An 87407-nucleotide genomic window follows, 5' to 3' on the forward strand; every position below is an offset into this window, starting at 1 on the left:
CACGGAAATGGTGATGCCCGGTGACAACCTGAAATTCGCTGTCGAGCTGATCGCCCCCATCGCCATGGAAGACGGCCTGCGCTTCGCCATCCGCGAAGGCGGCCGCACCGTCGGCGCCGGCGTCGTCAGCAAGATCATCGAATAATCTACCCCAGGGTTCGACGAGGGAGGCCGGGTGGGCCGGCCTTCTTCCTATCAACTCCAAAGCCGCGAAAGGCTAGACCAATGCAAGGCCAAAACATTCGCATTCGGCTCAAGGCGTTCGATTACCGCGTTCTGGATGCCAGCACGCAGGAAATCGTCAACACCGCCAAGCGGACCGGCGCGCAGGTGCGCGGGCCGATCCCCTTGCCGAACAAGATCGAGAAATACACCGTTCTTCGTGGCCCCCACGTGAACAAGAAATCCCGCGACCAGTTCGAGATCCGCACCCACAAGCGGCTTCTCGACATCGTCGATCCCACCCCGCAGACCGTGGACGCGCTGATGAAGCTCGACCTCGCCGCGGGCGTGGACGTGCAGATTTCGGTTTGAGGAGGGCAAGGTGATGTTGCGCTCTGGTGTGATCGCGAAGAAGGTCGGGATGACCCGGCTGTTCATGGAAGACGGCAAGCAGGTTCCTGTGACCGTTCTTCAACTCGACAAGCTTCAGGTGGTGGCGCAGCGCACCCCTGAGCAACACGGATATTCGGCCGTGCAGCTCGGCGCCGGCACGGCAAAGGCCAAGCGCACGAGCCAGGCCATGCGCGGCCATTTCGCCGCCGCCAAGGTCGAGCCCAAGCGGCGCGTCGCGGAATTCCGCGTGGCGCCCGAGAACCTGATCGCCGTCGGTGAGGAAATCACCGCCGACCATTACTTCGAGGGGCAATTCGTCGACGTGTCTGGCACCTCCATCGGCAAGGGCTTTGCCGGGGCGATGAAGCGGCACAATTTCGGCGGCCTGCGCGCCAGCCACGGTGTCTCGATCAGCCACCGCTCGCACGGCTCTACCGGCCAGTGCCAGGACCCCGGCAAGGTGTTCAAGGGCAAGAAGATGGCCGGCCACATGGGTGCCGTCCGCGTCACCACGCAGAACCTGCAGGTGGTTAAGACCGACGCGGATCGTGGCCTCATCATGATCAAGGGCGCCGTCCCGGGATCGAAAGGTGGCTGGGTGACGATCAAGGACGCGGTGAAGAAGCCGTTTCCCGAGAATGCCATCCTCCCCGCCGCGCTGAGATCGGCGGCGGAAGAGGCGGCACGCGCCGCGGAAGAAGCCGCCGCCGCTGCCGCGGCCGAGGAAGAAGCCGAAGCCAAGCGTCTCGCCGAGGAGCAGGCCGCCGCCGAGGAGGCCGCGCTCAAGGAAGCCGAGGCCGAAATCGAGGCCGAGAAGAAGGACAGCGAGGAATGAAACTCGACGTGATCAAACTGGACGGCGGCAAGGCCGGGTCGGTCGATCTGGGCGAAGACGTCTTCGGCCTGGACCCCCGCGCCGATATCCTGCACCGTGTTGTCCGCTGGCAGCGTAACAAGGCGCAGGCCGGGACCCACAAGGTCAAGACCCGGTCGGAAACCAGCTATTCCACCAAGAAGATCTATCGCCAGAAGGGCACCGGCGGTGCCCGCCACGGTGACCGCAACGCGCCGATCTTCCGCAAGGGTGGTATCTACAAGGGCCCGACCCCGCGCAGCCACGCGCATGATCTGCCCAAGAAGGTGCGCCAGCTTGGCCTCAAGCACGCCCTCAGCGCCAAGGCGCAGGCCGGCGAGCTCGTGGTGATCGAGGATGCGGCCAGCGACGGCAAGACAAAGACGCTTGCAAAGCAGGTCAAGGATCTGGGCTGGAAGCGTGCACTGGTCATCGACGGCGCGCAGGTCAACGCCGAATTCGCCCGCGCGGCGGCCAATATCGAGGGTCTCGATGTGCTGCCCAGCATGGGTGCGAATGTCTATGACATCCTCAAGCGTGACACCCTGGTGATCACCAAGGCGGGTGTCGAAGCACTGGAGGCTCGACTGAAATGAGTGCCAAGGCAGAACATTACGACGTGATCCGCAAGCCGGTCATCACCGAGAAGGCGACGATGGCGTCCGAGAGCGGCGCGGTCGTCTTCGAGGTGGCCGTCGATGCCAACAAGCCCCAGATCAAGGAGGCCGTCGAGGCGCTCTTTGGCGTCAAGGTGAAGGCGGTGAACACCACCATCACCAAGGGCAAGGAAAAGCGTTTCCGCGGGGTCAAGGGCACCCGCAAGGACGTCAAGAAAGCCTATGTGACGCTCGAAGAGGGCAGCACCATTGACGTGACAACGGGTCTCTAATAAGAGGCCTCATCCGCGCCGCCCCGGCTTTGTCCGGGGCTGCGTGTTTTTCAGGAGATGAAGGGGCAAGCACCCGTCATCCCACAAGCCGGGCACCTTCGGGGGCCTACAACCATGGTGGGTTGAACCCCCACCCTACATAGCGGGCCTTCGGGCGCGCGTTTGCAAACGGAAGACAGAAAGCATGGCACTCAAGTCGTACAAGCCGACGACGCCGGGCCAGCGCGGGCTGGTGCTGATCGACCGTTCGGAGCTGTTCAAGGGCCGTCCCGTCAAATCCCTCACCGAGGGTCTGACGAAGTCGGGTGGCCGCAACAACACCGGGCGGATTACCTCGCGTCGTCGCGGGGGCGGGGCGAAACGCCTCTACCGGATCGTCGATTTCAAGCGCACCAAGTTCGATGTGGCGGCGACCGTCGAGCGGATCGAATACGATCCGAACCGGACCGCCTTCATCGCGCTGATCAAGTATGAAGATGGCGAGCAGGCCTATATCCTCGCGCCGCAGCGCCTCGCCGTTGGCGATAGCGTCGTGGCCTCGGCCAAGGCCGACATCAAGCCCGGCAACGCGATGCCGTTCTCGGGCATGCCGATCGGCACGATCGTCCACAACATCGAGCTCAAGCCCGGCAAGGGCGGTCAGATCGCACGTGCCGCGGGCACCTACGCGCAATTCGTGGGCCGCGATGGCGGTTATGCGCAGATCCGGCTCAGCTCGGGCGAGCTGCGTCTCGTGCGGCAGGAGTGCATGGCCACTGTAGGGGCCGTGTCGAACCCCGACAACTCGAACCAGAACTACGGCAAGGCGGGCCGGATGCGCCACTATGGCAAGCGTCCCTCGGTGCGTGGCGTCGTCATGAACCCGATCGACCACCCCCACGGCGGCGGCGAAGGCCGCACCTCGGGCGGCCGCCACCCGGTCACACCCTGGGGCAAGCCCACCAAGGGGATGCGCACCCGCAACAAGAACAAGGCGTCGCAAAAGCTCATCCTGCGCTCGCGTCATGCCAAGAAGAAGGGCCGTTAACACATGAGCCGCTCTGTATGGAAAGGCCCCTTCGTCGATGCCTACGTCCTGAAAAAGGCCGAGGCAGCACGCGAATCGGGGCGCAACGAAGTCATCAAGATCTGGTCGCGCCGCTCGACCATCCTGCCGCAATTCGTGGGCCTCACCTTTGGCGTCTATAACGGGCACAAGCACGTGCCGGTGAACGTCAGCGAGGACATGATCGGTCAGAAATTCGGTGAATACTCGCCGACCCGCACCTATTACGGGCACGCGGCGGACAAGAAAGCGAAGAGGAAATAAGCCATGGGCAAGGATAAAAATCCCCGCCGCGTGGCGGATAACGAGGCAATGGCCAAGCTGCGGATGCTGCGCACCAGCCCGCAGAAGCTCAACCTCGTCGCGGCGATGATCCGCGGCAAGAAAGTCGAGAAGGCGCTGACCGACCTCACCTTTTCCAACAAGCGGATTGCGCAGGACGTGCGCAAATGCCTGCAATCGGCGATCGCCAATGCCGAGAACAATCATGGGCTGGACGTGGACGAGCTGATCGTCGCCGAAGCCTGGGTCGGCAAGAACCTCGTGCTCAAGCGCGGGCGTCCGCGGGCGCGCGGCCGGTTTGGCGCGCTGCGCAAGCCGTTCTCGGAACTGACGATCAAGGTGCGTGAAATCGAGGAGCAAGCCTGATGGGTAACAAAGTCAATCCGATCGGTATGCGCCTGCAGGTCAACCGCACCTGGGACAGCCGCTGGTATGCCGACACCAAGGACTATGGTGATCTGCTGCTCGAGGATCTGAAAATCCGCGAGTTCATCAAGCAGGAATGCAAGCAGGCGGGCGTCAGCCGCGTCATCATCGAGCGCCCGCACAAGAAGTGCCGCGTGACGATCCACACCGCGCGTCCCGGCGTCATCATCGGCAAGAAGGGCGCGGATATCGAGACGCTGCGCCGCAAGCTGGCGAAGATGACCGCGAGCGAGCTGCACCTCAACATCGTCGAGGTGCGCAAGCCCGAGCTTGACGCCGCGCTCGTCGGTGACAGCATCGCCCAGCAGCTCGAGCGCCGGGTATCGTTCCGCCGTGCGATGAAGCGCGCGGTACAGAACGCGATGCGCATGGGCGCGCTCGGCATCCGGGTGAACGTCGCTGGCCGTCTCGGCGGTGCCGAGATCGCGCGGACCGAATGGTATCGCGAGGGGCGGGTGCCGCTGCACACGCTGCGCGCCGATATCGACTACGCCAATGTCGAGGCCACGACGCCGTACGGAATCATCGGCATCAAGGTTTGGATATTCAAGGGTGAGATCATGGAGCACGACCCGAGTGCCCGCGATCGCAAGGCCCAGGAACTGCAGGATGGCCCCGCCCCACGTGGCGCCGGCGGCCGTCGCTGAGGAGGAATGACAGATGCTTCAACCTAAGCGCACGAAATTCCGCAAGCAGTTCAAGGGTCGCATCAAGGGCGATGCCAAGGGCGGTTCGGATCTCAACTTCGGCTCCTACGGGCTCAAGGCCACCGAACCCGAGCGCGTCACCGCGCGTCAGATCGAGGCCGCGCGCCGCGCCATGACGCGCCACATGAAACGTCAGGGCCGCGTCTGGATCCGGATATTCCCGGACGTGCCGGTGACCGCCAAGCCGATCGAGGTCCGCATGGGCAAAGGCAAGGGCTCGGTTGATCGCTGGGTCTGCAAGGTCAAGCCCGGCCGCGTGATGTTCGAGATCGACGGCGTCAGCGAAGGCGTGGCTGTCGAGGCCCTGCGTCTCGCCGCCATGAAGCTGCCGATCAAGACCCGCGTCGTGGTCCGCGAGGACTGGTAAGATCGGTGGGTTGATACCCACCCTACGGATTGGCCCCGCGCAAGCGATCGCGCGGGGTTTTTCGTTTCAGAAGACAGGCGTGCGCCGCGCATGGGCCAAACGTCGCACGGAGGCTATCCGCCGAGGATCTCGTCGACGGCATTTGTGTAGCTGTCATAGCTGAGCACGGCCCGGTTCCCGGCCACCCCGTGATAGTAGCTGCGTCCCGAGGGGGTGGGCAGTCCGGCCCAGACCTTCGCGAGGTTGAGCAGGAATGTGTCGAGTGTGATCTCGCCCCGGCGCACCGCGTCGAGCCCGGCATCGGCAAGCAGCAGGTCGGCCAGCCGATCCTGAACGGCGGGGTCGAACCGCGTGCCGGGGTCGAGCCCGGCCCGTGCAACCATCCGCCGCAGAGTGGCGGGGATGATCTGGTAGCGTCCGATGGCGTGGTTTTGCCCCGGTGTGGCGTCGATCCAGTCGAAGATTTCGCGCAGGCTCATCCGCGTCGGTCGGCGGGGTGGCGGGCGGTGCGCCCCGCCCTGCAAGGCGTCATAGCCTGCCGGTCCCGCCTCGGCCCGTGCGATGAGGTCACGCAGCCGCGCGCGCATTGGCGCGCCCGGCCCGCTTGTCGCCGACCGGCCGAGGAGATCATGGCCCGGTCGCCCGCCAATCAGTGCGCCCGCGCCCCTGCCCGCGAACAGGCTGCCGCGTGGGGCCGCCGGCCCGGCGCGCCGCGCGACGAGCGGCGCATTCCCGGACCCGAACATCGGCCCCCGGTCGGCAAAGCGCCCGGCAAGGCCCAGCTCGGCCAGGGAAGCGGCGGGGGCGAGGGCCAGGCACGCGAACCCCACCAGCCGAATCAGGATATGACGCATTACCCGGAACATGGCCCTAGCCTGACGCGAAACCGTTGAGAAACCCTTGCGCGTCGCCCTGACTACGGTAAGACGCGAGCATGGCCGATATTCGCTCCCTCTTCGTGACCCGCCTCTACCATGCGCGCCTTGTCGAGCATGGCCCCGCCATCGACCCCGCGGAGATGGAGGCGTCGTGCTATTCCATTGCCGAGGATGACGAGGCCGGGCAATCATGGTGCGAGAGCGAGGGCTATCCCGGCTACACCTCCTATGCCTCGCTCACCGACCTGCCGTGGCGGTTCCCGATCTTCGCCGACCTGGTGACGGTGCTCGATGCACATGTGGCCGCCTTCGCCCGTGATCTGGAATTCGACCTCGGGGAGCGTAGCCTGAAGCTGGAGGATATCTGGATCAACATCCTGCCCGAGGGGGGCACCCATTCCAGCCATATCCACCCGCATTCGGTGATTTCCGGCACCACCTATGTCGCCATGCCCGGCGGGGCCTCGGCGCTCAAGCTCGAAGACCCGCGATCGGCCCGGATGATGGCCGCCCCGCCGCGCCTCAAGGACGCGCGCGAGGACATGCGCGGCTTTGTCTACCTGCGCCCGGAGGTGGGTGACGTGCTCATGTGGGAATCGTGGCTGCGCCACGAGGTGCCCATGAACATGTCCGAGGACGACCGCATCAGCGTGAGCTTCAACTATTCGTGGCAGTAAGTGCATGGATGCACGGTGGTCCGGTCAGTCGGAACGGCCTCGTCATGTCACTTGTCAACTCAAGCGATCGCTTCCATATTCACAGAAGTTGATCGGAGAGAGGCATGGCTTCCAAAGTGACAAGGTCCACGCTGAAAGGCGGCTACATCGCGCGAAATGCCAAGACCGGGCAATTCGTGGAAGTTTGCACGTCCTCCGGCAAGCAGAGAGCAACCGAAAAAACTGTCGCCACAATCAAGGAAGCTTCGGAGAAGCGCAGGTCCGCGCTGAAGCGGCTGGCCGATAGGTAGGCGACATTACAGGGTGACACTTGCCGATGCGATCACCGCGCATGACGAGGCGTTGACCTACGGTGGCCGCCCGGGTGTGAGCAGCGTTGCCTTGATCGACTCCGCCCTGAGCAGGCCCTATTCCGGCTATCATCTGCCGATCCACAGAAAATCGGCAGCCTTGCTTGAGAGCATGGTTGCAAACCACGGTTTCATAGATGGGAACAAGAGAACGGCTTGGCTTCTTGTGGAACTCCTGATCGAAAGAAGCGGGTACGTTCTGGCGATCGACGACGATGAGCCGATCGACGATCTTGTCGTTGCTGTTGCCGACGGAAGGCTGGATTTCGACGGCCTTTGCGATTGGTTCAGAGAAAGATTGGCGCGACCAGTAGAGGCATAATGCCGCCTAGCGTGCAAGTTTCGCCGGGGGTGGTAATTCCTGTTTCGATATGGAAATGCTGGCTGCGCCACGAGGTGCCCATGAACATGTCCGAGGACGACCGCATCAGCGTGAGCTTTAACTACGCCTGGGGCGACTGAGCGGGAAAGGGAGGGCCTGCCGGATGGATTTGCGTGCGCTCGGCATGGGGCTGGCCTTTGCGGTGATGTGGTCTTCGGCCTTTACCTCGGCGCGAATCATCGTGGCCGCGGCGCCACCGCTCACCGCGCTTAGCCTGCGGTTCCTGATCTCGGGGCTTCTCGGCGTGCTCATCGCCCTCGCGCTGGGGCAGAGCTGGCGGCTCACGCGTGGGCAATGGCGGGCGACGATCGTCTTCGGCATTTGCCAGAACGCGCTCTATCTCGGCCTCAATTTCGTGGCGATGCAGACCATCGAGGCGGGCCTCGCCGCGATCATCGCGTCGACCATGCCGCTTCTTGTGGGGCTGGCGGGGTGGCTGATCTTTAGCGAGCGGATCGGCCTCGTGGGGCAGCTTGGCCTTGTCGCGGGCGTGATCGGGGTGACGATCATCATGGGGGCCCGGCTTCAGGGCGGTGTCGATCTCTACGGGCTGAGCCTGTGCGTCGTGGGGGTGATCGCGCTCACCTTCGCCACGCTGGCGGTGCGCGGGGCGACGTCGGGGGGCAATTTCCTGATGGTGGTGGGCCTTCAGATGCTGGTGGGCAGCGCCGCGCTCGGTATCGTGGCGTCGGTGGTCGAGACGGTCGAGATCGACTGGTCCTGGACGCTGGTTGCGGCCTTTGCCTATACCACGCTGGTGCCGGGCCTTGCGGCGACGCTGGTGTGGTTCTGGCTCGTGAATCGCATCGGCGCGACCAAGGCCGCGACCTTCCATTTCCTCAATCCGTTCCTCGGCGTGGCCATCGCCGCGCTGATCCTGAGCGAGACGCTGAGCGCGCAGGACCTGATCGGCGTGGCGGTGATCATGGGAGGCATCTTGGCGGTGCAACTGTCGCGGCAGCGCCGGGTTTGAGCGCCCGGATTTTTGAAAAATTCCGGACCGTTTTCTTTTTAAGAAAACGGCGTCAGCCGATGGTGCCGCGTGGCCCCGCGCCCACCTGTCCGCGATGCAAGAGCAGGTGATCGAGCAGCACGCAGGCCATCATCGCCTCGCCCACGGGTACCGCGCGGATGCCGACGCAGGGATCGTGCCGCCCCTTGGTGACCACCTCGATGGGGTCTCCCTGCACGGTGATCGAGCGGCGCGGCGTGAGGATCGAAGAGGTGGGTTTCACCGCGAAGCGCACCACCACGTCCTGCCCCGTCGAGATGCCGCCGAGGATGCCGCCCGCGTGGTTCGAGGCGAATTCTGGGCCGGTCTCGCCCATGAAAATCTCGTCAGCGTTCTGCGAACCGCGCAGCCTTGCTGCCGCCATGCCCTCGCCGATCTCGACGCCCTTGACGGCGTTGATCGACATCATCGCGGAGGCGAGGTCGGTGTCGAGCTTGGCATAGACCGGCGCGCCGAGACCGGCGGGCACGCCGGACGCTGCCACCTCGATCACGGCACCGACCGAATCGTGGTGCTTGCGCAGGTCTTGCAGGTAGGCCTCCCATTCGGGCGCGGCCCCGGCATCCGGCAGCCAGAAATCGTTGCCGTCGATGGCGTCGCGGTCAAAGCGGCTGCGGTCGAGCTCCATCTCGCCCATCGCCACCATGTAGCCCTTGATTTGAAGGTCCGGTACCAGCATGGCCAGCGCCGCGCGCGCCACGCCGCCGGCTGCCACCCGCGCCGCCGTCTCGCGCGCCGAGGACCGCCCGCCGCCGCGCGGATCGCGTATCCCGTATTTCAGGTGATAGGTGATATCGGCATGGCCCGGGCGGAATGTCTTCGCGATCTCGCCGTAATCGCGCGAGCGCTGATCGGTGTTCTCGATCATGAGCTGAATGGGCGTGCCGGTGGTCTGCCCCTCGTAGACGCCTGACAGGATGCGCACCGCGTCGGCCTCCTGGCGCTGGGTGGTGTTCTTGTTCTGCCCCGGGCGGCGCTTGTCGAGCCAGCGTTGCAACTTGCTCTCGTCGAGCGCCACGCCCGGTGGGCAGCCGTCCACCGTGGCCCCGAGCGCGGGGCCGTGACTCTCGCCCCATGTGGTGAAGCGAAAGAGATGACCGAAGGTGTTGACGCTCATGGGCAGGGCTCCTTTGCCGTTGATCTAGCCGCGCGCGGCATCCGTCTCAAGCCGAATTGACGGGTATTTGTCGCAAACAGGCGATCCGGGCCGGGGAATCGCGCTAGGCTGCACGGCGGGACGGATGCGAAAAGGTCAAAAAACGACATCGCGCCGCGCCGAGAAAATCACTGGTGCAGGGGCCGAACCCTGCTAACACTATGACAGGACCTGTCTGAAAACGACACCGGTCGATCTGGCCAGAGGCCAACACGGAGGAAAGAAATGACCCACTCAAAACCACAGGAAAACGTGCGCCCCGTCGTGCGAAAGCTGGCCGAGGAGACGCGCGCCGGCAGGATGGAACGTCGCGAGTTCATCGCGCTCGCCTCGACATTCGGGGCGTCCTCGGCGGCGGCTTACGGCTTGCTCGGCCTTGCCGCCCCCACGCCCGCGCAGGCGCAGGAAGGCAAGAAGGGCGGTGTGCTTCGCGTTGCGTCCCGCGTGCTCGAAATCGCCGATCCGCGCAAGTTTGCCTGGACCGAGCCAGGCAATATCAGCCGCCAGTTCTGCGAGCCGATGGTGCGCTGGGCCCCCGATTACAGCTTCCAGCCGATGCTGCTCGAAGGCTGGGAGGTCAGCGACGACGCCCAAACCTACACGCTCAAGGTGCGGCGCAACGCGGTGTGGAACAATGGCGACCAGTTCAACGCCGATGACGTGATCCACAACCTGACCCGCTGGTGCGACAAGGGGGTCGAGGGCAATTCGATGGCCGCGCGCATGGCCACGCTGATCGACCCCGACACCAACAAGGCCCGCGACGGCGCGATCGTGAAGGTGGACGATTTCACCGTGCAGCTCAACCTGCCGCGCCCCGACATCACGCTGATTGCCGGCATGTCTGACTACCCTGCGCTCTGCGTGCATCGCAGCCATGGCGACGACAGCGACCTTGCCAAGGCCCCCATCGGCACCGGCCCGTTCGAGCTCGTCTCCATCGAGATCGGTACCATGGCCGAGGTCAAGCGCCGCGAGGACGGCAAGTGGTGGGGCGGCGATGTCTATCTCGACGGTATCCGCTTCATTGACTTCGGCACAGACAACGCCTCCATCGTGGCGGCCTTCGACGGCGGCGAGATCGACATCAACGACGAATCCACCGCCGATTTCATCGAATCCTACGATGCGCTGGGCCTCGTCAAGCAATCCAAGCCCACAGCCAACACCATCGTGGCGCGGATGCGCATGGACACGCCGCCCTATGACAGCAAGGACTTGCGCAATGCGATCCAGCTGGCCTGCGACAACGAGGTGCTGCTTGCCATCTCGATCAACAACGAGGGCATCCCGGCGGAAAACCACCACGTCGCCCCCTTCCACCCGGAATATGCCGAGCTACCCAAGATCGCGCCCAACCCGGAGAAGGCCATCGAGATGGCCAAGGCAGCCGGGCATGGCGAGACCGAGATCGACATCATCTCGATCGACGGCGATTGGCGGACCACCACGACCGACGCCATCGGCGCGCAGCTGCGGCAGGCGGGTTTCAACGTCAAGCGCACGGTGATGCCGGGCAACACCTTCTGGAACGACTGGACGAAATACCCGTTCTCGACCACCAACTGGGGCCCGCGCCCCTTGGGTGTGCAGGTGCTGGCGCTGGCCTATCGCTCCGGCGAGGCGTGGAACGAGAGTGGCCACTCTGACCCGGAATTCGATGCGCTGCTCGAGGAGGCGCTCGGCGTGTTCGATGCCGACGCCCGGCGCGAGTATTCCGCCAAGCTTCAGGCCATCCTGCAGGATAACGGCGTCATCATTCAGCCGTTCTGGCGCAACCAGGCGCTGCACCATACCGACCGCGTCAAGAACGTGAACGCCCACCAGTTCCGCGAGATGCATTACGAGAAAGTCTGGCTCGACGCCTGATCGGCATTAAGACCAAAAGGACGGGCCGCCCCAACGTGGGGCGGCCCGTTTGCGTTCCGGCCATAAGACGTGGGCGGCGGTGCCGGGTCGCGCCGACGCGTTACACCACCTCGGCGCGCAGCTTTTCCATCCGTTTGGTCAGTAGCTTTTGCGAGGTTTCGTCCTTGAGCCGCCCATCCTCGTCAAAGGCGTTCATCGCCCCTGCGATGAGCACGGCGGTGCCGGGGATGAGCCGCGCCTGATGCTGGGTGAGGCACGAGAGCGTCATGAATTGCGCCGTCTCGCCGCCCGTGCGCCCCGCAGAGGCCGAAACGACCACCGTGGGCTTGTCCTTGAGCGGCCATCCAGGCACCCGGCTGACCCAGTCGAGCGCGTTCTTCAGCACCCCGGTGATCCCCTTGTTGTATTCCGGTGCGCCAACCACGATCGCATCCGCATCCTTGATCTGCTGAACGAGGTGCTGCACCTTCTCCGGCACGCCCTCGGCCTCTTCAAGATCGCCATTATAGAGCGGCAGGTCGAGGTCGCCCTCGGTCACCGTTGCCGGGCCGAAGGCCTCTGCGGCCAGCGCCAGAAGCATCCGGTTATAGGATCCTTTGCGCAGCGATCCCGACAAGGTCAACAGTTTCGGATCAGCCATATCGCATCCTTTCGTTTTGTCTCGGTTACCCGGATACGTGGGGCAAAACTGCCCGCCTGGCAACGTCACGCGGTCGCACATGCCCTGTGCGGCGGCACGGGCATCATTCGCCCGCCTGCGCCTTGAGCCCCGCCGCGCGCATCTGGCTCAGCGTCATGCGCGGCGTCAACGCCTCGGGCGAGATCGCGAGCGACAGCACCGCGCCGGTGGGCGAAGCGCAGGCGCGGGCAAAGGCAGGGGCGAAATCCTCGGTCGTCTCAACCCGTTCGCCGTGAAAGCCATAGGCGCGGGCGAGCGCCGCGAAATCGGGATTGACCATGTCGGTGCCCGATACGCGGCCCGGGTAGTTGCGCTCCTGGTGGGCGCGGATGGTCCCGTAGGTGCCATTATCAAGCACCAGGATCACCGGCTGCGCGCCCGCCTGCGCGGCGGTGGCAAGCTCCTGGCACGTCATCTGGAAATCGCCGTCACCAGCGAAACAGACCACGCGGCGGTCGGGGTGGGCAACCCGCGCGGCGATGGCGGCGGGGATGCCGTATCCCATCGCCCCCGATTGCGGCCCCAGCAGGCGCATGCGGGGGCCGTATTTCAGGAACCGGCCCGACCATATGGCGAAATTGCCAGCACCATTGGTGATGATCGCGTCCTCGGGCAGCACCTCGCGCAGATGCGCGGTGACGCGGCCCATATCCACCGGCGAGGGCAGGGCGGGCAGGTCGAACGCCGTTTCCCACGCCGCGCGCGCCTGCGAGCGCCACTCGCTCCATGCGCCGCGCACCGGTCCGGCGTCGGCCAGCGCGGTGGCAAAGGCGTTGGGCCCGGCCTGTATCCCCAGCGTGGGCTGATAGACCTTGCCCAGTTCGAGGTCGGAGCCATGCACATGGATGAGTTGCTGCGCAGGCTGCGGCACGTCAAGCACGGTATAGCCATCGGTGGAGTTCTCGCCAAAGCGGGCATTCACCGCGAGGATCACGTCCGCCCCGGTCAGGAGCGCGCGCACATGCGGCACCATGCCCACCCCGGCCTCGCCGCAGAACACCGGCGAATGGTTGTCGAATTGGTCCTGGTAACGGAACACCGACACCACCGGGATATCCGAGCCCTCGGCGAACGATTGCAGCGCCGCGCGGCCCTGATCCGTCCAGTTGCAGCCGCCATAGAGGATCACCGGGCGCTTGGCCCCGGCCAGCATCTCGCGCGCCTGTGCCACCGCCTGCGAGGGTGGGCATGGCTCGGGGAAATGGCCCGGCCCGGTCAGCGGCACGGCGGCGGTGTGGGAGGTGAGCATATCCTCGGGCAGCGCCACCACCACAGGGCCGGGACGGCCCACGAGGGCGGTCTTCCACGCCCGTGCCACGATCTCGGGGATGCGGTCCACGTCGTCGATCTCGACCGCCCATTTCGCCATCGTCCCGAACACCGCGCGGTAATCCAGCTCCTGGAACGCCTCGCGCCCCTTCATCCCCGTGCCGACCTGCCCGACGAACAGGATCATCGGTACGCTGTCCTGCATCGCCGTGTGCACGCCGATCGAGGCGTTGGTGGCCCCCGGTCCGCGTGTGACCCATGCGATTCCGGGCCGCCCGGTGAGCTTGCCATAGGCGGCGGCCATGAAGGACGCGCCACCCTCCTGCCGGCAGAGGGTGAAATCGAGCCGCCCGACCGTATCGTGCAGCGCGTCAAGCACCGCGAGATAGCTCTCGCCCGGCACGCCGAAACTGTGCCGCGCGCCGAGCGCGACAAGGCACTCCACCAGAAGCTGCCCGCCCGTGCGCCTGTTGTCGGTCATGCCGCTCTCCCTCTTTATGCTGCCGGAACGCGGGCGACACTGCCCGTGGGCAGTGGCAATGGCAAGGGGGTCACCAGCGGCTGAGCGCGTCCTCGTCCTCGTCGCGGGCGGCGACCCAGCCTTCGCCCGCGTCCGTCACCTCCTTCTTCCAGAAGGGCGCGCGGGACTTGAGGTAATCCATGAGGAATTCGGCGGCGTGAAAGGCGTCGGCGCGGTGGCGCGACGCGGTGGCGACCATCATGATGAGGTCATCGGCCTTCAGTCGTCCATAACGGTGCAGGATCAACGCGTCGCCGATCTGCCAGCGGCGCGCAGCCTCCTCGGCAATCCCGGCCAACGCCTTCTCGGTCATGCCCGGGTAATGCTCGATCTCCATTGTGTCGAGATCGCCCTCCAGGTCGCGGACGATCCCGGTAAAGGTGACGACCGCGCCCATGCCCGCCTGCCGCGCGGCAAACGCATTCGCCTCGGCCCCGAGGTCGAACGGCTCTTTTTGCACGCGGATGTCCATGGCTCAGCCCCCCGCTATCCGCCTGTCATCGGTGGAAAAAATGCCACCTCGCGTGCATCGCCGAGCGGTGCGTCGAAGTCGCTCAGCTCCTGATCCACCGCCACGCGCAGCGCCGACAGATCGGCAAATGCCGCGGCATAGCGCTCCTCTCTCGCGCGCAGTTCCTCGACGAGGTCGCGCACCGTGGCGGCGCGCGTCTCCACGCGGTCCTTGGGGTGGCCGATGCGTTCGCGCACCCATGCGAAATAGAGCACATCCATCAGCGATTATCCTTCAGATGCGGTACCGACTTGAAAAAGTAGTCCACCCCGGTGACGAGGGTAAGCCCGGCAGCGAGCCACAACAGCCACAGCCCCGCATGCCCGGACCAGACCATTCCACGATACTTCCACCACAGCCCGTGCAGATCCTCGGTCTTGCCCGAGAGAATATCGCGCACCAGCGCGTCGTCCATGCCAAAGATCGACATGCCGAAATAATGCTCGAACACGCCTTGGGCAAAGAGCACGGCGATGGCGATCATTTGCGCCGTGGTCTTCCACTTGGCCAGTTGCGTGACCTTGAGCGTACCCGCCCTGTCGCCGAGATACTCGCGCAGCCCCGAGACGAAGACCTCGCGGAACAGGATCACCGTGGCAGGCAGCACCAGCCAGGGCGACATCGACGAATAGCCCACGATCACCATCAGCGCGATCACCACCATCGCCTTGTCGGCAATGGGATCGAGCATGGTGCCGATCTTGGTCACCTGCTTCCAGCTCCGTGCGAGATGGCCATCGACCCAGTCGGTGAGCGCCGCGCTGATGAACAGGATCAGCGCGAACCAGTCGGCATAGGGGCGGTTGAAGTAAAGGAACATGACCGCGATGCCCGGCGCAGCGAGCAGCCGGAGCACGGTGAGGATATTGGGCACGTTCCATGACATGTCACCGTTCTAGCCTGACCGATTGGCAAGGGAAAGCGCAGTCGGACCCTAAAAGTCGCGCAGACGTCGGGTGGTCTCGGGGTCCATGAATCCCGCGACGGTGGCCTCGGTCTCGAGGTCCATGGCGCGGCGAAGGTCAGGGGTGGCGGTGGCGTTGAGCACACGCTTCATCGCCCGCACAGAGAGCGGCGGCAGGTCGGCGAGCCGGCGGGCGGTGGCATGGGCGGTGTTGAGGAGATCCCCGTCGGGTGCGGTTTTCCACGCCAACCCCATCTCGTGCAACGTCGCGGCATCGTAGCGGTCGCCGAAGAAGAGCATTTCACGTGCCTTGACCAACCCGACAAGCGCGGGCAGCAGCGTCGTCACCCCGCCGGTCACGAACAGGTTGAGCGAGACTTCGGGGAAAAATCCGCGCGCGCTCTCGGCCCAGATCGGGAAATCGCAGTTGATCGCCCATTCAAAGCCGCCGCCCACGGCCCATCCGTTGATCCCGCCGACCACCGGTTTCGGTCCCAATGTGATCGCATGCGTCGCGCGCTGGATCGCCAGCACCAGATCGCGCGCCTCTTCCTCGGAGGCGGGGTGGACATGATCCTGCCGGTCGTCGCCCGCGCAGAATGCCTTGCCCGCGCCGGTCAGCACGATGGCGCGGGTCTCCGGGTCGGCATTGGCGTCGTCAAAGGCGCGGGTCACATCGTCGATCAGCGCCCGGTTCATCGCGTTGAGCCGGTCAGGACGGTTGAGGGTGATGCGGCGCACGGCCCCCTCGTGCAACGCGCTAAGCACGGTCGCGTAGGTGAAATCGGTCATGTGTAAGTCCTTTGCACACGTCGGGTCTTGCCTTCGGTCAGCGGGAAGGTGCCATGCGGCACCAGTGTCACCCGGGCGGTCGCCCCGAGGTCGCGCTTGATCGCCTGTGCGATCTCCTCGGCCAGCCCCGGGGCGGCGTCGCGCCCCTTGGACAGTTCCGCCGTGACCGGCAGGCTGTCATAGGGAGGGGGCGTGTCGAGCGGAATTCGGTAATCGCCCGAGAGCGTCGGATACCGGTTGAGCACGGCGGCGACCATTGTGGGAAACAGGTTGAGCCCGCGCACAACGACCATGTCATCCGAGCGTCCCACCACGCGAAAGCGGAAGCCGGTGCGCCCGCAAGTGCAGGGCGCGGTTTCGTCCACGGTGATGATGTCGCCACTGCGAAAGCGCACCTGAGGCTGACAGTCGCGCACGAGGTGGGTAAGCACAAGTTCGCCAGTCTGGCCTGCGGCGAGGGACAGGGGGCTGCCCGTCTCGGGCTCGATCAGTTCGGGCCAGAGCACGTCGGCCCCCATGAAATGCAGCCGCGTGTCATGCTCGCATTGCGCCGCGAAGTTGCAGAACACGTCCGAGACGCCGTAATTGGCGTTGCGCGGCTCCATGCCCCAGACGTCCTTTAGGCGGGTGCGGAAGGCCGGATCGTCAAGCCCCGCCTCGCCGCCGAATAGTCCCAGTTTCAGGCCAAGGTCGCGAGGGGTCAGGTCGGGGAAACGTTCGGCGATGACGCGCTCCAGCACCGCCGGATAGGACGGTGTGCAGGAAATCGCGGTGATTCCCACTTCGCGGATGGTGCGCACCAGCAACTCGGTGGAACCGACGCCGAAGGGCACCACCAGCGCGCCGGTGGCCTGAAGCGTCATGTGATCGGTCAGCCCGCCCATCCACATCTGGTAATTCAGGCAGTGAACGACCGTGTGATCGGGGGTCAGCCCTGCGGAGGACTGGCAGCGCCCGCCCACCGTCTCTGTCACCGCGCAGTCACGCGCGGAAAGCGCGAGGTTCATCGCCTGCCCGGTGGTGCCGGAGGTGCGGTGCAGGCGCACCGCGTCGCGGCGCGGGGCGGCCATGTAATGTCCGAAAGGCGGGTGATCGGCCTGCGCCACGCGCAGTTGCGATTTGTCCGAGAGGGGCAGGGCGGGCAGGTCCGCCAGATCGGCGGGCGGGGCCGCGCCCTGCCACAGATCGCGGTAAAAGGCCGAGTGGCGCGCGACGTAATAGCCCTGTCTGGCCCAGGCAGCGGCCTGGTGGGCGCGCAGGCGGTCGTGGCTGGCGAATTCGGCCTTATCGAGCAGGATCATGGTTGCAATCCCCGTTCCCAGAGGGTGGTGAGCGTTGCGATTACCGCCGCGCGGTTGGAAGAGACCGCTACCAGCCCCGGCTCGCGCGAGAGGTGGAGGCTTGAGAGGTAGTGATCGGTCATTCCCCCAAGCGCATAGGCGCGGCGGGTAAGTTCGTCCTCGGGCAGCGCGTCGCGCCCGTCGCGGGTGTGGCGGCGGCGGGTGGCCTCGACCACGGTGGCGATCCAGTCGCGGTTGAGCCGGTGAAAGGCCGCGCGCGCCGCCGGAAATGCATCGAGATGGTGGACCAGGCATTTCATCAGCCCGCGATTGGCCTCGAAGAGGTGCACATAGGCTTCGGTCGCGGCGCGCATCGGGTGGTCGGGCTGGCTGTGACCCGCCTGGATCATGCCGGTTTGCAGGAAGCTGGCGAAGCCCTGCAGCAGGTCATCGAGAAGCTGTGCCTGATCGGGAAAGTAGAGGTAGAAAGTGCCGTTGGCCACGCCCGCGCGCCCGCAGATGGCGGCGATGGTCAGATCCTGCGGCGCGCTCTGTTCCAGCAGATGACAGGCGGCAATGCGAATCGCCTGCGCCGTGCGCTGACCCTTGGACAGGCCCTCGGCCTCAGCGGCGAGGGCCTGCGAATAGCTGTGGGCGTCTTGCGGTGCGGGGTGGGGACGTATGGCAGGGGGCATGGGTGACTCAATATGAAACTGAATTCATGTTCATTAATTTTCTTCACCCTGTCAACCCACCTGATCGCAGGCGCGGGCTTTAGCCCCGCTCGTGAAAGAAATCGTAGAGCTTCTGCGCCAGCCGGTCCGACACGCCCTCCACCGCCTTGAGATCGGCGAGGTTGGCGCGGCTCACCGCCTTGGCACTGCCGAAATGCGCGAGCAGCGCGCGCTTGCGCGCCGCGCCCACGCCCGGCACCTCGTCGAGCGGCGTGGCCGAGACCGACTTGGCGCGCTTGGCGCGGTGCGTGCCGATGGCGAAGCGGTGCGCCTCGTCGCGCAGGCGCTGGATGAAATAGAGCACCGGATCACCCCTGCGCAGCGCCATGGGCCGCTTGCCCGTGCGGTGGAATTCTTCCTTGCCGTGGTCGCGGTCCACGCCCTTGGCCACACCCACCATCGGGATGTCCTCGACCCCCATCTCGCGCATGATCCCCGCAACCGCGCTCACCTGTCCCGCGCCGCCGTCGATCAGCAGCAGGTCGGGCCAGTGGCCGTGGCTGCGGTCGGGGTCGTCCTTCAGCAGGCGCTTGAAGCGGCGGGTCAGCACCTCTTTCATCATCCCGAAATCGTCACCGGGGGTCAGGTTGTCGCCCTTGATGTTGAACTTCCGGTATTGGTTTTTCATCAACCCGTCGGGCCCCGCCACGATCATCGCGCCAACGGCGTTGGTGCCCTGGATATGGCTGTTGTCATAGACCTCGATCCGCTGGGGCGGGGCGGGCAGGTCGAACGCCTCCGCCAGCCCCCTGAGCAGTTTTCCCTGCGTCGCCGTCTCGGCCATCTTCCGCGCGAGGCTCTCGCGCGCGTTGCGCAGGGCGGCGTCGACCAGTTCCGCCTTTTCCCCGCGCAGGGGCACGTTGAGCGTGACCTTGCGGCCCAGCTTTTCCGACAGCGCCTGTTGCATCAGGTCAGGGCTCTCGATGTCATGCGACAGGATCAGCGCGCGGGGCGGCTCCTTGCCATCGTAGAACTGCCCGATGAAGGCCTCCAGCACCTCGGGCTCCTCCACATCCGGGCCGACGCGCGGATAGAAATCGCGGTTACCCCAGTTCTGCCCGGCGCGGATGAAGAACACCTGCACGCAGGCCTGCCCGTTTTCGAGGTGCAGCGCGATCACGTCGGCCTCGGTCACCGTGCGCGGGTTGATGCCTTGCGCGGTCTGCACCTGCGTCAGCGCCTTGATCCGGTCGCGCAGCGCGGCGGCGCGTTCGTACTCCATCGCCTCGGCGGCCTGCGCCATCTCGGTGGCCAGCTTCTCCTGTATCTCGGTGGACCGCCCCGATAGGTATCGCTTGGCATCGCGGACCTGAACGGCATACTCGGCCTTGGATATCTTGCCGACGCAGGGCGCGGTGCAGCGCTTGATCTGGTATTGCAGACAGGGGCGCGTGCGGCTCTCGAACATCGCATCAGAGCAATTGCGCAGCTGAAAGACCCGCTGCAACTGTGCCAGCGTGCGGTTGACCGCGCCGGCGCCGGCGAAGGGGCCGTAATAGCTGCCCTTGTCGCGCTTGGCGCCGCGATGCTTGCGGATCATAGGATAGTCATGCGCGGTGACGAGGATGTTGGGAAAGCTCTTGTCGTCGCGCAACAGCACGTTGTAGCGCGGCTTCAACTGCTTGATCAGGTTCTGCTCCAGCAGCAGCGCCTCGGTCTCGGTCGCCGTAGTCAGGAACATCATCGACGCGGTTTCCCGGATCATCCGGGCGATGCGCGGCGTGTGGCCGGTGGCGCGGGCATAGTTCGACACCCGCGCGCGCAGGTTGCGCGCCTTGCCGACGTAGAGCACGCGCGATTCCGCATCGAGCATCCGGTAGACACCGGGCGACGAGTCGAGCGTGCGCAGGTAGCCGCGAATCACGTCGGCGCCGGTGGCGGGTGGTGTCGGATCGGTGTCGGTCATCCGGGACAGGATATGATTCCCGCGGTCGCCTGCAACGTCCCCGGGACCGGGGCAAGAGGCAAGCTGTCCACGATTCCTGTGGATAAAGCTGGAGACAAATTTCGACCAAAGGAAAAAATCCGTTTGATCCGGCTGGCTTCGTCGGAATGCCTACTTTTTGGGCAATTATGTAACATGCTGATAATGAACGATAACTTTATATGCCTCTGACAGATTATTGAAATCATTAAGCTTTCTGTAACGCTTCTGTGAAGGAATCATGACCGGTGCAAAACTCAGATAAGGGTTCATGTTCTCACTCGGGGCCGAGCACGTCCGGCGTCCGCCAGCCAAGATGCTGACCGCCATCCGCGCAGATAAGCTGCCCGGTCACCGCGGGCGCATGCAGCAGGTAGGCCAGCGCGGCGGTGACGTCGCCCTCGTTGGCACCGCGGCCCAGAACGGTCGCTGCGCGCTGGCGGGCGAAATGCGTGTCGCTCTGGCGATGGCCCTGTAGCGTGGGGCCCGGACCGATGGCGTTGACGCGGACACGCGGGGCCAGCGCCTGCGCCCCGGTCTGCGTCACCGCCCACAGCCCCATCTTGGAGATGGTGTAGGTCATGAACTCCGGGGTGAGCTTGCGCACGCGCTGATCGATCATGTTGACGACAAGTCCGCGCGCGCGGGGCTCGCCGTTCTCATCGATGCCGGGCTCCGGTACCGCGCGGGCCATCTCCTGCATTAGTACGAAGGGCGCGCGCAGGTTGCTTCCGATGTGCCGGTCCCAGCTTTCACGGGTGGCGGTCGCGATGCTGTCATACTCGAAGATCGAGGCGTTGTTGACCAGCGTCAGGATCGGTCCGCCCAGCGCCTCGGCTGCGCGCGCCACCAGCGGCACCACCTGTGCCTCGTCCAGCAGGTCGGCGCGCAGCGTCACCGCCTGCCGCCCCATGTCGCGGATCGCCGCTGCGGTGGCCTCTGCCTCGGCTTGCGAGGTGGCATAATGCACCGCCACATCGCATCCCTGCCGCGCCAGTTCCAGCGCCATCGCCCGGCCCAGCCGCTTGCCCGCTCCCGTTACCAATGCCCGTGTCATGCCCTGTCTCCGTTCATACCAGCACGAGCGTGACATAGCCCACATAGGCGGCTGTCAATAGGATCCCCCAGAGCCGTCCGAGATCCCTGCACAGGATCACGAACGGAATGAGCATGAGCGACGCGGCGAGCATCACCCACAGGTCGAACACCAGGAATTCGCGATCCACCGGCACCTCGCCAATGAGCGCGGTGATGCCGATGATGGCGAGCAGGTTGAACATGTTCGACCCGATCACGTTGCCGAGCGCCACGTCCGCCTGCCGTCGGATCGCGGCCATCACCGTCGTGGCCAGTTCCGGCAGCGAGGTGCCGAGCGCCACCAGCGTCAGCCCGATCGCCGCCTCGCTCACGCCGTAGCGGATGGCGAGGATCGAGGCGTTGTCCACGAGGATGTCGGCGCCCAGCGGCAGGCCGACGAGGCCCAGCACCAGGAAGGTGATGATCTGCCACCACGGCATGTCAGGGTCCGCGCCCTCGACATCATCTCCGTCCGCCGCCAGCAGCGCCGCGGCGGCTGCCTCGCGTCGATGCGTGACCGCGTTGCGAAATGCATCCCCGAGCATCAGCGCCAGCGCGCCGAGCAGGACCAGCCCGGCAATCCAGTCGAAGCTGCCGCGAAACGCCAGCGCGATGAACAGCACGGTCGCCGCGAGCATCTGGAAATAGGAGCGCTTGCAGTTGCAGCCGCTTGTGTGCATCACCGCGATGAGCGCGGGAATGCCCAGCACCAGCAGCACGTTGGCGGTATTGGAGCCGACCACGTTGCCAAGCGCGAGCCCCGGCTTGTCGGCGAGCACGGCATTGACGGAAATCAGCAGTTCCGGCGCCGAGGTGCCGAACGCCACCACCGTCAGGCTGACGATCAGGGCGGGGATGCCGATGCGCAGCGCCAGATTGACCGCGCCCTTGACCAGCGCATCGCCTGCCAGCAACAGGATGACAAGGCCGAGTCCCACCATGACCCACGGCATCATGTGCGCGGACCTTTCTCGCAAGCGCACGGCCCCTTGCCGATCCGGAAGCGTCCGCACTTGCGGCATTTTGCGGCTTCAAGCCGCTTTTGGCCTGGAAAACGCAGCCGCCCGAACATGGCCAGCACGCCCATCGCGATAAGGAAGAGGAGGACGATCTTGACGATCATGTCAAAGCCCGAACCGGGCGTAATGCGCCCGGTCCTCAAGTGCCGCCACCGCGTCCTGGGCGAGATGTGCGCCGAAGCGTGACAACAGCCCCCGCCGACGCCCGTAGCGCACCAGCCGAACCTTGTCGCCGTAGACCTCCTTCATGCGCGGCACCAGGTGGCCGAACCCGTCGGCGAGGCCAAGTTCGATCGCCTTGCCTCCCAGCCAGAACTCGCCCGAGAACAGGTCCGGCGCGTCGGCAAGCCGCCCACCGCGGCGGTCCTTCACATGGGTGATGAAGGCAGTGTGGATATCGTCGAGAACGGTCTTGAGCCGGGCCACGTCCTCTGGCTTTTCCGGTAGGAACGGGTCGAGCGTGCTCTTGGACTTGCCGGCGGTATAGACCCGCCGCTCGATCCCCTGCCGCTTGAGGAACACGTCCGCCCCGAACCCCGCAGAGATCACCCCGATGGAGCCGAGGATCGAGGCGTGATCGACGCGGATATCGTCCGCCGCCGCCGCCAGCCAGTACCCGCCCGAGGCCGCCACATCCTCGACAAAGGCATGCACGGGGATCTCCTTCTCCTCCGCCAGCCGCCGGATGCGCGCGGCAATGAGCGAGGATTGCACCGGCGAGCCGCCGGGCGAGTTGATCTCCAGCGCCACCGCTGCGGGCTTGCCGCGGCGAAACGCCTTTTCGATCACCGGGCCTAACGCCTCGTCGCTCAGGGCCGCGCGCGGCCCCGACCCGATGACGCCAGCGAGGCGGATGACGGCCACGCGCGGTGGCCGGTTGAGGAAGGGGACAAGATGTCTCATCCGGCCCGATGTAGAGTGCGCGGGGGCGACAGACAAGGCGGCGCGTGCCCCGCAGGCGCGGCGGTGCGGGAAAACATCACCCCGCGCTCAGGACTTGATGCGATAGCCAGTGCGAAAGATCGCCCAGACCGCCCCGAGGCACAGCGCGAAAAACACCGCCACCGCCAGCAGGCTCAGCCCCGGGCTGACATCGGCCACCCCGAAGAACGACCAGCGAAATCCGGAGATGAGATAGACCACCGGGTTGAACAGCGTCACCGTCTGCCACGCGGGCGGCAGCATCGAGACCGAGTAGAACGCCCCGCCCAGGAACACCAGCGGCGTGATGACGAGAAGAGGGATGAGCTGTAACTGCTGGAAATTCTCCGACCAGATGCCGATGATGAACCCGAACAGCGCAAAGGAGATGCAGATCATCACCAGAAAGCCCAGCATCATAACCGGGTGATGAATATTTATCTCCACGAACAGCCGCGCGGTAACGAGGATCACCCCCCCGATCAACAGCGACTTGGTCGCCGCCGCGCCGACATAGCCGATCACGATCTCGATGAAATTCACCGGCGCCGACAGAAGCTCGTAGATTGTGCCGATGAATTTCGGAAAGTAGATACCGAAAGAGGCGTTGGAAATGGCCTGTGTCATCACGCTCAGCATGATGAGGCCCGGCACGATGAAGGCCCCGTAGCTCACGCCCTCCACCTGCTCGATACGGCTTCCGATGGCCGCGCCGAAGACGACGAAATAGAGCGTGGTGGAAATCACCGGCGACAGCAGGCTTTCGAATATCGTGCGGAAGAACCGCTTCATCTCGTAGACGTAAATCGCCCAGATCGCGTGCAGGTTCATGCGGCGTCCTCCCGCACAAGGTCCACGAAAATCTCTTCGAGGCTGCTTTGCCGGGTCTCGATATCGCGCAAGCCGAGCCCCTCGCGCGCCAGCGCCTGCAACAGCCGCGTGATGCCGGTGCCCTCGCCGCGCGTGTCGTAATGATAGAGCAGCGCCGCGCCGTCCTCGATCCGCTCGAGATCGTATCCGTCGAGCGCGTCCGGCACCGCGTCCACCGGCTCGGCGAGGTCGATGCGCAGCGTCTTGCGCCCCATCCTGTGCATCAGCGCGGCCTTGTCCTCGACCAACAGGATCTCGCCGCCGTTGATGACGGCGACGCGGTCGGCCATCGCCTCGGCCTCCTCGATGTAATGGGTGGTGAGGATGATGGTGACGCCGCTTTCCTTCAAACCGCGCACCACCTCCCACATGTCGCGGCGCAGTTCGACATCGACGCCCGCCGTCGGCTCGTCGAGAAACAGCACCTGCGGCTCGTGACAGAGCGCCTTGGCGATGAGCACCCGGCGCTTCATTCCGCCCGACAGTTCGCGCGTGCGCGCGTTCCGCTTGTCCCACAGCGAGAGCTGCCGTAGCACGCGCTCGACCAGCACATCGTCGCGCCCCTTGCCAAACAGCCCGCGCGAGAATCGCACCGTGTTGATGACCTTCTCGAACGGCTCGAGCGCCACCTCCTGCGGCACGAGGCCCACGAGGTGCCGCGCCTTGCGCCAGTCGCGCAGGATGTCGTGCCCGCCGATCCGCGCCTGGCCGCCCGAGGGCGTGGTGATGCCGCACAGCGCCGAGATGAGCGTGGTCTTGCCCGCGCCGTTGGGACCGAGCAGCGCAAGGATTTCGCCGCGCTCGATGGCGAGCGATACGCCGCGCAGCGCGGTGAAGCCGCCCTTGTAGGTCTTGCTGAGGTTCTCGACCTCGACGATGGCCGCCATGTCCGTCTGCCCCCTTCTGATTTGATCGCAACCTAGTCGGTTGGCGCGCGACCGCAAGCGGCGTGGGCGGCCATCCACCTGTGCGGTGGCGCGCAGTTCCAATCTGGAAACAATCTGTGCGATGGTTATGCGCGACAGCGCGCCTCGTCTTTGCTATAAGCATCATCGGGTGGGACCGATTTGATCTGTGGGAAATGCCATGCTCACCCGATTTCTGACCGCCCTTTTCCTGTTGTCCATCACCCAAGCAGGGTTGGCCCATGCCGGGGGCCAGAACGGGCCACGCATCCTGATGATGGGCGATTCGCTCTTTGCCATGCACAAACTGGCGGGCGGCTCCGTCGGCACGCGCCTGCGCGCCGCGCTTGACGCGCATCTCGTGGACAATTCGGTGGGCGGCGCACGGTTTCTCTATCGGCTGCCGATCTCCGGCGCCCTTGGCCTCAACATCGCCAAGCAATATCGCCGTGGCGACTGGGATTGGGTCGTGCTGGGCGGTGGCGGCAACGACCTGTGGCTCGGCTGCGGCTGCAACCGCTGCGAGCGCAAGATGGACCAGATGATTTCCGAGGATGGGCGGCGCGGCGTGATCCCTGGCCTTGCCTCGCGGGCGCGGCACGACGGGGCGCAGGTGCTGCTCGTGGGTTACATGCGCACGCCGGGCAACGGCTCTCCGATCGAGCATTGCGCCGACGAGGGCGACATGCTCGACGCGCGACTTGCGCGGCTTGCCGGGCTGGATGGCGGGGTGTATTTCCTGCAGCTCGCCGACATGGTCCAGCATGGCGATCTGTCCTACCACGCGATGGACCGTATCCACCCCTCGTTCAAGGGCAGCCGCGCGATCGCCCACCGCATCGCGCGGTTGATCGCCGCCGAATCGGGTGCCCCGGTGGTCTCGCGTGGCGCGGGCGGCGCCGACTGACGCGGCGCCGCGTCCTTATCCCAACATGCGGCGGAACCAGCCCTTTTTCGGGGCCTCGTCGTCGGTCTCCGCGGTATTCTCATCCGGGGCTTCCTCGGGTTGGACGACCGCCGCTTCCAACCGGGCAAAGAACTGGTCGGCCATCTTCTTGGCAAAGCCATCGACGATCCGGCTGCCAAGCTGCGCGAGCTTGCCGCCGACGCTGGCCTCGACATCGTAGTGCAGCCGTGTGCCGCCCTCGATTTCCTCTAGTCGCACGGCGGCGCTGCCCTTGGCATGGCCCGCCGTGCCCCCCTTGCCCGCGCCGCTCAGCGTGAGGCTCTCGGGCTCGACCATGTCAGTCAGCGTCACCGAGCCCTTGAAGGTGGCCTTCACCGGGCCGACCTTCTGCACCACCACCGCCTCGAACCCGTCCTCGGGCGTCCCGGTCACCTCCTGCGCGCCGGGCACGCATTCCTTGAGCGCCTCGGGGCTGAGCAGCGCCGCCCATACCGTCGCGCGGTCGGCCGCGATCTCGCGGCTGTCGGACATTTTCATTTCGGCGTCTCCTCCTGTTCCTCCGGCCCACAGCGTAACCCGGTGGCGCGCCGGGGCAAAGACGTCCTATGGTCCGGGTCACGACAAGGAGGGGGACAGGGATGCTGACGGGGCTGCGCGTGGTCGAGTTCGAGGGGCTGGGGCCTGCGCCCTTCGCCGCGATGATGCTGGCGGAAATGGGGGCCGAGGTGGTGGTGATCCACCGCCCCGGCCCGGGCAGCCCGGTGGCGGGTGATCGCAACCTGCTCGACCGCGGCAAGCGGTCTATTGTGCTCGACCTAAAGGATGCGGCCGACATCGCCGTGGCGCGCGCGCTGGTCGCCCGCTCCGACGCGCTGGTCGAGGGCTATCGCCCCGGCGTGATGGAGCGGCTGGGGCTGGGGCCCGAGCCGATGCGCGCCGCCAACCCGCGCCTTGTCTACGGTCGGATGACCGGCTGGGGGCAGGACGGGCCGCGCGCCCGGCAGGCTGGGCATGACCTCAACTACCTCGCCACCTCGGGTGCGCTGTGGTACGCGGGCGCGCCCGGCACCCCGCCCCTGACGCCGCCTACCATGCTGGGCGATGTGGGCGGCGGCGCGCTCTACCTCGTCGCGGGGCTGCTCGCGGGCTTGGTGCAGGCCGCGCGCACCGGGCAGGGCACGGTGGTGGATGCCGCCATCGTCGATGGCTCGGCGCACATGATGGCGCTGCTGATGTCGATGATGCCCTCTGGCAACCTGTCGATGGAGCGAGGGCAGAGCCTGCTGGACGGCCCGCACTGGAGCCGCGTCTATGCCTGCGCCTGCGGCGGATGGATTGCTGTGCAGTGCCTCGAGCCGCAGTTCTACGCGGCGTTTCTGGATGTGATGGGGCTTGGAGGTGATCCGCGCTTTGCCGCGCAGCAGGACCGCGCGCAATGGCCCGCACAAACCGAAGCACTGGCCGCGATCTTCGCTGACCGCCCGCTGGCGTATTGGGCACGGCTCTTTGCCGGGTCCGATGCCTGCGTCGCCCCGGTGCTGCGCCCCGACGCGGCGGCAACCGATTCGCACATGGCGGCGCGCGGCGTGTGGCAGGGCGAGGGCGACAGTCTGACACCTGCGCCTGCCCCCCGCTTCGACGGGGGCGTGTCCCGGGTCACGGACCCACCCCTGCGCGGTGCGGACAGCGCGGCGATCCGGGCGGAACTGGGGATGTGAGGGAGGGGGGTGGCCTGGAGGGGACGTTTGGGTCTTGGTGCCAATGCGCGGAATCAAGGTGCTGAAAGCACCGCCGCGCAGCGCCCGACCGCCCCCTCGGGCGGGCGCTCCTCGACGTCGCAAGTAGCGGTGATCATTGAAGTGTCTTGCACCATAAATCGCATAGCACAAGCCGAACTGCGCCCACCCGGCGGTCGGGCGCTGCGCGGCTCGTCAAGTGTCGTGCTGAACGACCGCTTCAGGCCATTAGCCTCGCTCCTCAATCCACCCGCCGCACCAAGAGCTGGTTGCCCGAGCCGGGCTTGGTCTCGAACACCTTCAGTTCCTTGATGAGATCGCTCAGCTTTTTCTTGCCATATGTACGCGTGTCGAAATCGGGCTTGTCGGTCTGTATCTGCTGGCCGATGCGGCCCAGCGGATACCATTCGTCATCGCTGTCGATCTTTTCCATCGCGTCAAAGATCAGCCGCCGCGCGTCGGCGATGTGGTGGCTGTCGAGCTTGGCCTTGGGCGTGCTGCGTGGTGCGTCGCTCACGTCCTCGTAGATGTTCTCGATCGCCACGAACCGGTTGCACGCGTTCTTGAGCGCGTCGGGCGCCTTGGCCTCGCCGATGCCGATCACCGTCAGCCCCTGCTCGCGGATGCGGCTGGCCAGCCGGGTGAAATCGCTGTCCGACGAAACCAGCACGAAGCCGTCGAAATGGCCCGCGTGCAGGATATCCATCGCGTCGATCACCAGCCCGATATCGCTGGCGTTCTTGCCCTTGGTGTTGGCGGTCTGCTGGTGCTGGACGAGGCCGAGGTTCTGCGCCGTCTTGGTCCAGCCCGAAAGCTGCTGGCTCGACCAGTCCCCATAGACCCGCCGCAGCCCCGGCTCGCCATAGCTCGTGACCTCGCGCAGGATCGCGTCGGCATACTTGGCGGGGACGTTGTCGGCGTCGATCAGGACGGCGAGAAGCTGTGTGTCGCGGTTGGGCATGAAGCGGCTCCTTTTGCCCCTTCATGCCCCATTCCGCGCGCGGACGAAAGCGCCTCTCGTCAGGCGTCGTCGCCGATCTTGTCCTGTGTGCGGGTCTCGAAATCCGCTGCCGAATGCCGCTCGTGCAGTTGCATATGCGGCTCGCCAAAGCTGCGGTTGACCATGCGGCCGCGCTGTACCGCCGGGCGCGCGTCGATCTTCTCGGCCCAGGCGAGAACGTTCTTGTAGCTCTTCGCGTCGAGGAAGGTCGCGGCGTCGTAGAGCCGCCCGAGGCACAGCTGACCATACCACGGCCAGATCGCCATGTCGGCGATGGTGAATTCGTCTCCGGCGATGAAGGGCTTGTCGGCAAGCTCGCGGTTCAGCACGTCGAACTGCCGCTTGGCCTCCATCGCGAAGCGGTCGATGGGGTATTGCCATTTCTCCGGCGCGTAGGCGTAGAAATGACCAAAGCCGCCGCCGAGATAAGGCGCGCTGCCCATCTGCCACATCAGCCAGTTGATCACCTCGGTCCGCGCGGGGCCGCCCGCAGGCAGGAACGCCCCGTATTTCTCCGCCAGGTGCAGCAGGATCGAGCCGCTCTCGAACACCCGCAGCGGCGCGTCCCCGGTGCGGTCCACAAGGGCGGGGATCTTGGAATTGGGGTTGATCTCGACAAAGCCGCTGCCGAATTGCCCGCCCTCGCCAATGTCGATTTTCCACGCGTCATATTCGGCGTCATGCCCGGCGGCGAGCAATTCCTCGAACATTACCGTCACCTTGACGCCGTTGGGCGTGGCTAGCGAGTAGAGCTGGAAAGGGTGCTCGCCGACCGGCAGCTCCTTGTCATGGGTCGCCCCGGCGATGGGCCGGTTGATCGAGGCGAACTGCCCGCCAGAGGCGCCCTCCCATGTCCAGACTTCGGGCGGGGTATAGCTGTCGTCGGTCATGTGATGGCGTCCTCTCGCTTTGTGTCCTCGCCAAACTAATTCCTGATCGCGGGCGCACAATCGGCGCGACTGCACAGGTTCCTGTGCAGCCGTGCAAAGGCCGTCAGCCCAGTTGATAGCCCGGGGTCGAGGCCGAGATCGCCTGTTCCTCCTCGTCCATGTCCTCGCCGATCCCGTCAAAGAGCGGCGTGGTCATGTAGCGCTCGCCGGTGTCGGGCAACATGCACAGGATCACCGACCCGGGGGCGGCAACCTCGGCGATCTGCAACGAGACCGCGAAGGTCGCGCCGCCCGAGACGCCGGTGAAAATCCCCTCCTTTGCCGCGAGGTCGCGCGCCGCCTTGATCCCGTCGGGGCCTGAAACGGGGATGAGATCGTCATAATAGCCCTTGTCCACGGCCTCCTGCAGCACCAGCGGGATGAAATCCGGGGTCCAGCCCTGAATGGGGTGCGGCTCGAAGGCCGGGTGGCTCGCGGCGGGCTCGCCCTTGTCGTTGCGCTCCTGCGCCTGGCCGCTGCCCAGAAGCGCGGCATTGGCAGGCTCCGACAGGACGATCTTTGTCTCGGGGCGCGTATCGCGCAGCACCCGGCCCAGCCCCGTCACCGTGCCGCCGGTGCCATAGCCCGTGACCACGTAATCGAGCCGTTCCCCCTCGAAATCGCCGAGGATTTCCCGCGCGGTGGTGGCGGCGTGGATATCGGCATTGTCCTTGGTCTCGAACTGGTGGGCGAGGAACCAGCCGTTCTGCTCGGCCAGCTCCTCGGCCTTCTTGTACATGCCAAAGCCTTTTTCGGCCTTGGGCGTCAGCACCACCTTGGCCCCCAGCATCCGCATCAGGCGGCGGCGCTCGATAGAGAAGCTTTCCGCCATCGTCACCACCAGCGGATAGCCCTTCTGCGCGCAGACCATTGCGAGGCCGATGCCGGTATTGCCGCTGGTCGCCTCGACGACCGTCTGCCCGGGTTTGAGCCGCCCGTCGCGTTCAGCGGCCTCGATGATATTGACCGCCAGCCGGTCCTTGACCGAGGCTGCGGGGTTGAACGCCTCGGCCTTGACATAGATCGTCACGTGATCGGGGCCGAGGTTGTTGACGCGGATCACCGGCGTGTCGCCGATCGTATCCAGAATGCTGTCGAAGCGGCGGCCGCGGCCCGTGGTGGTGCGGATGGATGTCTCGGTCATGATCTGTCTCCCTCTTTCGTGTTGGTGGAAAAGCTAAGCCGCGTCGCGAGGGTCGAAAAGGAGTGTCCTTCGCGCACGGGGTCTGGTCCGTAAATTCGTGACATGCGTTCCGCAATAGCACGCATTCCGGGACGAAAGTATCGCATGACGGCCCGGACAGCAGACTCGACTTGGCCGACCAGTCGATCTATCTTGAGAACAAATAGCGAACATTGACTGCCATGCCCACCCGTCGCATCCTTTCCGTCTGGTTCCCCCGGCTGGGGGCCGAGCGCCTGACGCGCCGTGCGGGCGCGGCGGGGGCGTTCGCCGTGGTGGCCGAGGACGGGCCGCGGCAGGTGCTGGCCGCGCTCTCGGCCGGGGCCGAGGCGGCGGGGCTGGTGCCCGGCCAGCCGCTGCGCGAGGCGCAAGCGCTCTGCCCCGACCTGCGGACCACCCCGCAAGAGCCCGCCGCCGAGGCCGCATTTCTGCGCGCGCTGGCGCGCTGGGCGGACCGGTTCTCGCCGCTGGTGGCCTGTGACGGCGCGGCGGGGCTGATGCTCGACATCACCGGTTGCGCGCATCTTTTCGGCGGTGAGGCGGCGCTGGGCGCTGCGGTTGTGGACGAGGCCACAGACCTCGGCCTCTCGGCGCGTTGCGCCATCGCCGACACGCCCGGCGCGGCCTGGGCGCTGGCGCGCTTCGCGGGGCAGGGGGCGGCACCGGGCCGCTCGGGCGACGCCATCGAGCAGGAGGCGCGCGCCACCCGCGCCCGCGCCGCCCGGCGCGGGCCGTGGCAGGGGCGGGTGGTGCCGCGCGCCGCCGCCCCGGTGATCCTCGCGCCACCGGGGCAGCTTCACGCCGTGCTGGCCCCCCTGCCGGTGGCGGCGCTGCGCCTGCCCGAGGGGCTGGCCGATGACCTCGGTCGGCTGGGGCTGCGGCGGATCGGCGATCTCGCGGGGCAGCCGCGCGCGGCGCTGGGGCGGCGCTTCGGTCCGGTGCTCATGCGGCGGCTCGACCAGGCGCTGGGTGCTGTGCCCGAGCCGCTCTCGGCCATCGCCCCGCCGCCGCCGCTGGCGGTGCGGCTGAGCCTGCCCGAGCCGATCGGCCTGATGGATGACCTGCGCGAGGGGGCCGCGCGGCTGCTGGCGCGGCTCTGCGCGCGGCTGGCTGAGCGCGGCGAGGGCGCGCGCGCCCTGCGGCTCGAGGTGCGCGGTGCCGATGGCGGCGTGCAGGCGGTGGACCTGCGGCTGGCGCGCGCCATGCGCGACGCCGACGCGATGCTCGCGCTGTTGGTGCCACGGCTGGAGCGGATCGACGCGGGCTTTGGCATCGACATGCTGCGCCTCGACGCGCCACAGACCGAGCGTATCGTGCCCGAGCAGATGCGCGGGCAGGGGCAGGCGGCCGCGCGGGGTGACGCGCTCGCGGACTTGCTTACCCGGCTGGGCGCGCGCGTCGGGCTCGACGCGATCACCCGCCGCCACCCCGCCGAGAGCCGCATCCCGGCCAAGACCGCTATCACCCTCGCCGCCGCCTGGTCCGAGCCCGCCGCCGCACCCTGGCCGCGGCCCGAACATCCCCGCCCGCTGATGCTCTGGCGGCCCGAGCCGGTCACGCCACAGGCGGGCGGACGGCCCTGCGCGGCGTTTCGCTGGCGCGGGCGGCGGCACGAGACGGCCCATGCCATCGGCCCCGAGCGGATCGCCCCGGAATGGTGGCTGGATGACCCCGAATGGCGCACGGGCCTGCGGGATTACTGGCAGGTTCTGACCACGCGCGGCGAGCGGCTCTGGCTTTTCCAGGCGCATGGTGCGGCGCTCTCGGGGGGGTGGTTTTGCCACGGGCGGTTCGCCTGAGGCGGCCCGGCGTGTCATCGCTCTTGATTCGCGCTGCATTTGGCGCAACTCTGGGGCCATGAACATGCCAGGCCCCGGCCCGCTCGCGGGCGCGAAACCGACCGAGCCGCAGGTGGCGTTCCGACGCGACGAGTTGAGCGTGATCCTGTCGCTTTACGGACGCATGGTGGCGGCGGGCGAGTGGCGCGATTACGGTATCTCCTGCCTGCGCGAAGTGGCCGTGTTCTCGGTCTTTCGCCGCACCGCCGAGCACCCGCTCTACCGCATCGAGAAACGCCCCCGCCTGCGCGACCGGCAGGGGCAGTATTCGGTGATCGGCATGGACGGGCGGATATTGAAGCGCGGGCACGACCTGCGCACCGTGCTGCGCGTGCTCGAACGCAAGCTCATCCGCGCGGTGGAGTAGCGGGCAAAGGGGGAGCGGGGCTGGATCGGCCTTGAGCGGACCTTCCGGTCTTGGCCCACTTGCGCGGAATCAAGGCGCGGAACGCGCCGCCGCGCAGCGCCCGACCGCCCCGTCGCACCGGAGGTGCGCCGATATCGGCGGCACGCCTCTGGCGTGACGGGCGGGCGCTCCTCGTCGTTGCAAGTAGCTGTGATTGCAGAAGTATCTTGCACCATAAATCGCGCCGCACAATCGGTGTTACGCCCACCCGGCGGTCGGGCGCTGCGCGGCTCCTCAAGCGTTGTGTTGAACGTCCCCTCCAGGCCAATCCCCTCAACCACCGCTCACAGCCAGTCCTGCCTACCCGTGCCCACCGCCTCGGCCACCGACGCGAACCCGTCGCGCGCCAGCAGCGCCTCCAGCCCCCGCGCGATCTCCGACACCAGCGACAGCCCCTCATAGACCAGCGCCGAGTAGAGTTGCACCGCCGTGGCCCCGGCGCGGATCTTGGCATAGGCGTCCTCGGCCGATCCGACCCCGCCCACGCCGATGAGCGGCATGTCTCCGCCGGTCAACTGTGACAGCCGCGCCAGTACCCGCGTGGAGCGCTCGAACAGCGGCGCGCCCGACAGGCCCCCCGCCTCGTCGCGCGCGGCGCTTTGCAGCCCCTCGCGCGACAGCGTGGTGTTGGTGGCGATGATCCCGGCGACGCCCGCCTCGCGCGCGACATCGGCGATCTCGCCCAGTTCCGCGTCGCCCAGGTCCGGCGCGATCTTGAGAAACACCGGGATGCGCCGGGGCAGCCCGTCGCGCGCCGCCATCACGCCCGCGAGCAACGCCGCCAGCGCTTCGGCCCCCTGCAACTCGCGCAGCCGCTCGGTATTGGGGCTGCTGACATTGACGGTGGCGAAATCGAGATGCGCACCGCAATGGCGCAGCACCGTCGCGAAATCGGCGGCGCGGTCGGCGCTGTCCTTGTTGGCCCCGAGGTTCAGGCCGATCACCGCGCCCTGCGGGCGCCGGGCCAGCCGCGCGGCGGCGGCCTCCATGCCGTCATTGTTGAAGCCGAAGCGATTGATGACGCCGCGATCCTCCGCCAGCCGAAAGAGCCGCGGGCGCGGGTTGCCCGGCTGTGCGCGCGGCGTGACGGCCCCCGCCTCGACAAAGCCGAACCCGGCGCGCGATAGCGGCCTCAGCGCCTCGGCGTTCTTGTCGAACCCGGCGGCAAGCCCCACCGGGTTGGGCAGCGCCATCCCCGCGAGATCGACCCGCAGCCGTGGCGAGGTGACCGGGCCGGGTGCGGGGGCAAGCCCGAGCCGCAGCGCGCGCAGCGCAAGGCCGTGCGCCGTCTCGGGATCAAGCCGGTGCATCAGGCCGAGGCCGAGGCGTTCCAACCCCGTCATTCGGCGTCCTCGGGGAAGCGGTGCGCGCCCGCCACCAGCGGCAAGGGCCTTGCCCACGCCACATCCTCCAGCCGCAGCGCGCGATAGAGATGCGGGAACAGCGCCCCGCCGCGCGACGGCTCCCATTTCAGGGCGTCACCCAGCCGATCCGCCTCGACCGCCAGCAGCATCAGCCCGTCCTCGCCCGCGAAATGCTTCGCCGCCGTCTCTGCCGCCTGTTCGGCGGTCGAGAAATGCACGTAGCCGTCGGCCAGATCGACCGGCGCGCCGCGCGTCTCGCCGTTTGCACGCAGGGCGTCCCATTCCGGGGCGCGAAAAATCTTGTAGATCAGCATGGATCGGGTGATGCCGCGCCCGTGGCCTGCCGTCAAGCGATGCTTGAGGCAGGGTGCGGGATCGGCTAGCAAGATGGTCCACCAAAGGAGACGTTCATGGCGTTCACCATCGCGATCGACGGGCCGGCAGCGGCGGGCAAGGGCACCATCGGGCGGGCGCTCAGCCACCATTTCGGTTTTGCCCATCTCGATACCGGGCTGCTTTACCGCGCGACCGGGCGGCGCACGCTCGACGGGCTCGCGCCGGTGGAGGCGGCGCAGACGCTGCGCGCCGAGGATCTCGATGCCGACGATCTGCGCACCCCCGAGGTGAGCCAGGCCGCGAGCCGCGTGGCCGCCATCCCCGAGGTGCGGCAGGCGCTCCTCGATTTCCAGCGCGCCTTTGCCCGGCGCGCGGGCGGCGCGGTGCTCGATGGTCGCGATATCGGCACGGTGATCTGCCCCGAGGCAGAGGTGAAGCTCTTTGTCACCGCCAGCGATACCGAGCGCGCGCGCAGGCGACACAAGGAGATGTGCGAAAGCGGCCACGCGGTGACGCTTGAAGAGGTGATGGACGACCTGCGCCAGCGCGACGCCCGCGACAGCGCCCGCGCGGCCGCCCCGCTGAAACCGGCCGAGGATGCGCTGATGCTCGACACCTCGGAAATGTCGATCGAAGAGGCGGTGGCCGCGGCGGTGGCGGCGGTGGATGCCGCCAGAGGCTGAACGTGCAAATTGCGCGAGAAATCGCGCAGCCGTTTGCACGCATAAGAGTATCTCTTAAGTTGATGGCGCGGTCGCGGCCAGGTGCACGCGGAGCCGACACCCAAGACGAGAGGACGCCCTATGCCCACCCGAACGATATTCCAGGCACCGACGACGGCCATCGCGCTTGCGCTCGCTGCCGCGCCGGTGACCGTCGTTACCACCCAGACCGCAGCCGCGCAGCAGGACACGAGCTATTCCACCGAAGAGCTTGATATCTTTACCGAGGCTCTGCTCGGGGTGGCTGACGTGCGCCAGAAATACAGCACGCTCATGCTAAGCGCCGAGACCGAAGAGCAGCAGGCCGCCATCGCCGAAAAGGCCAATACCGAGATCACGAGAGTGATCGAGGACACCGAGGGCCTCACGCTTGATCGCTACATAGAGATCGCTATGGCCGCCAGCAATGATCCGACGCTGAACCAACGGATCATCAAGCGCGTTCAGGTCATGAGTGCCCCGAGTCAATGACCGCTGTGGGTCGGGGTTGCATCCGGGCACCCCGGCCCAACGCTATCGCGCCGCACTTGAAAGGAAAGCCACAGGAACGCCGATGACGCACTACTTTGTCGTTCTCGCGGGGCCTCTCGCCCTTGGCTCGCGCGACGCCTGCGACTGAGGATCGTCCGGCTCACCCCCCTGCGTTCGGGAAAAAGAGCTGCTGTCCGTCCACTTCATAGCCCGCGATCGCGGCCTGTCCCTCGTCCGAGAGCACCCAGTCGATGAAGGTCTGCCCGGCCTCGGCCTTGACGCTCGGGTGCTTTTCCGGGTTCACGAGGATGATGCCGTATTGGTTGAACATCTTCGGATCACCTTCCACGACGATGCCGTAGTCCCCCTTGTTGCCAAAGGCGATCCAGGTGGCGCGGTCAGTCATGATATAGGCGCCCATGGCTGTGCCGGTGTTGAGTGTCGCGCCCATGCCCGAACCCGTCTCTCGATACCAGCCGCCCGACGCGCCCTGCGCGTCGATCCCGGCCTGTTTCCACAGGCGCAATTCGGCCTTGTTGGTGCCGCTGTCATCCCCGCGCGAGGCAAAGGAGGCTTGCGTCCCGGCGATCTTGGTCAGCGCCGCGACCACGTCACGCGTCCCCGCCACACCGGCAGGATCATCCTGCGGGCCGACGATGACGAAATCGTTGTACATCACGTCGAACCGTGTCACGCCGTGCCCCTCGGCCACGAACTTCTCCTCCGCCGGCTTGGCATGCACAAAGAGCACGTCGCCATCGCCATTGGCGGCGTTCTTGATCGCCTGGCCCGTGCCCACGGCCACGACCCGGACTTCGATGCCTGTCTCCTCCTCGAACATCGGCAGGATATGGTCGAACAGGCCCGAATTCTGCGTCGATGTGGTCGATTGCACCACGATGAACGCGTCCTGCGCCTGCACCGCACCGACCCCGAGGGCCAGAGTCGCGCCGAGGGCAAGCGAAAGAAGGTGACGTCTGAACATTGCACGCTCCGTGTTTGATTGGGGTTCAGTGGGATGTTCCGGTATAGAGCCGCCCCTGCGTCCAGGCGCGGGCGGCCTCCGAGCGCGGCGCGCCCAGAACCCGGTCGAGCGGACCGCGCTCCGCGACGCGCCCGGCATCGAGAAAGATCACCTCGTCGCCCATGCGCCGCGCCTGACCCAGATCATGGGTGACCATCACGATGGTCACGCCGCGTGCATGGGCTGCATTCACCAGATCCTCGATCATCTGCGTCGAGGCGGGGTCGAGGCTGCTGGTGGGCTCGTCGAGGAACAGCAGGTCCGGCTCGCACACCAGCGCGCGCGCCACGGCGAGGCGCTGTTGCTCGCCGCCCGACAGCACGCGCGCGGGTTGGCCTGCCAGGTCGGAGAGCCGCGCCATGTCCAGCGCTTCCTGCGCGCGCTTCGCGCGGGCGCGGCCCGCCATCCCGTGGACCTTGAGCGCGAAGTTGAGATTGGCCAGCACCGACCGGCGCAGCATCACGGGACGCTGAAACACCATCGCCTGCGCCCGGCGCGCGCCGCGGTCGGGCGCATGGCCGCGCCACAGCACATCTCCCGATGACGGCGTGAGCAACCCGTGCAGCAGCCGCAGAAGCAGGCTCTTGCCGCTGCCGTTCGCGCCCATGACGAGGGTGCGCTTGCCCGGCTCTATCCCGAGGTCGATGCCGTGAATGAGGGTCTGCCCGCCCGCCGAGAAACTCAAGCCGCGCGCCGCCAGCAGCGGTTGCGCGGCAATGGCGCTCTCGGCGCGGATATCGATCACCGTGTCACGCATAGGCCGCCCTCACCGCCGAGGCGCGCAGCGCCATCACCGCGGCATTGACGATCACCGCGAGCCCCAGCAGCAACACGCCCAGCGCCAGCGCCAGTTCCAGATTGCCCTTGGAAGTCTCCAAGGCGATGGTCGTGGTCATCACCCGCGTCACGTGGTTGATATTGCCACCCACGATCAGCACCGCCCCCACCTCGGCCACCGCGCGGCCGAAACCGGCGAGCGCCACTGTCAGCAGGCTATAGCGCGCGTCCCACAGAAGAGCGGCGACACGCGTCCGTGCCGTCAGCCCGAACGAGGCGAATTGCTCGGCATATTCGCCGTGCAGATCCTCCACCACCTGTTTGGTCAGCGCCGCCACGATGGGGGTCACGAGGATGGTCTGCGCTATGATCATCGCCGTGGGGGTATAGAGCAGCCCGAGGATGCCCAAGGGCCCCGCGTTCGACAGCATCAGGTAGACAAACAGCCCCACCACCACTGGCGGCAGCCCCATCAGCGCATTGAGCAGCACCGTCACCGTGCCCCGCCCGCGAAAGCGGAATGCCCCCACGACCGCGCCCAGCGGCAGGCCGATCAGGCACGAGATGGCCACGGCCGTGAACGTCACGCGCAGCGACAACAGCACGATTTCGCTCAGGTCCCGATCCCATGTCAGGATCAGGCCGAGTGCCTCTGCCATGATGTCGCCAAAGCTGAACACGCGCGTTTTCTCCCTTTACCGGGAAAAAAAGCACAAAAACACATAACGCGCCAGCCCGAATCTCGTGCTGTGCTGTCAAACAGGCCGTAGCCGCCACATGCGAAGCGGCTGATCGAGCACGAATCCATCCCCGGCGCGGCGCGCGTGCCGGGCGAAAAGGCGTGTCAAAACCGGGCGCTGCGCTTCGGCCACGGCGCGACGGGCGGGATCGACGCGGGCGAGATACTCGATGAACGCCCCCAGATCGGCCACCGGCGTGGGCCGTCGCCACGTCTCCGGTGCCGGGCCGACAGCATTAGCCGTCATCACCGCGTCGATTGCGGCGATGGCGGCGCGGCGGATGTCTGCTTCGTCCTCCACCGGGCGCATCACCTCGAAAAACGGCCCTTCCGCCAACGGTTCCACCACGATCACCTCGCCGCCAGGGCGCAACACGCGCAGCGCCTCGCGCAGCGCGGTCTCCATCAGTGGCACCGGCACGTGGTGCAGCGAGTTGAGGAACACGCAGGCGTCAAAGCTGCCCGGCCCGAAAGGCAGCGCCTCGGCTCCGCCGATCACGAATCGCGCCTCCGGCACCCGCTCGCGCGCCGCCGCGATGGCCTCTGGGGCCGGGTCGATGCCTGTCACGGCATGGCCCGCCTGCACCAATACCCGCGCCATCTCGCCGCCCCCGCAGCCAATATCGAGCACGTCGCGCGCCCCGGTCTCCGACAGCGCCGCCGCGATCCGCCCGCCCGCGTCACTCACCTGAAAACTCCGCGCGCACGGCGCCCGTATGCGCCCCGAGCCCGGGCACCGGTCCGGGCGTGCGTGGCGCGCCGTCCACCAATGCGCCGGGGGCCAGCATTCGCACCGGCCCCGAGGGCGTCTCGACGGTGACGTGGCGGTTCTGCGGGTGGGCGACGAGGTCTTCCATGTCGCTCACCCGCCCATAGGCGATTCGCGCCGCGCGCAGCCGCTCGGCCATTTCGTCGCGTGCCACGGCGGCAAACACCGGCCGCAGGATCGCGTCGAGCGCCGGGCGGTTGGCGACGCGCGCGGAATTGCTGTCGAATCGCGGGTCGCGGGCAAGCGCCGCATCCCCGAGGATCACCTCGCAAAACGCGGCCCATTCGCGCTCGTTCTGGATCGAGATCAGCAGCGATTTGCCGTCCGCCCCCTCGTAGACACCATAGGGCGCGATGGTCGGGTGGTTGAGCCCCGCGCGCGCCGGCACCTTGCCGCCATAGGCGTATTGCAGATACGGCACGTTCATCCAGTCGGCGAGCGCGTGAAACAGCGACACCGCGACATGCCGCCCCGTGCCGGTGGCGGCGCGCCCGATCAGCGCCTCGAGGATCGCCTGATAGGCCGTCATTCCCGCCGCGATATCGCAGACCGACACGCCGGTGCGCGCAGGCCCCGCCGCGTTGCCGGTGATCGACGACAGCCCCGATTCGGCCTGCACCAGCAGGTCATAGGCCTTGAGATCGGCCAGCGGCCCCTCCTCGCCATAACCCGAGATCGAAACGGTGATGAGCCGCGGATTGTCGGCACGCAGCCGGTCGGGGGCAAATCCCAGCCGGTCGATGGCCCCCGGCGCAAGGTTCTGGATGAACACATCCGCGCGTGCCAGCATCCGCTCCATCAGCGCGCGATCGGTGTCTTGCCGCAGGTCGAGGCAGGCCGATTCCTTGCCCCGGTTGAGCCAGACGAAATAGGCGCTCTCTCCATGCACGTGGCTGTCATAACCGCGTGCGAAATCGCCCTCGGGGCGCTCCACCTTGATGACCCGCGCCCCCGCCTCGGCCAGCCGCCCCGAGCAATAGGGCGCGGCCACCGCCTGTTCGACCGAAACAACGAGAAGACCAGAGAGATCGGCAGGCATGGGCAGGCTCCTTTGATTGCGGACCAGACAATGCCGGGTCGTGGCGGCAGAGGAAAGCCCGGTTTCGCGCGGGCCCGATATTCCCCTCGGATGCAAAACCTGCGAGGTATCAACCGGAAAAGACGGGGGCAAATACCATGACCACATTCGATCCCACCGCTGCGCATGCCGATATCCGCGACGGCGTGGCGCGGGTCTGCGCGGGGTTTCCCGGCACCTATTGGCGCGATCTCGATGCGCGGCGCGCCTACCCGACCGAATTCGTCGCGGCCCTCATCCGCGAGGGCTATCTCGCCGCGATGATCCCCGAGGAATACGGCGGCTCGAACCTGCCGCTTACCGCCGCCGCGGTGATCCTCGAGGAAATCCACCGGCAGGGTTGCAACGCCGCCGCCTGCCACGCGCAGATGTACACGATGGGCACGCTCTTGCGCCACGGGTCGGCGGCGCAGAAGGCGGCGTATCTGCCGGGCATCGCCGACGGCTCCTTGCGCCTGCAAGCCTTTGGCGTGACGGAACCCACCAGCGGCACGGATACGCTTGCGCTCAAGACCACGGCCCGGCGCGAGGGCGATGACTATGTCATCAACGGCCAGAAGATATGGACCTCACGGGTGGAACATTCCGATCTCATGATCCTTCTGGCCCGCACCACCCCGCGTGACGAGGCGGCCTCGCGCACCGATGGGCTGTCGGTGTTCCTCGTCGACCTGCGCGACAAGATCGGCAACGGCGTGGAAATCCGCCCCATCCGCACGATGATCAACCACGCCACCACCGAGGTGTTCTTTGACAATTTGCGCATCCCCGCGGACAGCCTCATCGGCGAGGAAGGGAAGGGCTTTCGTTACATCCTCTCGGGCATGAATGCCGAGCGCATCCTGATCGCCGCCGAGTGCATCGGGGATGCCAAGTGGTTCCTCAAGACCGGCGCGGCCTACGCGAGCGAGCGGGTGGTATTCGGCGAACCCATCGGCGCCAACCAGGGGGTTCAGTTCCCTCTGGCGCGCGCGCAGGCGCACATGATGGCCGCCGAGGCGATCGTCTACCGCGCGGCGGCCATGTATGACGCGGGCGAGAACCCGGGGGTCGAGGCCAACACCGCCAAGCTGCTCGCCTCCGAGGCAAGCTGGGAGGCCGCCGAGGCCTGCATGCAGACCCACGGCGGCTTTGCCTTCGCCGAGGAATACGATGTCGAGCGCAAGTTCCGCGAGGCGCGGCTCTACCAGATCGCGCCGATTTCGACCAACCTGATCCTGTGCCATATTGCCGAGCGGGTGCTCGGCCTGCCCAAGTCCTACGGGCCCGGGCGGGGGGAATAAGGGGCAGAAAATGAACGACTATTCAGATTGGATCGGCTGGGGCTATACGCGGAGCGAGCCCGTGTCGGACCGCCTGATCGCGCAGTACCGCGCCACTCTGGACGGATACCTGGCCGAGGCTGAGGTGCCCGTGGGGCTGCACTGGTGCCTCGTGCCGGATGTGGTGGAGCCCGCGCGCCTTGGCCGGGACTGCCACCCGAAAACGGGCATTTTCCTGCCCGCCCTGCCGCTGCCGCGCCGGATGTGGGCGGGGGGCGAGTTGGAGTTCCATGCGCCCTTGGCACCCGGCGAAATGGTGACGCGCGAGACGGTGATCGACGACGTGACGTTCAAGCAGGGGCGCAGCGGGCAGTTGGGCTTCGTCACGCAGCGCCATGTCTACCGCGTCGAGGGCGCGCCGCGCATCACCGAACGGCAGGACATTGTCTATCGCGAGGATCCGAAGCCGGGGCAGGCGCGCGTGCCCGCGCGCGCACAGGATTGGCCGGGGTCCGAGACGTGGCACCTCACGCCCGACCCGACGTTGCTGTTTCGGTTCTCGGCGCTCACCTTCAACGGCCACCGCATCCATTACGATCACCCCTATGCCACGCAGGTCGAGGGCTACGAGGGGCTCGTGGTGCACGGGCCGATGCAGGCGGTTTGGATGATGAACCTCGCGGTTCACGTAGCCAACCGCACGGTTCGCCGCTTTTCCTATCGCGGTCTCAGCCCGCTCATCTGCGGCGCGGCGGTGGCCATCGAGGCGCGCGAGACAGCGGGCGGGCTGGACCTGCGCGTGCGGCGCGCGGCGGACGGGGTGGCGACGATGGAGGCGCGGGCGGAATTGGTGGATTGACATAACTAGTTTTATAGTTATATTGACCGCATGACACAGACAAGCCCCACCTCCTGCGCGCTCGCCGCGCTTGGCCACGACACCCGCCTCGCCATCTTTCGCTTGCTGGTGCGCGCGGGTGACGAGGGGCTCAGCGTGGGCGAGATCGGGCAGCACCTCGGGCAGGCCCCCTCGACGCTGGCGCACCACCTCTCGACGCTGGTCGATGCCGGGCTGGTGCTGCAGGAGCGGCAGGGCCGCACCATCCTGAACCGCGTGGATTTCGCCGCGATGCGGACCATGCTCGATTTTCTCACCGCCGAATGCTGCACCGGCGTGCGGCTGGCCTCCACCGATAGCGCGGCCTGATTTTTTGGGCCTAAAATCACGACATAACTAGGGATGTAAAAATGAGCGACTCCACCCTTACCCCGCCCCGTGCCGCCACCGTGCTGCGCACCGCCTGGCGCAAACACAGCGTCTGGCTCGTCACCGCGCTGATCCTCGCCGTGCTCGCCGTGTTTGACCGCGCGCAGGCGGGGGCGTCCGTTGCCTTCACGGCCGAGGCGCTGGCGGGCACCGCGCCCTTCCTCGTGCTGTCCATCGCCGTCGCGGCCTGGGCCACGGCCACCGGCGCCGACAACCTGATCGCCCGCGCCTTTACCGGCGCGCCGGCGGTGATGATCCTGCTGGCGGCGCTGGCGGGGGGGCTGTCGCCGTTCTGCTCCTGCGGGGTGATCCCGCTCATCGCGGCGCTGCTGGCGATGGGGGTGCCGCTGTCGGCGGTGATGGCGTTCTGGCTCGCCTCGCCGGTGATGGACCCGTCGATGTTCGTGCTGACGACGGGCGTTCTGGGCCTTGAATTCGCCATCGCCAAGACGCTGGCGGCCATTGGCCTCGGCCTGATGGGCGGCTGGGTGGTGCATTTCCTGGGCCGCGCCGGGGGCCTCGCCGATCCGCTGCGCGAGGGCATCGGCAACGGCGGCTGCGGCGGGTCGAAACTGCGCGACCCGAAACCGGTGGTGTGGCGCTTCTGGATCGACCCGGAGCGGCGCGCGAAGTTCGGGCGCGAGGCAGCGAGCGTCACCCTGTTCCTGCTGAAATGGCTGACGCTGGCCTTTGTCCTCGAAAGCCTGATGCTGGCCTTCATCCCCGCCGAGACGATCACCGGCGTGCTGGGCGGCACCGGCCTGATGCCAATCGTGCTTGGCACCCTCGTCGGTGTGCCCGCCTATCTCAACGGCTATGCCGCGCTGCCGCTGGTGGGTGGGCTGGTCGGGCAGGGTATGGCACCCGGTGCGGGGCTTGCCTTTCTCGTGGCGGGCGGCGTCACCTCGCTGCCCGCGGCGATCGCGGTGTGGGCGCTGGTAAAGCCCCGCGTCTTCGCGCTCTACCTCGCGCTATCGCTGACGGGGGCGTTCGCCGCCGGGCTGCTGTTCCAGATGTGGAACCTGACATGAGGCGGCTCACTGTCGAGATCGCGGGCCTTGAGTCGGGCGCGCGGCTGCTGGCCCCGGCGGGGATGGCCACCCCCGCCGAGGCCGTCGCCGCCGCGTCCGTCATAGGCGGGCGCATCGCCGCCGTCCTGCCCGAGCCGGAGCTGGGCCTTGCCGCGCTCGAGATCGAGGCGGAGGGCGGGCCGCTGACGCTGTCCTACGAGATCGCGCCCGGCGGTCCCGCCTATCCGGACATCATGTTCGCCCCGCGCGCGACGCGCTACACCACGCCCGCCGACGATCTGGCGCAGGCAAGCGTGGAGATGGCCCGCGCGGCGGGCGGCGGCATGGCGGGCATCGCGGCGCTGGTGGCGGAAGCAGAGGCGCGCTTTGCCTATGCCCATCCAGATGTGCGGTTCAATGACGGCACCGAGGCGGTGCCCTACCTTTCCTGCGGCCTGACGCCGGGCTCTTGCATCGACATCAACACCTACCTCGTGGCGAGCCTGCGCGCCGCCGGGTTCGAGGCGGGCTATGTCTATGGCTATTTCTTTCCGGCGGAGAAGGGCGGTGTCACCGACGACATGCATTGTTGGGTCGTCACCCGTCACGCCGGCGTGGTGCAGCACTGGGATATCGCCCACCACATGAAGGTCGGGCTCGGACCCGCGCGGGATGCGCTCAACCCGCGCCCCGGCTGGCGCGTCGCGCTGGGCCATTCGATGGGGCATCGCTACGGGCATTGTGCCGGGGTGGTGACGCTCAAGCTACTGGCAGAGCCGGTGCTGATCGGCGCCGACGGGAAGCCGGGACCGGCCCCGCTTGTCGCGCGGCTTGCCGCACCCTGACAGGACGCAGGCATTTTGTTGACAAATTGTCAATGACAGGGCAAGCTTGCCCTTGCACCGGCCCGCCGCTTGCGGCCCGGCGCCACGATTTGCAACAGGGAGCACCTCATGAAACATCTTTTCAACATGGCGCTGTCGGGGGCCTTTGCCCTCGGCCTCGGCGCGGGCGCGGCCACCGCGCAGACCACTTGGGACATGCCCACGCCTTACGGCGATTCCGTCTTTCACACGCAGAACATCATGCAGTTCGCCGAGGATGTGGCCGAGGCAACCGACGGCGCGCTCTCCATCACCGTGCACTCGGCGGGTTCGCTTTATGCGCACCCGGAAATCCGCGATTCCGTGCGCCGGGGCCTCGCCCCCATCGGTGAAATCCTGATGTCGCAGCTCGCCAACGAGGACGCGGTGTTCGGCGTCGATTCGGTGCCCTTCCTCGCCGCGAGCTATGACGATGCCGCGCGTCTGTGGGAAGCGTCGCGCGACCAGATCGCGGCCAAGCTGGCCGACCAGGGGCTGACGCTGCTCTATGCCGTGCCGTGGCCGGGTCAGAGCCTCTATGTCACCGAGGAGGTGACCTCGACCGAGCAGCTTCAGGGCGTCAATTTCCGCGCCTACAACACCGCCACCGAACGGTTGGCGCAACTCATGGGCGCGGTGCCGACGACGGTCGAGGCCGGTGATATCCCGACCGCCTTTTCCACCTCGCGCATCTCGGCGATGATCACCTCGCCCTCTACTGGCGTGTCGTCGCAGGCGTGGGATTTCGTCGGCCACTACATCGACACGCAGGCGTGGCTGCCCAAGAACATGGTGTTCGTCAACACCCGCGCCTTTGACGCCCTGCCCGCGGATCAGCAAGACGCGCTGATCGAGGCAGCGGCGCAGGCCGAGCTGCGCGGCTGGGAAATGTCGGTGGCCGAAACCGAGGCCAAGATCGCCACGTTGGAGGAAAACGGCATGCAGGTGCATCAGCCCTCTCCTGAACTGGCCAAGCAATTGCGCGAGATCGGCGAGACCATGACCGCGGAATGGAAAAAGGCCGCCGGTCCAGAGGGTGAGCTGATCCTCGACAACTACGCCCGCAACTGAGCGGGTGCGCGGGCGGGCTCTCCCGCCCGCGTCCTCTCATCCCGGACAGACAGGAGCCGTGCCATGCTGCGCAGGACGCTCGACCGTCTTTACGATGCAGGGTTCGTCCTTGCCGCGCTGGCGCTGGTGGCGATCGCCGTTCTGGTGCTGGTGCAGGTGGTAGGCCGGGTGATCGACCGAAGCCTGATCGCGGCGGGGCGCGAGCCTGTGGGCATCGCCATCACCTCGCTGTCGGAGATGGGCGGCTTCCTGTTCGTGGGCGCGGCGTTCCTGGCGCTGGCGGGCACGTTGCGCGCCGGCGGGCATGTTCGCGTCACCATGCTGACCGACAGCCTGCCCGCGCCGCTGGCGCGGATTCTTTCGGTGCCGGTGCTGCTCGGGGCGCTGGGGCTTTGCGGCTTCGCGCTCTACAGCGCATTCGTGCAGGCGCGCGACAGCTATACCTTCGACGCGGTCAGCTTCGGCATGGCGAAATTCCCGCTCTGGGTGCCGCAGGCGGTGATGGTGGCGGGCCTTGCGTTGCTGGCACTGGCGCTTGTCGATGCGCTGGTGGCGTTGTTGCGCGGGCAGACCCCCGATTATCGCCGCGCCGAAGAGGCGAAGAAGGGAGGCACCGATGGGCATTGAGGCCCTCTCGCTCGTCCTCGTGGCGATCCTCTTCGGCTGCCTCGCGCTGGGGCTGTGGGTGGGGTTCGCGCTCATCGCCGTGGGGCTGGCGGCGATGCTCATGGCCTCGTCGGCCCCGGTGGAGCTGGTCTTTGCCACCAAGGTGTGGGGCGCACTCAATATCTGGGATTTGACCGCGCTGCCGATGTTTATCTGGATGGGCGAAATCCTGTTCCGCTCGCGGCTGTCGTCGGACATGTTCTCGGGGCTGGCCCCGCTGACCACCCGGCTGCCGGGGCGGCTGTTGCACGCCAATATCTTCGGCTGCGCGCTTTTCGCCGCCGTTTCCGGCTCGTCGGCGGCCACCACGGCCACGGTGGGGCGCATGTCGGTGCCGGAACTGACCCGGCGCGGCTATGACGACCGCATGATCATCGGCACGCTGGCGGGCTCGGGCACGTTCGGCTTTCTCATCCCGCCGTCGATCATCCTGATCGTCTATGGCGCCGCGACCGAGCAGAGTATCGCGCGGCTGTTCCTCGCAGGGATCGGGCCGGGGCTGATGCTGGCGGCGCTGTTCTCGGGCTACACCATGCTCTGGGCGCTTACCCATCGCGACCGGATGCCCGCCACCGAGCCCGCCACGACATGGGCCGACAAGCTGCGCGCCATCGTGCTTCTGGGGCCGACGATCCTGCTCATCGTCGCGGTCATCGGCTCGATCTACGCGGGGCTGGCCTCGCCCACAGAGGCGGCGGTGGTGGGGGTGCTGGGCGCGCTGATCCTATCCGGTATGGGCGGCTCGCTCAATTGGCAGAGCACATGGGGCGCGCTGCGCGGCGCCACGATCACCAGCTGCATGATCGCTTTCATCCTCGCGGGTGCGGCGTTCCTGACCGTGGCGATGGGCTATACCGGCATCCCGCGCGCGCTGGCGGCCTGGATCGGAGAGCAGGGATACTCGGCGGGGATGCTGCTGGCGGCGCTGGTGGTGTTCTTCATCCTGCTGGGGATGTTCCTCGACGGCATCTCGATCGTCGTGCTGACCACCTCGGTGATCCTGCCGATGGTGCTGGCCGCCGGGATAGACCCGATCTGGTTCGGCATCTTCCTCGTGCTGGTGGTGGAGATGAGCCAGATCACGCCGCCCGTGGGCTTCAACCTTTTCGTGCTCCAATCCATCACCGGGCGCGGCATCTTCGAGATCGCGCGCCACGCATTCCCGTTCTTCCTGCTGCTGGTGGCCGCCACCGCTATCCTGACCCTGTTCCCGGAGATCGCCCTATGGATCCCGCAGACGATGCTCGCCCGCTGACGCCGGGACCGGTCGTGTCCTCGGCCCACCTTGCCAGCTCTGGCATGCCCGAGCTGTCGGAGATGGAGTTTGCCCTCACGATGGCCAACCACGCGTTCCAGCGCTGGATGTCGCGCTGCATGACCGCCGCAGGGATGCCCGGTCTCGCGCCGCTTGAGGTGCTGGTGGTCCACCTCGTGCATCACCGCGACCGGCCCAAGAGCCTCGCGGATATCTGCCTCGTGCTCAATGTCGAGGATACCCACCTCGTCAGCTACGCGGTCAAGAAGCTGGAGCGCGCGGGCCTTGTCGAGACCGGGCGCAAGGGCAAGGAAAAGACCGTCTCCATCACCGCGGCAGGCGCCGATTACTGCACCCGCTATGGCCGCGTGCGCGAGGAGTTGCTGGTGCGCTCGGTCGAACAGCTCGGCCTCGACCGGGCCGAGATGTCGCGCCTGGCGGCGCTCTTGCGCGCGCTGTCGGGCTGTTACGATCAGGCGGCGCGCGGCGCGGCGGCGGTGTGAGCGGGGCGTTCGCGGCGCTGGCCCGTCACGGGCGGCTGGTGCTGGTGGCGGGCCTCGTGGTGGGGGCGCTGGCACCGGGGCTGGCGCGCACGATGGCGCCGCTTATCTTCCCGATGATCGCGTTCCTGCTGTTCCTCGCCACGCTGCGGGTAGATATGCGCGCGGCGTTTCCGGGCCGCCGGTCCTTGCCGCGCTATCTTGCCGTCACGCTGGTGATGCAGGTGGCGCTGCCGGTGGTGGCCATCGTCGGGCTCTGGGCGCTGGGGGCACAGGCGAGCGTTCTGGGCATCGGCCTGGTGCTGGTGCTGGCCGCGCCGCCGATGACCGGCAGCCCCGGCCTGACGATCCTCGCGGGCGGCGATCCCGCCCCGGCGCTGCGGCAACTGGTGCTGGGCACGGCGCTGTTGCCGCTGACGGTGCTGCCGGTGTTCTGGCTGTTGCCGGTGTTCGGCGCGCCGCTGGTGGTGGTCGAGGCGGCACTGCGCCTGCTGGCGGTGATCGCGGTGGCGGGGGGCGCGGGGATCGTGCTGCGGGGGCGGGTGGCGTGGCTGCGCGGACCGGCGGGGCAGGGCGCGGTGGACGGGCTCATCACGCTGGCCATGGCGGTGGTCGTGGTCGGCCTCATGTCCGCCGTGGGGCCCGCGCTCAGGGCCCCCGGTCCCGCCTTCTGGGCCACGCTTGCCGCTGTCTTCGCGCTCGGCTTCGGCGCGCAGGTGGTGACGCTGCTGCTGGCCCGCCACCGCGCGCCGGGCAGCGCCCCGGCGCTGGCGGTCATCGCGGGCAACCGCAACCTTGCGCTGTTCCTCGGCGCGCTGCCGCCCGAGACGGCGGCGGCGCTCCTGCTGTTCGTGGGGCTATATCAATTGCCGATGTACCTCACGCCGCTGGTCATGGCGCCGCTGATCCGACGGCTTGCGCCTGCGTGATGGACGCCACCACAAAGCCTGAATTGACGCCGCCGCGCGGTGGCGTAATCTGCGCCCGATCCCGCGCGAGGCCCCATGCAGAAATCCGCCCCCCTGTTAACACCCGTCCTGATCGCAGGCTGCACCATCCTGATGATCTCCTTCGCGATCCGCGCCTCTTTCGGCGTGTTCCAGATCCCGATCGCAGAGGAGTTCAACTGGCCCCGCGCCGAGTTCTCGCTCGCCATCGCCATCCAGAACCTCGCCTGGGGAATCGGCCAGCCCATTTTCGGCGCGCTGGCCGAGAAGATGGGCGACCGCCGCGCCATCGTCGCAGGCGCGCTGGTCTATGCGGCCGGGCTGGTGCTGTCGTCGTTCGCCGTGTCGCCGCAGGCGCACCAGGCTTATGAGGTGCTGGTGGGCTTCGGCATCGCCGGGACCGGCTTTGGCGTCATCCTCGCCGTGGTCGGGCGGGCAAGCTCGGACGAGAACCGCTCGATGAGCCTCGCCATCGCCACCGCCGCGGGATCGGCGGGGCAGGTGTTCGGCGCGCCGGTGGCTGAATGGATGCTCGGCTTCATGACATGGCAGGGCGTGTTCGTGGTGTTTGCCGCCACCATCCTCGCGGTGCTGGTGATGCTGCCCTTGATGCGCGCACCCGCCCCAGCGGGCCGCGCCGTGCTGGAACAATCCATGGGCGACGCGCTGCAACAGGCGTTTCGCGATCCATCCTACGCGCTCATCTTCCTGGGATTCTTCAGTTGCGGCTATCAGCTTGGCTTCATCACCGCGCATTTCCCGGCGCTGGTGACCGAGATGTGCGGCCCGATCCTGCCCGGCGGCGTGCTGCACAATATCGGCATCACCACCACGTCGGCGCTGGGCGCGGTGGCGATCTCGCTCATTGGCCTTGCCAATATCGGCGGCACGCTGATGGCGGGCTGGCTTGGCAACCGTCATTCGCGCAAGCACCTGCTTGCGGGCATCTATGCCGCGCGCACGGTGGTGGCGGCGGCCTTCATGCTGACGCCGATCACGCCGGGCACGGTGCTGCTGTTTTCGGTGGCGATGGGGTCGCTGTGGCTGGCCACGGTGCCGCTGACCTCTGGCCTGATCGCGCATATCTACGGGTTGCGCTACATGGGCACGCTCTACGGGATCGTGTTCTTCTCGCATCAGCTTGGCAGCTTCCTCGGCGTGTGGCTGGGCGGGCGGCTCTACGACCTGCACGGCGACTACTCGCTGGTGTGGTGGATCGGCGTGGGGGTGGGGGCGTTCTCGGCGCTGGTGCACCTGCCGGTCCGCGAGCGGCCCCTCGCCGCGGCCTGATCGCCGGGGGACAGGGGTAACCCTCCCGATGACTCGCCTGTCCTGCATCTGCCCGATGGTCAACGACCGCCCCAGACCAAAACCTGCCACCCGCGCTCACCCCGCCCGGTTGGAAATCTCCAGCAGGTTGCCATCGGGGTCGCGCAGGTAGAGCGAGACGATCGGCCCCGTCGCCCCGCTGCGCGGCACCGGGCCGTCCTCGACCGTGACGCCCAGCGCCGCGAAATGCGCCTGCCAATCGCCGAGCGGCACATCGCTCAGGAAACACAGATCGGCGGAGCCGGGGGTGGCGCGCGCGGCGCGCGGGGCAAACTCGGCCCCGGCCTGATGCAGGTTGATCTTCTGCGTGCCGAAACGCAGCGCGTGACGTGCGCTGCCATCCGTGGCGCGGAACACCTCCGGCACCATCCCCAGCACGTCCTGGTAGAAGGTCACCGTCGCCCCGATGTCGGCGACGGTCAGCACGAGGTGGTCAAGGCTTGATAGGCGCGGCCCGGTCATAGCGAGGCCTCCGGGCGAAAGCCCCCGGGGATGCGGTCCACCCCGTCGAGCATCAGCTCTGCCATCACCTCGGCCACCTTGGGCGCCATGCCAAAGCCGATCTTGAACCCGCCATTGGCGATGAACTCACCGTGCCGCAGCGGGTGCGCCCCCAGCATCGGTGCGCGGCTTCGCGCGCGCGGGCGCAGCCCGGCCCAGCGTTCGATCACCGGCGCACCCGCCAGCGCGGGGATCGCCGCGCAGGCGCGCGCGATCACGTCATCCAGTTGCGCATCGGTGGCGGCGGGATCGTCATAGTCGCGTTCGGAAGTGGAGCCGATCGCGGTGGTGCCGTCGGCGTGGGGCACAACGTGCACCCCGTCGGCAAACAGTTGCGGCGCCTCGCGCGCGTCCAACGCCAGCAGCGCGGCCTGCCCCTTGACGCCATTGCCCGCGGCGCGGCCCGCCGCATGGCTCAGTTCCTCCAGCCCCGCCACCCCCGTGGCCCACAACACGCGGCCCTCCTGCGGTCCCTCGCGCACCACCTCGGCCCCGCGCTTGCGCAGCGCCGCCACCAGCGCCTCGCAGGCGCGGCGCGGATGCAGGCGCGCGCTCAGCGTGTCGCGGATGACGTGGCCGGTGGGGCTCTCGGGGCACCACTTTCCCCCGGCAGGCTCCACCCGCCACGCCGCCTTGCCCTGCCACAGCGCCGCGGCGCTCTCTTCCCGCGCGCGGGCCAGCGCCAGACCGCTCTCGTCCATCACCGGCTGTATCCGGCCCAGCCGCGCATAACCCGGCTGCACCCCGCCCGCCTCGGCCACCTCGGCCCAGAACCCCTCGGCCATGAGCAGGCTCTCAAACTGGAACGCCTTCTTGTCGTTCCAGTTCTCCGGCACATGCGGGGCGAGCGCGCCGACCAGGCCCCCCGACGCCCCCGCGCCGGGCCCGTTCGGGTCGATCACCCGCACCCGCGCCCCGCGCCGGGCACAGGCCCAGGCCACCGACAGGCCGAATATCCCCGCCCCCATCACCGTCACATCGGTCATTGCACATTCCCCCGGCACCCGGCATCCTGCCCGCCGTTCTAGAGGATTACCCCATGCAGGACCAGCAGGCCGGGATCGACTGGCGCGACGGCGACGTGCCGGTCTCGACCCGGTTCAATGATCCGTATTTCAGCCTTGAGAACGGGCTTGCCGAGACGCGGCACGTTTTTCTCGCGGGCAACGATCTGCCGGTGCGATTCCGCGACGGGTTTCACATTGCCGAGCTTGGCTTTGGCACCGGGCTCAACCTGCTGGCCGCGCTGCATGCCTGGCGGGTGGCAGGTGTGGCGGGGCGGCTCATCTTCACTTCTTTCGAGGCGTTCCCGATGGCAGCGCCAGACATGCGCCGCGCGCAATCCCGTTTTCCCGATCTCGCGCCGCTCGCCGCAGAGCTTGCGCCGCATTGGCGGGGCGGCGGGCAGCGGATCACGCTGCCCGATCTCGATTTCACGCTGGTCGAGGGCGACGCACGCGAAACGCTAAGCCATTGGCCGGACAAGGCGGATGCGTGGTTCCTCGACGGGTTTTCACCCGCCAAGAACCCCGAACTCTGGCAGCCCGACCTGATGGAGAGCGTCGCCCGCCACACAGCAAAGGGCGGCACGGCGGCCACCTACACGGCGGCGGGTTTCGTGCGCCGGGGCTTGGAGGCGGCGGGGTTTTCTGTCAGCCGTGTTCCGGGATACGGGCGCAAGCGCCACATGACCCGCGCAATACTGGACAGGCAATGACCGATCAGAACACCCGCCTCGGCATCTGGATGATGGTGCTGACCACCTTCATCTTCGCCGTGCAGGACGGCATCTCGCGCCACCTGGCGGGGGAATACAACGTGTTCATGGTGGTGATGATCCGCTACTGGTTCTTCGCCGCCTTCGTCATGACCGTCGCCGCGCGCCGCGCCGGCGGTCTGATGGCCGCCGCCGCCACCGCGCAGCCGCTGATGCAGGGCTTTCGCGCGCTGCTTCTGGTGGCCGAGATCTGCGTGATGATCTACGGTTTCACCCTCCTTGGGCTGGTCGAGAGCCACGCGGTATTCGCCGCCTACCCGCTATTGATCGCCGCGCTTTCCGGCCCGGTTCTGGGCGAGAGCGTGGGCTGGCGGCGCTGGGTGGCGATCGGCGTGGGCTTTGTCGGTGTCGTCATCATCCTCGAGCCCGGCTTCGGCGTGTTTCAGCCCGCCGCCATCATCCCCTTCATCGCCGCGCTGATGTTCGCGCTCTACGGGCTGCTCACGCGGTTCGTGGCCAAGCTCGACGACGCGGCCACCTCGTTCTTCTGGACCGGCACGGTGGGGTCGGTCGCGATGACGGCGGTGGGCGCGTGGTTCTGGGAGCCGATGACCGCCCCCGACTGGGTCTGGATGGGGGCGCTCTGCATCACCGGGGCGGCGGGGCACTACACGCTCATCAAGTGTTACGAGGTCGCCGAGGCGAGCGCGGTGCAGCCCTTTGCTTACCTGCAACTGGTGTTCGCTAGCACCATCGGCATCCTGGTGTTTTCCGAGACCATCCGCCTCAACGTGGCGCTGGGCGCGGCGCTGATCGTGGGGGCGGGGCTGTTTACCCTGTGGCGGCAGCGGCGCGCAGGTTGACGCGCACGGGCGATCTTGCCGCTTGATTTACGCCTGCGTGGCCGCTATGACGCCCGTTGTCAACAAGGCGGAACCGCCGCAGGACCGAAGAGAGCGAGCAGGGTCGGCATCCCCGGCCCTCTTTGTTTTGTGGCCCGCCTGACCAACGAACCCCCGTTCCACCGCAGGTGGACACCACCCAAAGACCGGCGGAGACAACCGCACGGCCGGAAAATGAACGTTACAAAGGAATGAAACGCCACATGGCTCAGAACGCATCTATGGAGGAATTCGAGGCCCTCCTTAATGAAAACCTCGAAATGGACACCCCCGACGAGGGCTCTGTCGTCAAGGGCAAGGTCATCGCCATCGAGGCGGGCCAGGCCATCATCGACGTCGGCTACAAGATGGAAGGCCGCGTCGATCTAAAGGAATTCGCGAATCCCGGCGAGCAGCCCGACATCCATGTCGGCGACGAGGTCGAAGTCTACCTGCGCTCCGCCGAGAACGCCCGCGGCGAAGCCGTGATCAGCCACGAGATGGCGCGCCGCGAGGCGGCGTGGGACCGTCTCGAGAAAGCCTATGCCGACGAGGAGCGCGTCGAGGGCGCGATCTTCGGTCGCGTCAAGGGCGGCTTTACCGTCGATCTCGGCGGTGCCGTGGCCTTCCTGCCCGGCTCTCAGGTCGACGTGCGCCCGGTGCGCGACGCCGGCCCGCTTATGGGCCTCAAGCAGCCGTTCCAGATCCTCAAGATGGACCGCCGCCGCGGCAATATCGTCGTGTCGCGCCGCGCCATCCTCGAGGAAAGCCGCGCCGAACAGCGCGCCGAGGTCATCGCCAACCTCACCGAGGGTCAGGCCGTTGACGGCGTGGTCAAGAACATCACCGAATACGGCGCCTTCGTCGATCTCGGCGGTGTCGATGGCCTGCTGCACGTCACCGACATGGCATGGCGCCGGGTCAACCACCCCTCCGAGATCCTGTCGATCGGCGAGACCGTCAAGGTCCAGGTCATCAAGATCAACAAGGAGACGCACCGCATCAGCCTCGGCATGAAGCAGTTGCAGGAAGATCCGTGGGATCTGGTGGCGGCCAAGTATCCGCTGGCCTCTGTCCACACCGGTCGCGTCACCAACATCACCGACTACGGCGCCTTCGTCGAGCTGGAGCCCGGTGTCGAGGGGCTGGTTCACGTCTCGGAAATGTCCTGGACCAAGAAGAACGTGCACCCCGGCAAGATCGTCTCCACCTCCCAGGAGGTCGAGGTCATGGTGCTCGAGATCGACCCGGCCAAGCGCCGCGTCAGCCTCGGGCTCAAGCAAACCATGCGCAACCCGTGGGAAGTGTTCGCCGAGCAGTACCCGCCGGGAACCGAGGTCGAGGGCGAGGTCAAGAACATCACCGAGTTCGGCTTGTTCATCGGCATGGAAGGCGACATCGACGGCATGGTTCACCTCAGCGACCTGAGCTGGGACGAGCGTGGCGAGGACGCCATCCAGAACTACAAGAAGGGCGACATGGTTCAGGCTGTCGTCTCGGACGTGGACGTCGAGAAAGAGCGCATCTCGCTCTCGATCAAGGCGCTGGGCGGCGACAAGTTTGCCGAGGCCGTGGGCGGCGTCAAGCGCGGCTCGATCGTCACCGTCGAGGTGACCGCGATCGAGGATGGCGGCATCGAGGTGGAATACGAAGGCATGAAGTCCTTCATCCGCCGCTCCGACCTCAGCCGCGACCGCTCCGAACAGCGCCCCGAGCGGTTCTCGGTCGGTGACAAGGTCGATGCCCGCGTGACCAATATCGACAGCAAGACCCGCCGTCTCGGCCTGTCGATCAAGGCCCGCGAGATCGCCGAAGAGAAAGAGGCCGTCCAGCAGTTCGGCTCGTCCGACTCGGGCGCGTCGCTGGGCGACATTCTCGGCGCGGCGCTCAAGGGCGACAAGTAAGCCAAGGCGCCGCAAGGCACCCGGACGGCCCCGCCTCGGCGGGGCCGTTTGCGTTTGGCGACCCGTTTCAAAGGATTTGCCGCAAACCGGGATTCGTGAGAGGCTGAAAAACCAGCGAAAAGCTTCATGCGTTGCCCATTGGGCGCGCATTAAGGGAGGATACCGCAGATGAACCTCAGACCCGATCCCACGTTCCACGCCACCCCGAAACTGGCGATGGAGGCTCCCGCCGAAACGCTCGCCTTTACCCTGATGCTCAGCCCCGACGGCAGCCAGCCGGACGGGCTCGCCGTGGTGGATGTGGACCCCAAGTCGAAATCCTATGGCCAGATCCTGCATCAGGTCATCATGCCCTACACCGGCGACGAGTTTCACCATTTCGGCTGGAACGCCTGTTCGTCCTCGCTCTCGCCGCTGACCGGGCATGCCTTTCTCGAACGGCGATACCTGATCATCCCCGGCATCCGTTCGAGCCGCATCTACATCATCGACGTCAAGGAGCCGCTCAAGGCGAAAATCCACAAGATCATCGAACCCGAGGAAGTGTTTGCCAAGACCGGCTATTCGCGCCCGCACACCATCCATTGCGGCCCCGAGGGCATCTATGTCAGCACCCTTGGCGGCGGCGGCAAGGACGGCACCGACGGCCCGCCGGGCATCTTCATCATGGATTGCGAAACGTTCGAAATCCTCGGCCGCTACGAGATGGATCGCGGCGCGCAGGACAAGCATTACGATTTCTGGTGGAACCTGCCGCGCGATTACATGGTCAGTTCCGAATGGGGCCTGCCGCCGCAATTCGAAAACGGCATCGTGCCCGAGGACCTGCTCTCCAACAAGTACGGCCACGCGATCCATTTCTGGAAATTGCGCGAACGCCGCAACGTGCAGACCATCGACCTTGGTGAGAATCACCAGATGGCGCTCGAAATCCGGCCCGCGCACGATCCGGCCAAGGATTACGGCTTCTGCGGCGTGGTGGTGGATACTACCAATCTCGAAGGCTCGATCTGGACATGGTGGCGTAAGGATGACGGCACATTCGAGGCGAAGAAGACCGTCACCATCCCGCCGCAGCCCGCCGCCCCCGATGACCTGCCCGCGCTGCTCAAGGGCTTCGAGGCGGTGCCGCCCCTGGTCACCGATATCGACCTCAGCCTCGACGATAAGTATCTCTACGTCGCCTGCTGGGGCACCGGCGAGATGCACCAATACGATGTCTCCGACCCGATGAAGCCCGTCCTCGCGGGCAAGGTCGAACTCGGCGGCATCGTGGCGGACACCAAGCACCCCAATGGCCGCGATTTCGCCTACGGCCCGCAGATGGTAGAGATCAGCCGCGACGGCAAGCGCGTCTACTGGACCAACTCGCTCTATTCGACGTGGGACGACCAGTTCTACCCCGACGACGAGGGCGGGCAGATGGTGATGGCCCATGTCGGCGAGAACGGCGGCCTGACGCTCGATCCCGATTTCTACGTCGATTTCCCCAAGGGCTATCGCGCGCACCAGATTCGCCTCGAGGGCGGCGACTGTTCCACCGACAGTTTCTGCTATCCGTCCGTCTGACGCGTGGCTGATCTGAATACGACGGCGGCCCTGTGGTGGGCCGTCGTCGCCTCGGGGCTCTACCACGGCATCAATCCCGGCATGGGCTGGCCGCTCGCGGTCTCGGCAGCACTGATGGAGCGCGCGCGCGGCAGCCTGTGGAAGGCGCTCGCGGCGCTCGCCGGCGGGCACCTGCTGGCGATGACCGCGATCCTGTTTCCGTTCTCGATGCTGGTCTCGCTGGTGACGTGGCAGCGCGAAATCCAGATCGGCGCGGCCTGTCTCGTGATCGGCCTCGGGCTCTACCTTCTGGTCAACCGGCGGCACCCCCGGTTCCTCGCCCGGGTGCCGCCCTCGCGGCTGGTGCTATGGTCGTTCCTCGCGGCCACGGCGCACGGCGCGGGGCTGATGCTGGTGCCGATCTATCTCGGCATCTGCGACCTCGCACAGGAGGGCGCAGGCCACGCCGCCGCCTCCACGCTGATGCGCAGCACGCTGGCCACCGCGACCCTCGTCGCCGTGGTCCACACCCTTGCCATGACGGCGGCGGGCGGGGCGCTGGCGTTCGGTGTCTATCGCTGGCTGGGGCTGAAATTCCTGTCGCGAAGCTGGTTCAACCTCGACCTGCTCTGGGCGCTGAGCCTTGTCCTCGTCGGCGGCCTGTCGCTCTGGCACGCGCTCTGAGCCACGTCACCGCTTGCGCCGCGCGCCGGGTGTCTTCGAGTGAAATTCCGGCGGGCGCTTCGCCACCCACGCGATGAACCGTGCCAGCCGGGGATGGGCGCGCAACGCCTCGACGGTATGATACGCCCGCGCCAGCTCCGCCTCGGTCAGCGTGGCGTGGATCTCGTTGTGGCAGATCTGGTGCAGGCGCACCACCGGTCCGCCCTTGCCGCCCTTGAGCTTCGGCACGAGGTGGTGAAGGCTCTGCCGCGCATCCGGCGGGATGGGCCGTAGGCACAGCGGGCAGATCGGGGTCTCGGGCGGTTTCTCTTGATCCATTGCGGCGCTCCGGGCCATAGCATGGCCCAACGTGAACCGAGGGCAAGGGGCAAGTGATGGAAGCGCTGGTCATCGGGGCCGGGCCCGCCGGGCTCATGGCAGCGCGCGAGCTGGCCCGTGCCGGGCTGCGCGTGACGCTGGCGGAGGGCAAGCCATCGGCGGGTCGCAAACTCCTGATGGCCGGGAAATCGGGGCTCAACCTCACCAAGAATGAGCCGTTCGAGGATTTCCTCGCGGCCTACGGCGCGCGCGCCGACCGCTTGCGCCCGATGCTCGAGGCGTTCGGGCCAGAGGCCGTGCAGGACTGGGCGCGGGAACATGGCCAACAACTGTTCACCGGCTCCACGGGCCGCGTCTTTCCCCGCGTGATGAAGGCCTCGCCGCTCCTGCGCAGCGTGCTGGCCGAATTGCGCGGCCTCGGCGTCGATCTGCGCACCCGCTGGCGCTGGACCGGGTGGCAGGGCGATGCGCTGTGCTTCGATACGCCCGAGGGGCCACAGCGGCGCTCTCCCGCCGTCACCGTGCTGGCCTGCGGCGGGGCAAGCTGGGCGCGGCTCGGCTCGGACGGGGGGTGGAGCGCATATCTCGCATCCGACGCCCTCGCCCCGTTCCGCCCCGCCAACATGGGGTTCCTCGTGGACTGGTCGGCCCACATGGCTCCGCATTTCGGGCAGCCGGTAAAGGGGGTGGAGTTGCAGGCAGGCACGGCGCGGTCGCGTGGCGAATTCGTCATCTCCGCCACCGGGCTGGAGGGCGGCGGCATCTACGAGGTCAGCAGTGCCCTGCGCGACGGTGCACCGCTCCTGCTCGACCTGTTGCCGGACCTGTCAGCGGATCAGATCGCCGCGCGGCTGGCCAGGGCGCGGGCGCGCGACAGCCTTGGCAACCGGCTGCGCAAGGCGCTGCGGCTGGAGCCTGCCAAGCTCGCGCTGGCGATGGAGTTTGCCCGCACCGCGCCCGATCTGCCCGCCGCGCTCAAGGCCCTGCCGGTGCCGCTCAGGGGCCCCCGCCCGATGGACCAGGCGATTTCCACGGCGGGCGGGCTGCGACTTGAGGCGCTCGACGCTGGCCTCATGCTGCGCGCCCGCCCCGGCACCTTCGCCGCCGGCGAGATGCTCGATTGGGAGGCGCCCACCGGCGGCTACCTGCTGACCGCCTGCCTCGCTACCGGCCTTTGGGCGGGGCGCCACGCCGCCGCCTATGCGCAGGCCTTGTGAGCCCGGTTTCTTCTTGGTCAAAATACTCCGGGGAGTTCGAGGGGCTGGCCCCTCGATCCCACCCTCAGGGCAGGGCCGCCGCCCGCTGAAACGCGGGCCGCGCCATCATCGCCTCGAGATAGGCCGCCAGCCGTGCGGGCGGTTCGGGAAACCCCGCCTTGCCCGCCCACATCAGGCAATGCGCCAGCAGGATATCGGCGATGGTCATCGTCTCTCCCTGCAGGAACGGCCCGGCAAGCGCCCCCTCCAGCCCCTTGATATTGCGCTCGTATTCCCACTTGAGCGAGTCCTTGACCGCCGCCACCCGCTGCGCCTCGGGCAGCACGAAGGAATGCCGCGCCGCCGTCCACAAAAGCGCGTCCACCTCGTCGAGCACGCGGTGCGTCAACGCATCCTGCGCGGCGCGTTCGTGGCTGCCGGGGGCATGGGTCAACTGCCCGTGCCGGTCGGCGAGAAAGGTCATGATCGCGGTGGAATCGGTCAGCACCCGGTCGCCATCGCGCAGCGCCGGTATCTTGCCCGAGGGGTTGACCGCCAGCGCCTCGTCCGAGCGCGGCGCGACGGGCAGGTGGGTGTAATCGAGCCCCATCTCCTCTAGCAGCCACAGCACCCGGAAAGCCCTGCTCGCCCGCGATCCGATGACGTCATACATGGTGGTGCCCCCGCTTGATCCGTTGTCGCGGCACCATTGCGCAAAGGGCGGGCCGTGGCAACGGCATGTGGGGGAATGAGGGTCCGGCCGGGGGGGCAGGTCTGGCCTTCGGCGGCTCCTCACAGCCTGGTGTCGATGCGCGGAATAAAGGCGCGTTCACGCGCCGCCGCGCAGCGCCCGACCGTCCCCCGGGCGGGCGCTCTTGCAACGTCCGAGCTCGCACAATCGTTGACGTGTCTTGCTCCATAAAACGCTGACCACAATCGTTTGCGCGCCCACCCACGGTCGTGCGCTGCGCGGCTTCTCAAGCCACGCCTCAAGGCTCTCCCGGTCCCGGATATCCGACACGTCCACCATTCCCCGAACCCTGCCCCGACCTTTACCCTGAGTCCAGCGCACGCCCCGTTCACCCCGGCCCCTGCCGAAAACCGCACCGTCGGAATACCGACAGGATACCGACGCGATGCCGCCCAGGTATTTCTCACGATTTCAGCACGTTAACCCTGATTCGTCCGCTCACCGCGCCGCCAGCATCGCCAGCCGGATCAGTGCCCGCTCCACCAGCGCCATCTCGGGGGCGCGCTGCGCGGCCGAGCGCAGCGTCAGGTCGGTCTCGGTCAGGATGCTCAGCGCCTGTTCCAGCTTTGGCGCGCCCCAGTTCTGCGCCTGCCGCAGCATCCGGTCGCGGCGCGGGCCAAATACCGGCGGGCGCAGGCGGGCAATGCCCTTCGCGGCCCCGCCGGGATCGGCGGCGGCGGTGTAGAGGGCACGGAAATGGCGTGCGGCCCCGATGCACAGCCCCACCGGCTGCACCCCCTGCGCCTTGAGCCGTCGCAGCACCGGGCCGATCTCGGGGGCGCGGCCCTCGGCCACGACATCGAGGATGTCATCGAGACCGGCCTCGGTCGAGGCGGGGGCGCAGGCGGCGATATCCCCGGCGGTAAGCGCGCTGTCGTCGCCCAGCTTGTAGAGCGCGAGTTTCTCCATCGTCTGCCGGAAATCGCCGGGATCGAGCGTCCGGGCAAGCGCCGCGAGGTCCGCCATCACCGGCCCGGGAATGTCGCTCAGCCCGGCACGGGCCAGCACCGCCTCGATCTCGTCGCGCGAGGGTGGATCGTCATAAATTCCAACGGCATAGGCGTTGCGATGCGCCTCGAACGCCTTGCGCAGTTTCGATGTGGCCTTGAGCTGCCCGGCGGTGACGACGATCTGCGCATCGCCCTCGGCCCAGTCGGCAAGGGCCGCGAGGACCGGGTCGGCGACGCTGTCATTGGCGTCCTCCACCAGCACGGCGCGCGCACCGGGAAAGAACCCTTGCGCCTTGACCGCATCGAGGAGCATGGCCGGGTCGCGCCGCAGGTCGGCCGCGGCGAGGCGGCTGAGCCGCATCTCTTCCTCGGCGCCGGGACCAAGCAGCGCGGCGATCATCTCCTGCCGCTTGAGCGCCACGCGCATGGCGTCCGGGCCGTAGATCAGCAGCCCCGTGCGCTGCGGCTCGGGCCGGGCGAAATAGCGCGCGGCCTCGCGCGTGCCGAGCTTCATCGCGGCCGGCTGGCCGCCGCTGCGGCGAGGCGGGTGAGCATCTGGTCGGCGAGCATCTGCATCAGCCTCGCTTCGGCGTCACGCGCGGCGGCGCGGGTGACGATCGGCGTGTCGAAGGTGGAATACCCCGTGAAATTCGTGACCTTGCCGCTGTCGACCTTCTCGCCGGTCTCCAGGTCGGTAAGCGTGTAATTCACCGTACCGATGAGATTGGCGCGCGCGGCGACGTTGCTGCGGTCGATGGCGATGGCCTCCGAGCGCAGGGCGATCGCCGGGCGAAGCTCGTAGCGGGGCGTCTCGGGCCGTCCGAGACGCGCCTCGATCTCGCGGGTCAGCAGGAACCCCGCGCGACCCTGGGGGTCCGTGACGCGGACCTGCCCGATCAGCGCGTCGCCGCCACCGCCGGGGCCGTAAACCGGCGCAAAGCCGCAGCCCGCCAGCGCGGCGAGACCCGACAACAGGAACAGGCGGCGGTCAGATGACGACATTCACGATCCGTCCGGGGACGACGATGACCTTCTTGGGCGCCGCCCCCTCCAGCGCCCTTTGCACAGCATCATGCGCCAGCGCCGCCTTTTCAACCTCGGATTTGTCCATGTCGCGGGGCACCGCGATCTCGGCCCGGCGCTTGCCGTTGATCTGGATGGGCAGCGTCACCGTGTCGTCGATCAGCATGGCCGGGTCGGCCTCGGGCCAGGCGGCGGTCGCCACCAGCCCCTTGCCGCCCAGCATGGACCACACGTCTTCGGCGAGGTGCGGAGTCATCGGCGACATGAGCTGCGCCAGCGTCAGCGCCGCCTGCCGCTTCGCCGCCTGCCCCGCCTGCGATTTCGCCAGCGTGCCGGTAAAGGCATAGAGCCGCGCGATGGCCGCGTTGAAGCCGAAGGATTCCACGCCCTTGGTGACCTCGTCGATGGTCTTGTGCATCTCGCGCAGGAGCGCGGTATCGGCCTCGGGGGCCGGGTCCGTGCGGGTCTCTGCGATCTCGGCTGCCAGCCGCCAGACGCGCGACAGGTGGCGATGCGCGGCCTCGGCGCCCGAGGCTGTCCACTCCACGTCCCGCTCCGGCGGGCTGTCCGACAGCACGAACCAGCGCGCGGTATCGGCCCCGTATTGCGCGATGATGGTCGAGGGATCGACCACGTTCTTCTTGGATTTGGACATCTTGGCGGAGGGGATGATCTCGACCTCGGTGCCATCGGCGAGGCGACCGTCGCTCACCTCTTCGGGCAGGTGATAGACGGGGCGGCCGCGCGCATCGCGGGTCTGGTAGATCTCGTGCGTCACCATTCCTTGGGTAAACAGCGCATCGAAGGGCTCGATGGCACTCGCCGGCAAATGCCCGCAGATATGCATCGCCCGGGCGAAAAAGCGGGAATACAGCAAGTGCAGGATCGCGTGCTCGATGCCGCCGATATACTGGTCCACGTTCATCCAGTACTCGGCCTCGGCCATGTCGGTGGGCGTCGTCGCACGGGGCGCGGTGAACCGCGCATAGTACCAGCTCGAATCGACAAACGTATCCATCGTGTCCGTCTCGCGCCGCGCAGGTGCGCCACAGGCGGGGCAGGCGCATTTCGCCCATGTCGGGTGCCGGTCGAGCGGGTTGCCGGGGATGGAGAAGTCAATCGGCATGCCGCCCTCGTCATAGGGCAGTTGCACGGGCAGGTTCTCTTTCTTTTCCGGTACCACGCCGCAGGTGTCGCAATGCACCACCGGGATCGGGCAGCCCCAGTAACGCTGCCGCGAGAGGCCCCAGTCGCGCAGGCGGAACTTGACCTGCGCGGTGCCCAGGCCCTGCGCCTCGAACCAGTCGATGGTGGCGTCGATCCCCTCCTGGCTTGTCACCTCGCCCACGCCCGCGAAATGGTCGATATAGACCACCTTCTCGGACTTGGCAGGCACCAGCGCCTCGGTCCCGACCTCGCGCTCGTCACCCGGCATGTAGAACGCGTTGCGCACCTCCAGCCCGTATTTGCGCGCGAAATCCAGATCGCGCTGGTCATGCGCCGGACAGCCGAACACCGCGCCCGTGCCGTAATCCATCATGACGAAATTGCCGACCCATACCGGCAATTCACGATCGGGCCAGACCGGATGACGCACCGTGATGCCGGTGTCGATCCCCTTCTTCTCGGCCTTCTCCATCGCCGCTTCGGTGGTGTCCATCTTGCGCGTCTCGGCAATGAACCCGGCCAACTCCGGGTTGGTCTCGGCCAGCGTGCGCGAGACCGGATGCTCGGGCGAGATGGCGATAAAGCTCGCACCGCGCATGGTGTCGGGACGGGTCGAATAGCACAGGATCGGATCGCCGCCATCGGTGCGATGGAACGGAATCTCGATCCCGCGCGAGCGCCCGATCCAGTTTTCCTGCATGGTGCGGACCTTGGCGGGCCAGTCGTCGAGCCTGTCCAGCGCCTCGAGCAATTCCCCCGCGAAATCCGAGATGCGAAAGAACCATTGCGTCAACTCGCGCCGCTCGACCTCGGCGCCCGAGCGCCAGCCACGCCCGTTCTCCACCTGCTCGTTGGCGAGCACGGTCATGTCCACCGGATCCCAATTGACCACGGCGTTCTTGCGATAGACGAGGCCCTTTTCCAGGAAATCGAGGAACAGCGCCTGCTGCTGGCCGTAATATTCCGGGTCGCAGGTGGCGAATTCGCGGCTCCAGTCGATCGACAGCCCCAGCGGCTTCATCTGCTCGCGCATGGTGGCGATGTTGCCATACGTCCAGTCCTTGGGGTGGCCGCCGGAGGCCATCGCCGCGTTCTCGGCGGGCATGCCAAAGGCATCCCACCCCATCGGGTGCAGCACGTTATGCCCCGTCGCGATCTTGTAGCGCGCCACCACGTCACCCATCGTGTAATTGCGCACATGGCCCATGTGGATGCGCCCCGACGGGTAGGGGAACATCTCCAGCACATAGTATTTCGGACGGCTCTCGTCCCGCCGGGCGCGGAAAATCCCGGCCTCGTCCCACGCCTTCTGCCAGTTTGCCTCGATCTCGGCTGGTGAATAGCGCGACATGCCTTGCGCCCCTCTTCTTGCGGTCCCGTTTGGGCTGCGGTGATAGGCGCTTGTCGGCCCTTGGTCCAGTGTCAGGGCACAAAAATGCGGGGCTTGGCCCGAAGCGCGCCGCTCGGCTATAAGCGCCCCGAGGCAGCAAGGCAGGCAGGGACGTGAATATCCTTTTCATCCATCAGAATTTTCCGGGTCAATACAAGCACCTCGCCCCCCGACTGGCGGGCATGGGGCACCACTGCGTAGCGCTAACCCTGCGGGTCAAGGAGGCGCAGACATGGCAGGGGGTGCGGATCATCCCCTACAGCCTGCCAAACCGGCCCGGGCAGGTGGTGCACCCCTGGCTGGTGGATTTCGATAGCAAGGTGACGCGCGGCGAGGCGTGCTGGCGCGCGGCGATGAGACTGCGCGACCGCGGCTACGTGCCCGATCTCATCCTCGCCCATCCCGGCTGGGGAGAATCGCTTTTCCTGCGCGATGTCTGGCCCGAGGCGCGGCTGGGGCTCTATTGCGAGCTTTACCACCTCGCGGGCTGGCCGCATCTGGACTTCGATCCCGAGTTTCCCAGCAAGACCCCCGAGGCCGAGTCGCTGCGCATCCGGATGAAGAACCTCAACAACGATCTGCATTTCGAGACCGGGCACGCGGGCATCAGCCCGACCCGGTTTCAGGCCGACACCTTCCCCGCGCGCTTTCGCGACCGCATCACGGTCAGCCATGACGGCATCGACACCGTCGCCGCCTGTCCAAAGCCCGATGTGCGGCTAGAGGTGGAGGGCGCGGGCGAGCTGGGCCGCGAGGACGAGGTCATTACCTTCGTCAACCGCAATCTGGAACCCTACCGCGGCTATCACGTGTTCATGCGCGCGCTGCCGCGTCTGTTGCGCGAGCGACCAAAGGCCCGCGTGCTGATCGTGGGTGGCGACGAGGTGAGCTATGGCGCCCGCCCGCCCAAGGACCAGACCTGGAAACAAATCTTCATCGACGAGGTGCGCGAGCAGATTTCAGACGATGACTGGGCGCGCGTGCATTTCCTCGGGCGCATCCCCTATGAGCGGTTCCTGCGGCTGTTGCAGGTGAGCCGCGTGCATGTCTACCTGACCTATCCCTTCGTGCTCAGCTGGTCGCTGATGGAGGCGATGAGCTGCGGCGCGGCGATTGTGGCAGGCGATACCGAGCCGGTGCGCGAGGTCATCACCCATGACGAGACCGGGCGGCTGGTGGATTTCTTCGACGGCACCGCGCTGGTGGACGAGGTTTGCACCCTCCTCGACGACGAAGGCGCGCGGCAACGGTTGGGACAGGCGGCGCGCGACCTGATCCGGGCGCGCTACGATCTCCAGACGATCTGCCTGCCGCGTCAGGTGGCGTGGGTCAGCGAGGTGGCGACAGGGGGCGCGTGATCGTGCGCGCATAGCTCGTGATCGCCCAGCGACGCCAGCACGTAGCAATCCCGTGACGGCCCATCGCCGGTGCAGCCTTCGGTGATGCGGCTCAGTTCCGCTTCCAGCGCGCGCAGGCGGCGGATCTTGTGGCGGACGGCGTCGAGCTGGTCCTGCGCGATGCGCGTCGCCGTCTCGCAGGTGCGGTCGGGATGCTCCTGCAACTCGATCAGGGCAGAGATCGCCCCAAGCGAAAATCCCAGGTCGCGGGCGTGGCGGATGAAGCGCAGCCGCTCCAGCTCCGCCTGCCCGTAACGGCGCTGGTTGCCGGCACTACGCCGGGGCGCGTCGAGCAGGCCGCGGTCCTCGTAATAGCGGATGGTGGGCACCTTGACGCCGGTTTGCCGGGCCAGATCGCCGATGGAGAAAGACATTGCATGACCCTCTTGAAGCTCTAGTCCCTAGAGAGATTACATTGCCGGCAGGCAAGATGCAAAGGAGGTCCCGGAATGGCGGGATGTTGTGAACACGAGGTGCAGTTCGAAGGTGTATCGGACGCCTATAAAAGGCGGCTCTGGCTGGTGATCGCGATCAACGCCGCGATGTTCGCGGTCGAGATGGGGGCCGGTCAGGCCGCGCAATCGCAGGCGCTCAAGGCCGACGCACTCGATTTCCTCGGCGATGCGCTGACCTACGGGCTGTCGCTGGCGGTGATCGGCATGTCTGTGCGCGTGCGCGCGACGGCGGCGCTCTTCAAGGGGTTGAGCCTGTTGGCGATGGGCGCCTGGGTGTTTGGCACCACGCTCTACCGGGTTGTCTATATCGGGGTGCCCGAGGCAGAAATCATGGGGGTCATCGGGTTTCTGGCACTCGCGGCCAACGTGACGAGCGTGCTTCTGCTGGTGGCCTACAAGGACGGCGATGCCAACGTGCGCTCGGTCTGGCTGTGCTCACGCAACGACGCCATCGGCAACGTGGCGGTGATGCTGGCGGCGCTGGGTGTCTGGGGCAGCGGCACCGGCTGGCCCGACGTGATCGTGGCTGCCGCGATGGCTGCGCTCTTCGTCAACTCGGCGGTGCAGATCATCCGGCAGGCGCGCGCCGAGCGGCGCGCCGCCGTCCTCGCGTCTCAGTAACGGCCGGCGCTGATCCGGATCTGGCGGGCGCGGTTGAGGATGGCATCCTCGACCGCGCGCTGCGTGGCGGCATCGACCGGTCCGCGCCGTGTCTGCAGCGACACCTTGAGCGAGCGGGCATCGAGCGCAGGATCGCTGATAAGCACGGTCGCGCGGTAGGCGGTGCCGCCCCCCGGCGGCGTGCCGTACCCGGTGGAGATCACGCCGGTGAACGGGTCCGCGGCCTCGACAGGCAGGAAATCGAGCACTTCGAGCGCGGCGGTCCACAGGAACCGGTTGACCTTGACGGTATCGCGCCCGCCGCGGAAGGCATCGAGCAGCGACCCTTCGCTCGGATCGGGCTGTGCCTCGCGCCCGCCCTGCACGCGCATTGCCTCGGGGTCGAGCCGGGCATTCTGGAACGCGCTGCATCCCGCGAGGAGCACGAGGCTCACCGCAGCGAGGCCGACAAATCTGATACGCGATTGGGTCATGGCACCGTCCGGATCTGTTTCCATCCCGTGTATCCAAGCCGCCGCGCCGGGGCAAGCCCGTTGCACCCGCCACGCGCCCGTGGCAGATCAGTTGCCACGGGATAACAGCGGGAGAATGCCGGTGAGCCTCAGCGAGATCAGGGATCGTATCGCCCGGGCCGAGGCCGAGGCCGGGCGCGCACCGGGCAGCACGGCGCTCGTCGCCGTGTCCAAGGTGCAGCCGCAGGCGCGCGTCGAGGCGGTGCTCGAAGAGGGCCATCGCCTGTTCGGCGAGAACAAGGTGCAGGAGGCGGCAGGCCGCTGGCCGCCCTTCCAGGAGCGTTACGAGGGCATCTCCCTGCATCTCGTGGGGCCGTTGCAGACCAACAAGGCGCGGCAGGCGATGGAGATGTTCGACGCCATCCATTCGCTCGACCGGCCCAAGCTCGCGCGCACCCTCGCCCGGCTGGCGCAGGAGACGGGCGGCTGCCCCGATCTCTTCGTGCAGGTCAATACCGGCGAGGAGCCGCAAAAGGCAGGGGTGCTGCCTGCGGATGCGGACGGGTTCGTGGCCGAATGCCGGGCGCTTGACCTGCCCGTGCACGGGCTGATGTGCATCCCGCCGGTGGACGAGGAACCGAGCCTGCATTTCGCGCTGTTGGCCAAGATTGCCGCGCGCAACGGGCTCACCGGGCTATCGATGGGGATGAGCGGCGATTTCGAGCGCGCGATCGCGTTCGGCGCCACCCATGTGCGTGTCGGCTCGGCCATTTTCGGCGAGCGGGATTACGGCTGAATGATCGGGCGCCGCGCGGTGGTGCGGCGCGGACCAGGCGGTCGTGTTCAGCGGATCTTTTCCGGATTCTGCGGCGCGACGAAAATCGCGGTGGCGAGCAGGGCAAAGACCAGCTCGTAGACCTCCCAATTGCGCGGCACATGGATGACCGCGACCACCCCGCTCGCCAGCAGCGCCAGCACCGCGTGGCGCAGCCCCGGCACCGGCACCGCCAGCGCATCGGCCACCCGCCGCAGCCATGCCACGCGGGGATAGAGCAGCGGCAGCACCACGAGATAGAGCAGTAGCACAGTGGTCAGGACGCTGCCGAACAGCACCCGCGCCAGCCGCACCTCGCCGACCATCAAATTGTGCAGGTTGGTTTCGCCCTGGTAATTGTTCTCGGCAAAGAACTCGCCCGGTTTCCATCCGAAAATCCGCTGCCCCCACGAGATTTCCTCGCCCGCCGCGAGAAAGAACAGCAGCGCATAGGCCCCGGTCAGCAGCGCCGCGCGCCACGCGCCGCGCCGCGCCAGCCGCACCGCGTTCGACAGAAGTACGAGGCTCGCCACCAGCAGGAACAGCGCTGTGCCATTCTCGACCAGCCGGTCCTCGGCGGCGAAGGAGAACTGGAAATAGTCCGGTGCGCGCCACGCGATTATGGTGCTGGCGGCCAAGGTTGCAACGATGAGTGCCAGCAGCAGGCGGTCGATCGTGTCGCGGTGCATCGCGCCCTCCCCGGGAATGGTCGTCGTCTGTTATGCGCGTGCGCGTCTCGCTTCAAGCCTCGGCATCGCTGTCCCAGCCCTCGATGATTGCGAACGCCTCGTCCGCCGTCTCGACGAAGTGGAACAGGTCGAGATCCTCGTCGCTGATCGTGCCCGCCTCGGCCAGCGCGTCCCAGTTGATGATTCGCCGCCAGAAATCCTTGCCGAACAGCAGGAAGGGCACCCGCTTCATCCGGTCGGTCTGGATGAGGGTCAGCGCCTCGAAGGTCTCGTCGAGCGTGCCAAAGCCGCCGGGAAACACGCACACGGCCCGCGCCCGCATCAGGAAATGCATCTTGCGGATCGCGAAATAGTGAAAGTTGAAGCACAACCCCGGTGTAACGTACGCGTTGGGCGCCTGCTCGTGCGGCAGCACGATGTTAAAGCCGATGGACGCCCCCCCCGCATCTGCCGCGCCCCGGTTTCCGGCCTCCATCACCCCCGGTCCGCCGCCCGTGGCGATGACGTAGTCGCGCCCGTAGGTGGACATGGATTTCTCGGTCATCAGCCGGGAGAACTTGCGCGCCTCGTCGTAATAGCGCGACAGGTTCGCCAGTTCGGGCGTACGCGCGGTCTCCTTGTGCGACGGCTCTGGGATGCGCGAGCCACCGAACAGCACCACCGTGCTCTGGATGCCGCGCTCGTTGAGGATCATCTCGGGCTTGAGCAGTTCAAGTTGCAGCCGCACCGGGCGCAGTTCGTCGCGCAACAGGAAATCGTCATCGGTGAATGCCAGCCGGTAGGCGGGTGCGCGGGTCTGCGGTGTGTCGGGCACCTGCGCGGCGCTGGAGCGATCCGCCTGCGCATCGCGAAACAGGCTGTTGCGGTCGTTGTTCATCGCGGGCGATCCTCGCTTGGGTCCGGGCTCTCATGGGTATAGCGTTTGGCCGGTCAAGAAAAGCCAAAGAGGTGTGAGCGATGGACTGGCAGGCAGCAATTTCCGGGGCGGCGGCGCGGGTCGCGGATCACGTGCGGCGCACGCCGGTGGCAACCTTGCGGTTCGGCGCGCGAACCGTGAGGTTCAAGTTCGAGCAGATGCAGCATACCGGCAGCTTCAAGGCGCGCGGCGCGTTCAACACGCTGTTGCAGGCCGAGGTGCCGCAGGCCGGGATCGTCGCGGCCTCGGGCGGCAATCATGGCGCGGCGGTGGCCTGCGCGGCCGCCGCGCTCGGGCACCGCGCGCGCATCTACGTGCCGCGCATCGCCGGTCCCGCCAAGATCGCCCTCATCCGCGCGCAGGGCGCGGATTTGCAAGTCGTTCCAGGTGCTTATGCCGAGGCCGCCGAGCGCGCCGCCGAATGGCAGGCCGCCACGGGCGCGATGCAGGTGCATCCCTACGACGCCGAGGCCACGGTTGCCGGGCAGGGCACGGTCATGGCCGAGTGGGAGAATCAGGGCCTCGACGCCGACACCGTGCTCATCGCCGTCGGCGGCGGCGGCCTGATCGCGGGCGCGCTGGGCTGGCTTCAGGGCCGTCGCAAAGTGGTGGCGGTCGAGCCCGAAACCGCCTGCGCGCTGCACGCCGCGCTGGCCGCCGGGGCACCGGTGGATGTCGAGGTTTCCGGTATTGCCGCCAATGCGTTAGGGGCAAAACGGATCGGCGATATCTGCTTCGGCCTGGCGCAGGCGCAGGGCGTCGAGAGCGTTCTGGTGAGCGACACCGCCATCGCCGAGGCGCAGGCCATGCTCTGGCGCGAGACGCGCCAACTGGTGGAGCCCGCAGGCGCCGCCGCGCTGGCGGCGCTGTTGTCGGGCGCCTATGTTCCGGCAGAGGACGAGCGGGTGGCGGTGCTGGTCTGCGGTGGCAATGTCGCGCCCGACCCGCTGGACAGCGTGTAACGCCAAGGATAGGACGCGCGCATGGCCAAGCCCAAGGATAACCCCAATTACAAGGTCGTCGCCGAGAACCGGCGCGCGCGGTTCGACTATGCCATCGAGGATGATCTCGAATGCGGTATCATCCTGGAGGGCTCGGAGGTCAAATCGCTGCGGCAGGGCGGCGCCAATATCGCCGAGAGCTATGCCACCGTCGATAACGGCGAATTGTGGCTCGTCAATTCCTATATCGCGCCCTACGAGCAGGCCAAGACCTTCGGCCACGAGGAGCGCCGCCGCCGCAAACTCTTGGTATCGCGCAAGGAATTGGCGCGGCTCTGGAACGAGACGCAGCGCAAGGGCATGACGCTGGTGCCATTGGTGCTGTATTTCAACCATCGCGGCATCGCCAAGATCAAGATCGGCGTCGCCAAGGGCAAGAAGACCCACGACAAGCGCGAGACCGCCGCCAAGCGCGACTGGAACCGGCAGAAGCAGCGGCTCCTGAAGGAGCACGGCTAGGCTTTCCGACCGTGGTGTTTTCAAGACCGCGCGTACCGGCCTTGCCCTCTGGCGGGCTTGGCTGTAGGCAATGGCCAGTCAATTTTCGGGGGGCCGAGACGGTGCATGACGATCCCAAGACCCTTGTTTCGACCGACTGGCTGGCGGCGCATCTCAAGGATCCCGACCTGCGGGTTCTCGACGCCACCGCTTTTCTGCCCGGCACCGGGCGCGACGCACGCGCCGAATACGAGGGCGCACATATCCCCGGCGCGCGGTTCTTCGATATCGACGATATCAGCGATGGCCGGTCCGAGTTGCCGCACATGGTGCCGCCGGTAGAGAAATTCATGTCGCGGCTACGCGCGATGGGGGTGGGCGACGGCCATCAGGTGGTGGTTTACGACACGCATGGCCTGTTCTCGGCGGCGCGGGTGTGGTGGCTGTTTCGGCTGATGGGTCATGACGACGTGGCCGTGCTCGACGGTGGATTCCCCAAATGGCAGGCCGAGGGCCGCGAGATCGAGGATCTGCCCCCCGTCATCCGTGACCGGCACATGACGGTGCGGCGGCAGAATCACATGGTGCGCGACGTCACGCAGGTTTCGGCCGCGACCAAGCTGGGCGATCACGAGATCCTCGACGCGCGACCGCCGGGCCGCTTTCGCGGCGAGGAGCCGGAGCCGCGCGAGGGCCTGCGCGGCGGGCATATCCCGGGATCGAAGAGCGTGCCGGCCTCGGCGCTCCTGAATCCCGACAAGACGATGAAATCGCCCGAGGATCTGCGCGCCGTGCTCGTAACTGCCGGTGTCGATCTCGGCAAACCCGCGATCACCACCTGCGGCTCGGGGCTGACGGCGGCGATCATCAACCTTGCGCTGGAACGGATCGGCAAGGCCGACCACGCGCTTTACGACGGATCATGGGCGGAATGGGGCGCGTATCCGACGCTGCCCGTCGCCACGGGAGACAACTGAATGTTCGAACATCTCAAGGAAAAGCCGGCTGACAAGATCATCGCGCTGGGGCAGGCCTTTCGCGAGGACCCGCGCGAGACCAAGATCGACCTCGGCGTCGGCGTCTACAAGAACCCCGAGGGCGTGACCCCTGTCATGCGCGCCGTCAAGGCCGCCGAGAAGCGGCTATGGGAACAAGAGACGACCAAGAGCTACACCGCGCTTGCCGGAGACCCGGCCTTCACCGACGCGATGGCGGGGCTGGTTCTGGGCGACGCGGTGCCGCGCGATAACGTCGCCACGCTGGCCACGCCGGGTGGCACCGGCGCGGTGCGGCAGGCGTTCGACCTCGTGCGCATGGCCAATCCGGGCGCGCGTGTCTTCGTGTCCGACCCGACATGGCCCAACCACTTGAGCATCCTCGCCTATCTCGGGATGGAAGTGGTGAATTACCGCTATTTCGACAGCACCACCTGCGCGGTGGATTTCGATGGGATGATGGCCGACCTCGACGGCGTGCGCGCGGGTGACGTGGTGCTGCTGCATGGCTGCTGCCACAACCCGACCGGGGCCAACCTCACGATGCCGGAATGGCGCGCGGTGGTTGAGCGGCTGAACGCGGCGGGTGCGCTGCCGATGATCGACATCGCCTACCAGGGCTTCGGCGACGGGCTCGACGCGGACGCCGCGGCGGTGCGGTATGTGGCGGCGAACTGTCCCGAGGTGCTGATCGCGGCGAGCTGTTCCAAGAACTTCGGCATCTACCGAGAGCGCACCGGCATCCTGATGGCGGTGATGCAGGAGGCGAGGCTGCGCACGCTGACGCAGGCCAACCTCGCCTATCTCAACCGGCAGACCTATTCCTTTCCGCCCGATCACGGCGCCCGGTTGGTGAGCATGGTGCTGACCGACGACGCCCTGCGCGCCGACTGGCAGGCAGAGCTTGAGGATGTGCGCAAAGGGATGCTGCGGCTGCGCGAGCAATTGGCGGGCGAATTGCAGCGGCTCTCGGGCTCGGACCGGTTCGGCTTCATCGCGCAGCACCGGGGTATGTTCTCGCGTCTCGGGGCCACGCCGGAACAGGTCGAGCGCCTGCGCGCCGATCACGGCATCTACATGATCGGCGATAGCCGCATCAACATCGCCGGTCTGAACGACAAGACCGTGCCGATCCTTGCGAAAGCGCTGATCGACGCGGGGGTGTGATCGCAGGGGCGGCCCGCGAGGGCCGCCCCCGGATGTGCTTACTTGGGCATGATCACGCCGTCGATGACGTGGATGACACCGTTGCTGGCCTCGACATCGGCCTGTACCACGTTGACGCCGTCCACCGTGACACCGCCCCCGGTGCCGATGGTGACTTTGCCACCCTGCACGGTTTCGGCCATCATGCCGTCGCTGAGGTCGCCCGACATCACCTTGCCCGGCACCACGTGATAGGTGAGGATCGCGGTGAGCGTGTCCTTGTTCTCGGGCTTGAGCAGATCCTCGACCGTGCCCTCGGGCAACGCCGCGAACGCCGCGTTGGTGGGCGCGAATACGGTGAAGGGGCCATCGCCCTTGAGCGTCTCGACGAGATCGGCGACCTTCAGCGCGGCGACGAGGGTCGAGAAGCTCTCGTTGCCCGTGGCGATATCCACGATGTCCATCTTGTTGCCGTGCCCGTCGGCGAGCGCGGGGCCTGCCATGATGGCGGCGGTGGCCAGGGCCAGGTAGGTTCTGCGAAGCATGGTGTTTCCTTCGTTTGCGGTTTGCATTTCGCGACACCCGCTCCGGGTGTCGATATGTGGCTTACGAAGGAATGCGCGGGCCGGTTCAGCGGGGATTTTCGCTCATGCGGCTTGACGAAAAGGGGTCAATCGCTAAGCCGGGGGTGATTGAAATATCCAATCACGATCTTGTGAATTTTACTGGCCTCGCGGCCTTGGTGCGGCGGTGCTGACGGTGCCCGGTCAGGTCTCGGCCTTGTCGTCCTCCAGCGCCAGATCTGCGAGGATCGGGCAGTCGGGGCGGTGGTCGCCTGCGCAGGCCTCGACGAGGTGGGCCAGCGTGGCGCGCATCGCGCTAAGCTCGGCGAGCTTGCCGTCGATCTTTTCCAGATGCGCCTTGGCGATGTGCCGGACATCTGCGCTCGCGCGGCCCTCGTCCTCGTAGAGCGCGAGCAGCCCGCGGCAGTCGTCGATGGAGAACCCCAGAGACCGCGCGCGCCCCAGAAAGCCCAGCTTGTGCACGTCGCGCTCGCGGAACTGGCGATAGCCGTTCTCGCCGCGCAGGGGGCGGACGAGGCCGATCTCCTCGTAATAGCGGATGGTCTTGGCCGGCAGGCCGGTGCGTTGCGAGACATCGCCGATATTCATGGTCGCTCTCCTCTCGTTACCCGGCGGTGGCCGGGTGCGCGGCCACCGGTGCCGTGGCCTGGGGACGTCCACCTGTCTCGTCACCCAACATCGGGCGCAGCCGCCGCAGGCGCAGCGCGTTCGAAACGACGAAGACCGAGCTGAGGGCCATCGCCCCCGCCGCAAGAACTGGCGAGAGCAGCACGCCAGAGACGGGGTAGAGCACCCCGGCCGCCACCGGGATGAGCGCCACGTTGTAGCCGAAGGCCCAGGCGAGGTTCTGCCGGATGTTGCGCATGGTCGCGCGCGACACCGCGACCGCGCCCATTACCCCGCCCAGATCGCCCGACATGAGCACCACGTCGGCGGCCTCAATGGCGATATCGGTGCCTGTCCCTATGGCGATGCCCACATCCGCCTGCGCCAGGGCGGGCGCGTCGTTGATCCCGTCGCCAACAAAGGCCACCGGGCCGCGCGCCTGCATGTCCTTGAGCGCAGTGACCTTGTCCTCCGGCAGCAGCCCGGCCACCACCTCGTCGATGCCGGTCTCGCGGGCGATAGCCTCGGCCGTCTCGCGTTTGTCGCCGGTCAGCATCACCACGCGCAGCCCCGCCCCGCGCAGGGCGGCGATGGCCGCCACGCTCGACGGCTTCACAGGGTCGGCGACCGCGATCACGGCGGCGAGCCGCCCGTCGATCGCGGCAAAGAGCGCCGTGCGCCCGCGCGCGGCGAGGTCGGCCTCGGTCCGGGCGAGGGGCGCGATGTCGATATCCTCGCGCACCATCAGCCGATCGGCCCCCACCAGCACGTCGCGGCCTTCGACACGCGCCCGCACGCCGTGGCCGGTGATGGTCTCGAATTGCGTCACCTCCACCTCTTCCGCCCCTTCGGCACGGGCGGCGCGCGCGATGGCATCGGCGACGGGGTGCTCCGAGCGTGCCTCGACCGCGGCGACCAGCCGCAGCACCTCGGCCCGGTCCATCCCCTCGGCCAGCACCAGGTCGGTCATCTCGGGGTGGCCCTCGGTCACGGTCCCGGTCTTGTCGAGTGCCACCGTTCTGACCCCCGCCAGCGCCTGAAGCGCGTCGCCCTTGCGGAACAGCACGCCCATGTCGGCCGCGCGCCCGGTGCCCACCATGATCGAGGTGGGCGTCGCCAGCCCCATCGCGCAGGGACAGGCGATGATGAGCACCGACACCCCCGCCACCAGCGCCAGCGTCAGCGCGGGGTCGGGGCCGACCGCGAGCCACACAGCCACCGTCAGCGCCGCCACGGCCATGACCGCGGGAACGAACCACAACGTGATCCGGTCCACCATGCCCTGAATCGGCAGCTTGGCCCCCTGCGCCTCTTCGACCATGCGGATGATCTGCGCCAGCGTGGTATCGGCCCCCACCCGCGTGGCGCGCAGCATGAGGCTGCCCGCGCCGTTGACCGTGCCGCCGGTCACTGCGTCGCCGGGGTCCTTGGCCACCGGGACCGGCTCGCCGGTGATCATGCTCTCATCGACATGGGCGCTGCCCTCGGTCACCTCGCCATCCACGGGGATACGCTCGCCGGGACGCACGAGCACGATATCGCCGGGCACGATGGCGTCGATCTCTACCTCTTCGGCCGTGCCGTCGCGCATCACCCGCGCAGTGCGTGCCTGCAGACCCATCAACCGCTCGATCGCCGCGCCGGTCCGGCCCTTGGCGCGTGCCTCCAGCCAGCGGCCCAGCAGGATCAGCACCACGATCACCGCCGCCGCTTCGAAATAGACGGCGCGCACCGCCTCGGGCAGGACGCCGGGTAGGAAGGTCGCCACCACTGAGTAGCCATAGGCGGCCCCGGTCCCGAGCGCCACGAGACTGTTCATGTCCGGCGCGCCGCGCAGGAGCGCCGGGATGCCCGTGCGGTAGAAGCCGCGGCCCGGTCCGGCCAGCACCAGCGTGGTGAGCACGAATTGCAGAATCCAGCTTGCCTGCATCCCCACCGTGTCGGCGATCAGCATGTGCAGCGCGGGGATGGCGTGGCCTCCCATTTCCAGCACGAAGACCGGCAACGCCAGCACCGCCGCCAGACCCGTGCGTCGCGCCATTTTGCGCGCCTCATCTGTCTTGCGCGCTGCCGCGTTGCGCGATTCGCCGCCCTGCGCGAGCGTGGCCGGATAGCCCGCTTCGCCGGCGGCTACGGCAAGATCGCGTGCCGTGACGGCACCCTCGGCATGGATCACCCGCGCGCTTTCGGTGGCGAGGTTCACCCGCACGTCGAGCACGCCCGGCAGGTCGGCGAGCGCCGCCTCGACCCGGCCCACGCAGGATGCGCAGGACATCTTGTCCACCGAGAGCACCGTCTCGGCCTTGCGCAGGGGGTATCCCGCGCGGTCGAGCGCCGCCGCGATGTTGCGTAGCGGGACCGAGTCCGAGGTGTCAATTCGCGCCGAGGCATCCGCGAGGTTGACGTCGGCGCGCGTTACGCCCTCGACCGCGGAAAGCGCCTCCTCGGCACGCCGCACGCAGCCCGCGCAGGTCAGCCCGTTGAGGAAAATCCTGATTTGCCGTGTCCCGGTCATCCCGGCTCTCCGTTTTTCCAAGTGTCTGACCGTGACATAGAGATTCCCGCTACTGGAAGGTCAAGGGCCGTGCCGCTTTTCGATCCGCGATCTTCGCCTTTGCGCTTGCGGGCGCGGGGCTCGGTGTTAGCCTGCCTGCATCATGGTGCCGCCCCTCGGGGCGGAGAATTGGGAAGCCGGTGCGACTCCGGCGCTGCCCCCGCAACGGTAAGGGAGGGCGACGAGGCGTTACGCCACTGGGCCGAAGACAGCCCGGGAAGGTGCCTCGCGCATGGGCCGACAGCCCGCCACCCAAGCCCGGAAACCAGCCATGATCCACGTCGAATCGCGGTGGGCGATGCGGGCGTTTGTGCGTGCCCGCGCGCCATCGCCCCGCCCACTGCCCCATCCGGCCCGGGGTGCGGTCGGGGAGAACGAAGCATGACGGATTTCGACCGAATCATCGACGCCCTCGAGGAAAGCCCGGCTGAGGGTGCGCAAGCGATGGCAGCCGCGCGGCTGGGTTTTCTGGAATGGGTGTTCGCCACGCCCGGTCCGCTCACCGCGCGGATGGCGCGCGATGCGCTCGATACGCAGGCTGCCCGTGACGCGCAAAGTCCGGCGGCGCGCGCCTTCGTTGGCTGTGTCCGCGAGGCCGGTACGCCTGCCCGAGCCTGCTATGCAGGCCGCCGCGCCGCGCGGGCAAAGCGTGCACGATGGCTCAACTGACATCTCGGGGCAGGGCGGCAGAAAAGAAAAACGGCGACACCAGGGAGGAGGAGGGTGCCGCCGTTCTCTTTCGCGTCGGGCCTCAGGGAGGAGGAGGAGACCGTCAGCTATCTTTCAGGATCGTTTTCGCGACCCTGTCGTTCGGTCCCGGGCTCTTGGGAGGAGGAGAGAGAGCCCGCGACCGTCACGGATGCGCCAGGGAGGAGGAGAGGCGCACCCGTATTCCGTTCAGCGCCGTGCGCCGTAGACCGAGTCGCGCGCGACCCGGCGAATTTCGCTGCGATGCAGGCCAAGGTCGGCCAGATCGCGGTTGCTCAGCTCGGAAAGCTCGCGCACTGTGCGGCGGTAGGCGATAAAGGCTGCGGCACGCTGCGCTGCGGCGCGAACGGTGTTGCGAAGCTCGCCCCACGCCGTGCCTGCTGTGCCATATTGCGTTACGATCGACCGTGCCATGTTCTTTCCCTTGCGATCTTCTTCGCTTTAGCTGTTCGAAGCCACTCTGTTTGGCCCCGGTTGATGCAAAGATAGCCTCTTTCTGCGCATGCACAATACCAGCTTGAACATTTCTGCCATGCAGAAAACGCATGGCAGAAAGTGACCTAACGTCAGGCAAACGCATAGCTTTTCATCGCTAACTGATGCCATTCTGCGCATCCTTCGAAGATTGCGCATCGCGGCGATGCGGCATGCGCGCCATGTTCGCGGCGAAAATATCTGGATCGGGCGGCCGCACATGGTAGCAAGGGGCATGACACCAAACGACCTCGTTCTCACCCCCACCGGGCTACGCTTTGGCGGGCGGCGTTATCCCTGCACGATCGGGCGCGGCGGCATATCGGGTGCCAAGCGCGAGGGCGATGGTGCGACGCCTGCCGGCATCCATCGCATTGTCGGGATGCTCTACCGTCCCGACCGCATGGCGCGGCCCGCCAACTGGGCGCTGCCGATCAGGCCCGGCGATCTGTGGTCCGACGATCCCGACCACGAGGATTACAACCTCATGGTACGCGCGCCCTATCCGCACAGTCATGAGGTCTTGCGCCGCGCCGATCCGCTCTATGACCTCGTGATCGTGACCGACTGGAACTGGCCCCGCGCCGCGCGCGGGCGTGGGTCGTGCATCTTTGTGCATCGCTGGCGCAGGCCGGGCTATCCGACGGCGGGCTGCATCGCGCTGCGACCCGATCACCTGAGCCGAATCGCGGCGGGCATCTGCCACGGGACGCGGCTGATCGTGCGGTAGAAGGGGCCGGAACAGTCCCCGGTTCCCTGGGCGTGCCGTCGCGCTTGCGCTCTGTTCCCGAAACACCCAAGTATCACAGAAGCTGATTGGAGGTTTCCCATGCGCGGCGTGTCCCTTGCCCTTTCGCTTGTTCTTGTTGCTTCCCCGGTGCTGGCCGATGACTTGGCTGTGACCAGTCGGGTGAGCGCCGCGACCGTCTATCCAGAGGGTGCGACCGTCACCCGCGAGGCGGCGTTTTCGGCGCCCGCCGGGGAGCATGAGCTGATCCTCACGGACCTGCCGCGCGACACGCCGCTGGCGTCGGTACGGGTGGCGCTGGACGGCGCGCGGCTGGGTGGTGTGCGCACACGCGAGGACTACGTGCCACCACGGCAGGCCGAGGACGACGCGGAGGTGCAGGCCGCGCGGGCCGAGGTCGAGCGTCTGGAGGAGGCGCTGCGTGCTGGCCGTGCCGAGGTGGCCGATATCCGGCTGGAGGCCGATGCGGCCCGGGCGCGGCTGCGCTTTCTCGACGGCATCGGCAAGGCCGAGGGGCTGGCGGCGCAGGAGCCGGCCACGCTGGGCGATCTGGTGGCGATGATCGGGCGCGAGACGCTGGAGGCACGCCGCGCCGAGACCGCTGCCGAGCGCCGTGCCGATGCTGCCGAGCGCGCGCTCAAGGACCTGGTGGAGAAGCTGTCGCGCGCGCGGCAGGCGCTGGAGGCGCTGGTGCCCGAGACCGGGCCGCGCGCCCTGCTCGCCGTCGCCATCCGCGCCGACGCGGCCACCGAGGGGCAGCTCACCGTCAGCTACACGGTGCCGCAGGCGGGCTGGCAGCCGCTCTACGATCTGCATCTTGCGCGTGACGAGGGCCGGGTGCGGATCGAGCGCGGGGCCTTCGTGCGGCAGGAGACCGGCGAGAACTGGCGCGACATCGCGCTCACCCTCTCGACCCGCCGTCCGGCGCAGCAGGGCGCACCGGGCGAGATCCACCCGTGGATCCCGCGGCTCGGCGATCCCGACGAGATCCGCCCGATGCCACGGGTGAAGGGCGACGGCGCGCTGATGGAGATGGCCGCGCCCGCCGCTGCGGCCCCCGAGGCCGACATGGCGCGGCCCGAGTTCGACGGGCTGTCGGTGCGCTACGCCTATCCCGCGCCGGTGAGCGTCGCCACCGGGGCAGACCGGGTGCGGCTCATGCTCTCGCCCATCGAGGCCGACGCAGAGATCAGGGCGCGGGCGGTGCCACTGGTGGACGAGACCGCCTTCCTCATGGCACGGGTGACCAATTCGGATGAGGACGTGATCCTGCCCACGTCCGAGGCACGCTTCTATCTCGACGGGCGCTATGTCGGGCAGCGCTGGCTGCCCTTTGCCGCGGCGGGCGCGGAGATGGCGCTCTCGTTCGGGCCGATCGAGGGGCTGACGCTGAAGCGCGTCGTCAAGACGCGCTCGGAGGGCGATCGCGGCCTCATCAATCGTGCCAGTGAGCGCCGCGAGACGGTGGAGATCACCGTCGAGAACCTCACCGGCGAGAGCTGGCCGGTCACCGTGCTCGACCGTGTGCCGGTGTCCGAGCAGGACGACCTGCGCATCACGTGGAATGCGCGGCCCGATCCCGACGAGACCGACGTCGAGGACAAGCGGGGCATCCTCGCCTGGCGGTTCGACCTGGAGGCGGGTGCGCAGCGCACCATCACCCTCGATACGCAAATGAGCTGGCCCGAGGGCAAGGTGCTGCGCTGAAGTGCAGGCGGGTTAGCCGCTACAGCGCTTCTCCGCCTCTTCGACGGCGGCGGTGTAGCCCAGAAGCGAAAAGGTGTCCTTGGTCTGGGTGCCACGCGTGGAGCGGGCGGTGAGCACCGCGTCAATCCCGCGCTTCATCGCCGCGAGGATCTTCGCGTCATCTTCTACGGTGGCGGGCCATGCCCATTCGCCTTCGCTGAACAGCTCGAAGCTGTCGTCACCGATGCGCAGGTTCACGGTCGAGCCCTTTGCGAAGGGATAGCCGCCGGTGAAGGTGATCTGCCCCTGCACGTCGGCAGCGGGGCGAAAGAAGGTCATCAGCAGAATATCGCCGCGCCGCACCGCCACCACGCGGCCATCGCGGGTGTTCACTGTCTCGGTGGGGGCCGAAACCGCCCAGCATTCGCGCGGATCGGTATCTTCGAACACGCTCCATGCCGTGTTCGTCGCCACCTGATTCGTGCTCGTGTCCTGCGCAGTGGTCGCCGTCGCCGCCGCACATGCCAGTGCAAGGGCGAGGCCTCGTGCAAGTCCCATCATCATGTTCCAGCCTCCAAGCCGTCCCAGCCTCAATCTTTCGACCGGCCGCCGCCCTTTACAGGCCTGTTGTATTGTGCGACCGATCCACGTTCGACGCATCGAGACTAGCGCGAATTGGACGGGAAGTGAAAGGCGGAATTGGCGGGTCTCCGCGAATCGTGTGGCCTCTTCCCGCGCCGGGCGCGCAGACCGGAGACCACGCATGACCCACCCCGTTCCCCTTGCCGAAGTTTGGCGCGGACCGCGCCCCGAGAGCGTTCACCTCGGTCACGCCGTGATCTGCGATGCGCGAGGCGAAATCGTCGAGGCATGGGGTAACCCCGACGAGGTGGTGCTGCCGCGCTCCTCGGCCAAGATGATCCAGGCGCTACCGCTGGTGGCTTCGGGGGCGGCGGACGCGGCGGGGCTGACGCCCGAACATCTGGCGCTGGCCTGCGCGTCGCATAGCGGCGCGGCGATCCATACCGACAGGGTGGGCCGCTGGATTGCCGAGATTGGCCTCGGCGACGGTGATTTCCGCTGCGGCGCGCACATGCCGTGGGACAAGGCGGCGCATGATGCGCTGCTTTGTTCGGGTACCGCACCCTGCCAGGTGCACAACAACTGTTCCGGCAAGCATGCCGGGTTTCTCACCCTCAACCGGCATCTCGGTGGCGGCCCCGACTATGTCGAACCCGACCACCCGGTGCAGCGCGCGGTGATGGAGGTGTTCGAGACCGTTACCGACCAATCCTCGCCCTATTACGGGATCGACGGCTGTTCTGCCCCCAATCCGGCCACCACGCTGCGGGCGATGGCGCGGGCGATGGCGTGGTATGCGAGCGCGGGCGAGGCCACCGCCGAGGAACGCGCCGCCCGCAGGCTATGGCAGGCGATGGTGGCCCATCCTGATCTGGTGGCGGGCGAGGGGCGGGCCTGCACCGAGTTGATGCGCGCCTGCTCGGAGCCGGTGGCGCTCAAGACTGGGGCGGAGGCGTTCTATATCGCGATCCTTCCGCGGCGGGGCCTCGGTGTCGCGCTAAAGATCGCCGACGGCGGCACGCGCGGCGCGGAATGTGCCATCGCCTCGATTCTCGTGCGGTTGGGGGTGCTCGACCCCCAGCATCCGGCGGCGTGCAAGGTGCGCAACGCGCCGATCACCAACTGGCGCGGCATCGAGACAGGCGCGATTCGGCCCGCCGCTACGATGGCCTGATACAGGCAGAGGAGATCGACAAGGCGGGCATCGCGACCCGGAGGCGCCGCCGACTTGCGTCTTGTGATCGGTGAATGTGCAAGATCGGCTGTCCGGGGGCAGGGCGCGTGAATGCGCCTGAACGCACCCCAGGCCTGGCCCCGCGATCCCTGCTCAGTTGATGAGCCCGGCGTGGCGCAAGCCCTCCTCGACCAGCGCTTTGGTCGGATCGCTCAGGCCCACGAGCGGCAGGCGTACCTCGTCGCTGCACAGCCCCAGCCGCGACATCGCGTACTTGACGCCCACCAGCCCCGGCTCGACAAAGATCGCCCGGTGCAGCGGCATCAGCCGGTCCTGCAATTCGAGCGCGGTGGCATAGTCCCCCGCCAGCGTCGCCTCCTGCACCTGCGCTACCAGCTTGGGCGCGACATTGGCGGTGACCGAGATGACACCCTGACCGCCCTGCGCGTTGAATCCGTGGGCGGTGGCGTCCTCGCCCGAGATCTGGATGAAATCCTTACCGCAGGCGATGCGCTGCGTGCTGACGCGGGCAAGATCGCCGGTGGCGTCCTTGACGCCGATGATACGCGGAAGCCGTGCCAGCTTGCCCATCGTCTCGGGGAGCATGTCCACCACCGACCGGCCGGGAATGTTGTAGATGATGATCGGCAGTTCGCAGCAATCGTGCAGTGCGGTGAAATGCGCGATCAGCCCCGCCTGCGTGGGCTTGTTGTAATAGGGTGTCACGACCAGCGCGGCATCCGCGCCCACCGTTTCGGCATGGCGCATGAAGCGGATCGCCTCGATCGTGTTGTTGGAGCCCGCCCCCGCGATCACCGGGACGCGCCCGGCGGCGGCGCGCACCACCTCGTCGATCACCCGCTCGTGCTCTTCGTGGGTAAGCGTCGGGCTCTCGCCCGTGGTGCCTACGGGGACGAGCCCGCGGCTGCCCTCGCCGATGTGCCATTCCACGAGAGTCCGAAGCGTCTCGTAATCCACCTCGCCGTTCCTGAACGGTGTAACGAGGGCAGGGAAGGATCCTTTGAACATCACGCGCTCCTTGTGGTCTCGGGCGGCGACCGGTCCTCCACTCGTGAGTGGACCGCGCGGACCGCGCCGCCTAGGCTGGGGACGTCTATCCTGATTCAGCGCGGAAAAGGCAAGGGATGTTGCGGCTTCTGGCGATGGTTTTGATCTGTGCAATACCCCTCGGTGCGGCGTCTGCGGCTTCCGACGTGCCGCGCATTGCGCCGCGTCCGCTGGCCAGCGCGCTTGAGGCCATGGGTGCGGGCCGCTGGGAGGTGGCGGCGCGGCTCGCGGCGCGCGACGGCCCGGCAGCGGCCGATCTCGTCGAATGGTACCGGCTGCGCGCGGGACTGGGCGCGCCCGACGAGATCCTGGGCTTTCTGAGGCGCAATGACCACTGGCCCGGCCTTGACCTGCTGCGCCGCAACAGCGAGGCGGCGATGGCCGGCGCGGATTTTGACACGGTGCTCGCCTTCTACGACGGGTACGTGCCGCAGACGGGTACCGGCGCGCTCTCTGCCGCCCGCGCGCGGCTGGCGCGTGGGCGGCAGGGTGAGGCCGAGGCCGGAATCGTGATGGCATGGCGCACGCTCGATCTCACCGCAGCCGAGCACGCCGATTTCCTGCGCGAATTCGGCGCGCTGCTGGCCCCCCATCACGAGGCACGGCTTGACATGGCGCTGTGGCGCGGACTCGACGACGCCGCCCTGACGCTGCCGTTGGTGAGCGACGCCACGCGCGAGCGAGCCGAGACACGGGCGCGCGTGGCCGAGTCCGGCCCCGATGGCGTGAGCGCGACCGCGGCCCGCGACCCCGGCATCGCCTTCGCGCTGTTCGAGCATTACCTCGCGCGTTCCGCCGAGGACGCCATCGCTGTGCTGTTGCGCCAGAGCCGGATCAGGGGCGGGCTGGGCGTGCCCGAGCGCTGGGCCGGCTGGCGCCGGGCGCTGGCTCGCCAGGCGATGCGGGACGGCGAAGCGGCGCGCGCCTACGAGATCGCGGCGCTGCACCAGCTTGACGAGGGTGCGAATTACGCCGATCTCGAATGGCTCGCGGGCTATATCGCGCTCATCCATCTGGGCGAGCCCGACCTCGCGCGCGATCATTTCCAGCGTTTCCGCAGCGCCGTCAGCACACCGATTTCGCTGGGGCGTGCGGGTTATTGGCTCGGCCGGGCGGTCGAGGCCGGCGGTGACGCCGAGGCGGCGCGCGCGGCCTATGCCGGAGGGGCGGATCACCCGACCAGCTTTTACGGGCTGCTCGCGGCGGAACGGATCGAGCGCGACATCGCCGAACGGGTCTCGGGCGCCGGGACCGTCCCACCATGGCGCGAGGCGGATTTCGCGCGCACCGACCTGCACGAGATCGTCACGCTGGCGCTCGACATGGACGAGACGTGGCTGGCCCGGCAATTCCTGCTGCACCTCTCGGAGACGCAAGACCGGCAGGGCCTTGCCCGCATGGGCGCGATGCTCGAAGAAATCGGAACGCCCTACCTGCAAATCATGCTCGGCAAGGCGGCAGCCGAACGCGGCATCGTCCTGCCCGCCATCTACTACCCGCTCCATCCCCTCACGGACATGGACCTGCCCGTGCCGATGGAATGGGCGCTCGCCATCGCCCGGCGCGAGAGCGAGTTCAATCCCGTGGTGATGAGCGGCGCGGGCGCACGCGGGCTGATGCAGCTCATGCCCGCCACGGCGCGCGAGATGGCCAGCGACAGCGGGCTCGACACGGATGCCGCGCGGCTGGTGACGGACTGGCGCCACAACGTGCGGCTCGGTGCCGCCTATCTGGCGCAGTTGCGGGGGCGGTACGAGGGCAATCCGCTGCTCGTCGCCGCCGCCTACAATGCCGGGCCGTCGCGGGTGACGGACTGGCTAGGGACCTATGGCGATCCGCGGCGCATGGCCCCCGAGGCGGTGATCGACTGGATCGAGAACCTGCCCTTTCGCGAGACGCGCAACTACGTCATGCGCGTGGCCGAGAGCCTGCCAATCTATCGCGCCCGGCTTGGCCAACCGGCGCTGCCGCGGCCCTTCTCTCTGGAAATCGGGGGCAGCGACCGCCCGCGCGCAACGGACTGACCGGCCTCGGCGCGGCGGAGTGACAGCTAGACGGCAAGCCTCGTCACGCGAGGCAGGCACGGTGGCAAGAGGTGGCAAGAGCGCCCCGTGACCGTATCCGTACCTCGAAAACTCTCATGAAAAACGCTTGGGTTCAATCTCTGCCAGGGGCGCAGCGGGGGCGGGCATGGGCCGTCAGGGCCGCGCATCCCGGGTTTCGGTGATTGCCCCGCCTGCCCGCTGGAGAGGGCGGCGGGGCCGAAACCGGGGTGCAAACGCTTGCCGCACGGGATGTCCCGCTGGAGATGCAGCACGCCGAAGGAGAGCGACGCACCGCACGGGAAGGCCCGTCAGGCGCACATGCCGGTTATCCCCGGGCCAGCGGCGGTGGGGCGCGGGCGTTGTAGGCGGCGACAGGGGCCTGCGCCTCTGGGCAGCCCGCGTCGGAGAGCGGCGCGAGGCGCGAGAAGGCGACGATCCGCGCCGCCGGGTCTGGCCCCGTATCGGTCAGCGTGACGGGCGACTTGAAAAAGGGGCAGGGCGCGTTCAGGTGCGGGCGGTCCTCCTGCTCTGCCGTGTCCGACGGCGCACCGACAGCATACAGGCAGAGCGCACCGCCCAGCGCGATCACCTCTGCCAGACGCGCCTCCTGAGCACGCTCCGCTGCGCGGGCTGCATCGGCAAGCTCGTGCTGGCACTCTACGGCGGCGGCGGTGGCGACGCGCACGCCCAGAAGCAGCACCAAGAGGACCGGGGCGACCCTGCCCTTTGCCATGCCCGCGATGCGTGCGCGAATGCCCATAATCACGAAATCCAATGACCCGAAATACCGGGCCGACCATTAAAACGCTACGGGGCGATCGGCCCCCGGTCAAGCCTGTGGTCACATTACGGCGACAACCACCGCACCGTGCCCATGCCGCCGGTCTCGTAGCCGCCCAGCGCCGTTGCCTTGGCGGCGATTACCTCGGAGCGCATGAAGCTCACGAGGCTTTGCACCGGCTCTGTGAAATAGGCGCGCCGGTCAATGAGCAGGTCGAACCGCTCGCGCAGCAGCGGGCGGAACACCAGCCGGAACTGCCGCGCCATCGCCTCGATCCCGAGCGTCGCCTCGGCCTCGCCAGCGGCCACCGCCGCCGCCGCCTCGCTCTCGGTATGGGCGGGGCTGGCAGCGGTCGTGAGGTCCGTGGGTGTCAGCCCCGCCTCCGCCATCAGCCGCGCGAAAAGCGCCGTGGTGCCTGCCCCCTCTTGCCGCAGGATCACCCGCCGCCCGCGCAGGTCGGCGAAATCCCGCACCATGTCGGCCACCTGCGGCGCCAGGATCAGGCCGCGCACCCGCGTGGCCCATCCGATAAGCACCGCGTCGCGTATCCCCCGCGCCTCCAGCGCCGCGATGTTCCAGTCTTCCTCGCCGGGGATGTGCAGCCCCGCCACTGCCGCCTCACCCCGGCACCAGGCGTCGAGCCCGCCCATGCTGCCGTTCCACAGCGTCGCCAGCGCCGACCCGCTCTCGCGCAGCGCCCAGTCGAGCAGCGGATCGTGCGAGCCGGTGACCACGCCGGGGCGCGCGGGCGGTTGCAGCGCGCCCTCGCCCTCGATCCAGGCGGTAATCTCGGATTGTGGAAACAGCAGCTTGCCGGTGACCTTGCGATGCGGGATCTCGCCCGCCGCGACCATGTCATAGACCTTGCGTTCGCGGACGCGCAGCAGGTCGGCGACTTCCTTGGTAGTCAGGTAGCTGGGGTCCATCGGCTCTCGGCGATCGCTTGGGGCTTTTCCCGGTCCTAGCCGATCCGGACCGGGAAATCAGCAGGAAAGCGCGTTCAGAGCCGGTTCACCGGCACTTTCAGCATCGGGTTGCCGTCGCGGTCCTTGGGCACCGCGCCCGCGCGCATGTTGACCTGCAACGACGGCAGGATCAGCCGCGGCATGTCCAATGTCGCGTCGCGTTCGGTGCGGAAGCG

At 67.4% G+C, this 87407-nt stretch carries 97 protein-coding genes, 2 pseudogenes and 1 riboswitch; of the genes and pseudogenes, 51 read left to right on the top strand and 48 right to left on the bottom strand.

The features are described 5' to 3' along the window. From AC13D8_RS01405 to rplP, 10 genes are all read left to right on the top strand, one after another. A partial coding sequence (locus AC13D8_RS01405) for an EF-Tu C-terminal domain-related protein (RefSeq protein WP_482967379.1) occupies positions 1-145 on the top strand: 145 nt, incomplete at its 5' end. 80 nt (positions 146-225) lie between these two features. Continuing rightward, positions 226-534: a 30S ribosomal protein S10 gene (gene rpsJ / locus AC13D8_RS01410; RefSeq protein ID WP_104018654.1), complete on the top strand. Its 309-nt coding sequence runs from the start codon at positions 226-228 to the stop codon at positions 532-534. A 13-nt stretch (positions 535-547) separates the two neighbouring features. After that, the gene (rplC, locus tag AC13D8_RS01415) at positions 548-1390 is read left to right on the top strand and encodes a 50S ribosomal protein L3 (RefSeq protein ID WP_104018655.1); all 843 of its coding nucleotides are present in this window, start codon (positions 548-550) and stop codon (positions 1388-1390) included. Then, on the top strand, positions 1387-2004 hold the full coding sequence (gene rplD / locus AC13D8_RS01420) for a 50S ribosomal protein L4 (protein WP_104018656.1): 618 nt from the start codon (positions 1387-1389) through the stop codon (positions 2002-2004). The genes rplC and rplD overlap by 4 nt, the downstream gene beginning before the upstream one ends. After that, positions 2001-2297 carry a 50S ribosomal protein L23 gene (locus AC13D8_RS01425; RefSeq protein WP_104018657.1) on the top strand — a complete coding sequence of 99 codons (297 nt, stop codon included), beginning with the start codon at positions 2001-2003 and terminating at the stop codon, positions 2295-2297. Before rplD ends, AC13D8_RS01425 begins: the two co-directional genes overlap by 4 nt. Before the next feature lie 184 nt (positions 2298-2481). Further along, positions 2482-3324: a 50S ribosomal protein L2 gene (rplB, locus tag AC13D8_RS01430; protein WP_104018658.1), complete on the top strand. Its 843-nt coding sequence runs from the start codon at positions 2482-2484 to the stop codon at positions 3322-3324. A 3-nt stretch (positions 3325-3327) separates the two neighbouring features. Next, positions 3328-3606: a 30S ribosomal protein S19 gene (gene rpsS / locus AC13D8_RS01435; RefSeq protein WP_104018659.1), complete on the top strand. Its 279-nt coding sequence runs from the start codon at positions 3328-3330 to the stop codon at positions 3604-3606. A 3-nt stretch (positions 3607-3609) separates the two neighbouring features. Further along, a complete protein-coding gene (rplV, locus tag AC13D8_RS01440) occupies positions 3610-3990 on the top strand; it encodes a 50S ribosomal protein L22 (RefSeq protein ID WP_104018660.1) in 381 nt (126 codons plus the stop codon). Then, positions 3990-4697, top strand: a complete 708-nt coding sequence (gene rpsC, locus AC13D8_RS01445; protein WP_104018661.1) for a 30S ribosomal protein S3 — start codon at positions 3990-3992, stop codon at positions 4695-4697. Before rplV ends, rpsC begins: the two co-directional genes overlap by 1 nt. Before the next feature lie 13 nt (positions 4698-4710). Continuing rightward, complete coding sequence (gene rplP, locus AC13D8_RS01450; RefSeq protein ID WP_129432810.1) at positions 4711-5124, top strand: 50S ribosomal protein L16; 414 nt, start codon at positions 4711-4713, stop codon at positions 5122-5124. 113 nt (positions 5125-5237) lie between these two features. Here the strand turns inward: rplP and AC13D8_RS01455 are convergent, their stop codons facing one another. Next, positions 5238-5990: a lysozyme family protein gene (locus tag AC13D8_RS01455; protein ID WP_482967313.1), complete on the bottom strand. Its 753-nt coding sequence runs from the start codon at positions 5988-5990 to the stop codon at positions 5238-5240. Positions 5991-6058: 68 nt separating this feature from the next. On the opposite strand from AC13D8_RS01455, the gene AC13D8_RS01460 reads away from it, so the two are divergent. The 5 genes and pseudogenes from AC13D8_RS01460 (at position 6059) to AC13D8_RS01480 (ending at position 8384) form a co-directional block, all read left to right on the top strand. After that, positions 6059-6679 carry a 2OG-Fe(II) oxygenase family protein gene (locus AC13D8_RS01460; RefSeq protein ID WP_482967314.1) on the top strand — a complete coding sequence of 207 codons (621 nt, stop codon included), beginning with the start codon at positions 6059-6061 and terminating at the stop codon, positions 6677-6679. A 104-nt stretch (positions 6680-6783) separates the two neighbouring features. Further along, the gene (locus AC13D8_RS01465) at positions 6784-6969 is read left to right on the top strand and encodes a hypothetical protein (protein WP_129432808.1); all 186 of its coding nucleotides are present in this window, start codon (positions 6784-6786) and stop codon (positions 6967-6969) included. A gap of 13 nt (positions 6970-6982) precedes the next feature. After that, positions 6983-7351, top strand: coding sequence for a type II toxin-antitoxin system death-on-curing family toxin (locus tag AC13D8_RS01470; RefSeq protein ID WP_446248785.1), 369 nt, complete (start codon positions 6983-6985; stop codon positions 7349-7351). Positions 7352-7401: 50 nt separating this feature from the next. Then, a pseudogene (locus AC13D8_RS01475) lies at positions 7402-7491 on the top strand (putative 2OG-Fe(II) oxygenase); the annotation flags it as partial. 23 nt (positions 7492-7514) lie between these two features. Further along, complete coding sequence (locus tag AC13D8_RS01480; protein ID WP_482967315.1) at positions 7515-8384, top strand: DMT family transporter; 870 nt, start codon at positions 7515-7517, stop codon at positions 8382-8384. Between the two features lie 52 nt (positions 8385-8436). Here AC13D8_RS01480 and aroC read toward each other — a convergent pair whose 3' ends face one another. Then, the gene (aroC, locus tag AC13D8_RS01485; protein ID WP_482967316.1) at positions 8437-9540 is read right to left on the bottom strand and encodes a chorismate synthase; all 1104 of its coding nucleotides are present in this window, start codon (positions 9538-9540) and stop codon (positions 8437-8439) included. Between the two features lie 264 nt (positions 9541-9804). On the opposite strand from aroC, the gene AC13D8_RS01490 reads away from it, so the two are divergent. Next, complete coding sequence (locus AC13D8_RS01490) at positions 9805-11448, top strand: ABC transporter substrate-binding protein (protein ID WP_482967317.1); 1644 nt, start codon at positions 9805-9807, stop codon at positions 11446-11448. Between the two features lie 100 nt (positions 11449-11548). On the opposite strand, the gene AC13D8_RS01495 is transcribed toward AC13D8_RS01490, so the two are convergent. The 15 genes from AC13D8_RS01495 to AC13D8_RS01565 all read right to left on the bottom strand — a co-directional run bounded on the left by AC13D8_RS01495 (position 11549) and on the right by AC13D8_RS01565 (position 24835). Further along, complete coding sequence (locus AC13D8_RS01495; protein WP_482967318.1) at positions 11549-12088, bottom strand: NADPH-dependent FMN reductase; 540 nt, start codon at positions 12086-12088, stop codon at positions 11549-11551. 103 nt (positions 12089-12191) lie between these two features. Continuing rightward, on the bottom strand, positions 12192-13877 hold the full coding sequence (locus tag AC13D8_RS01500) for a thiamine pyrophosphate-binding protein (RefSeq protein WP_482967319.1): 1686 nt from the start codon (positions 13875-13877) through the stop codon (positions 12192-12194). Positions 13878-13947: 70 nt separating this feature from the next. Further along, on the bottom strand, positions 13948-14388 hold the full coding sequence (locus tag AC13D8_RS01505) for a molybdenum cofactor biosynthesis protein MoaE (RefSeq protein WP_482967320.1): 441 nt from the start codon (positions 14386-14388) through the stop codon (positions 13948-13950). A gap of 14 nt (positions 14389-14402) precedes the next feature. Beyond that, complete coding sequence (gene moaD / locus AC13D8_RS01510) at positions 14403-14648, bottom strand: molybdopterin converting factor subunit 1 (RefSeq protein ID WP_104018670.1); 246 nt, start codon at positions 14646-14648, stop codon at positions 14403-14405. Further along, positions 14648-15313, bottom strand: coding sequence for a CDP-diacylglycerol--glycerol-3-phosphate 3-phosphatidyltransferase (gene pgsA / locus AC13D8_RS01515; protein ID WP_482967321.1), 666 nt, complete (start codon positions 15311-15313; stop codon positions 14648-14650). The genes moaD and pgsA overlap by 1 nt, the downstream gene beginning before the upstream one ends. A 48-nt stretch (positions 15314-15361) precedes the next feature. Beyond that, on the bottom strand, positions 15362-16123 hold the full coding sequence (locus AC13D8_RS01520) for an enoyl-CoA hydratase/isomerase family protein (protein WP_482967322.1): 762 nt from the start codon (positions 16121-16123) through the stop codon (positions 15362-15364). Then, positions 16120-17424: a phenylacetate--CoA ligase family protein gene (locus tag AC13D8_RS01525; RefSeq protein ID WP_482967323.1), complete on the bottom strand. Its 1305-nt coding sequence runs from the start codon at positions 17422-17424 to the stop codon at positions 16120-16122. The genes AC13D8_RS01520 and AC13D8_RS01525 overlap by 4 nt, the downstream gene beginning before the upstream one ends. Next, positions 17421-18098: a TetR/AcrR family transcriptional regulator gene (locus AC13D8_RS01530; RefSeq protein WP_482967324.1), complete on the bottom strand. Its 678-nt coding sequence runs from the start codon at positions 18096-18098 to the stop codon at positions 17421-17423. The genes AC13D8_RS01525 and AC13D8_RS01530 overlap by 4 nt, the downstream gene beginning before the upstream one ends. 79 nt (positions 18099-18177) lie before the next feature. Next, positions 18178-20043: an excinuclease ABC subunit UvrC gene (gene uvrC, locus AC13D8_RS01535; RefSeq protein ID WP_482967325.1), complete on the bottom strand. Its 1866-nt coding sequence runs from the start codon at positions 20041-20043 to the stop codon at positions 18178-18180. Between the two features lie 295 nt (positions 20044-20338). Beyond that, entirely contained in the window at positions 20339-21118 is a 780-nt protein-coding gene (locus AC13D8_RS01540; protein ID WP_104018676.1) for an SDR family oxidoreductase, read from the bottom strand. Between the two features lie 13 nt (positions 21119-21131). Further along, positions 21132-22094 carry a calcium/sodium antiporter gene (locus tag AC13D8_RS01545; RefSeq protein WP_482967326.1) on the bottom strand — a complete coding sequence of 321 codons (963 nt, stop codon included), beginning with the start codon at positions 22092-22094 and terminating at the stop codon, positions 21132-21134. Continuing rightward, the gene (locus tag AC13D8_RS01550; protein ID WP_164989211.1) at positions 22091-22261 is read right to left on the bottom strand and encodes a hypothetical protein; all 171 of its coding nucleotides are present in this window, start codon (positions 22259-22261) and stop codon (positions 22091-22093) included. Before AC13D8_RS01550 ends, AC13D8_RS01545 begins: the two co-directional genes overlap by 4 nt. 1 nt (position 22262) lies before the next feature. Beyond that, positions 22263-23060, bottom strand: a complete 798-nt coding sequence (locus AC13D8_RS01555) for a S49 family peptidase (protein WP_482967327.1) — start codon at positions 23058-23060, stop codon at positions 22263-22265. An 87-nt stretch (positions 23061-23147) separates the two neighbouring features. Then, positions 23148-23909: an ABC transporter permease gene (locus AC13D8_RS01560; protein ID WP_104018679.1), complete on the bottom strand. Its 762-nt coding sequence runs from the start codon at positions 23907-23909 to the stop codon at positions 23148-23150. Next, positions 23906-24835, bottom strand: coding sequence for an ABC transporter ATP-binding protein (locus AC13D8_RS01565; protein ID WP_482967328.1), 930 nt, complete (start codon positions 24833-24835; stop codon positions 23906-23908). Before AC13D8_RS01565 ends, AC13D8_RS01560 begins: the two co-directional genes overlap by 4 nt. A gap of 199 nt (positions 24836-25034) precedes the next feature. Here AC13D8_RS01565 and AC13D8_RS01570 point away from each other — a divergent pair, with 199 nt between their 5' ends. Beyond that, on the top strand, positions 25035-25760 hold the full coding sequence (locus AC13D8_RS01570) for an SGNH/GDSL hydrolase family protein (RefSeq protein WP_482967329.1): 726 nt from the start codon (positions 25035-25037) through the stop codon (positions 25758-25760). 15 nt (positions 25761-25775) lie between these two features. Here the strand turns inward: AC13D8_RS01570 and AC13D8_RS01575 are convergent, their stop codons facing one another. Beyond that, positions 25776-26297 (bottom strand): SRPBCC family protein, encoded by a 522-nt coding sequence (locus tag AC13D8_RS01575; protein ID WP_482967330.1) that lies wholly within the window; start codon positions 26295-26297, stop codon positions 25776-25778. A gap of 101 nt (positions 26298-26398) precedes the next feature. Here AC13D8_RS01575 and AC13D8_RS01580 point away from each other — a divergent pair, with 101 nt between their 5' ends. After that, positions 26399-27478: a CaiB/BaiF CoA transferase family protein gene (locus tag AC13D8_RS01580; RefSeq protein ID WP_482967331.1), complete on the top strand. Its 1080-nt coding sequence runs from the start codon at positions 26399-26401 to the stop codon at positions 27476-27478. A gap of 259 nt (positions 27479-27737) precedes the next feature. Here AC13D8_RS01580 and AC13D8_RS01585 read toward each other — a convergent pair whose 3' ends face one another. From AC13D8_RS01585 to AC13D8_RS01595, 3 genes are all read right to left on the bottom strand, one after another. After that, positions 27738-28457, bottom strand: coding sequence for an NYN domain-containing protein (locus tag AC13D8_RS01585; protein WP_104018684.1), 720 nt, complete (start codon positions 28455-28457; stop codon positions 27738-27740). 59 nt (positions 28458-28516) lie between these two features. Then, on the bottom strand, positions 28517-29386 hold the full coding sequence (yghU, locus tag AC13D8_RS01590) for a glutathione-dependent disulfide-bond oxidoreductase (protein WP_482967332.1): 870 nt from the start codon (positions 29384-29386) through the stop codon (positions 28517-28519). A gap of 103 nt (positions 29387-29489) precedes the next feature. Continuing rightward, positions 29490-30569, bottom strand: a complete 1080-nt coding sequence (locus AC13D8_RS01595; RefSeq protein WP_482967333.1) for a PLP-dependent cysteine synthase family protein — start codon at positions 30567-30569, stop codon at positions 29490-29492. A 221-nt stretch (positions 30570-30790) separates the two neighbouring features. Here AC13D8_RS01595 and AC13D8_RS01600 point away from each other — a divergent pair, with 221 nt between their 5' ends. Then, positions 30791-32407: a Y-family DNA polymerase gene (locus AC13D8_RS01600; RefSeq protein WP_482967334.1), complete on the top strand. Its 1617-nt coding sequence runs from the start codon at positions 30791-30793 to the stop codon at positions 32405-32407. A gap of 58 nt (positions 32408-32465) precedes the next feature. Further along, positions 32466-32813 (top strand): DUF2794 domain-containing protein, encoded by a 348-nt coding sequence (locus AC13D8_RS01605; RefSeq protein ID WP_129432784.1) that lies wholly within the window; start codon positions 32466-32468, stop codon positions 32811-32813. A gap of 323 nt (positions 32814-33136) precedes the next feature. On the opposite strand, the gene AC13D8_RS01610 is transcribed toward AC13D8_RS01605, so the two are convergent. Beyond that, complete coding sequence (locus tag AC13D8_RS01610; RefSeq protein ID WP_482967335.1) at positions 33137-34195, bottom strand: quinone-dependent dihydroorotate dehydrogenase; 1059 nt, start codon at positions 34193-34195, stop codon at positions 33137-33139. Then, positions 34192-34530: a DUF952 domain-containing protein gene (locus AC13D8_RS01615; protein ID WP_104018690.1), complete on the bottom strand. Its 339-nt coding sequence runs from the start codon at positions 34528-34530 to the stop codon at positions 34192-34194. The genes AC13D8_RS01610 and AC13D8_RS01615 overlap by 4 nt, the downstream gene beginning before the upstream one ends. Before the next feature lie 96 nt (positions 34531-34626). On the opposite strand from AC13D8_RS01615, the gene cmk reads away from it, so the two are divergent. Next, positions 34627-35235 (top strand): (d)CMP kinase, encoded by a 609-nt coding sequence (gene cmk, locus AC13D8_RS01620; protein ID WP_104018691.1) that lies wholly within the window; start codon positions 34627-34629, stop codon positions 35233-35235. A gap of 120 nt (positions 35236-35355) precedes the next feature. Beyond that, entirely contained in the window at positions 35356-35745 is a 390-nt protein-coding gene (locus AC13D8_RS01625) for a DUF4168 domain-containing protein (RefSeq protein WP_482967336.1), read from the top strand. A 160-nt stretch (positions 35746-35905) separates the two neighbouring features. Here the strand turns inward: AC13D8_RS01625 and AC13D8_RS01630 are convergent, their stop codons facing one another. The 5 genes from AC13D8_RS01630 to AC13D8_RS01650 all read right to left on the bottom strand — a co-directional run bounded on the left by AC13D8_RS01630 (position 35906) and on the right by AC13D8_RS01650 (position 40093). Next, positions 35906-36730 carry an ABC transporter substrate-binding protein gene (locus tag AC13D8_RS01630; protein ID WP_482967337.1) on the bottom strand — a complete coding sequence of 275 codons (825 nt, stop codon included), beginning with the start codon at positions 36728-36730 and terminating at the stop codon, positions 35906-35908. A gap of 25 nt (positions 36731-36755) precedes the next feature. Then, positions 36756-37526 carry an ATP-binding cassette domain-containing protein gene (locus tag AC13D8_RS01635; protein ID WP_482967338.1) on the bottom strand — a complete coding sequence of 257 codons (771 nt, stop codon included), beginning with the start codon at positions 37524-37526 and terminating at the stop codon, positions 36756-36758. After that, on the bottom strand, positions 37519-38226 hold the full coding sequence (locus AC13D8_RS01640; protein WP_482967339.1) for an ABC transporter permease: 708 nt from the start codon (positions 38224-38226) through the stop codon (positions 37519-37521). Before AC13D8_RS01640 ends, AC13D8_RS01635 begins: the two co-directional genes overlap by 8 nt. A 75-nt stretch (positions 38227-38301) precedes the next feature. Continuing rightward, the gene (locus AC13D8_RS01645; RefSeq protein WP_482967340.1) at positions 38302-38973 is read right to left on the bottom strand and encodes a class I SAM-dependent methyltransferase; all 672 of its coding nucleotides are present in this window, start codon (positions 38971-38973) and stop codon (positions 38302-38304) included. Further along, entirely contained in the window at positions 38966-40093 is a 1128-nt protein-coding gene (locus AC13D8_RS01650; protein ID WP_104018696.1) for a CaiB/BaiF CoA transferase family protein, read from the bottom strand. Before AC13D8_RS01650 ends, AC13D8_RS01645 begins: the two co-directional genes overlap by 8 nt. 137 nt (positions 40094-40230) lie before the next feature. Between AC13D8_RS01650 and AC13D8_RS01655 the strand changes: the two genes are divergently transcribed. From AC13D8_RS01655 to AC13D8_RS01705, 11 genes are all read left to right on the top strand, one after another. After that, a complete protein-coding gene (locus AC13D8_RS01655) occupies positions 40231-41415 on the top strand; it encodes an acyl-CoA dehydrogenase family protein (protein ID WP_482967341.1) in 1185 nt (394 codons plus the stop codon). Between the two features lie 10 nt (positions 41416-41425). Further along, complete coding sequence (locus tag AC13D8_RS01660; protein ID WP_482967342.1) at positions 41426-42253, top strand: HTD2 family dehydratase; 828 nt, start codon at positions 41426-41428, stop codon at positions 42251-42253. Positions 42254-42283: 30 nt separating this feature from the next. Further along, complete coding sequence (locus AC13D8_RS01665) at positions 42284-42601, top strand: ArsR/SmtB family transcription factor (protein ID WP_482967343.1); 318 nt, start codon at positions 42284-42286, stop codon at positions 42599-42601. A 41-nt stretch (positions 42602-42642) separates the two neighbouring features. Beyond that, entirely contained in the window at positions 42643-43692 is a 1050-nt protein-coding gene (locus AC13D8_RS01670) for a permease (protein ID WP_482967344.1), read from the top strand. After that, positions 43689-44516, top strand: a complete 828-nt coding sequence (locus AC13D8_RS01675; protein ID WP_482967345.1) for a transglutaminase domain-containing protein — start codon at positions 43689-43691, stop codon at positions 44514-44516. Before AC13D8_RS01670 ends, AC13D8_RS01675 begins: the two co-directional genes overlap by 4 nt. 108 nt (positions 44517-44624) lie before the next feature. Beyond that, positions 44625-45605, top strand: a complete 981-nt coding sequence (locus tag AC13D8_RS01680; RefSeq protein WP_482967346.1) for a TRAP transporter substrate-binding protein — start codon at positions 44625-44627, stop codon at positions 45603-45605. Between the two features lie 63 nt (positions 45606-45668). Next, the gene (locus AC13D8_RS01685; RefSeq protein WP_129432771.1) at positions 45669-46232 is read left to right on the top strand and encodes a TRAP transporter small permease; all 564 of its coding nucleotides are present in this window, start codon (positions 45669-45671) and stop codon (positions 46230-46232) included. Further along, positions 46222-47526: a TRAP transporter large permease gene (locus AC13D8_RS01690; RefSeq protein WP_482967347.1), complete on the top strand. Its 1305-nt coding sequence runs from the start codon at positions 46222-46224 to the stop codon at positions 47524-47526. Before AC13D8_RS01685 ends, AC13D8_RS01690 begins: the two co-directional genes overlap by 11 nt. Continuing rightward, positions 47496-48029, top strand: coding sequence for a winged helix DNA-binding protein (locus AC13D8_RS01695; RefSeq protein ID WP_240611633.1), 534 nt, complete (start codon positions 47496-47498; stop codon positions 48027-48029). Before AC13D8_RS01690 ends, AC13D8_RS01695 begins: the two co-directional genes overlap by 31 nt. Next, positions 48026-48955, top strand: a complete 930-nt coding sequence (locus AC13D8_RS01700) for a hypothetical protein (protein WP_482967348.1) — start codon at positions 48026-48028, stop codon at positions 48953-48955. The genes AC13D8_RS01695 and AC13D8_RS01700 overlap by 4 nt, the downstream gene beginning before the upstream one ends. A 75-nt stretch (positions 48956-49030) precedes the next feature. Further along, positions 49031-50263, top strand: a complete 1233-nt coding sequence (locus AC13D8_RS01705) for an MFS transporter (RefSeq protein ID WP_482967349.1) — start codon at positions 49031-49033, stop codon at positions 50261-50263. Between the two features lie 96 nt (positions 50264-50359). Here AC13D8_RS01705 and AC13D8_RS01710 read toward each other — a convergent pair whose 3' ends face one another. Both AC13D8_RS01710 and AC13D8_RS01715 read right to left on the bottom strand, forming a co-directional pair. Further along, the gene (locus AC13D8_RS01710; protein ID WP_482967350.1) at positions 50360-50764 is read right to left on the bottom strand and encodes a VOC family protein; all 405 of its coding nucleotides are present in this window, start codon (positions 50762-50764) and stop codon (positions 50360-50362) included. Beyond that, positions 50761-51789 carry an NAD(P)/FAD-dependent oxidoreductase gene (locus AC13D8_RS01715; protein WP_482967351.1) on the bottom strand — a complete coding sequence of 343 codons (1029 nt, stop codon included), beginning with the start codon at positions 51787-51789 and terminating at the stop codon, positions 50761-50763. The genes AC13D8_RS01710 and AC13D8_RS01715 overlap by 4 nt, the downstream gene beginning before the upstream one ends. A gap of 53 nt (positions 51790-51842) precedes the next feature. Here AC13D8_RS01715 and mnmC2 point away from each other — a divergent pair, with 53 nt between their 5' ends. The 5 genes from mnmC2 (at position 51843) to AC13D8_RS01740 (ending at position 57537) form a co-directional block, all read left to right on the top strand. Then, positions 51843-52520: a tRNA (5-methylaminomethyl-2-thiouridine)(34)-methyltransferase MnmC2 gene (gene mnmC2, locus AC13D8_RS01720; protein WP_482967352.1), complete on the top strand. Its 678-nt coding sequence runs from the start codon at positions 51843-51845 to the stop codon at positions 52518-52520. Continuing rightward, positions 52517-53383 (top strand): DMT family transporter, encoded by an 867-nt coding sequence (locus AC13D8_RS01725; RefSeq protein ID WP_482967353.1) that lies wholly within the window; start codon positions 52517-52519, stop codon positions 53381-53383. The genes mnmC2 and AC13D8_RS01725 overlap by 4 nt, the downstream gene beginning before the upstream one ends. Positions 53384-53613: 230 nt before the next feature. Then, complete coding sequence (gene rpsA, locus AC13D8_RS01730) at positions 53614-55305, top strand: 30S ribosomal protein S1 (RefSeq protein ID WP_482967354.1); 1692 nt, start codon at positions 53614-53616, stop codon at positions 55303-55305. A gap of 168 nt (positions 55306-55473) precedes the next feature. Beyond that, on the top strand, positions 55474-56874 hold the full coding sequence (locus tag AC13D8_RS01735; RefSeq protein WP_129432763.1) for a selenium-binding protein SBP56-related protein: 1401 nt from the start codon (positions 55474-55476) through the stop codon (positions 56872-56874). 12 nt (positions 56875-56886) lie between these two features. Then, entirely contained in the window at positions 56887-57537 is a 651-nt protein-coding gene (locus AC13D8_RS01740; RefSeq protein WP_482967380.1) for a hypothetical protein, read from the top strand. Between the two features lie 6 nt (positions 57538-57543). On the opposite strand, the gene AC13D8_RS01745 is transcribed toward AC13D8_RS01740, so the two are convergent. Continuing rightward, positions 57544-57855 (bottom strand): HNH endonuclease family protein, encoded by a 312-nt coding sequence (locus AC13D8_RS01745; protein ID WP_104018712.1) that lies wholly within the window; start codon positions 57853-57855, stop codon positions 57544-57546. A gap of 53 nt (positions 57856-57908) precedes the next feature. Between AC13D8_RS01745 and AC13D8_RS01750 the strand changes: the two genes are divergently transcribed. Beyond that, entirely contained in the window at positions 57909-59072 is a 1164-nt protein-coding gene (locus AC13D8_RS01750) for a TIGR03862 family flavoprotein (RefSeq protein WP_482967355.1), read from the top strand. Between the two features lie 64 nt (positions 59073-59136). Here the strand turns inward: AC13D8_RS01750 and AC13D8_RS01755 are convergent, their stop codons facing one another. The 4 genes from AC13D8_RS01755 to leuS all read right to left on the bottom strand — a co-directional run bounded on the left by AC13D8_RS01755 (position 59137) and on the right by leuS (position 64293). Then, on the bottom strand, positions 59137-59724 hold the full coding sequence (locus tag AC13D8_RS01755; RefSeq protein WP_104018714.1) for a glutathione S-transferase family protein: 588 nt from the start codon (positions 59722-59724) through the stop codon (positions 59137-59139). Between the two features lie 516 nt (positions 59725-60240). Then, positions 60241-61266 carry a DNA polymerase III subunit delta gene (holA, locus tag AC13D8_RS01760; protein WP_482967356.1) on the bottom strand — a complete coding sequence of 342 codons (1026 nt, stop codon included), beginning with the start codon at positions 61264-61266 and terminating at the stop codon, positions 60241-60243. Then, positions 61263-61754: an LPS assembly lipoprotein LptE gene (lptE, locus tag AC13D8_RS01765; RefSeq protein ID WP_482967357.1), complete on the bottom strand. Its 492-nt coding sequence runs from the start codon at positions 61752-61754 to the stop codon at positions 61263-61265. Before lptE ends, holA begins: the two co-directional genes overlap by 4 nt. Then, entirely contained in the window at positions 61741-64293 is a 2553-nt protein-coding gene (gene leuS / locus AC13D8_RS01770) for a leucine--tRNA ligase (RefSeq protein ID WP_482967358.1), read from the bottom strand. Before leuS ends, lptE begins: the two co-directional genes overlap by 14 nt. Before the next feature lie 152 nt (positions 64294-64445). On the opposite strand from leuS, the gene AC13D8_RS01775 reads away from it, so the two are divergent. Beyond that, positions 64446-65690 (top strand): glycosyltransferase, encoded by a 1245-nt coding sequence (locus AC13D8_RS01775; protein WP_482967359.1) that lies wholly within the window; start codon positions 64446-64448, stop codon positions 65688-65690. Here AC13D8_RS01775 and AC13D8_RS01780 read toward each other — a convergent pair. Further along, positions 65648-66103 carry a MerR family transcriptional regulator gene (locus AC13D8_RS01780; protein WP_482967360.1) on the bottom strand — a complete coding sequence of 152 codons (456 nt, stop codon included), beginning with the start codon at positions 66101-66103 and terminating at the stop codon, positions 65648-65650. The two genes, AC13D8_RS01775 and AC13D8_RS01780, sit on opposite strands and share 43 nt — an antisense overlap. 75 nt (positions 66104-66178) lie before the next feature. On the opposite strand from AC13D8_RS01780, the gene AC13D8_RS01785 reads away from it, so the two are divergent. After that, positions 66179-66805: a cation efflux transmembrane domain-containing protein gene (locus tag AC13D8_RS01785; RefSeq protein ID WP_482967361.1), complete on the top strand. Its 627-nt coding sequence runs from the start codon at positions 66179-66181 to the stop codon at positions 66803-66805. Here the strand turns inward: AC13D8_RS01785 and AC13D8_RS01790 are convergent. Further along, complete coding sequence (locus AC13D8_RS01790; protein WP_482967362.1) at positions 66799-67278, bottom strand: DUF3576 domain-containing protein; 480 nt, start codon at positions 67276-67278, stop codon at positions 66799-66801. The genes AC13D8_RS01785 and AC13D8_RS01790 overlap by 7 nt on opposite strands. A gap of 121 nt (positions 67279-67399) precedes the next feature. On the opposite strand from AC13D8_RS01790, the gene AC13D8_RS01795 reads away from it, so the two are divergent. Further along, a complete protein-coding gene (locus AC13D8_RS01795) occupies positions 67400-68053 on the top strand; it encodes a YggS family pyridoxal phosphate-dependent enzyme (protein WP_482967381.1) in 654 nt (217 codons plus the stop codon). A 47-nt stretch (positions 68054-68100) separates the two neighbouring features. On the opposite strand, the gene AC13D8_RS01800 is transcribed toward AC13D8_RS01795, so the two are convergent. Together AC13D8_RS01800 and AC13D8_RS01805 are read right to left on the bottom strand one after the other, a co-directional pair. Continuing rightward, positions 68101-68760 carry a hypothetical protein gene (locus tag AC13D8_RS01800; RefSeq protein WP_482967363.1) on the bottom strand — a complete coding sequence of 220 codons (660 nt, stop codon included), beginning with the start codon at positions 68758-68760 and terminating at the stop codon, positions 68101-68103. A 52-nt stretch (positions 68761-68812) separates the two neighbouring features. Further along, the gene (locus AC13D8_RS01805) at positions 68813-69637 is read right to left on the bottom strand and encodes an LOG family protein (protein ID WP_482967364.1); all 825 of its coding nucleotides are present in this window, start codon (positions 69635-69637) and stop codon (positions 68813-68815) included. Between the two features lie 80 nt (positions 69638-69717). Between AC13D8_RS01805 and AC13D8_RS01810 the strand changes: the two genes are divergently transcribed. From AC13D8_RS01810 to AC13D8_RS01825, 4 genes are all read left to right on the top strand, one after another. Then, on the top strand, positions 69718-70638 hold the full coding sequence (locus tag AC13D8_RS01810; RefSeq protein WP_482967365.1) for a serine/threonine dehydratase: 921 nt from the start codon (positions 69718-69720) through the stop codon (positions 70636-70638). Positions 70639-70659: 21 nt separating this feature from the next. After that, positions 70660-71136: an SsrA-binding protein SmpB gene (gene smpB / locus AC13D8_RS01815; protein ID WP_104018725.1), complete on the top strand. Its 477-nt coding sequence runs from the start codon at positions 70660-70662 to the stop codon at positions 71134-71136. Positions 71137-71237: 101 nt separating this feature from the next. Next, positions 71238-72092, top strand: a complete 855-nt coding sequence (sseA, locus tag AC13D8_RS01820; RefSeq protein WP_482967366.1) for a 3-mercaptopyruvate sulfurtransferase — start codon at positions 71238-71240, stop codon at positions 72090-72092. Next, positions 72093-73277, top strand: a complete 1185-nt coding sequence (locus AC13D8_RS01825) for an amino acid aminotransferase (protein ID WP_482967367.1) — start codon at positions 72093-72095, stop codon at positions 73275-73277. It begins immediately after the preceding gene. Positions 73278-73315: 38 nt separating this feature from the next. Here the strand turns inward: AC13D8_RS01825 and AC13D8_RS01830 are convergent, their stop codons facing one another. From AC13D8_RS01830 to AC13D8_RS01840, 3 genes are all read right to left on the bottom strand, one after another. Further along, positions 73316-73801 carry a fasciclin domain-containing protein gene (locus tag AC13D8_RS01830; protein WP_482967368.1) on the bottom strand — a complete coding sequence of 162 codons (486 nt, stop codon included), beginning with the start codon at positions 73799-73801 and terminating at the stop codon, positions 73316-73318. A gap of 222 nt (positions 73802-74023) precedes the next feature. Then, the gene (cueR, locus tag AC13D8_RS01835) at positions 74024-74428 is read right to left on the bottom strand and encodes a Cu(I)-responsive transcriptional regulator (RefSeq protein WP_482967369.1); all 405 of its coding nucleotides are present in this window, start codon (positions 74426-74428) and stop codon (positions 74024-74026) included. Between the two features lie 16 nt (positions 74429-74444). Further along, positions 74445-76961 (bottom strand): heavy metal translocating P-type ATPase, encoded by a 2517-nt coding sequence (locus tag AC13D8_RS01840; RefSeq protein WP_482967370.1) that lies wholly within the window; start codon positions 76959-76961, stop codon positions 74445-74447. 126 nt (positions 76962-77087) lie between these two features. Continuing rightward, a riboswitch (cobalamin riboswitch) is annotated at positions 77088-77288 on the top strand. A 93-nt stretch (positions 77289-77381) separates the two neighbouring features. Between AC13D8_RS01840 and AC13D8_RS01845 the strand changes: the two genes are divergently transcribed. Continuing rightward, positions 77382-77669 carry a hypothetical protein gene (locus tag AC13D8_RS01845; RefSeq protein ID WP_129432745.1) on the top strand — a complete coding sequence of 96 codons (288 nt, stop codon included), beginning with the start codon at positions 77382-77384 and terminating at the stop codon, positions 77667-77669. A gap of 228 nt (positions 77670-77897) precedes the next feature. On the opposite strand, the gene AC13D8_RS01850 is transcribed toward AC13D8_RS01845, so the two are convergent. Next, positions 77898-78122 (bottom strand): DUF1127 domain-containing protein, encoded by a 225-nt coding sequence (locus AC13D8_RS01850; protein ID WP_104018732.1) that lies wholly within the window; start codon positions 78120-78122, stop codon positions 77898-77900. 295 nt (positions 78123-78417) lie between these two features. Here AC13D8_RS01850 and AC13D8_RS01855 point away from each other — a divergent pair, with 295 nt between their 5' ends. Further along, positions 78418-78912, top strand: coding sequence for a L,D-transpeptidase family protein (locus AC13D8_RS01855; protein WP_482967371.1), 495 nt, complete (start codon positions 78418-78420; stop codon positions 78910-78912). Between the two features lie 99 nt (positions 78913-79011). Continuing rightward, a complete protein-coding gene (locus AC13D8_RS01860; protein WP_482967372.1) occupies positions 79012-80637 on the top strand; it encodes a DUF4139 domain-containing protein in 1626 nt (541 codons plus the stop codon). Between the two features lie 12 nt (positions 80638-80649). Here the strand turns inward: AC13D8_RS01860 and AC13D8_RS01865 are convergent, their stop codons facing one another. Beyond that, positions 80650-81174: an invasion associated locus B family protein gene (locus AC13D8_RS01865; RefSeq protein ID WP_482967373.1), complete on the bottom strand. Its 525-nt coding sequence runs from the start codon at positions 81172-81174 to the stop codon at positions 80650-80652. Between the two features lie 205 nt (positions 81175-81379). Here AC13D8_RS01865 and AC13D8_RS01870 point away from each other — a divergent pair, with 205 nt between their 5' ends. Further along, on the top strand, positions 81380-82372 hold the full coding sequence (locus AC13D8_RS01870; protein ID WP_482967374.1) for an asparaginase: 993 nt from the start codon (positions 81380-81382) through the stop codon (positions 82370-82372). Positions 82373-82525: 153 nt separating this feature from the next. On the opposite strand, the gene dapA is transcribed toward AC13D8_RS01870, so the two are convergent. Then, positions 82526-83401: a 4-hydroxy-tetrahydrodipicolinate synthase gene (gene dapA / locus AC13D8_RS01875; RefSeq protein ID WP_482967375.1), complete on the bottom strand. Its 876-nt coding sequence runs from the start codon at positions 83399-83401 to the stop codon at positions 82526-82528. A gap of 230 nt (positions 83402-83631) precedes the next feature. Between dapA and AC13D8_RS01880 the strand changes: the two genes are divergently transcribed. Next, positions 83632-85464, top strand: a complete 1833-nt coding sequence (locus AC13D8_RS01880) for a lytic transglycosylase domain-containing protein (RefSeq protein ID WP_482967376.1) — start codon at positions 83632-83634, stop codon at positions 85462-85464. Positions 85465-85810: 346 nt separating this feature from the next. On the opposite strand, the gene AC13D8_RS01885 is transcribed toward AC13D8_RS01880, so the two are convergent. From AC13D8_RS01885 to AC13D8_RS01895, 3 genes and pseudogenes are all read right to left on the bottom strand, one after another. Continuing rightward, positions 85811-86218 (bottom strand): hypothetical protein, encoded by a 408-nt coding sequence (locus AC13D8_RS01885; protein ID WP_482967377.1) that lies wholly within the window; start codon positions 86216-86218, stop codon positions 85811-85813. 113 nt (positions 86219-86331) lie between these two features. Next, positions 86332-87192 carry a substrate-binding domain-containing protein gene (locus AC13D8_RS01890; RefSeq protein ID WP_482967378.1) on the bottom strand — a complete coding sequence of 287 codons (861 nt, stop codon included), beginning with the start codon at positions 87190-87192 and terminating at the stop codon, positions 86332-86334. Between the two features lie 74 nt (positions 87193-87266). Beyond that, positions 87267-87407: pseudogene (locus AC13D8_RS01895) on the bottom strand (MBL fold metallo-hydrolase); the annotation flags it as partial.

It is taken from the genome of Roseovarius sp. B-10 (genome assembly GCF_056859295.1).

What these genes read in the sequence shown, in the direction of transcription:
- AC13D8_RS01490 (WP_482967317.1), top strand. Translation starts at nt 9,805, where the DNA reads ATGACCCACTCAAAACCACAGGAAAACGTGCGCCCCGTCGTGCGAAAG.
- AC13D8_RS01650 (WP_104018696.1), bottom strand. Translation starts at nt 40,093, where the DNA reads ATGCCTGCCGATCTCTCTGGTCTTCTCGTTGTTTCGGTCGAACAGGCG.
- AC13D8_RS01525 (WP_482967323.1), bottom strand. Translation starts at nt 17,424, where the DNA reads ATGATCCTGCTCGATAAGGCCGAATTCGCCAGCCACGACCGCCTGCGC.
- dapA (WP_482967375.1), bottom strand. Translation starts at nt 83,401, where the DNA reads ATGTTCAAAGGATCCTTCCCTGCCCTCGTTACACCGTTCAGGAACGGC.
- AC13D8_RS01780 (WP_482967360.1), bottom strand. Translation starts at nt 66,103, where the DNA reads ATGTCTTTCTCCATCGGCGATCTGGCCCGGCAAACCGGCGTCAAGGTG.
- holA (WP_482967356.1), bottom strand. Translation starts at nt 61,266, where the DNA reads ATGAAGCTCGGCACGCGCGAGGCCGCGCGCTATTTCGCCCGGCCCGAG.
- AC13D8_RS01555 (WP_482967327.1), bottom strand. Translation starts at nt 23,060, where the DNA reads ATGAGACATCTTGTCCCCTTCCTCAACCGGCCACCGCGCGTGGCCGTC.
- AC13D8_RS01500 (WP_482967319.1), bottom strand. Translation starts at nt 13,877, where the DNA reads ATGACCGACAACAGGCGCACGGGCGGGCAGCTTCTGGTGGAGTGCCTT.
- rplB (WP_104018658.1), top strand. Translation starts at nt 2,482, where the DNA reads ATGGCACTCAAGTCGTACAAGCCGACGACGCCGGGCCAGCGCGGGCTG.
- AC13D8_RS01865 (WP_482967373.1), bottom strand. Translation starts at nt 81,174, where the DNA reads ATGGGACTTGCACGAGGCCTCGCCCTTGCACTGGCATGTGCGGCGGCG.
- rpsC (WP_104018661.1), top strand. Translation starts at nt 3,990, where the DNA reads ATGGGTAACAAAGTCAATCCGATCGGTATGCGCCTGCAGGTCAACCGC.
- AC13D8_RS01675 (WP_482967345.1), top strand. Translation starts at nt 43,689, where the DNA reads ATGAGGCGGCTCACTGTCGAGATCGCGGGCCTTGAGTCGGGCGCGCGG.
- aroC (WP_482967316.1), bottom strand. Translation starts at nt 9,540, where the DNA reads ATGAGCGTCAACACCTTCGGTCATCTCTTTCGCTTCACCACATGGGGC.
- mnmC2 (WP_482967352.1), top strand. Translation starts at nt 51,843, where the DNA reads ATGCAGGACCAGCAGGCCGGGATCGACTGGCGCGACGGCGACGTGCCG.
- AC13D8_RS01615 (WP_104018690.1), bottom strand. Translation starts at nt 34,530, where the DNA reads ATGCTGATCTACAAGATTTTTCGCGCCCCGGAATGGGACGCCCTGCGT.
- AC13D8_RS01840 (WP_482967370.1), bottom strand. Translation starts at nt 76,961, where the DNA reads ATGACCGGGACACGGCAAATCAGGATTTTCCTCAACGGGCTGACCTGC.
- rpsJ (WP_104018654.1), top strand. Translation starts at nt 226, where the DNA reads ATGCAAGGCCAAAACATTCGCATTCGGCTCAAGGCGTTCGATTACCGC.
- AC13D8_RS01630 (WP_482967337.1), bottom strand. Translation starts at nt 36,730, where the DNA reads ATGTTCAGACGTCACCTTCTTTCGCTTGCCCTCGGCGCGACTCTGGCC.
- AC13D8_RS01495 (WP_482967318.1), bottom strand. Translation starts at nt 12,088, where the DNA reads ATGGCTGATCCGAAACTGTTGACCTTGTCGGGATCGCTGCGCAAAGGA.
- AC13D8_RS01540 (WP_104018676.1), bottom strand. Translation starts at nt 21,118, where the DNA reads ATGACACGGGCATTGGTAACGGGAGCGGGCAAGCGGCTGGGCCGGGCG.
- lptE (WP_482967357.1), bottom strand. Translation starts at nt 61,754, where the DNA reads ATGTCGTCATCTGACCGCCGCCTGTTCCTGTTGTCGGGTCTCGCCGCG.
- rplV (WP_104018660.1), top strand. Translation starts at nt 3,610, where the DNA reads ATGGGCAAGGATAAAAATCCCCGCCGCGTGGCGGATAACGAGGCAATG.
- AC13D8_RS01845 (WP_129432745.1), top strand. Translation starts at nt 77,382, where the DNA reads ATGACGGATTTCGACCGAATCATCGACGCCCTCGAGGAAAGCCCGGCT.
- AC13D8_RS01625 (WP_482967336.1), top strand. Translation starts at nt 35,356, where the DNA reads ATGCCCACCCGAACGATATTCCAGGCACCGACGACGGCCATCGCGCTT.
- rplP (WP_129432810.1), top strand. Translation starts at nt 4,711, where the DNA reads ATGCTTCAACCTAAGCGCACGAAATTCCGCAAGCAGTTCAAGGGTCGC.
- AC13D8_RS01530 (WP_482967324.1), bottom strand. Translation starts at nt 18,098, where the DNA reads ATGCCCCCTGCCATACGTCCCCACCCCGCACCGCAAGACGCCCACAGC.
- yghU (WP_482967332.1), bottom strand. Translation starts at nt 29,386, where the DNA reads ATGACCGACGACAGCTATACCCCGCCCGAAGTCTGGACATGGGAGGGC.
- rpsA (WP_482967354.1), top strand. Translation starts at nt 53,614, where the DNA reads ATGAAACGCCACATGGCTCAGAACGCATCTATGGAGGAATTCGAGGCC.
- AC13D8_RS01655 (WP_482967341.1), top strand. Translation starts at nt 40,231, where the DNA reads ATGACCACATTCGATCCCACCGCTGCGCATGCCGATATCCGCGACGGC.
- AC13D8_RS01585 (WP_104018684.1), bottom strand. Translation starts at nt 28,457, where the DNA reads ATGCCCAACCGCGACACACAGCTTCTCGCCGTCCTGATCGACGCCGAC.
- AC13D8_RS01870 (WP_482967374.1), top strand. Translation starts at nt 81,380, where the DNA reads ATGACCCACCCCGTTCCCCTTGCCGAAGTTTGGCGCGGACCGCGCCCC.
- AC13D8_RS01570 (WP_482967329.1), top strand. Translation starts at nt 25,035, where the DNA reads ATGCTCACCCGATTTCTGACCGCCCTTTTCCTGTTGTCCATCACCCAA.
- AC13D8_RS01465 (WP_129432808.1), top strand. Translation starts at nt 6,784, where the DNA reads ATGGCTTCCAAAGTGACAAGGTCCACGCTGAAAGGCGGCTACATCGCG.
- AC13D8_RS01790 (WP_482967362.1), bottom strand. Translation starts at nt 67,278, where the DNA reads ATGACCCAATCGCGTATCAGATTTGTCGGCCTCGCTGCGGTGAGCCTC.
- AC13D8_RS01575 (WP_482967330.1), bottom strand. Translation starts at nt 26,297, where the DNA reads ATGAAAATGTCCGACAGCCGCGAGATCGCGGCCGACCGCGCGACGGTA.
- AC13D8_RS01565 (WP_482967328.1), bottom strand. Translation starts at nt 24,835, where the DNA reads ATGGCGGCCATCGTCGAGGTCGAGAACCTCAGCAAGACCTACAAGGGC.
- cueR (WP_482967369.1), bottom strand. Translation starts at nt 74,428, where the DNA reads ATGAATATCGGCGATGTCTCGCAACGCACCGGCCTGCCGGCCAAGACC.
- AC13D8_RS01460 (WP_482967314.1), top strand. Translation starts at nt 6,059, where the DNA reads ATGGCCGATATTCGCTCCCTCTTCGTGACCCGCCTCTACCATGCGCGC.
- AC13D8_RS01635 (WP_482967338.1), bottom strand. Translation starts at nt 37,526, where the DNA reads ATGCGTGACACGGTGATCGATATCCGCGCCGAGAGCGCCATTGCCGCG.
- AC13D8_RS01685 (WP_129432771.1), top strand. Translation starts at nt 45,669, where the DNA reads ATGCTGCGCAGGACGCTCGACCGTCTTTACGATGCAGGGTTCGTCCTT.
- AC13D8_RS01805 (WP_482967364.1), bottom strand. Translation starts at nt 69,637, where the DNA reads ATGAACAACGACCGCAACAGCCTGTTTCGCGATGCGCAGGCGGATCGC.
- AC13D8_RS01505 (WP_482967320.1), bottom strand. Translation starts at nt 14,388, where the DNA reads ATGGACATCCGCGTGCAAAAAGAGCCGTTCGACCTCGGGGCCGAGGCG.
- AC13D8_RS01735 (WP_129432763.1), top strand. Translation starts at nt 55,474, where the DNA reads ATGAACCTCAGACCCGATCCCACGTTCCACGCCACCCCGAAACTGGCG.
- AC13D8_RS01480 (WP_482967315.1), top strand. Translation starts at nt 7,515, where the DNA reads ATGGATTTGCGTGCGCTCGGCATGGGGCTGGCCTTTGCGGTGATGTGG.
- AC13D8_RS01755 (WP_104018714.1), bottom strand. Translation starts at nt 59,724, where the DNA reads ATGTATGACGTCATCGGATCGCGGGCGAGCAGGGCTTTCCGGGTGCTG.
- AC13D8_RS01680 (WP_482967346.1), top strand. Translation starts at nt 44,625, where the DNA reads ATGAAACATCTTTTCAACATGGCGCTGTCGGGGGCCTTTGCCCTCGGC.
- AC13D8_RS01800 (WP_482967363.1), bottom strand. Translation starts at nt 68,760, where the DNA reads ATGCACCGCGACACGATCGACCGCCTGCTGCTGGCACTCATCGTTGCA.
- AC13D8_RS01520 (WP_482967322.1), bottom strand. Translation starts at nt 16,123, where the DNA reads ATGACCGATTTCACCTACGCGACCGTGCTTAGCGCGTTGCACGAGGGG.
- AC13D8_RS01455 (WP_482967313.1), bottom strand. Translation starts at nt 5,990, where the DNA reads ATGTTCCGGGTAATGCGTCATATCCTGATTCGGCTGGTGGGGTTCGCG.
- AC13D8_RS01610 (WP_482967335.1), bottom strand. Translation starts at nt 34,195, where the DNA reads ATGACGGGGTTGGAACGCCTCGGCCTCGGCCTGATGCACCGGCTTGAT.
- AC13D8_RS01785 (WP_482967361.1), top strand. Translation starts at nt 66,179, where the DNA reads ATGGCGGGATGTTGTGAACACGAGGTGCAGTTCGAAGGTGTATCGGAC.
- AC13D8_RS01550 (WP_164989211.1), bottom strand. Translation starts at nt 22,261, where the DNA reads ATGATCGTCAAGATCGTCCTCCTCTTCCTTATCGCGATGGGCGTGCTG.
- AC13D8_RS01855 (WP_482967371.1), top strand. Translation starts at nt 78,418, where the DNA reads ATGACACCAAACGACCTCGTTCTCACCCCCACCGGGCTACGCTTTGGC.
- leuS (WP_482967358.1), bottom strand. Translation starts at nt 64,293, where the DNA reads ATGTCGCGCTATTCACCAGCCGAGATCGAGGCAAACTGGCAGAAGGCG.
- AC13D8_RS01545 (WP_482967326.1), bottom strand. Translation starts at nt 22,094, where the DNA reads ATGATGCCGTGGGTCATGGTGGGACTCGGCCTTGTCATCCTGTTGCTG.
- AC13D8_RS01595 (WP_482967333.1), bottom strand. Translation starts at nt 30,569, where the DNA reads ATGACCGAGACATCCATCCGCACCACCACGGGCCGCGGCCGCCGCTTC.
- rplD (WP_104018656.1), top strand. Translation starts at nt 1,387, where the DNA reads ATGAAACTCGACGTGATCAAACTGGACGGCGGCAAGGCCGGGTCGGTC.
- AC13D8_RS01725 (WP_482967353.1), top strand. Translation starts at nt 52,517, where the DNA reads ATGACCGATCAGAACACCCGCCTCGGCATCTGGATGATGGTGCTGACC.
- rplC (WP_104018655.1), top strand. Translation starts at nt 548, where the DNA reads ATGTTGCGCTCTGGTGTGATCGCGAAGAAGGTCGGGATGACCCGGCTG.
- AC13D8_RS01745 (WP_104018712.1), bottom strand. Translation starts at nt 57,855, where the DNA reads ATGGATCAAGAGAAACCGCCCGAGACCCCGATCTGCCCGCTGTGCCTA.
- AC13D8_RS01890 (WP_482967378.1), bottom strand. Translation starts at nt 87,192, where the DNA reads ATGGACCCCAGCTACCTGACTACCAAGGAAGTCGCCGACCTGCTGCGC.
- AC13D8_RS01670 (WP_482967344.1), top strand. Translation starts at nt 42,643, where the DNA reads ATGAGCGACTCCACCCTTACCCCGCCCCGTGCCGCCACCGTGCTGCGC.
- AC13D8_RS01660 (WP_482967342.1), top strand. Translation starts at nt 41,426, where the DNA reads ATGAACGACTATTCAGATTGGATCGGCTGGGGCTATACGCGGAGCGAG.
- AC13D8_RS01825 (WP_482967367.1), top strand. Translation starts at nt 72,093, where the DNA reads ATGTTCGAACATCTCAAGGAAAAGCCGGCTGACAAGATCATCGCGCTG.
- AC13D8_RS01880 (WP_482967376.1), top strand. Translation starts at nt 83,632, where the DNA reads ATGGGTGCGGGCCGCTGGGAGGTGGCGGCGCGGCTCGCGGCGCGCGAC.
- rpsS (WP_104018659.1), top strand. Translation starts at nt 3,328, where the DNA reads ATGAGCCGCTCTGTATGGAAAGGCCCCTTCGTCGATGCCTACGTCCTG.
- AC13D8_RS01690 (WP_482967347.1), top strand. Translation starts at nt 46,222, where the DNA reads ATGGGCATTGAGGCCCTCTCGCTCGTCCTCGTGGCGATCCTCTTCGGC.
- AC13D8_RS01695 (WP_240611633.1), top strand. Translation starts at nt 47,496, where the DNA reads ATGGATCCCGCAGACGATGCTCGCCCGCTGACGCCGGGACCGGTCGTG.
- AC13D8_RS01860 (WP_482967372.1), top strand. Translation starts at nt 79,012, where the DNA reads ATGCGCGGCGTGTCCCTTGCCCTTTCGCTTGTTCTTGTTGCTTCCCCG.
- uvrC (WP_482967325.1), bottom strand. Translation starts at nt 20,043, where the DNA reads ATGACCGACACCGATCCGACACCACCCGCCACCGGCGCCGACGTGATT.
- AC13D8_RS01600 (WP_482967334.1), top strand. Translation starts at nt 30,791, where the DNA reads ATGCCCACCCGTCGCATCCTTTCCGTCTGGTTCCCCCGGCTGGGGGCC.
- AC13D8_RS01580 (WP_482967331.1), top strand. Translation starts at nt 26,399, where the DNA reads ATGCTGACGGGGCTGCGCGTGGTCGAGTTCGAGGGGCTGGGGCCTGCG.
- smpB (WP_104018725.1), top strand. Translation starts at nt 70,660, where the DNA reads ATGGCCAAGCCCAAGGATAACCCCAATTACAAGGTCGTCGCCGAGAAC.
- AC13D8_RS01710 (WP_482967350.1), bottom strand. Translation starts at nt 50,764, where the DNA reads ATGACCGGGCCGCGCCTATCAAGCCTTGACCACCTCGTGCTGACCGTC.
- AC13D8_RS01830 (WP_482967368.1), bottom strand. Translation starts at nt 73,801, where the DNA reads ATGCTTCGCAGAACCTACCTGGCCCTGGCCACCGCCGCCATCATGGCA.
- pgsA (WP_482967321.1), bottom strand. Translation starts at nt 15,313, where the DNA reads ATGTCATGGAACGTGCCCAATATCCTCACCGTGCTCCGGCTGCTCGCT.
- AC13D8_RS01605 (WP_129432784.1), top strand. Translation starts at nt 32,466, where the DNA reads ATGAACATGCCAGGCCCCGGCCCGCTCGCGGGCGCGAAACCGACCGAG.
- AC13D8_RS01665 (WP_482967343.1), top strand. Translation starts at nt 42,284, where the DNA reads ATGACACAGACAAGCCCCACCTCCTGCGCGCTCGCCGCGCTTGGCCAC.
- AC13D8_RS01560 (WP_104018679.1), bottom strand. Translation starts at nt 23,909, where the DNA reads ATGAACCTGCACGCGATCTGGGCGATTTACGTCTACGAGATGAAGCGG.
- AC13D8_RS01715 (WP_482967351.1), bottom strand. Translation starts at nt 51,789, where the DNA reads ATGACCGATGTGACGGTGATGGGGGCGGGGATATTCGGCCTGTCGGTG.
- AC13D8_RS01850 (WP_104018732.1), bottom strand. Translation starts at nt 78,122, where the DNA reads ATGGCACGGTCGATCGTAACGCAATATGGCACAGCAGGCACGGCGTGG.
- AC13D8_RS01705 (WP_482967349.1), top strand. Translation starts at nt 49,031, where the DNA reads ATGCAGAAATCCGCCCCCCTGTTAACACCCGTCCTGATCGCAGGCTGC.
- AC13D8_RS01425 (WP_104018657.1), top strand. Translation starts at nt 2,001, where the DNA reads ATGAGTGCCAAGGCAGAACATTACGACGTGATCCGCAAGCCGGTCATC.
- AC13D8_RS01810 (WP_482967365.1), top strand. Translation starts at nt 69,718, where the DNA reads ATGGACTGGCAGGCAGCAATTTCCGGGGCGGCGGCGCGGGTCGCGGAT.
- cmk (WP_104018691.1), top strand. Translation starts at nt 34,627, where the DNA reads ATGGCGTTCACCATCGCGATCGACGGGCCGGCAGCGGCGGGCAAGGGC.
- AC13D8_RS01885 (WP_482967377.1), bottom strand. Translation starts at nt 86,218, where the DNA reads ATGGCAAAGGGCAGGGTCGCCCCGGTCCTCTTGGTGCTGCTTCTGGGC.
- moaD (WP_104018670.1), bottom strand. Translation starts at nt 14,648, where the DNA reads ATGGATGTGCTCTATTTCGCATGGGTGCGCGAACGCATCGGCCACCCC.